The 115,343-nt window shown below is 38.8% G+C and carries 99 protein-coding genes, 2 tRNA genes, 3 rRNA genes and 5 pseudogenes (2 of these 109 only partly in view); 57 read left to right on the top strand and 52 right to left on the bottom strand.

All coding sequences use genetic code 11. The annotated features are described in order from the left end of the window. Both F984_RS18385 and F984_RS18380 read right to left on the bottom strand, forming a co-directional pair. On the bottom strand, positions 1 to 525 hold the 5' portion of the coding sequence (locus tag F984_RS18385; RefSeq protein ID WP_002051905.1) for a putative solute-binding protein. Its footprint begins 483 nt before the window's first position; 525 of the gene's 1,008 nt are visible here — the first part of the coding sequence; its start codon is at positions 523 to 525; its stop codon lies beyond the left edge, outside the window. Positions 526 to 780: 255 nt separating this feature from the next. After that, positions 781 to 1,785 carry a putative solute-binding protein gene (locus F984_RS18380; RefSeq protein WP_004711276.1) on the bottom strand — a complete coding sequence of 335 codons (1,005 nt, stop codon included), beginning with the start codon at positions 1,783 to 1,785 and terminating at the stop codon, positions 781 to 783. Positions 1,786 to 2,037: 252 nt separating this feature from the next. On the opposite strand from F984_RS18380, the gene F984_RS18375 reads away from it, so the two are divergent. Next, positions 2,038 to 3,969, top strand: coding sequence for an ATP-binding cassette domain-containing protein (locus F984_RS18375; RefSeq protein ID WP_004711275.1), 1,932 nt, complete (start codon positions 2,038 to 2,040; stop codon positions 3,967 to 3,969). A gap of 266 nt (positions 3,970 to 4,235) precedes the next feature. Further along, a complete protein-coding gene (locus tag F984_RS18370; protein ID WP_004711274.1) occupies positions 4,236 to 4,793 on the top strand; it encodes a VTT domain-containing protein in 558 nt (185 codons plus the stop codon). Positions 4,794 to 4,881: 88 nt separating this feature from the next. Here F984_RS18370 and cybC read toward each other — a convergent pair whose 3' ends face one another. The 5 genes from cybC to dnaA form a co-directional block, all read right to left on the bottom strand. Beyond that, positions 4,882 to 5,274, bottom strand: a complete 393-nt coding sequence (cybC, locus tag F984_RS18365) for a cytochrome b562 (RefSeq protein WP_004711273.1) — start codon at positions 5,272 to 5,274, stop codon at positions 4,882 to 4,884. A gap of 37 nt (positions 5,275 to 5,311) precedes the next feature. Beyond that, positions 5,312 to 7,780: a DNA topoisomerase (ATP-hydrolyzing) subunit B gene (gene gyrB / locus F984_RS18360; protein WP_002051923.1), complete on the bottom strand. Its 2,469-nt coding sequence runs from the start codon at positions 7,778 to 7,780 to the stop codon at positions 5,312 to 5,314. Between the two features lie 52 nt (positions 7,781 to 7,832). Further along, positions 7,833 to 8,915, bottom strand: a complete 1,083-nt coding sequence (gene recF / locus F984_RS18355; protein WP_004711272.1) for a DNA replication/repair protein RecF — start codon at positions 8,913 to 8,915, stop codon at positions 7,833 to 7,835. A 14-nt stretch (positions 8,916 to 8,929) separates the two neighbouring features. Further along, complete coding sequence (dnaN, locus tag F984_RS18350) at positions 8,930 to 10,078, bottom strand: DNA polymerase III subunit beta (protein ID WP_002051938.1); 1,149 nt, start codon at positions 10,076 to 10,078, stop codon at positions 8,930 to 8,932. 97 nt (positions 10,079 to 10,175) lie between these two features. Beyond that, a complete protein-coding gene (gene dnaA, locus F984_RS18345; RefSeq protein WP_004711271.1) occupies positions 10,176 to 11,573 on the bottom strand; it encodes a chromosomal replication initiator protein DnaA in 1,398 nt (465 codons plus the stop codon). Between the two features lie 670 nt (positions 11,574 to 12,243). On the opposite strand from dnaA, the gene rpmH reads away from it, so the two are divergent. From rpmH to mnmE, 5 genes are all read left to right on the top strand, one after another. Further along, on the top strand, positions 12,244 to 12,378 hold the full coding sequence (gene rpmH / locus F984_RS18340) for a 50S ribosomal protein L34 (RefSeq protein WP_000831329.1): 135 nt from the start codon (positions 12,244 to 12,246) through the stop codon (positions 12,376 to 12,378). Between the two features lie 30 nt (positions 12,379 to 12,408). Continuing rightward, the gene (gene rnpA / locus F984_RS18335) at positions 12,409 to 12,801 is read left to right on the top strand and encodes a ribonuclease P protein component (protein ID WP_004706196.1); all 393 of its coding nucleotides are present in this window, start codon (positions 12,409 to 12,411) and stop codon (positions 12,799 to 12,801) included. Positions 12,802 to 12,811: 10 nt separating this feature from the next. Next, positions 12,812 to 13,132 carry a membrane protein insertion efficiency factor YidD gene (yidD, locus tag F984_RS18330; RefSeq protein ID WP_002051924.1) on the top strand — a complete coding sequence of 107 codons (321 nt, stop codon included), beginning with the start codon at positions 12,812 to 12,814 and terminating at the stop codon, positions 13,130 to 13,132. A 5-nt stretch (positions 13,133 to 13,137) separates the two neighbouring features. Beyond that, a complete protein-coding gene (gene yidC, locus F984_RS18325) occupies positions 13,138 to 14,898 on the top strand; it encodes a membrane protein insertase YidC (protein WP_004711270.1) in 1,761 nt (586 codons plus the stop codon). Between the two features lie 91 nt (positions 14,899 to 14,989). Continuing rightward, positions 14,990 to 16,345 (top strand): tRNA uridine-5-carboxymethylaminomethyl(34) synthesis GTPase MnmE, encoded by a 1,356-nt coding sequence (mnmE, locus tag F984_RS18320; protein ID WP_004711269.1) that lies wholly within the window; start codon positions 14,990 to 14,992, stop codon positions 16,343 to 16,345. A gap of 50 nt (positions 16,346 to 16,395) precedes the next feature. On the opposite strand, the gene F984_RS18315 is transcribed toward mnmE, so the two are convergent. Continuing rightward, the gene (locus F984_RS18315) at positions 16,396 to 16,659 is read right to left on the bottom strand and encodes a metal/formaldehyde-sensitive transcriptional repressor (protein WP_002051959.1); all 264 of its coding nucleotides are present in this window, start codon (positions 16,657 to 16,659) and stop codon (positions 16,396 to 16,398) included. A 57-nt stretch (positions 16,660 to 16,716) separates the two neighbouring features. Between F984_RS18315 and dmeF the strand changes: the two genes are divergently transcribed. Together dmeF and F984_RS18305 are read left to right on the top strand one after the other, a co-directional pair. Further along, positions 16,717 to 17,694: a CDF family Co(II)/Ni(II) efflux transporter DmeF gene (gene dmeF / locus F984_RS18310; RefSeq protein WP_004711267.1), complete on the top strand. Its 978-nt coding sequence runs from the start codon at positions 16,717 to 16,719 to the stop codon at positions 17,692 to 17,694. Positions 17,695 to 17,788: 94 nt separating this feature from the next. After that, the gene (locus tag F984_RS18305) at positions 17,789 to 18,487 is read left to right on the top strand and encodes a DsbC family protein (protein ID WP_004711265.1); all 699 of its coding nucleotides are present in this window, start codon (positions 17,789 to 17,791) and stop codon (positions 18,485 to 18,487) included. A 46-nt stretch (positions 18,488 to 18,533) separates the two neighbouring features. Here F984_RS18305 and F984_RS18300 read toward each other — a convergent pair whose 3' ends face one another. The 8 genes and pseudogenes from F984_RS18300 to F984_RS18260 form a co-directional block, all read right to left on the bottom strand. Beyond that, the gene (locus F984_RS18300; RefSeq protein ID WP_000269732.1) at positions 18,534 to 18,785 is read right to left on the bottom strand and encodes a GlsB/YeaQ/YmgE family stress response membrane protein; all 252 of its coding nucleotides are present in this window, start codon (positions 18,783 to 18,785) and stop codon (positions 18,534 to 18,536) included. A gap of 172 nt (positions 18,786 to 18,957) precedes the next feature. Next, positions 18,958 to 19,485, bottom strand: a complete 528-nt coding sequence (gene hpt / locus F984_RS18295; protein WP_002051884.1) for a hypoxanthine phosphoribosyltransferase — start codon at positions 19,483 to 19,485, stop codon at positions 18,958 to 18,960. A 214-nt stretch (positions 19,486 to 19,699) separates the two neighbouring features. Then, on the bottom strand, positions 19,700 to 21,025 hold the full coding sequence (guaD, locus tag F984_RS18285) for a guanine deaminase (protein WP_004711262.1): 1,326 nt from the start codon (positions 21,023 to 21,025) through the stop codon (positions 19,700 to 19,702). A gap of 56 nt (positions 21,026 to 21,081) precedes the next feature. Beyond that, positions 21,082 to 22,137, bottom strand: a pseudogene (locus tag F984_RS18280) (Rieske 2Fe-2S domain-containing protein). Between the two features lie 291 nt (positions 22,138 to 22,428). Continuing rightward, complete coding sequence (locus F984_RS18275; RefSeq protein WP_004711256.1) at positions 22,429 to 23,589, bottom strand: glutathionylspermidine synthase family protein; 1,161 nt, start codon at positions 23,587 to 23,589, stop codon at positions 22,429 to 22,431. A gap of 21 nt (positions 23,590 to 23,610) precedes the next feature. Continuing rightward, a complete protein-coding gene (locus F984_RS18270) occupies positions 23,611 to 23,976 on the bottom strand; it encodes a hypothetical protein (RefSeq protein ID WP_004711255.1) in 366 nt (121 codons plus the stop codon). A gap of 188 nt (positions 23,977 to 24,164) precedes the next feature. Continuing rightward, a complete protein-coding gene (locus tag F984_RS18265; protein WP_004711252.1) occupies positions 24,165 to 25,121 on the bottom strand; it encodes a TerC family protein in 957 nt (318 codons plus the stop codon). 317 nt (positions 25,122 to 25,438) lie between these two features. Next, positions 25,439 to 26,035, bottom strand: coding sequence for an undecaprenyl-diphosphatase (locus F984_RS18260; protein WP_004711250.1), 597 nt, complete (start codon positions 26,033 to 26,035; stop codon positions 25,439 to 25,441). A gap of 136 nt (positions 26,036 to 26,171) precedes the next feature. On the opposite strand from F984_RS18260, the pseudogene F984_RS18255 reads away from it, so the two are divergent. Beyond that, positions 26,172 to 27,423 (top strand): annotated as a pseudogene (locus tag F984_RS18255) (low temperature requirement protein A). A 70-nt stretch (positions 27,424 to 27,493) separates the two neighbouring features. On the opposite strand, the gene mpl reads toward F984_RS18255, so the two are convergent. Further along, entirely contained in the window at positions 27,494 to 28,867 is a 1,374-nt protein-coding gene (mpl, locus tag F984_RS18250; RefSeq protein WP_004711248.1) for a UDP-N-acetylmuramate:L-alanyl-gamma-D-glutamyl-meso-diaminopimelate ligase, read from the bottom strand. 241 nt (positions 28,868 to 29,108) lie between these two features. Here mpl and F984_RS18245 point away from each other — a divergent pair, with 241 nt between their 5' ends. The 4 genes from F984_RS18245 (at position 29,109) to F984_RS18230 (ending at position 33,275) form a co-directional block, all read left to right on the top strand. After that, positions 29,109 to 29,471, top strand: a complete 363-nt coding sequence (locus F984_RS18245) for a DMT family protein (protein WP_004711246.1) — start codon at positions 29,109 to 29,111, stop codon at positions 29,469 to 29,471. A gap of 183 nt (positions 29,472 to 29,654) precedes the next feature. After that, positions 29,655 to 30,167, top strand: coding sequence for a 5-(carboxyamino)imidazole ribonucleotide mutase (gene purE / locus F984_RS18240; protein ID WP_000994663.1), 513 nt, complete (start codon positions 29,655 to 29,657; stop codon positions 30,165 to 30,167). Positions 30,168 to 30,176: 9 nt separating this feature from the next. Beyond that, complete coding sequence (locus F984_RS18235; RefSeq protein WP_004711244.1) at positions 30,177 to 31,298, top strand: 5-(carboxyamino)imidazole ribonucleotide synthase; 1,122 nt, start codon at positions 30,177 to 30,179, stop codon at positions 31,296 to 31,298. A 678-nt stretch (positions 31,299 to 31,976) separates the two neighbouring features. Further along, complete coding sequence (locus F984_RS18230) at positions 31,977 to 33,275, top strand: lytic murein transglycosylase (RefSeq protein ID WP_004711242.1); 1,299 nt, start codon at positions 31,977 to 31,979, stop codon at positions 33,273 to 33,275. A gap of 48 nt (positions 33,276 to 33,323) precedes the next feature. Here the strand turns inward: F984_RS18230 and F984_RS18225 are convergent, their stop codons facing one another. From F984_RS18225 to F984_RS18200, 6 genes and pseudogenes are all read right to left on the bottom strand, one after another. After that, complete coding sequence (locus F984_RS18225) at positions 33,324 to 33,710, bottom strand: hypothetical protein (RefSeq protein ID WP_006581484.1); 387 nt, start codon at positions 33,708 to 33,710, stop codon at positions 33,324 to 33,326. A 100-nt stretch (positions 33,711 to 33,810) separates the two neighbouring features. Further along, positions 33,811 to 34,822 (bottom strand): annotated as a pseudogene (locus F984_RS18220) (M57 family metalloprotease). 81 nt (positions 34,823 to 34,903) lie between these two features. After that, positions 34,904 to 35,821: a matrixin family metalloprotease gene (locus tag F984_RS18215; RefSeq protein WP_004711237.1), complete on the bottom strand. Its 918-nt coding sequence runs from the start codon at positions 35,819 to 35,821 to the stop codon at positions 34,904 to 34,906. 329 nt (positions 35,822 to 36,150) lie between these two features. After that, entirely contained in the window at positions 36,151 to 38,091 is a 1,941-nt protein-coding gene (dnaK, locus tag F984_RS18210) for a molecular chaperone DnaK (protein ID WP_004711235.1), read from the bottom strand. Between the two features lie 152 nt (positions 38,092 to 38,243). Continuing rightward, positions 38,244 to 38,798, bottom strand: coding sequence for a nucleotide exchange factor GrpE (gene grpE / locus F984_RS18205; protein WP_002051954.1), 555 nt, complete (start codon positions 38,796 to 38,798; stop codon positions 38,244 to 38,246). 128 nt (positions 38,799 to 38,926) lie between these two features. Beyond that, positions 38,927 to 39,854 (bottom strand): annotated as a pseudogene (locus F984_RS18200) (LysR family transcriptional regulator). A 107-nt stretch (positions 39,855 to 39,961) separates the two neighbouring features. Between F984_RS18200 and F984_RS18195 the strand changes: the two are divergent. Together F984_RS18195 and F984_RS18190 are read left to right on the top strand one after the other, a co-directional pair. Beyond that, entirely contained in the window at positions 39,962 to 40,828 is an 867-nt protein-coding gene (locus F984_RS18195) for an MBL fold metallo-hydrolase (RefSeq protein WP_004711232.1), read from the top strand. A 390-nt stretch (positions 40,829 to 41,218) separates the two neighbouring features. Continuing rightward, entirely contained in the window at positions 41,219 to 41,449 is a 231-nt protein-coding gene (locus F984_RS18190) for a hypothetical protein (protein WP_002051903.1), read from the top strand. Positions 41,450 to 41,619: 170 nt separating this feature from the next. On the opposite strand, the gene F984_RS18185 is transcribed toward F984_RS18190, so the two are convergent. Beyond that, positions 41,620 to 41,946, bottom strand: a complete 327-nt coding sequence (locus tag F984_RS18185) for a hypothetical protein (protein WP_004711230.1) — start codon at positions 41,944 to 41,946, stop codon at positions 41,620 to 41,622. Between the two features lie 210 nt (positions 41,947 to 42,156). Between F984_RS18185 and F984_RS18180 the strand changes: the two genes are divergently transcribed. The 8 genes from F984_RS18180 (at position 42,157) to F984_RS18145 (ending at position 50,134) form a co-directional block, all read left to right on the top strand. Continuing rightward, positions 42,157 to 43,227: an alpha/beta hydrolase gene (locus tag F984_RS18180; protein ID WP_004711227.1), complete on the top strand. Its 1,071-nt coding sequence runs from the start codon at positions 42,157 to 42,159 to the stop codon at positions 43,225 to 43,227. Between the two features lie 147 nt (positions 43,228 to 43,374). Then, positions 43,375 to 43,932 carry a peptidylprolyl isomerase gene (locus tag F984_RS18175; protein WP_004711225.1) on the top strand — a complete coding sequence of 186 codons (558 nt, stop codon included), beginning with the start codon at positions 43,375 to 43,377 and terminating at the stop codon, positions 43,930 to 43,932. 390 nt (positions 43,933 to 44,322) lie between these two features. After that, positions 44,323 to 45,860 (top strand): 16S ribosomal RNA (locus tag F984_RS18170). Between the two features lie 59 nt (positions 45,861 to 45,919). Further along, a tRNA-Ile gene (locus tag F984_RS18165) sits at positions 45,920 to 45,996 on the top strand. Positions 45,997 to 46,051: 55 nt separating this feature from the next. Continuing rightward, positions 46,052 to 46,127, top strand: a tRNA-Ala gene (locus F984_RS18160). A 348-nt stretch (positions 46,128 to 46,475) separates the two neighbouring features. Beyond that, positions 46,476 to 49,366, top strand: a 23S ribosomal RNA gene (locus F984_RS18155). 179 nt (positions 49,367 to 49,545) lie between these two features. Next, positions 49,546 to 49,660 (top strand): 5S ribosomal RNA (gene rrf / locus F984_RS18150). The 16S, 23S and 5S rRNA genes sit together here with 2 tRNA genes alongside, the layout of an rRNA operon. A gap of 162 nt (positions 49,661 to 49,822) precedes the next feature. Beyond that, complete coding sequence (locus F984_RS18145) at positions 49,823 to 50,134, top strand: ankyrin repeat domain-containing protein (protein WP_004711223.1); 312 nt, start codon at positions 49,823 to 49,825, stop codon at positions 50,132 to 50,134. 45 nt (positions 50,135 to 50,179) lie between these two features. Here the strand turns inward: F984_RS18145 and F984_RS18140 are convergent, their stop codons facing one another. The 5 genes from F984_RS18140 to ribF form a co-directional block, all read right to left on the bottom strand. Next, complete coding sequence (locus F984_RS18140) at positions 50,180 to 50,722, bottom strand: NADPH-dependent FMN reductase (RefSeq protein ID WP_004711221.1); 543 nt, start codon at positions 50,720 to 50,722, stop codon at positions 50,180 to 50,182. Positions 50,723 to 50,854: 132 nt separating this feature from the next. After that, the gene (locus F984_RS18135; protein ID WP_004711219.1) at positions 50,855 to 51,337 is read right to left on the bottom strand and encodes an FKBP-type peptidyl-prolyl cis-trans isomerase; all 483 of its coding nucleotides are present in this window, start codon (positions 51,335 to 51,337) and stop codon (positions 50,855 to 50,857) included. A gap of 1 nt (position 51,338) precedes the next feature. Then, positions 51,339 to 51,869 carry a signal peptidase II gene (gene lspA, locus F984_RS18130; protein WP_001133879.1) on the bottom strand — a complete coding sequence of 177 codons (531 nt, stop codon included), beginning with the start codon at positions 51,867 to 51,869 and terminating at the stop codon, positions 51,339 to 51,341. Beyond that, entirely contained in the window at positions 51,862 to 54,699 is a 2,838-nt protein-coding gene (gene ileS, locus F984_RS18125; protein ID WP_004711216.1) for an isoleucine--tRNA ligase, read from the bottom strand. Before ileS ends, lspA begins: the two co-directional genes overlap by 8 nt. Before the next feature lie 61 nt (positions 54,700 to 54,760). Further along, on the bottom strand, positions 54,761 to 55,762 hold the full coding sequence (gene ribF / locus F984_RS18120) for a bifunctional riboflavin kinase/FAD synthetase (RefSeq protein ID WP_000771825.1): 1,002 nt from the start codon (positions 55,760 to 55,762) through the stop codon (positions 54,761 to 54,763). A 207-nt stretch (positions 55,763 to 55,969) separates the two neighbouring features. On the opposite strand from ribF, the gene F984_RS18115 reads away from it, so the two are divergent. Both F984_RS18115 and F984_RS18110 read left to right on the top strand, forming a co-directional pair. Then, positions 55,970 to 57,103, top strand: a complete 1,134-nt coding sequence (locus F984_RS18115) for a TDT family transporter (protein ID WP_004711214.1) — start codon at positions 55,970 to 55,972, stop codon at positions 57,101 to 57,103. 81 nt (positions 57,104 to 57,184) lie between these two features. Beyond that, positions 57,185 to 57,751 carry a 5'-methylthioadenosine/S-adenosylhomocysteine nucleosidase family protein gene (locus F984_RS18110; RefSeq protein WP_004711212.1) on the top strand — a complete coding sequence of 189 codons (567 nt, stop codon included), beginning with the start codon at positions 57,185 to 57,187 and terminating at the stop codon, positions 57,749 to 57,751. A 34-nt stretch (positions 57,752 to 57,785) separates the two neighbouring features. Here the strand turns inward: F984_RS18110 and F984_RS18105 are convergent, their stop codons facing one another. The 12 genes from F984_RS18105 to ubiG all read right to left on the bottom strand — a co-directional run bounded on the left by F984_RS18105 (position 57,786) and on the right by ubiG (position 68,713). Next, positions 57,786 to 58,406, bottom strand: a complete 621-nt coding sequence (locus F984_RS18105; protein ID WP_002050490.1) for a TetR/AcrR family transcriptional regulator — start codon at positions 58,404 to 58,406, stop codon at positions 57,786 to 57,788. Positions 58,407 to 58,667: 261 nt separating this feature from the next. Next, positions 58,668 to 59,468: an ABC transporter ATP-binding protein gene (locus F984_RS18100; protein ID WP_000183286.1), complete on the bottom strand. Its 801-nt coding sequence runs from the start codon at positions 59,466 to 59,468 to the stop codon at positions 58,668 to 58,670. Between the two features lie 13 nt (positions 59,469 to 59,481). Then, positions 59,482 to 60,279: an aliphatic sulfonate ABC transporter permease SsuC gene (ssuC, locus tag F984_RS18095; protein ID WP_004711211.1), complete on the bottom strand. Its 798-nt coding sequence runs from the start codon at positions 60,277 to 60,279 to the stop codon at positions 59,482 to 59,484. Then, positions 60,276 to 61,451 carry an FMNH2-dependent alkanesulfonate monooxygenase gene (gene ssuD / locus F984_RS18090; RefSeq protein WP_000689549.1) on the bottom strand — a complete coding sequence of 392 codons (1,176 nt, stop codon included), beginning with the start codon at positions 61,449 to 61,451 and terminating at the stop codon, positions 60,276 to 60,278. The genes ssuC and ssuD overlap by 4 nt, the downstream gene beginning before the upstream one ends. Positions 61,452 to 61,477: 26 nt before the next feature. Further along, on the bottom strand, positions 61,478 to 62,461 hold the full coding sequence (locus F984_RS18085; RefSeq protein WP_004711208.1) for a sulfonate ABC transporter substrate-binding protein: 984 nt from the start codon (positions 62,459 to 62,461) through the stop codon (positions 61,478 to 61,480). 71 nt (positions 62,462 to 62,532) lie between these two features. Next, the gene (locus F984_RS18080; protein ID WP_004711206.1) at positions 62,533 to 63,501 is read right to left on the bottom strand and encodes a sulfonate ABC transporter substrate-binding protein; all 969 of its coding nucleotides are present in this window, start codon (positions 63,499 to 63,501) and stop codon (positions 62,533 to 62,535) included. A gap of 333 nt (positions 63,502 to 63,834) precedes the next feature. Next, on the bottom strand, positions 63,835 to 65,190 hold the full coding sequence (gene argA / locus F984_RS18075; protein WP_002050496.1) for an amino-acid N-acetyltransferase: 1,356 nt from the start codon (positions 65,188 to 65,190) through the stop codon (positions 63,835 to 63,837). 120 nt (positions 65,191 to 65,310) lie between these two features. After that, positions 65,311 to 65,640: an RcnB family protein gene (locus tag F984_RS18070; RefSeq protein ID WP_002050532.1), complete on the bottom strand. Its 330-nt coding sequence runs from the start codon at positions 65,638 to 65,640 to the stop codon at positions 65,311 to 65,313. Positions 65,641 to 65,862: 222 nt separating this feature from the next. Continuing rightward, the gene (locus F984_RS18065) at positions 65,863 to 66,273 is read right to left on the bottom strand and encodes an RcnB family protein (protein WP_004706109.1); all 411 of its coding nucleotides are present in this window, start codon (positions 66,271 to 66,273) and stop codon (positions 65,863 to 65,865) included. A gap of 216 nt (positions 66,274 to 66,489) precedes the next feature. Beyond that, a complete protein-coding gene (locus tag F984_RS18060) occupies positions 66,490 to 67,236 on the bottom strand; it encodes a YciK family oxidoreductase (protein ID WP_004706106.1) in 747 nt (248 codons plus the stop codon). 65 nt (positions 67,237 to 67,301) lie between these two features. After that, entirely contained in the window at positions 67,302 to 68,003 is a 702-nt protein-coding gene (locus F984_RS18055; RefSeq protein WP_016803557.1) for an HAD family hydrolase, read from the bottom strand. After that, a complete protein-coding gene (gene ubiG, locus F984_RS18050) occupies positions 68,000 to 68,713 on the bottom strand; it encodes a bifunctional 2-polyprenyl-6-hydroxyphenol methylase/3-demethylubiquinol 3-O-methyltransferase UbiG (RefSeq protein WP_000080759.1) in 714 nt (237 codons plus the stop codon). The genes F984_RS18055 and ubiG overlap by 4 nt, the downstream gene beginning before the upstream one ends. Positions 68,714 to 68,892: 179 nt before the next feature. On the opposite strand from ubiG, the gene F984_RS18045 reads away from it, so the two are divergent. After that, positions 68,893 to 69,510 (top strand): thiol:disulfide interchange protein DsbA/DsbL, encoded by a 618-nt coding sequence (locus tag F984_RS18045; RefSeq protein WP_002050528.1) that lies wholly within the window; start codon positions 68,893 to 68,895, stop codon positions 69,508 to 69,510. Positions 69,511 to 69,588: 78 nt separating this feature from the next. Here the strand turns inward: F984_RS18045 and F984_RS18040 are convergent, their stop codons facing one another. Continuing rightward, a complete protein-coding gene (locus tag F984_RS18040; protein ID WP_002050537.1) occupies positions 69,589 to 70,236 on the bottom strand; it encodes a TetR/AcrR family transcriptional regulator in 648 nt (215 codons plus the stop codon). A gap of 136 nt (positions 70,237 to 70,372) precedes the next feature. After that, on the bottom strand, positions 70,373 to 71,011 hold the full coding sequence (locus F984_RS18035) for a TetR family transcriptional regulator (RefSeq protein WP_002050499.1): 639 nt from the start codon (positions 71,009 to 71,011) through the stop codon (positions 70,373 to 70,375). A gap of 173 nt (positions 71,012 to 71,184) precedes the next feature. On the opposite strand from F984_RS18035, the gene F984_RS18030 reads away from it, so the two are divergent. The 6 genes from F984_RS18030 (at position 71,185) to F984_RS18010 (ending at position 77,285) form a co-directional block, all read left to right on the top strand. Continuing rightward, complete coding sequence (locus F984_RS18030; RefSeq protein ID WP_004711201.1) at positions 71,185 to 72,210, top strand: ferredoxin reductase; 1,026 nt, start codon at positions 71,185 to 71,187, stop codon at positions 72,208 to 72,210. A gap of 30 nt (positions 72,211 to 72,240) precedes the next feature. Next, positions 72,241 to 73,383, top strand: coding sequence for a fatty acid desaturase family protein (locus F984_RS18025; protein ID WP_080631668.1), 1,143 nt, complete (start codon positions 72,241 to 72,243; stop codon positions 73,381 to 73,383). A 158-nt stretch (positions 73,384 to 73,541) separates the two neighbouring features. Then, complete coding sequence (gene rph / locus F984_RS18020) at positions 73,542 to 74,258, top strand: ribonuclease PH (RefSeq protein ID WP_001217232.1); 717 nt, start codon at positions 73,542 to 73,544, stop codon at positions 74,256 to 74,258. Positions 74,259 to 74,391: 133 nt separating this feature from the next. Beyond that, positions 74,392 to 74,523, top strand: coding sequence for a hypothetical protein (locus tag F984_RS23120; protein ID WP_255210327.1), 132 nt, complete (start codon positions 74,392 to 74,394; stop codon positions 74,521 to 74,523). A 20-nt stretch (positions 74,524 to 74,543) separates the two neighbouring features. Further along, on the top strand, positions 74,544 to 76,712 hold the full coding sequence (locus tag F984_RS18015) for a phosphocholine-specific phospholipase C (RefSeq protein ID WP_004711197.1): 2,169 nt from the start codon (positions 74,544 to 74,546) through the stop codon (positions 76,710 to 76,712). Positions 76,713 to 77,117: 405 nt separating this feature from the next. After that, positions 77,118 to 77,285, top strand: coding sequence for an ABZJ_00068 family colistin stress protein (locus F984_RS18010; protein ID WP_004711196.1), 168 nt, complete (start codon positions 77,118 to 77,120; stop codon positions 77,283 to 77,285). Here the strand turns inward: F984_RS18010 and nadC are convergent. Further along, a complete protein-coding gene (nadC, locus tag F984_RS18005) occupies positions 77,282 to 78,127 on the bottom strand; it encodes a carboxylating nicotinate-nucleotide diphosphorylase (protein WP_004711195.1) in 846 nt (281 codons plus the stop codon). The genes F984_RS18010 and nadC overlap by 4 nt on opposite strands. Before the next feature lie 171 nt (positions 78,128 to 78,298). Between nadC and ampD the strand changes: the two genes are divergently transcribed. Both ampD and murJ read left to right on the top strand, forming a co-directional pair. Further along, complete coding sequence (ampD, locus tag F984_RS18000; protein WP_004711193.1) at positions 78,299 to 78,868, top strand: 1,6-anhydro-N-acetylmuramyl-L-alanine amidase AmpD; 570 nt, start codon at positions 78,299 to 78,301, stop codon at positions 78,866 to 78,868. Positions 78,869 to 78,942: 74 nt separating this feature from the next. Beyond that, entirely contained in the window at positions 78,943 to 80,493 is a 1,551-nt protein-coding gene (murJ, locus tag F984_RS17995) for a murein biosynthesis integral membrane protein MurJ (protein WP_171059216.1), read from the top strand. A gap of 44 nt (positions 80,494 to 80,537) precedes the next feature. On the opposite strand, the gene F984_RS17990 is transcribed toward murJ, so the two are convergent. The 5 genes from F984_RS17990 to F984_RS17970 all read right to left on the bottom strand — a co-directional run bounded on the left by F984_RS17990 (position 80,538) and on the right by F984_RS17970 (position 85,947). After that, positions 80,538 to 81,233: a BamJ family beta-barrel-assembly machinery protein gene (locus F984_RS17990; protein WP_004711190.1), complete on the bottom strand. Its 696-nt coding sequence runs from the start codon at positions 81,231 to 81,233 to the stop codon at positions 80,538 to 80,540. A 49-nt stretch (positions 81,234 to 81,282) separates the two neighbouring features. Further along, positions 81,283 to 82,005 (bottom strand): BamJ family beta-barrel-assembly machinery protein, encoded by a 723-nt coding sequence (locus F984_RS17985; RefSeq protein ID WP_004711187.1) that lies wholly within the window; start codon positions 82,003 to 82,005, stop codon positions 81,283 to 81,285. Between the two features lie 194 nt (positions 82,006 to 82,199). Further along, on the bottom strand, positions 82,200 to 84,395 hold the full coding sequence (locus tag F984_RS17980; protein WP_004711185.1) for a polysaccharide biosynthesis tyrosine autokinase: 2,196 nt from the start codon (positions 84,393 to 84,395) through the stop codon (positions 82,200 to 82,202). Positions 84,396 to 84,416: 21 nt separating this feature from the next. Continuing rightward, positions 84,417 to 84,845, bottom strand: a complete 429-nt coding sequence (locus F984_RS17975) for a low molecular weight protein-tyrosine-phosphatase (RefSeq protein ID WP_002050525.1) — start codon at positions 84,843 to 84,845, stop codon at positions 84,417 to 84,419. 1 nt (position 84,846) lies between these two features. Further along, on the bottom strand, positions 84,847 to 85,947 hold the full coding sequence (locus F984_RS17970; protein ID WP_025465611.1) for a polysaccharide biosynthesis/export family protein: 1,101 nt from the start codon (positions 85,945 to 85,947) through the stop codon (positions 84,847 to 84,849). A 204-nt stretch (positions 85,948 to 86,151) separates the two neighbouring features. On the opposite strand from F984_RS17970, the gene tviB reads away from it, so the two are divergent. From tviB to F984_RS17895, 16 genes are all read left to right on the top strand, one after another. Beyond that, positions 86,152 to 87,429, top strand: coding sequence for a Vi polysaccharide biosynthesis UDP-N-acetylglucosamine C-6 dehydrogenase TviB (tviB, locus tag F984_RS17965; protein ID WP_004711180.1), 1,278 nt, complete (start codon positions 86,152 to 86,154; stop codon positions 87,427 to 87,429). Positions 87,430 to 87,458: 29 nt separating this feature from the next. Next, the gene (rfbB, locus tag F984_RS17960; protein WP_000699386.1) at positions 87,459 to 88,517 is read left to right on the top strand and encodes a dTDP-glucose 4,6-dehydratase; all 1,059 of its coding nucleotides are present in this window, start codon (positions 87,459 to 87,461) and stop codon (positions 88,515 to 88,517) included. Continuing rightward, a complete protein-coding gene (gene rfbA, locus F984_RS17955) occupies positions 88,517 to 89,392 on the top strand; it encodes a glucose-1-phosphate thymidylyltransferase RfbA (RefSeq protein ID WP_000104827.1) in 876 nt (291 codons plus the stop codon). Before rfbB ends, rfbA begins: the two co-directional genes overlap by 1 nt. Beyond that, complete coding sequence (locus F984_RS22645) at positions 89,389 to 90,246, top strand: WxcM-like domain-containing protein (RefSeq protein ID WP_001049215.1); 858 nt, start codon at positions 89,389 to 89,391, stop codon at positions 90,244 to 90,246. Before rfbA ends, F984_RS22645 begins: the two co-directional genes overlap by 4 nt. After that, the gene (locus F984_RS17950; RefSeq protein WP_000612009.1) at positions 90,246 to 91,361 is read left to right on the top strand and encodes a DegT/DnrJ/EryC1/StrS family aminotransferase; all 1,116 of its coding nucleotides are present in this window, start codon (positions 90,246 to 90,248) and stop codon (positions 91,359 to 91,361) included. The genes F984_RS22645 and F984_RS17950 overlap by 1 nt, the downstream gene beginning before the upstream one ends. Before the next feature lies 1 nt (position 91,362). After that, a complete protein-coding gene (locus F984_RS17945) occupies positions 91,363 to 92,628 on the top strand; it encodes an O-antigen translocase (protein ID WP_004711174.1) in 1,266 nt (421 codons plus the stop codon). Continuing rightward, complete coding sequence (locus tag F984_RS17940; RefSeq protein WP_004711172.1) at positions 92,621 to 93,484, top strand: glycosyltransferase family 2 protein; 864 nt, start codon at positions 92,621 to 92,623, stop codon at positions 93,482 to 93,484. Before F984_RS17945 ends, F984_RS17940 begins: the two co-directional genes overlap by 8 nt. A gap of 1 nt (position 93,485) precedes the next feature. Continuing rightward, a complete protein-coding gene (locus tag F984_RS17935) occupies positions 93,486 to 94,565 on the top strand; it encodes a glycosyltransferase family 4 protein (protein ID WP_000717595.1) in 1,080 nt (359 codons plus the stop codon). A 307-nt stretch (positions 94,566 to 94,872) separates the two neighbouring features. Beyond that, positions 94,873 to 95,976, top strand: coding sequence for a glycosyltransferase (locus tag F984_RS17930; RefSeq protein ID WP_004711171.1), 1,104 nt, complete (start codon positions 94,873 to 94,875; stop codon positions 95,974 to 95,976). Beyond that, positions 95,966 to 97,123: a glycosyltransferase family 4 protein gene (locus F984_RS17925; RefSeq protein WP_001180045.1), complete on the top strand. Its 1,158-nt coding sequence runs from the start codon at positions 95,966 to 95,968 to the stop codon at positions 97,121 to 97,123. The genes F984_RS17930 and F984_RS17925 overlap by 11 nt, the downstream gene beginning before the upstream one ends. After that, positions 97,107 to 97,721 carry a sugar transferase gene (locus tag F984_RS17920; RefSeq protein ID WP_000826952.1) on the top strand — a complete coding sequence of 205 codons (615 nt, stop codon included), beginning with the start codon at positions 97,107 to 97,109 and terminating at the stop codon, positions 97,719 to 97,721. Before F984_RS17925 ends, F984_RS17920 begins: the two co-directional genes overlap by 17 nt. Before the next feature lie 25 nt (positions 97,722 to 97,746). Continuing rightward, on the top strand, positions 97,747 to 98,622 hold the full coding sequence (galU, locus tag F984_RS17915; RefSeq protein WP_000591423.1) for a UTP--glucose-1-phosphate uridylyltransferase GalU: 876 nt from the start codon (positions 97,747 to 97,749) through the stop codon (positions 98,620 to 98,622). 115 nt (positions 98,623 to 98,737) lie between these two features. Further along, complete coding sequence (locus F984_RS17910) at positions 98,738 to 100,000, top strand: nucleotide sugar dehydrogenase (protein ID WP_000686146.1); 1,263 nt, start codon at positions 98,738 to 98,740, stop codon at positions 99,998 to 100,000. Beyond that, complete coding sequence (gene pgi / locus F984_RS17905) at positions 99,997 to 101,667, top strand: glucose-6-phosphate isomerase (protein WP_004711170.1); 1,671 nt, start codon at positions 99,997 to 99,999, stop codon at positions 101,665 to 101,667. Before F984_RS17910 ends, pgi begins: the two co-directional genes overlap by 4 nt. Next, entirely contained in the window at positions 101,660 to 102,679 is a 1,020-nt protein-coding gene (galE, locus tag F984_RS17900; protein ID WP_004711169.1) for a UDP-glucose 4-epimerase GalE, read from the top strand. Before pgi ends, galE begins: the two co-directional genes overlap by 8 nt. A gap of 317 nt (positions 102,680 to 102,996) precedes the next feature. Then, positions 102,997 to 104,658, top strand: a complete 1,662-nt coding sequence (locus F984_RS17895) for an LTA synthase family protein (RefSeq protein WP_080631667.1) — start codon at positions 102,997 to 102,999, stop codon at positions 104,656 to 104,658. 27 nt (positions 104,659 to 104,685) lie between these two features. Here F984_RS17895 and F984_RS17890 read toward each other — a convergent pair whose 3' ends face one another. Beyond that, the gene (locus tag F984_RS17890) at positions 104,686 to 106,056 is read right to left on the bottom strand and encodes a phosphohexomutase domain-containing protein (protein ID WP_004711166.1); all 1,371 of its coding nucleotides are present in this window, start codon (positions 106,054 to 106,056) and stop codon (positions 104,686 to 104,688) included. Positions 106,057 to 106,429: 373 nt separating this feature from the next. On the opposite strand from F984_RS17890, the gene lldP reads away from it, so the two are divergent. The 4 genes from lldP to dld all read left to right on the top strand — a co-directional run bounded on the left by lldP (position 106,430) and on the right by dld (position 112,169). Next, positions 106,430 to 108,097 carry an L-lactate permease gene (gene lldP / locus F984_RS17885; RefSeq protein ID WP_171066107.1) on the top strand — a complete coding sequence of 556 codons (1,668 nt, stop codon included), beginning with the start codon at positions 106,430 to 106,432 and terminating at the stop codon, positions 108,095 to 108,097. Positions 108,098 to 108,116: 19 nt separating this feature from the next. Continuing rightward, the gene (gene lldR / locus F984_RS17880) at positions 108,117 to 108,869 is read left to right on the top strand and encodes a transcriptional regulator LldR (RefSeq protein ID WP_004711163.1); all 753 of its coding nucleotides are present in this window, start codon (positions 108,117 to 108,119) and stop codon (positions 108,867 to 108,869) included. Next, on the top strand, positions 108,866 to 110,011 hold the full coding sequence (gene lldD / locus F984_RS17875; protein ID WP_004711161.1) for an FMN-dependent L-lactate dehydrogenase LldD: 1,146 nt from the start codon (positions 108,866 to 108,868) through the stop codon (positions 110,009 to 110,011). Before lldR ends, lldD begins: the two co-directional genes overlap by 4 nt. 451 nt (positions 110,012 to 110,462) lie before the next feature. Further along, on the top strand, positions 110,463 to 112,169 hold the full coding sequence (gene dld / locus F984_RS17870; protein ID WP_004711160.1) for a D-lactate dehydrogenase: 1,707 nt from the start codon (positions 110,463 to 110,465) through the stop codon (positions 112,167 to 112,169). Between the two features lie 48 nt (positions 112,170 to 112,217). Here dld and F984_RS17865 read toward each other — a convergent pair whose 3' ends face one another. Together F984_RS17865 and F984_RS22640 are read right to left on the bottom strand one after the other, a co-directional pair. After that, positions 112,218 to 113,432: an amino acid aminotransferase gene (locus F984_RS17865; protein ID WP_000486244.1), complete on the bottom strand. Its 1,215-nt coding sequence runs from the start codon at positions 113,430 to 113,432 to the stop codon at positions 112,218 to 112,220. Positions 113,433 to 113,767: 335 nt separating this feature from the next. Continuing rightward, positions 113,768 to 113,901 (bottom strand): annotated as a pseudogene (locus F984_RS22640) (hypothetical protein). 45 nt (positions 113,902 to 113,946) lie between these two features. Between F984_RS22640 and F984_RS17860 the strand changes: the two are divergent. Both F984_RS17860 and prpB read left to right on the top strand, forming a co-directional pair. Further along, on the top strand, positions 113,947 to 114,657 hold the full coding sequence (locus F984_RS17860; RefSeq protein ID WP_001153625.1) for a GntR family transcriptional regulator: 711 nt from the start codon (positions 113,947 to 113,949) through the stop codon (positions 114,655 to 114,657). Continuing rightward, a protein-coding gene (gene prpB / locus F984_RS17855) for a methylisocitrate lyase (RefSeq protein WP_002050520.1) crosses the window boundary here: on the top strand, positions 114,650 to 115,343 show its 5' portion. 191 nt of this gene lie beyond the right edge of the window; the window shows 694 of its 885 coding nt (coding positions 1-694); its start codon is at positions 114,650 to 114,652; its stop codon lies beyond the right edge, outside the window. The genes F984_RS17860 and prpB overlap by 8 nt, the downstream gene beginning before the upstream one ends.

Raw genomic sequence — 115,343 nt, 5'->3', positions numbered from 1 at the left:
AATTTTTTGTGCATCGTCATAGCCTAACACGGCGAATTTTTTACCCGCAGCTTTTTCAACAGAGTTGATGTTTTTGTCACGTACGAAAATGAATGCTGAACCTAGCGGAGAGATACCAGCAACTTCGTATTTTTTACCACCAAGGTTAGTTGTCATTTTGGCAGCATTACGTGCATCTAATACATAAGTAATAGCACGTTGCGCGATTTGGTTATTAGGAACACCACCAAGCGAGTCGATTGATCCTGCGAATTTGTTATATTGGCGTGCACGCATAGCAGTCATTGCTACAGCATCACATTTACCAGCTTTAAAATCATTATCTGCAACAGCCTCGTCCTGACGAGGAACCAAGTTAATTTCAGTACCCCAGCCTTTTGCAGCTAGAGCCCATTCTTCCATCATTTTATATGAGTCGCCTGCTTTTCCTAAGAGGTCGAATACACACACGGTACTCGCTGCTTGCGCTGAAGCAGAAAAACCAACAACAGAAGCGGCAGCCATAGCAAGTACGATTTTTTTCATTTTCTTCATCCTTCCACGGAACAGATTTTTTGTTTGAAGTTTCCTTTCAAACACAGATATTAATCATGTTTTTTAGAAAAAAATAGAGCTTTTACTCAAATATTTTTATCTCATTGGATCATTGTTTGTGCTATTTAAATTATTTATCAAAATTAAAAACTACTAATTTTCCGTAAGTTACTTTTTATATTCACAATTTTCATACCCATATTCAGCTTTGAAATATGTGTAGCGATTTTGTGATTAAAAAACAAACTACTCACCATTGAGCGTACATTCAAAATTTGTTCGTTCAATGGTACATCGTGCACGTTTTAGTACACTCATCATGGTTGCGTCATATACTCCTTGCTTTGTAAGGCCAAGGCGACCTTCTCGTAATATTTTTTGATATTTCAGTTTATCTTCAACTGAAAAATTGATTTTAATTTTAGAGGGTACTCCAGCTTCCAACCGTTTCACCATCGCAAAATTTTGCGGTAATTGCTTAATGAACCAGTCACGAGACTTCATTCCAAAATTGACTGGAAACCTATCACTTCTTGCAATTAAGTCCCCTGTAACGTTGACCACGGGAAAAGTAAACATTGCCCCATTTGTTCCAATACCTTTGCCTATTTCTAATGGTTTATACGCATAAGCAGGGGCGGCAATGGCATCGACTTGGCCATTATTAAATTTTTTCACAAAATCTGTAATTTCTGATGGGATAGGATGCGCACCTACACTTTCCACCATAATTTTTTGGGCTGCGTCATATTGTAAAATAGCAAATTTAGTACCGCGTACTTTTTCAATTGAGTTGAGGCTTTTATCTCTTACAAACAAGTAAGCTAAACCAATCTGGACAATCCCCACCACCTCGTAGTTTGTTCCATTTTGTGCAGTTACCATACGATGTTTATTACGTTGGTCTAAAACGTAACTAATTGCCTTTTGAGCAATTGCATTACTTGTCACCCCACCAATAGCATCAATCGAACCTGCAAATTTATTGTAATTTCGCGCTCGCATTGAGGTCATATAAGCTGCGTCACATTTGCCCTCACGCAGTCTACGATCTACCAAAGCTTCGTCTTGAAATGGAATTAAAGTAATGTCGGCCTGCCAACTTTTCGCTGCCAATGCCCACTCTTCCATCATTTTGTAGGATTCACCTGATTTTCCCAATAAATCGAATACACATACATTTTGCCCAGCATGTGCTGTTCCCATAGCACAGCAAAATACTGCACCAATTATCCCCAATCCTTTTTTCATTTGACTTTCCTTAGTCTAGTTTTATTAGGAGTTCATTTATCAACCAAGTTTTAAATTGTTTTTATTTTAGCCATATTTTTTAGAATGTGGTCTATCTCGTTAAAAATTTAGATATTTTCAGACGAATAGCTTTAATAAAGATAGGTTAAGCCATGCAATCTCAACATTTAGAAACTAAAACTCTGAAAGTTTTGTTTTCAGGTTCAGTTCTCTTTAAAATACAGCATCCCTAACTCACCTCGATAATACAAGATGATTCAATTTGACCAAGTTTCTTTACGCCGCGGTGGACGTGTTCTCTTTCAAAAAGCGTCTATGCAATTACACCCAGGTTGGAAGATTGGTCTGACTGGGGTCAATGGTGCAGGTAAATCAACATTATTTGCAGCATTACTAGGCAGTTTAGGCGCAGATGAAGGTACTCTTACTCGCCCTTCGGTCTGGACAGTGGCGCATATGGCACAAGAAGTTAAAGCTCTAGACATGCCTGCCATCGATTTTGTTCTTTCTGGTGATGAAGAATATTGGGATATTCAAAATAAGCTTGCTCATCCAGATCAACTCACAGATTCAGACTTGGCTAAACTACATGGCCGCTTTGATGAAATTCACGGTTATTCAGCACCATCTAAAGCTGCCCAGCTTATGGCTGGCTTAGGTTTTTTAGAGCATCAATTACGTTTAAACGTTGCTAGCTTTTCAGGTGGATGGCGTATGCGCTTAAACTTGGCGCGTACATTAATGAGTCGTTCTGATCTACTGTTACTAGATGAACCAACAAACCACTTAGATTTAGATGCAATTTTGTGGTTAGAAGACTGGCTTAAAGCCTATGAAGGTACCCTCATCCTCATTTCGCATGACCGCGACTTTTTAGATGCAATTACAGACCATATTCTCCATATTGAGAATCAGGAACTCACGCTTTACACTGGTAACTACTCCACATTTGAAACAACTCGAAGTGAACGTTTAGCACAACAACAACAAGCTTTTGAAAAGCAACAAGAAACACGTGCTCACCTACAAAAATTTATTGACCGTTTCAAAGCAAAAGCAACTAAAGCTCGTCAGGCACAAAGTCGTATAAAACAACTTGAGCGTATGCAGCAACTCGCACCTGCTCATGTAGATACACCGTTTACTTTTAGTTTTCGTGAACCGACCAAAATGAGTTCACCGTTGCTGACGTTAGATAATGCCAGCATAGGTTATGGCGAAAAGCTAATTGCTGAAAAAATCAGATTACAAATTACACCAAATTCGCGTATTGGTTTACTTGGTATGAACGGCGCAGGTAAATCAACTTTGATTAAGAGCTTGGTCGGTGATTTACCATTACTAGCAGGTGAACGTAAAGCTTCTGAGCTACTTAACATTGGTTACTTTGCGCAGCACCAAATGGACGCTTTAGATGGTCACGCCAGCCCAATGCTTCAACTCGCTCGTATAGCCGATAAACAAATTAGTGAAGCTACTTTACGTTCATTTCTGGGGAGTTTCGGGTTTAGTGGTGAACGCATGGATACACCATGTGAAAGCTTTTCTGGCGGTGAGCGCGCTCGTTTGGCCCTAGCACTGATTGTATGGCAGCGTCCAAATGTTTTAATTCTCGATGAGCCAACCAACCATTTAGATCTTGATATGCGTCATGCAATGAGCATGGCTTTACAAGATTTTGAAGGTGCAGTTGTTCTGGTTTCTCACGAACGCCAACTTATTGCCAGTGTGTGTGATGAGCTTCTTTTAGTACACGGGGGCAAATGTACCGAATTTGAAGGTGATTTGCAGGACTATGCTAAATGGCTACGTGAAGCGCGTCAGCAGCAGATCAATGCTCAGACTGCTATAGCAGCAAATAACTCATCTGCTGCTGCCCCTGCTCCAACTAAAGTTGATAAAGAAGCACAGCGTAAGGAAGCCGCACGCCGTCGTGAACAGACTCGTCCTATTCGTAAAAATATTGAAAAAGTTGAGTCACAAATTGAAAAACTTCAACCGCGACTTGCTGAAATTGAAGAAGCTTTAGCAGATAGCTCATTATATGAAGCGAATCGTAAAGATGATTTGCTTAAGCTGATGAATGAACAGACTGAGTTGAAGGCGAAGCTTGAACAACATGAAGAGCAACTTTTAGAACTCATGATGGAACTTGAGGAAATGGAAGCTTCTTTCGAAAACTAAGTTCTTACCAGTACTGGTATTTTTAAGTACCAGTACTGGCTTTTAGTTCAAATTAGAGCTTTATTTGCACTACTATATAAAAATTTGAATGACTTCTAATAATATTTCATTCAGCTGTTAAATTTTTGAGATAGATTCAAATTTGATAACATATAAAACTTAAGCTACATCTTAAGGGTTGCCATATACAGATAATTTAACTAAATTCTGTAACTTCGTTTTTACCCTTCTTGAGTAGGTATTTAATTCGGGATCAGACAAACTGAATGAATTTTATTGATTTTATTACTAATTTTGAACATTTTTTACCTATTTTAATTCAGGAGTATGGCGCATGGGTCTATGCCATACTCTTTTTGATCATTTTTTCTGAGACAGCTTTTGTTTTTATGTTCTTTTTACCAGGAGATAGTTTACTTCTAACTGTAGGGGCACTTTGCTCAGTAATTGAAATGATGCATCTGGGTTATATGATTACTTTGCTTACCATAGCTGCCACCCTAGGCTATATTGTGAACTACTCTATTGGACGTCATTTTGGTAACCGTATTTTTGAAGCAAAATCACGTTTTATTAAGAAAGAGTATTTAAATAAAACCAACCGTTATTTCTTACAACACGGTGGGAAAACCATTCTTCTGGCACGCTTTATTCCTTTTGCACGCTCTTTTGCGCCATTAGCTGCTGGCTCTAGCAACATGAGTTATGGAAAGTTTTTAATCTATAATGTCGCTGGAGCTATTTTGTGGATCTGCCTTTTGTTAACAGCCGGATATTTGTTTGGCCACGCACTCATTCAAGTTACAGACTTAGTAGAAAATTAATTTTTTTCGAGTTAATCCACTCAAATAAACCAAAAAATAAAGGGAATGAATCAATCATTCCCTTTATTTTATTTAGATCAAAATGAATCTATCTAAATTTTTTATGGTTTTCATTACGAATATTAACCAGATTTATTGCTTCAGTTTTGGCTTGGTCTAATTGACCTTTATCAACCAATACAGTAACGCGATCAATTTCAGCAACCAACTGATCTAAACCCGCTTGATATTGCTTTACCTGTACATTTTCCGGCGGTAAACCTTCTAACTTATGAGGTAAAGATTTTTTTGAAGATAATGCAGCCTGACGCATAATCACAAGCTGCTGTTTTGCGTTATTGAGATCTTTCGCTTCAGCAAAGGCTTTTGTGCTCTTTGCTAAAGTTTTCATGTCAGCTTCCAAGTCAGCTGCAAATGCAGAATGACTCACTAAAGCTGCACATGAAATCAGCATACTTGCTATAAACTTTTGACTCATCATCTTCTCTCCTTAGACTGATTTAGAATCTAGCTATCAATTAAGCATCAATATCTGCATTTAATGCATTTTCTTCAATGAAGGCACGACGTGGTTCAACGTCATCACCCATTAAGCATGAGAACATACGATCGGCTTCGATTGCATCATCAATAGTCACCTGTAACATATTACGGTTTTCAGGGTCCATTGTGGTTTCCCAAAGCTGTTCAGCATTCATCTCACCCAGACCTTTATAGCGCTGGATCATCATACCGCGACGCGAATCTTGCAGAATGTGCTGCCATACCTGATGGAAGTTAGCCACTTGAATACGACGATCACCCTTCTGTAAATATGCACCATCTTCAATTAAATTGAACCAACTCTTAGAGTTCTTCAATAAACGCGCATATTCTGCTGAGTTTAATAGGCCAGCATCAAGTAAGTAAGCATGTGGCAAGTTATGGACATATACAGTCACACGTGGCCAATAATGTGCTGTTTTCTCGCCTTGAGCATTTTCACGTTCGAAGGTTTCAAGCGTAATTTCAGGGCGCAAACTTGGCTGTAGTCTTTGTACAGCTTCGCGTACTTGATCTGCCCATTGCTGTACATAAGCCTGGTCATGGTTCTGATCAGCTTTAAAGGCATCTACTTCAAGTAATGCATCAAGTAAGCTTGCTGGATAACGCAACGTTAAACGTTGTAAGCTCTTTTGTGAAACTTGATAGTCTTGGATCACTTTTGCTAATGCTTCGCCTGTAATTGCAGGTGCTTCTGCACTAATATGCAAAGCAAGCTCATCAATTGCATTTGAAATTAAATAAGTTTCCAAAGCATCATTATCTTTAATATATTGCTCTTGCTTACCTTTTTTGAGCTTATACAAAGGTGGCTGTGCAATATAGATATGACCACGTTCAACTAACTCCGGCATTTGACGGAAGAAGAACGTTAATAACAATGTACGGATGTGCGAACCATCGACGTCGGCATCGGTCATAATAATAATTTTATGATAACGAAGCTTGTCAGGGTTATATTCTTCACGGCCAATACCACAGCCAAGTGCTGTAATTAATGTACCGACTTCCTGACTCGAAATCATTTTGTCAAAGCGGGCACGTTCAACGTTCAAGATTTTACCTTTCAAAGGTAAAATAGCTTGCATTTTACGGTTACGACCTTGCTTGGCACTACCACCCGCAGAGTCACCCTCGACAAGATATAATTCAGAAAGTGCCGGATCTTTTTCCTGACAGTCAGCCAATTTACCTGGCAAGCCTGCGATATCTAATGCACTCTTACGACGTGTCATTTCACGCGCTTTACGCGCAGCATCACGTGCACGAGCAGCGTCAATAATCTTACCAGCAATTGATTTTGCAGCTTGCGGGTTTTCTAGTAAGTAAGCAGAGAACTCTTTGTTCATTGCCTGCTCTACTGCTGGTTTTACCTCACTAGACACCAATTTTTCTTTCGTTTGAGAAGAGAATTTTGGATCAGGAACTTTAACCGAAATAATAGCAGTTAAACCTTCACGCGCATCATCACCAGTCACATTCACTTTTTCTTTCTTGAGAATGTTTTCATTTTCAAGGTATTGGTTTAAGCCACGCGTTAATGCCGCACGGAAACCTGCTAAGTGTGTACCACCATCTTTTTGTGGAATGTTGTTTGTGAAACAACGAACATTTTCTTGATAACTATCATTCCACTGCAATGCAACTTCTACAGCAATGCCGTTATCTGCATCAGCCGTGAAATGGAAAATTTCGTTCAGATGATTTTTACCTTCGTTAATGTATTTAACAAACTCAGATAAACCACCTTCATAGTCATAAACATGTTCAAGATTAATACGCTCATCACGTAAAACGATACGTACACCAGCATTTAAGAAAGAAAGTTCACGTAAGCGGCGCGCTAAAATTTCAACGTTAAAAATGGTTTGACTAAAAGTTTCTGCACTTGGCCAGAAGCGTACAATCGTACCTGTGTTATCCGTTTCACCAATCACACGTAATGGATATTGCGGATCACCATGATGGTATTCTTGTTCATGAATTTGGCCAGCACGATTAATAATTAAATGTAATTTACTAGACAGTGCGTTTACGACTGATACACCTACACCGTGCAAACCACCTGAAACTTTATAGCTGTTATCATCAAACTTACCGCCCGCATGCAGAATGGTAAGAATAACTTCTGCTGCAGATACACCTTCTTCAGGATGAATATCAGTTGGAATACCACGGCCATTATCTGAAACACTCACCGATTCATCTTCGTGAATCGTGACAATAATTTCGTCACAGTGACCCGCTAAGGCTTCATCGATTGCGTTATCGACAACCTCGAATACCATATGGTGTAAACCGGTACCGTCGTCTGTATCCCCAATATACATGCCCGGACGTTTACGAACTGCATCTAATCCACGTAATACTTTAATACTAGAGGAATCATAAGCCTTTTCATTGGTTTGTTCTGTTTGAGAGGCTGATTGAGACTCTGAACTCATGGTTTCTCCCTAGCAAATATAGGTTTATTCAAAGATGGTTAACATCAAAAAATTATGGTGAAGCAAGACTAACTTGACCGGATTCAACACTGAATAATTGATATGAAATAGACAGATCATGTAAATGTTTTTTTACCGATGCATGATCTAAAGTTGTCATAAAAACCTGGCTACCAAGTTGGCTTAATCGTTCAATTAAACGTTGTTGTGCGGTTAAGTCTAATTCTGCTGTCAGATCATCTAATAATACCACAGTTTCCTTATTACTCGCATGCAACATTGCAATTTGTGACAGTTTTAAGGCAATAATCAGGAGTTTTTTCTGACCTCTTGATAAAACATCATCGGCGTGTCCAAAAGGTGTTTTTAAGCGCAAATCTGCCCGATGTGGACCATACTCTGTATAACGTCTTTCAATGTCTTTTTGATGCTGATTCAGCAAGTCTTGCATGAGCCCCTGCTCTGTATGAAAACCGGGGCTATATTCCAGCTCAATCTCTAAATCAGGCAGTAACTGTCTTAAATCATTTTGGAAATATACATTCCATTGTTCTACGATACTTAAACGCTGTGAGTGTAAAATTTCACCATAATCACTCAACATTTTGTTCCACGGCTCTAAGTCAGCCAAAGAAAGATTGCGTCTTGTTTTGAGTAAGGTATTTCGCTGTTTTAAAGCTCGAGAGTAATACTGCCAAGCAAAATAAAACTCAGGTTCCACGTGGAACATTAGCCAATCTAAAAGCTGACGTCTTGGCTTAGCACCATGGTCAATAATATCTGTACTTTGTGGATCAATATGTTGTAAAGGGAGTAATTTGGCGAGTTGACCTTGGGTTGCAACTGTATCTCCATTTACTTTCATCAACTGCTCGCCAGAAGCGAGTTTCTGCATACCAATTTTTTCAGTTGCTGACTGAGCAAACACAATCGCGTCGTCAGCCTCATATTGAATATAGTTTTTTGGGATATGTGTGCGGAATGAGCGACCTGTTGCAAGTAAATGGATCGCTTCCAAAATTGATGTTTTACCCGAACCGTTAGCGCCATAAAAAACATTAAACGGTTGCAAACCATGGAGTGCAACCGTTTTTAAATTACGCACGCGTTCTATGTTTAAGCGCGTAAGATGCATAGAATTAAACCAGTTTAGACACGCATCGGCATAACAACATAAGTCTGGTCAGGATGAGCAGGATCTTGCACTAATACCGACTGGTTCGCTTCAGTCATGCTCATATTTACATCATCACCATCTAATACACCCAACACATCAAGTAAATATTGAGCATTAAATGACATTTCTAATGGGGTATTTTGATATTGGATTGCTAAATCCTCAATCGCTTCATCTTGTTCAGGGTTATTTGCACGAAGCTGTAAAGAATCCTGATTAAAGTTTAAGAACACACCACGTAATTTCTCATTACTTAAAATTGCGACACGTTGTAATGATTGTTTAAATACGTCATGACCAATCAAAACATGTTTATCGCCACCACGTGGAATCACACGGCGGTAGTCTGGGAATTTCCCATCAATCAATTTTGTCGTAAAACGAACTGTAATATCACCTTGTTCTTTATCACGGCTTGGCGTATTAATCGTTACATTTAATAATTCACGACCAATAAGCAAAGTGAGTTGCTCATCTTCAATACTAAGTAAGCGTTGTAGTTCACCAACAGCTTTACGAGGCACAATTGCTTGTACTAATTGAGACGAACTAGAAGAGGCCAAAATTTCACATAGGGCAAGACGGTGGCCATCAGTTGTGACTGCACGCAATTGATTTTCATCAATTTCTAACAAAGTACCAGTTAAATAAAAACGTACATCTTGTACAGCCATTGCAAAAGCAGTTTTTTCAAATAAACGCTTTAGTTCACGTTGAGTCACCTGTACTTGCGTACCTTGGCTATTTTCAGTATTTAACAACGGGTAATCTTCTGCTGGTAAAGTACCTAATACAAAACGGCTATTACCAGACTTTAAAATACATCTTTGATCTTCAGTAATTTGTAAATCAATCAATGCAGCGGTAGGCAAAGATTTACAAATGTCCATTAACTTACGAGCAGGAACAGTCGTTTCACCTGCTTCAAGACACGCCCCTTCTGATAAAGCAGTGCTCGCCACCAGTTCAACTTCTAAATCCGAACCAGTAATGGTGAGTGCTTGACCATTAGTCTGAATTTTGACGTTTGAAAGAATATTCAAGGTATGACGACGTTCTACCGCACCGACAACATGCGATAAAACATTGAGTAAACTTTCTTTAGCGATTTTCAAACGCACGATTCATTCCTCTAGCAACTTGGAGCAAACATTTCATTTTTTAGCTGTGTACTATGCTGCACTTATGGAGACTTTGCAACAACGTCTTATGATTTCATTAACTCTGAAGAAGACGTAGTAAATTCTTATAATCTTCGTCAAAGATAGGATCTTCTTCCCGCAAACTGACCACTTTTTCACAAGCATGCATCACGGTACTATGGTCTCGCCCACCAAAAGCCATTCCAATTTCCGGAAAACTATCACCAGTCAACTCACGGGCAAGCCCCATTGCTAATTGGCGTGGTCGAGCATAAATTCGTGTCCGTTTTGGACCTACCAGTTCTTTTAGAGGAATACGGAAATATTCACTCACTACACGTTGGATATTTTCCACACTGATTGTACGAGCACGGATTGCCAATACATCTTTTAAAGACTCTCGCACAACATCAAGGTCGATTGGAGCACCTTTAAAACGTGAAATTGCGACAACTTTATTAAGAGCACCTTCAAGTTCACGTACGTTTGCTACCACTTGTTGTGCAATAAATAATGCGCAGTTTCTAGGCAAATCAACGCCACTATTCTCAGCTTTTTTAAGTAGAATTTCGATTCGGGTTTCAATATCTGGTGGTTCAACACCTACTGACAGTCCCCAAGAAAAACGAGAAACCAATCGTGGATCAAGTTCTGTTAATTCTTTAGGATATCGATCAGACGTTAAAATAATTTGTTTAGATTCATCAAGTAAGGCGTTAAATGTATAAAAGAATTCAACAAGACTAGCTTCTTTACCAGCCAAAAGGTGAATATCATCCACTAATAACAAATCTAAAGAACGACAATTTTTCTTAAACTCTTCAACCTTTCCTTTTTGTAATGAACTCACAAAATCTTGTACAAAACTTTCCGAAGTCATATACATGACTCTCGCATTCGGCTTAGCTTGCAGTAAAGCATTACCAACCGCTTGCATTAAGTGAGTTTTACCAAGACCCGTTGGACCATATAAAAACAAAGGGTTATGTTGAGAAGCACCTAATTGTGTTAATACTTTTCTACAAGTTTCCGCTGCCATTTGATTAGAACGGCCCTCAACAAATAGCGAAAAAGTAAATTGTGGGTTTAATAGTTTCTTTTTTGAAGTTTTCGAACTAACTGCAGGGTTAGCAACAGGTTCTGGATCTCTTTTAACCTTAGTAGGTTGTGAAACCGGTGCACTTTGTAAAGCAGCTGTAGTTGTTGCTGGTTGTTCATTAGAAGACAAAATACTACCAGGACGTGAATCGACCAAGATTTCAACCTGACGTACGCGTCCTTCAGACAATTGTTCCGCCAATATAGATATTAACTCTAAATGATTCTCTTGAATATAACGTGTCCAATAAGGATTAGGGGCATATAGACGTAGGATACCCTCTACTTCTTCAGCTACTAAAGGGCGAATCCACATCGCAAAGACGTTATCAGAGAGCTCTTGTCGCAAGCGAGTTAAGCAGTCTGTCCAAAGCATGTGTATCCCCTATGTCTGCGTTTTAAATTCAAATCATTTAAAGATTAACCCTTCCTGATGAGAAGGGGTCGCCATTCTACCCAAGTTATCCACATCTGTCATGACGAATTCGGTTGATTTTGACTAAAAAGAAATCTCTTGTGAATAAATTTAAATTCAAAACCAATTGTGTATAACTTTTTGCACATCCTGTGGATAAATTATCACATAAACTTATCCACAATCCATAAAGATAATAAAAACAGAGTTATCAACAATTCAAATATATGTTTTTTAAATTTAAAACCATCAAATCCACAGAAAAAGTCCACACTAATAAGAATAAATTTAAATTTTAAAATTTGAATTTATTTAATAGGGTCACTCCCAATTGTGGATAACTAAAAAATATGAATTTAAATTCAAATATACCAAATCCAAACTCATTCCACATCAAGGTTTGTTGATAAGTATGTAAATAAGAAGTGTATATCTTAAAAGTCATAATAAAAATAAACAATTACTTTGTGTATAACTTTTAAATGATAAAAATTGACTTAATATAAAGAGAGGATGAAGAACTAAAAATTTGACTTAAATACAAAACTTTCTCTGTTTATCATTGACAGAGTAAACATTGCACAATAAAATCGCGGACCTTTATAGAAAGATCATTTTTGGGAGTTTCGATATGAAACGTACTTTCCAACCATCTGAATTAAAGCGTAAACGCGTTCATGGTTTCCGTGCTCGTATGGCAACTAAAGCTGGTCGTCAAGTATTAGCTCGTCGTCGTGCAAAAGGTCGTCATAGCTTAACTGTTTAATTACTGTTACGCTGACCAGACTTGGGTGTGATGGCACTTTACAGTTTTAGCACAGATCGTCGTGTACGCTGTGCTGCAGATTATAAAAGTGTATTTGATGGTGCGCTTTTTAAAGTGCATCAACCCCATTTTTTATTTCTTGCAAAATTCACCGAACAGCCTAATAGCCGTTTGGGTATTGTTGTTGCTAAGAAAAAAGTGCGCCGTGCGCATGAAAGAAATCGAATAAAGCGTCTTGCTCGTGAGAGCTTTCGTCTAAATCAGCCGAAATTTGGGTTAGACATAGATGTTGTTGTAATGCCTAAAGTTGGTATAGAAACGATTACGAACGCTGAGCTATATCAACAATTAGATTTTGCTTGGCAAAAATTACAACGCTTGGCAAAAAAACATTCTAAAGTTGTCCCAACCTCGCAAAATTAAGAGATGACCAATGGTTCGTATTTTGCGTTGGTTCATTCGACTGTATCAAATTGCGATTAGTCCGCTTCTTGGACCCCGTTGTCGTTATATCCCAACTTGTTCCCAATATGCGATAGAAGCATTACAAACTCATGGTGCAATCAAAGGCGTTTGGCTATCTTCTAAACGTATTTGCAGATGTCATCCATGGGGAGGCTCCGGATATGATCCGGTACCGCCAAAAGCAATTCGTTTTATTTCGTTTCATCAAATAGATTCTCAAACGCATCATGTTGCTGTACCCTTTCGTGATCGTTTAATGAAGCAAAATCTCTCTAACCATTTGGGGTAATAGATATGCAACAATGGGCCAGGTTTGCAATTCTCGGGGCCATGTTTGTCACCGCATATTTGCTCATTTTGGCTTGGCAAAAAGATTATGGAAATGCTGCAACTGCACCGCAACAACAAGCGGCGGCTGTAAGTTCACATGAAATATCTGCTGATTTGCCAAATGCTAAAACTGCAACAGTGGCTTCCGATGTGCCACAAGCAAATATTGCGCAGTCACAAACCACAGATGCGACAGCACCTGTGAATCAACAGCTTATTTCAGTACAAACTGACCTTTATCATCTTTGGATTAATCCAAAAGGTGGTGATATTGTTCGTATTGAATTACTCTCTCACGACAAAAGCAAAGACAGTAATCAACCTTTTGTTATGCTTGAAAATGATGCCAAGCGTACATATGTTGCTCAGTCTGGCTTAATTGGTTTGAATGGACCAGATAGTAGTCGTGGTGGTCGTCCGTTATATGCGGTTGAAAAAACATCATATACTTTGGCTGATGCTAAGGGTGTGCAGGATCAAAAGGGTCAGTCTGAAAAAGTTTTAAGCGTACCAATGGTATTTAAAACACCAGAAGGCGTTGAAATTATTAAAACTTTTACCTTTACCCAAGGTCAATACCCGATTGTTGTAAGCCATCAAGTGATTAACCGTAGCCAACAAAACTGGCAAGGTCAGATGTTTGGACAGTTAAAGCGTGATAACTCTGAGGATCCTGGTAAGTCTTCTCAAGGTATTTTTACTCTAGGGACGTTCTTAGGGGGAGCTTGGGGTACGCCTGATTCACACTATAACAAGCTTAAGTTTGCTAATTTCTCAGAAGAAAAATTAAATGCTGATGCTAAAGGTGGGTGGGTTGCGATTGTTCAGCACTATTTTGTAAGTGCTTGGATTCCAGGAAACCTTAAACTGACTCAAGCAAATGGTCAGCCTTATGTTGCTAAGCTTGAATCACGTCAGTCTGCTGATCATATGAATATTATTGGCTTTACTTCGCCAGTAATTAATGTTCCAGCTGGCACTTCAATGGAAGTAGATGCAAAGCTTTATTCAGGTCCTAAAGTACAATCTGAATTAAAAGATTTAGCTGTCGGTCTGAACCAGACTGTGGACTATGGTTGGTTATGGCCAATTGCGAAGTTATTGTTCTTAGGTCTTCAATTCTTCCATAGCATTGTAGGCAACTGGGGATGGTCAATCATCTTACTTACCATTATGGTGAAGATGATTTTATGGCCTTTATCTTCAAAAAGTTATCGTTCTATGGCGAAAATGCGTGTGATTGCACCAGAAATGCAACGCATGAAAGAAGAGTTCGGTGAAGACCGTATGCGCTTCTCGCAAGAAATGATGGCGCTTTATAAACGTGAACAAGTGAACCCATTGTCTGGTTGTTTGCCGTTATTGCTACAAATGCCAATTTTCCTTGCGTTGTACTGGGTACTCATGGAAAGTGTGGAATTACGTCATGCACCATGGTTAGGCTGGATTCAAGACTTATCTGCAATGGATCCTTGGTTCATCTTGCCGTTAATTATGGGTGCGACAATGTTTGCTCAGCAAATGTTGAACCCGCAACCAGCTGATCCAATGCAAGCGAAAGTATTCCGCATTATGCCGATTATGTTCACGGTATTTATGTTGTTCTTCCCTGCGGGTCTAGTGTTGTACTGGATTGTGAACAACAGTATTACCATTTTACAGCAATGGTTTATTAACAAGAGTGTTGAGAAAAGTCGTCTAAACAAGACTGAATCAGCATCTTAATCGTTGAACTTTTGCTGAATCAATCCGCTTAAGATGGTAATCTTAGGCGGATTTTTCTTTGGCTGTATTTTAGGTTTTTTAGGTGAATAATATGCAAAGTCAAACCACAATTGCTGCAATTGCAACGCCACTAGGGCGTGGTGGAGTGGGCGTGATTCGCTTATCTGGACCTAAGGCCTATGAAATTGCTCAAAAGTTGACACAAAAAAACTTGCCTGAAGCGCGTATGGCAGGTTTTCGTAAATTTTATGATGCTGATGGAAGCATTATGGATGAAGGCATTGTCCTATGCTTTCCAAATCCACATTCTTTTACCGGTGAAGATGTTGTCGAGTTACAGGGGCACGGCGGTCCAGTCATTCAAAATGCTCTCCTTGGCCGTCTATTCGAGCTGGGTGCGATTGCTGCAAAAGCTGGGGAATTCTCCATGCGAGCTTTTGAAAATGGCAAAATGGATTTGGTACAAGCGGAAGCTATTGCCGATTTAATTGATGCCACCTCTCAAGCTGCGGCTCGTTCGGCAGTTCGTTCTCTGCAAGGTGCATTTTCAACAAAAATTAATACAGTTTTAGAAAAACTGATTCATTTACGTTTGCACGTAGAAGCTGCGATTGATTTTCCAGAAGAAGAAATTGATTTTTTGGCTGATGGCAAAATTTTAGCTTTACTGGAAGATGTTCAACAGTCGGTGCATGCAGTTCAAACTTCTGCACGACAAGGGCAATTACTCCGTGAAGGTCTACAGGTTGTGATTGCGGGTAAACCAAATGCGGGTAAATCGAGCTTGTTAAATGCGCTTGCTGGTGTAGAACGAGCGATTGTAACGGACATTGCTGGTACGACTCGTGATGTTTTGCATGAAAAAATTAGCTTAAATGGTTTACCAATTACCTTAACTGATACTGCAGGTCTTCGTGAAACGGGAGATGTGGTCGAGAAAGAAGGTATTCGCCGTGCAATCAAAGAAATTGAGCAGGCCGATCTGCTGTTATTGGTCTACGATTTAAATCAAGGTGATGACCCATTACAACTCGCTCAAGAATACTTTGCTGAACATATTGAACCGCGTCGTCTCATGTTAATCGGCAATAAATGTGATTTAACTGGTCAATCTGCCGAAATAGGTGATTATCAAGGATTCCGTCATATTACAGTTTCAGCAAAACAAGAGATGGGTGTACAAGGCCTCGTAGATGCGATTACAGCGCATGCAGGCTTTCACCCTGAGGAAGATACATTTATTGCGAGAACTCGTCATTTAGACGCAATGAAGCGCACTCAGCTCTATTTGGCAGAGGCACGTGAGCAACTTGTTGTATTTAACGCTGGTGAACTCGTTGCTGAATCACTACGTCTTGCTCAAAATGCTTTAGGTGAAATTACTGGAGACTTTAGTGCCGATGATCTATTAGGCAAAATCTTCGGTTCGTTCTGCATTGGAAAATAATTTTAAATAATCTGGATGATACGTATTGTTGTGTCATCCAGAACTTTCTTTTAGCCATATCTTTTTAAAACTTTTAAAAATTCTTCTAGCTCATTTTGATCGATTTCTGCACCTTTAAGCACATGATGATGTAAGTGCTGTTCCATTAATTCACTCATTAAACCGTTTATAGCACCTTTTATGGCTGCAACTTGCTGCAAAATATCGATACATGAAGACTCTGCTTGTTCTATCGCATTTTCAATGCTGTTGATTTGTCCTTTTAACCGTTTTACACGATTAAGAATTTTTTTATCCTGACCAATGTGACTCATCTGTTTTCTCTTGTAGAATTTAATATACTGGTAGGGAGTATATTAGGTTTAAATTTTATGCAGGATCATAGTGTATCACGTCATCATCAACATCAGTTTGATGAAGGAAATCCCTTAGCACAAAAACGGATTTTGATTGCAACCATTTTAACGGCTTCCATGATGGTTTTAGAGATATTTGGAGGGTGGTTTTTTAACTCGATGGCACTTTTGGCTGATGGCTGGCATATGAGCTCACATATGTTGGCGCTCGGTTTAGCCTATTTTGCATATCGCGCAGCTCAATATTATTCAAAAGACCATCGTTTTAGTTTTGGGACGTGGAAGATTGAGATTTTAGCCGGCTATAGCAGTGCAATTTTGCTTATGGTTGTCGCTATTATTATGGCTTTTCAGTCATTTCAACGTTTATTGAATCCAGTTGAGATTTTTTATAACGAAGCTATTCCAATTGCAATTTTAGGTTTAATTGTTAACTTGATTTGTGCTTGGTTACTTCATGATGATGGTCACCATCACCATCACCATCACCATCACCATCACCATCACCATCACCATGAGCATCGGCCTCATCACCATGATTTGAACCAAAAAGCTGCATTTTTACATGTGGTTGCAGACGCTGTAACTTCTGTTTTTGCAATTGTTGCGCTTTGTGCCGGTAAGTATTTTGGATGGGATTTTTTAGATGCCCTTTTAGGGATTTTAGGTGCTATTTTAGTTGCAAAGTGGTCATTTGGTTTAATGAAAGAGACAGGAAAAACTCTTCTAGATGCTGAAATGGATCATCCAGTAGTTGAAGAAATTCGGGAAGTAATAGCCGAATTTCCAAAACATGTTGAAATTACAGATATTCATGTCTGGAAAGTCGCGAAAGGTAAATTTTCTTGTATTTTAGCGCTAGAAACTGATGATATTTCATTGAATGCAGACCAGATTCGTCATGCTTTATCGATTCATGATGAAATAGTGCATATATCGGTAGAAATTAATACTTTAAAACCTATTTATGTTCCACGTGAAACATTAGCATAACTGGGTAGAAGTTTGGTTATATCTCGGTAATCAGTTCTGTTTTCATTAACGGAACTGACTAAAATGTTCACTCTCCTGTCCTCGAGTCGGTTTTATGCTTAAAAAATTAGGAATATTGGCATTATTTAGTCTAACAACAAGTTTGAGTTTCGCTAATGTAGATACAGTTCGGGAAAATATTAAAAAACAATATCCTAATTTAAAAATTAGCAATATTCAGAAAACCGAAATGCCTGGGTTATATAGCGCCAATCTAGATCAACAAATCATTTATCTTGGTGAAGATGGTCAGCATATGCTGGTAGGCTCTATGATCCGCTTAAAGGACCAGAAGAATTTAACCAAAGACTTAGTTCTAGAACAAAACTCAATTGATTGGAAGCAATTACCTTTAAAAGATGCCATTAAAACGGTCAAAGGTAATGGTCAGCATGTTTTAGCGGTATTCTCCGATCCGAATTGCCCTTATTGTAAAAAACTTGAACCTGAACTCGATAAACTTAAAGATGTAACAATTTACACGTTTATTTACCCTTTAAAACCTCAGTCTATTGTGGTTTCTAGACAAGTTTGGTGTGCACCGAGCCAGTCATACTCTTGGAAGAAACTGATTGAACAAGGTGTAAAACCAACAGTTGCGAGCTGCGCAAACCCAATTGATCGGAACTTGGAACTTGGAAGAAAATTAGGTTTTAATGCTACTCCTACCCTAATTTTTGCAAACGGTTTTAAACTAGTAGGTGCGAGGTCTGCTGAAGAAATTCAGGAAGTTTGGAAAGAGCTAGGCCTGTAAATAAAAAAAGCACCATTAGGTGCTTTTTTTATGAATGAACTGAAGTTTAGCTTTTTCGTGCAATCAAGTTGTAAATAAACAAAATGATGACTGCACCAATTACGGAAGCGATAAAGCCCGCAGCTGAATTTTCTCCGTAAAGACCAAGTAAACGACCACCATAAGTGGCTAAAAGTGAACCTGCGATACCAATTAAAGTAGTAACGATAAAACCTGCTTTATCATCACCAGGATGTAAAGCACGTGCAATTAAGCCTGCGAAGAAACCAACCACAATAGCAACAATAAGTGACCACATATTTGTTCTCCAGTTGTTTTTTTGATGAAGTTAATGATTTTGCTTCATATTCTATCGTGCGACAGAGCCAACTGTTTTGTCTGTAGCAGATTGCGACTTTTTGTGTCTTTTTTGTTCAAAGCTAAAACGTTATATAAAAAAATAGCACCTTATGGTGCCATTTTTATGAAATTTATAAACCAATCTCACCAATAAATGGCAAGTGACGATATTTCTGGTCGTAGTCTAAGCCATAGCCTACAATAAACCGATCTTCAACTTCAAAACCTAAAAACTTAACTTCGAGATCAATTTCACGGCGTGATGGTTTACTCACTAATGTGCATAATTGAATCGAATTTGGTTCGCGAGTTTGCAACATTTCCACAACTTTGCTTAAGGTGTTGCCAGAGTCAATAATATCTTCAACCACCAGCACATCTTTACCACGAATTTCACCGTCAAGATCTTTTAAGATTTTAACGTCTCGACTTGAAGTGGTACCGCCGCCGTAACTAGACACTGTCATGAAATCGAGTTCGTGCGGTTTGGTAATGGTACGGCATAAGTCTGCCATAAAAATAACAGAACCACGAAGTAGACCAATCAGAACCAATTCTTTGTCACTATTTGCATAATGAGAATTGATTTGCTCGCCGAGCTCTTTGACTTTTGCTTGAATTTCTTCGGTTGAAATCATGATGCTCATTGCAACAGTCATGGCAGATTCCTACAAGATATAAAAGAAAAAATAAAAAAGGTGTTGACCTGCAACACCTCGAAAATCTGAGTTAATGGTAAAATTTTAAAGCAAAATGACGTTTCATGCACCCTTTGATGGGTCTGAAATTTTATCATTTTGCGGATTATGCCGATCATGCTTTAATGCAAGAGCACATATTCCAAATAATAACAAAAACTTAACAATGCCTTTTTTATTTGGCTGTTTCTTTTTGATAAGCACGGTTTCCATAAATATAAGTCGCCTCAATATTACGGTCATCACCTAAAGTGAATAATGCAAACAGTGAATCTTCAACAGATTTGGATTTAGACTGGCGAAGCTCCTGTAATGCTGTTGGCTTTAGGTTGAGTACTACAAAGTCTGCTTCTTTACCGATGTTGAAGTTGCCTAACTGATCTTGTAAATCAAGCGCTTTTGCTCCACCTAAGGTTGCATGATAAAGCGCTTCATAAGCTGAGAGTTTATCACCTTGTAACTGCTGAACCTTATAAGCCTCGTTAACAGTTTGCAGTAAGCTAAACGAAGTACCTGCACCGATATCTGTCCCCAAACCTACTTTGACTTGCTTTTCCCAAGTTTTTTTCAATGGGAATAAACCACTACCTAAGAACAGGTTTGAAGTTGGGCAAAATGCGATAGCCGATTGTGTATCATGCATACATTGCCATTCTTCATCTTCTAAGTGAACACAATGCGCAAACACAGAACGTTTACCAGTTAGGCCATAGTGTTGATAAACATCTAAATAGCCAGCTTGTTCCGGAAATAAAGATTTCACCCAAGCGATTTCATCTTTGTTTTCACTTAAATGTGTATGGACATAAACATCTGGAAATTCTTGTTTTAGCTGCCCTGCTTTTTCTAACTGTTCAGGTGTAGAAGTCGGTGCAAATCGTGGCGTAATCGCATACAGCGCACGGCCTTTACCATGCCATTTTTCAATGAGTGCTTTAGTATCGCTGTAAGCTGTTTCTGGCGTGTCACACAGCGCTTCAGGGGCATTACGGTCCATGAGTACCTTACCGGCAATTAAACGCATCTGAACGCGCTCTGCGGCTTCAAATAAGGCATCCACAGATTCGGGATGAACTGTACAGAAAACGAGGGCCGTGGTTGTACCGTGTTTTAAGAGTTCCTGAACAAAGAACTGGGCAATTTCACTTGCATATGTTTTGTCTTGAAACTGGATTTCGGTTGGGAATGTATACGTGTTGAGCCAGCTTAAAAGTTGCTCGCCGTAAGCTCCCACCATTTCGGTTTGCGGGAAGTGAATATGGGTATCAATAAAGCCGGGTACAATCAATTGTTCTGGATAATGTTGAACCTCAACTCCAGCAGGTAGATGTTGTTGAGCGTCTGACCATGCACCAAACCATTTGATCTTTCCATGTTCACTAATCAATACACCATCTTCCAAATAACGTACTTGATTTGGAATATCAGTTGGCTCAGAGACAGTTTGTTGAATATCTAAAAAACGACCACGTACAACGGTGGTATTTGCGATCAATGACATGGATAGCCTATATATTTTCACTTTTTTCGATTGATTGTACCCCAGTTAGCCAAGATTTAAACGGTATAACGTTTACTTAGTCCCCATTCAGCCAAAATCCGTCGATAAGTCGTTGATGAACGGTCTGCTTCAAAATGTGCTTCCATCATTAGATCGAGCGGTAGTTCTTCTGGTTTTTGTGATTCGACCATGTCTTGGTCTTCGGCAAAAATTTGCGCATTAAATGCATATACTTTTTCTAAATCATCTGTTTGGTCAAAGTTACGTGTGAGTGGAACAAATAAACGGGTCTTATTACTTGAGATAGGACAACAGGTGTTCAAAATTTTTAAGACTCCACTTTCTGGGAAATCGACAGTAAGCACGGCAGAAAATGGCGGATAAACCTCAAAAGTACGCTTCCACAAAAAGCCTTCTGGTTCGAGATGTTTTAGCTCATGCGGATAATTACTGACATTGCTGATATAGACCGTTTTTAAGCCGTAGTTGGTACGTTCAGTGTGATATTTAGGGACGATGGGATTATCACGATTCGCAAAGGCGTTGTGATGCACCCATGCAAAATGAGCGACATCGATAAACCCTTCAAGCTGACGACCGCTAGAACCACCAATATCTACAAAAGGTGGCAAAATTGCTTGATGCTCTGCATCATCCCAAGTATCTAATACAGGAATATTGGCTTTAGCAATATCACGACCATGAATACTGGTCCAAATGAGGCCGTATCTTTGTACAACCGGAAATTTGGTCAGAGAAAAACGATCAGAAATTTTTGTTAGTTCGGGCTGAGCTGGTATTTGAGTACATTTCCCTTCGGTGTTGTAACGTAGACCGTGATAAGGACACACAATCTCCTCACCATCAACCCAACCTTTGGTTAAAGGCACGCCACGATGGGGACAAATATCTCGGACCAGATGAATTTCATCACTTTCTGTTTTGTAGAGTGCCATATTGACGTCTAGTAGTGTGACACGTTGAGGCGCAGTAGAGATATCTTGAATACGCGCAACTGGATATCAATAGCTCGATAAAATTTCCCAATCTTTTGCATCAAAACTGCTGTTACACGGCATGGCAAGCGGCGTTAGAGTTGGAATCGCATTCATGGCATCACTCCTTAAAAAAATCAGGGCTCTCACGAGCCCCTAAAATCTAGGCTTTTTTCTTTTTTGGAGATGCAAAGAGCTTGCCAATATTGATTTTTAAGAAAGTAAATCAGAATAAAAATTTTAAAATACATGTGGTTAATTAATATTGTTTTTGAATTTTTGTTCTAATTTAGCTTTAAAAGCGAACATTGATTATTCGCTATATATTTAAAATGCACTGATTGACTGCGTTGGAGGCACAATAAAAAAGCACCTAAACAGTGCTTTTTTTAAATCTCTATTCGCTTATTACTCGACAAAATAATGTGCTGCAAAGTGGGCATCATTACCAATGATGTCATAATAATCTTCACGAATAGACATGCCGGCACATTGATGTCCAACCATCCATAAACCAAGAGTAGGTAGTTGTCCTGAAAATAATGGGGTGTCTACCCATTTCTGTACGACATAACCATATTTGTCATAGTCATCAAAATAAAAGCTACCAGAAGCTGCACCTTGGTCATGGCCGTCTTGTAAAACCCGAATATTGGCACCTTCCCTTGCCAAAATCGGCTTTTTCACCCATTTGCCAGACAAAGCTTGTTGCGGGTCATAGGTATGGGTTTCGACCAATAATGGATGGTTTGGATAACGCTTCCAAAGCTCAACCAGAATTGCTTTATTTGAAAGTAGCATTTTCCAGCAAGGTTCAATCCATTGTGTTTGTGGGTGAATATATTGAGAAAATGCTTCTTCCCAGATCCATTCCCATGGATAGAGTTTAAATATGTTTTGAATGGGCTGGTTATGAAGGTCAACAAAATCTTGCCCATTCCAGCCTATGTTCTCCATAGAAAGCTCGGAAACTTGTAGATGAGCTTGATAAGCGGTATCCATCAAGTACTCTAAATTGCCCCAGTCTTCCCTTCCCGCTTCCTGACTGGCAGCAAAATGCACGTGGCTACCACGCGGTAAAATTGTCTTCCAGCGTTTAATCAGGTCTTCATGAATGCTATTGAACTGGTCCCGGTTTGCAATGCCCGAGACTTGTTCTATCCACAGCCACTGCGCTACAGAAGCTTCAAGTAAGCCAGTCGGTGTGTCGGCGTTATATTCCAGCATTTTGATATTTCGCCCATCGTAAGCGAAATCAAAACGGCCATACAGCATCGGAGCATTTTGTTTCCATGAGTATTCAATATGGCTTATAGCGGTTTCGGGAATTTGAAAGTAAGCAGGATAGTCACCCCGTTGAATGAGATCTCCTACTATCGATAAACACATCTGATGCAGTTCATTTGCTGCATCTTCAAGTTGTTCAATCTGCTTAAGCGTAAATTCATAAGCAACCCCTTCAGACCAGTAAATTGAGCCATCGAGAGAAGGTAAATTAAAATAATCGAAACCAATATGTTGATGCTCCACTTGCCAGTCTGGACGTGGAGTAAATATTTTTCTTTTCATATTCAGTGAATGCCTGAGGAGTTAGCCGCCGAAAGAGAAGCCGCTACGACCAAATCCCCCACGAATTGGGGATGAAGAAGATGCGCTTTTCGCCGTACTTGAAATAATGGGGTGACCTACACTCAAATTGCTGTAAGGATGTAAGGTATTGCCGTGATAAGAAACTTCCCGATTGTTTCGATAATACGCGGGACCTAAATAGCGGCTACCAACATAGCTAGAACCATGTCCACTTGAGCTATTTTCTTGTTTACATGTTTCGTTATTCCAGTCGCGAGCACAGTCATATTGGTTGTTATATACGTCTTGTACTAATGGACCATCTTTATGGCTACATGCCGTGAGTAATAAAGGGACCACGACAAGATTAATTTTTTTAGAACGCATGAGACTCCACACATTTTAATAAGTATGTTCGGCATGAAATACCGAATCGCTGTTATCTATTATGTTTCTGATTAGGAAAGATAAATTTTTAGTTGGCATATGATATTGATCTGTTTTTTTAAAGTACAGTCTCTTTTAAAAATTTAGATAACAAGGCATCTACACTTGAGATGCCTTGTTGTAATGAATTAAGACTGCAATTGTTTTTTGTTGTGTCGTAAAGAAAGGTAAGCAGTGATTGCTAACACTATGATAATAAAGCTTAACGAGATCCAGATTGGCATATGGAATACATCAAGCAATAACATTTTTGCACCAATGAACAATAAGATAATGCCTAAGCCATACGGTAAGTAATGCAGTTTAGAAGCAGCGCCAGCAAGTAAGAAGAACATTGCGCGTAAACCTAAAATTGCCATTAAGTTCGCCGTTAAAACAATAAATGGATCACTCGTTACTGCGAAAATAGCAGGAATAGAATCTACCGCGAAAATTACGTCTGAAGCTTCAACTAAAATTAAAACTAGAAATAACGGCGTTGCCCACAATAAACCATTTTGACGTACAAAGAATTTGTCACCTTCAAGCTGTGGCGTAATACGCATGTGCTTACGTAGCCACTTTAAAACTTTGATGTCTTCGATATTGGTTTCTTCTTCTTGGCCTTTTAAGAACTTGAAGCCTGTATATACCAAGAACGCACCGAAAATATAAAGCACCCAAGAGAACTCTTGAACGAACCATGCACCAATAAAAATAAAGAGAGTACGCAGTACGATTGCGCCTAATACGCCGTAGAGCAAAATTTTACGTTGTAGTGCCGCTGGAATAGCAAATGCCGCAAAAATCATTAACCAGACGAAAACGTTGTCAATCGCGAGGGACTTTTCAAGTAAGTAACCTGCAAAGTATTCCATGGTTTTTTGGTTTGCTAAGGTCACCCCAACCGTTTGTTGAAGATAAAGCCATAAACCGCCACCAAATAAGACCGCGACGCTTACCCACGCCACACTCCAGTAGGCAGCTTGCTTAATTGAGACATCTTGGCCCTGCTTTTGTTTAAAGCCCAAGAAATCAATTAGGAGCATGACAATGACTATGCCAAAGAATGCTACGTACAGCCATAAATTGCCGATTGTTTCCATAAATCCTCCCTACATCCGGCAATTGGGCATAAAAAAACCTCGACCAGTTGCCAGATGAATTAAACATCTGTATCAACATGATCAAGGTCTTGCCTACATCATGAATTTCACGATGCTCAGATACCGACTTTTTAATAAAAGTGTATTGACGATATCTGACACATAACATTGCTGTTATGTTTGGAGGAGGCTACTCCCCTTGTCAAACTAAATTCTGTATTGGATAAAACCTATCCAATTTCACATAGAATGGCAGATTTTTTTGTATTACGCAACTGAACTTAATGTCGTAGTGTGAATACCAAAAGTTCTATGGATTATTTAATCAAACCACGATCTAAAAGTGGTTTACATATAATCTGGTAAAGGTGAATAAAGAATGCGGTTAAACCTGTACCGTAAGCATTCCAAAAGTAATAACCGGCTGTATTGACCAATAGCGCGACAATAAAAGCACCCAACATATCTAAAGGAAAATGCACACCTAAATAAATACGTGACCATGCCACCACAAATGACAAAAATAAAAGAATCATTCCAATTATTTTGCGCTGAGCAAATAAATAAGATAGCGCGATGGTGCTAAAAATTAGCATATGATTACTTGGAAAAGACGCTGTTGGCGCATGTTCAATAAACGTGGTGCCTATACCCATCACAAACGGTCTTGGATGGTGATAAAACAAAGAAATAATATAACCCACCAAAAGTGATATGCAGGTTAAAAAGACAGATTTAATGACCCTATTTTTTAAATCTTGATCGCCATAAAACCATAAAAATGTAAGTATGAATAAAAGAATATACAGGAGATCATTAGCAAAAAAGATAGCAAGACGAATGATAAATTGACTCGCATCCTGAGCACCATTGATGACATGGAATAAGCTAAGGTTGAGTGTTTCTAAAGACATTCATATTCCAAACGAGAACAAAAAACGTGGGCTATGATAAAGAATTAAGGCTATTGTCTTGATAAAGAATTGTCACAAAAATGAAATATAGTTTATTGATGAGTAAAGATTAATCATCAGACCTGAATAATTTTTAATGCGTGATCTGGACGTTAATATTAAAGTGTTAACGTGTTGGCACTTTATTCGAGAACGTTAATTTTATGACTACTCAAGAAAAACAGAAAAAATTAAGTTTGAGGCCTTTATCTCCAAGAGATCCAAAACAGCCGCATAGAGCAGCGACTCCCCTTGAACTATTGTTCGATTTAATTTTTGTGGTTGCGATTGCCACAGCGGGTCAGCAGTTACATCATGCGATTATTGAAAATCATCTCTGGCATGCTCTGCCAAGCTACCTGATGGTATTTTTTGCACTGTGGTGGGCGTGGATGAATTTTTCATGGTTCGCTTCAGCTTACGATAATGATGACGCATTATATCGGTGCCTTACCTTTGTGCAGATTGTGGGTTCCTTGGTCATGGCCGCAGGTATTCCTGATGTATTTCGTAGTCAGGACTTTGACATCATTATTGTAGGTTATGTGATTATGCGCTTGGCTTTAGTCACCCAGTGGCTTCGCGCAGCAAAACATGATCCTGAACGGCGAGTTACGGCTTACCGCTATGCGATCGGTATAGTCTTGGTACAAATTGGTTGGCTTGTAGCTAACTTTGCTCATGTCCTTTCTATACCTCTATTTTTATGTCTGGTTGTGTTCGAGTTATTTGTTCCTATCTATGCGGAAAAACATTCGCCTACACCGTGGCATCCTCACCATATTGTAGAGCGCTATGCTCTCCTCACTATTATTGTTTTAGGCGAATCAATCGTAGGGAGTTTTAATGCCATACGTGATGCGCTTGCGGCTCAATCTATCAATATTCCAGCCGTTTTCTTAATGATTGGTGGATTGATGCTCATGTTCGCAATGTGGTGGGCTTACTTTGATCGTAGTGAACAACATCATCATTTTAAAGGTGTGCGTCCATTTGTATGGGGTTATGGCCATTATTTTGTCTTTGTGAGTATTGCTGCCGTAGGTGCTGCGCTTGCCGCCGCCGTGGATGTCACGACCCATCATGCACATATCTCTGATTTATATATGGGTGTGATTGTTGCTGTAAGTGTTGTGCTTTATACCACTTGTATATGGATGTTATACGAGTTTGAATGTTTAGCTGGAATTTCTAAATGGTTTTATCCTATTACTGCACTCATTATTTTATGTATTCCATTTATTTGTAATAACGTGGGGTATAGCGTGTTTGCGATGGGTATTGTTTATACGTTACGTTTATTCATCTCGAATAAATTTATAGAAGATATAGAGCCAAAGCAGGTTTAAAAACCATTAAACTAAAAAAACGGGTTTCAAACTGAAACCCGTTTTTTTATTAAATTATCTAAAGAGAAAGTTAAGCAGCTTTTGCTTTTAATGCGTTTATAAGTTTTTGATGTAAGCCACCAAAGCCGCCATTAGACATAATCACAACAGCATCGCCCTCACCTGCTTCATTAACAATACGGTTAATAATTTCATCAAGTGAACGGCTGACTTGAGCGCGGTTTGAAGCAGCTTCAATTACTGGTTGCAAATCCCAGTCTAAACCTTCTGGCTGATACCAGATAACGTCATCTGCTAAGCGTGCTGAATGTGCCAAGCCATCTTTATGGCTACCCATGCGCATGGTATTTGAACGTGGCTCAATAATGGCCCATAAACGACGTTCGCCTAAACGTTTACGTGCGCCATCCAAAGTCGTATCAATTGCTGTTGGATGGTGAGCGAAGTCATCATAAACCTCAATACCATTCACTGTACCGAGTAACTCCATACGGCGTTTTACACCGCCAAAGTTAGATAAAGCGTCACAAGCCTTTTCAAGCGAAACACCCACATGTTGAGCGGCTGCAATGGTTGCCAAAGCATTTGCTACGCTGTGTTGCCCTGTCATGCTCCATTTCACTTCACCAATGGCATGACCATTTTCGAGTACTTTAAAATGGCTGCCATCAATTGAAATTAATTCGGCAGATAAGGCTGCTTTTTCATTTGCTTCTAAACTTGTACGAATCACTGGCGTCCAGCAACCCATTTGAAGTACTTCATCAATATGAGTTTCAGTAATTGGCGCAATAATACGGCCTTCACTTGGAATGGTACGCACAAGATGATGGAACTGTTTTTGAATCGCTGCTAGGTCATCAAAAATATCGGCATGGTCAAATTCAAGGTTATTTAAAATCGCCGTTTTTGGATGATAATGAACAAACTTAGAACGTTTATCGAAGAAAGCTGAGTCATATTCGTCGGCTTCAACGCAGAAGTATTTGCCACCGCCTAAACGAGCACTTTCACTAAAACCAAGTGGAACACCACCAATTAAAAAGCCTGGGTTTAAACCCGCCTGATCAAGTACCCAAGCCAACATGGTTGTTGTGGTTGTTTTTCCATGAGTACCCGCCACCCCAAGGACATGTTTGCCTTGTAAAACGTGGTCAGCAAGGAACTGTGGACCAGAAATATATGGCAGACCTTCATTGAGCATGTATTCGACGGCATCAATACCACGTTTCATAGCGTTGCCGACAATGACTAAATCTGGATGAGGCTGTAAATGACTACGGTCATAGCCTTGCATGAGTTCAATACCTGCATTTTCTAACTGGGTAGACATTGGCGGGTAAACGTTTGAATCGGAACCTGTTACCTTATGTCCTAAATCACGAGCTAAAAGTGCTAAAGAGCCCATAAAAGTGCCACAAATACCCAAGATATGCAGATGCATTGCTCGCCTTCTCCACTGCTTTTGTACACAGTATTAATCTGAATTACTGTGTTTTCATTATTGATAAATTTGCCAGCAACGATAGCAAGGCTCAACTGGAAAAGATAGTCAAAATTCGTTGTTGTTCTATGTGTTTGAGGCACTCATAAAAGTACAGCTTTATTTTTTAGATTTAAGCTGAATTATAGTTTTATCTTTTATAATATTTTTTATCCATATTAATACTTAAATCATCGTGACGATGAAGGATGTGCCTTTGAGCCCAACGGTTTTAGCTTTTGTGCTATTAATTATTTCGAACTGTTTTATGACACTTGCATGGTATGGGCATCTTAAGTTTTTGCACCATGCTCCATTCTGGCAAGCGATTTTATTCGGTTGGATTATTGCCCTACTTGAATATAGCTTTATGATTCCAGCAACTCGAATCTTGAGTGATCAAAACTGGACTTTGGGTGAAATGAAAATTACCCAAGAAGTGGTTACGCTTATTGTATTTGTGCCATTTATGGTGCTGCTGTTTAAGCAGCCATTCAAATTGGACTATGTTTGGGCCATGTTATGCTTGTTTGGTTGTGTCTATTTTGTATTTAGAAGCCAGTAAAATTATTTGAAATTGGGTTTTCAGACAGATCGTTGTTAAATCCATCGGATTCACGCTTTTTCCTCATAAACTTGGGCTTTGGGGTGAGTGAAAAAACAGCTATAATATTGGCCTCATCTTTTTCTCTCATGCTTGGCTTGGTACAAGTCGAGTTTTTACCATTTTTACGCTTTGGAAATGCCAATGAACGCGGTCGCAACAGATACCCAACCTTTAGTCGGAATTATCATGGGTTCCCAGTCCGATTGGGCAACGCTTGAACATACTGCCAATATGCTTAAACAGCTTGGTGTCCCATTTGAAGCGGAAGTGGTATCTGCTCACCGTACGCCAGACCGTTTATTTGAATACGCAGAAACTGCGCGTGATCGTGGAATTCAAGTGATTATTGCAGGCGCTGGTGGCGCTGCGCATTTACCGGGTATGTGTGCGGCAAAAACTGACTTACCTGTGTTGGGTGTACCAGTTAAATCATCAATTTTAAATGGTGTAGATTCATTACTTTCAATCGTACAAATGCCAGCAGGTATCGCAGTCGGTACTTTGGCAATTGGCCCAGCTGGTGCGACTAATGCTGCGATTATGGCTGCTCAAATCTTAGGTTTAACTCGTCCTGAAATCGCAAAAAATGTTGCAGATTTCCGTGCTGCACAAACTGATAAAGTTGCAAGCAACAATATTCCGGGACAGGTTTAAGAGGCTGAAATGGATAAAACTATCGGTATTTTTGGTGGTGGGCAATTGGGCCGTATGATGGCGCAAGCAGCGTTACCATTAAATATTCAATGTACTTTTTTTGAAGCAAATACAGATTGTCCAGCAGGTGTTTTAGGCCAAGTTTTTTCTAGCCAAGATGAACAAGGTTTAAAGCAGTTTATTGAAAGTGCTGATGTTTTCAGTCTTGAGTTTGAAAATACGCCGGTTGCGGAAGTAGATGTTTTAACACAAACCAAAACATTGCACCCTCCCCGTATTGCTTTAGCAACTGCACAAAATCGTTTGTCAGAAAAAGCATTGTTTGATGAACTTGCGATTCCTGTTGCGCCGTATCGTGCTGTAGACAGCCTAGAAAGCTTAAAAAAAGCTGTTGCTGAGCTTGGTTTACCAATTGTGCTCAAGACAGCAACTGGTGGATATGACGGCAAAGGTCAGTTTGTACTTCGTTCAGAAGACCAAATTGATACAGCTTGGGCAGAGCTTGGTCCTGCAAAAAGCTTAGTTGCTGAAAGCTTTGTGAAGTTTTCTCGTGAAGTTTCGATTATTGCAGTACGTGGTCAAAATGGTGAAGTGAAGACTTGGCCATTGGCTGAAAACCACCATCACAACGGTATTTTGTCGCACTCAATCGTTCCTGCACCGAATAGTGAAGCTCTACAACCTGTTGCTCAAGACTACATTACGCGTTTGTTAAATCATCTCAACTATATAGGTGTGCTAACTCTCGAGCTATTTGTGACAGAACAAGGCTTATGCGCGAATGAGATGGCACCACGTGTTCATAACTCTGGTCACTGGTCAATTGAAGGTGCTGTATGTTCACAGTTTGAAAACCATATTCGAGCTGTTGCAGGCTTACCATTAGGTTCAACAGACGTTGTTCGACCAACGGTCATGATCAATATTATTGGTCAGCATCCTAAAACTGAAGATGTTTTAGCACTAAATGGCGCTCATCTGCACCTTTATAACAAATCAGAACGTGCTGGCCGTAAGTTAGGCCATATTACCTTAATGCCTGTGGATAGTAATGAATTGACGAATTTATGCCGTCAATTAGCGAAAATTTTGCCAGAACCACTCGCATTAACAGCTGATATGACCATTTAATTCAGTTAAAATTTGCAAAAAAGCGATCTTCGGATCGCTTTTTTTATCTTTTAAATTTAAAAAATCTAATATTGTCTTGCTGTGGATAACTTCTATTGAGCTTTTGAATTTAAATAAAGGTTGTAATTTTGAATTTAAAAATAGAATAACTTGTTTTTGGTGGTTTTGAATTTAAAATAAGTTATCCCCAATACCTAAAGTTTGAATTTAAATCGGGTCTCTAGCTTATGTGCGTTTTGAATTTAAAAAGATGCATGTTATCTGAGTGGTATTTTGAATTCAAAACTATATCTAACATTTAAATTTAAAACATGTATCCATAAGTGGTGAGGGGCTTGTAGCGTATAAAGATGATGAAAGATATATAGAATATAGGGGTTTCGGCAGTTTTAGTGTGTGGTTTTATAAGTTATCCACAATTGGTTTGTGATTTAAATATTTAAATTTAAACTGATGTTTTGAATTTAAAGTATGGGTGCGATTTTTGAATTTAAAAATAATTAATCTGATGTTGGAAGTTTTAAATTTAAAACTGGATGCAAAATTTGAATTTAAAACTCTGGAAATGAATTTAAAGAAGGAATTATGAATTCAAATTTACGATTTCTCTCTGAAAATTTTGAGTCCATAATGGTATGGTAAAGACAAATTTAAATTTAAAAATTGAACTAGGATAATATGCGACGTTTTTCTTGTATTGTTGGGTCTATATTTTTGACAATGACTCAGGCTCAAGCAGAGCTGATAATTAATGGTTCTACTTCTACAATATCTAGTAATGCAACAGTTCCTGTAACGAATAGCAATACTTACACGCCTAATAATAATTTTCAGAGTTGTTTGGCAAATTTACGTTCGCAAGCGATTGCTGCGGGTGTTTCGGGTAGCACGTATGACCGTTATACACAAAATTTAACACCAGATTACTCAGTGATTGATAAGTTAAATTATCAGCCAGAGTTTTCGACACCAATTTGGGACTATTTATCTGGTCTTGTAGATGAAGAACGCGTTGAGCTTGGGAAACAAAAATTAGCGCAATATCGTGATGTTTTAAATCGTGCCTCTCAAGTTTATGGCGTACCGCCTGAAACAATTGTGGCAGTGTGGGGCGTTGAAAGTAATTTTGGCGATATTTCTGGAAAATATCCTTTATTGCAGGCACTTGGAACATTAAGTTGTGAAGGGCGCCGGCAAAGTTATTTCCGGACAGAATTTTTTGCCACTATGCGTATTTTGCAACGCGGTGATTTAACCGAAGATCAACTTAAAGGTTCATGGGCTGGCGCTTTTGGACATACACAGTTTATGCCATCAACTTATGAACGCTTAGCTGTTGATTTTGATGGTGATGGTCGTCGTGATTTAGTGTCTAGCACAGCAGATGCATTGGCATCTACGGCTAATTTCTTGAATAAAGCTGGATGGCAAACTGGTATGCCTTGGGGCTTTGAAGTCAAAATTCCATCAGGTATGTCAATTGATGGAGAAGGGCGTCGCTCTAAAAAGCCATTGAGTAGCTGGAGTTCACGTGGGGTAACCCGAATTGATGGTACACCTTTAATTCAAGGTGCATTATCTGGTAGCACACCAGCTGGGTTAATGGCACCTGCAGGAGCAAGTGGTCCAATCTTTTTAGTATTTAAAAATTTTGATGCTATTTATAGCTATAACGCAGCAGAAAGTTATGGACTTGCAATTGCACATTTATCTGATCGTTTAAAAGGTGGGAAACCATTCGTTGCTTCTTGGCCAACAGATGATCCAGGTACTTCTCGTGCAGAGCGTCGTGAGATTCAGCAATTTTTGATTAATCGTGGTTATGATATTGGTGCTGTTGATGGACTGATTGGAGATAAAACCCGTGTTGCTATACGTCAGGAGCAAACCCGTTTAGGTTTAAATCCAACAGGACGGGCAGGGCAACAAATTTTACGTGCATTCCGTCAGGAACAAGCACGAAAAATGATGCAATAAGGCATTAAATAAAAAGGTCTGCATATGCAGACCTTTTTTATTGAATAACTAAATTATGGATTGATCTAGCTTTACTGCTTCTAAAATATCAAAAATAACTGAAGTGACATCTTGGCTTAGGTCGCGATCATTAAAGATTTCATAAGCAGTAATAGTGACATCAGTGTCACTTGGTAATTGCTTCTGTTCTTCTTCAATTAAATGTTCGATAGGCAGTAAAGTCTGTTTAACTTCAAGATGTAAAATATCTTTATATTCAATATTTTCATCTTCAAGCTCAATTTCTTGCTCGTTAAAGTAAGGCAACAAAATAGAATGAAGGTACGGTTTAAGTTCAATAATATCAAATAGTTCGATATCTCTAGTTTGTTCAATCGTACTAATGTGATCATTTACTTCAATCAGGATATGATAATAACTCATCTTGATCTCCATTCTATTTTAGACGGCTCTTACAACCACAATAACATGACTTTGACATGAATTTCGATGTATCTATTTATAAAATAGATACATCGTTATGTCTCATAACTAATTATTGAGGTAAAGCGTTTAATAGATCACGATCAGCATCAGTTAAAACATTACTTTTTTTATCGCTGTCTTTGCGAACTGAGTACATTAGGGCACCCGGTTGATCGCTATGTTTTAAGCCTAGTGCATGGCCTAATTCATGAGCAATCGTTAAACGTAAATCATCAATTGAGCTATACTCATAAATTGTGATTTGTTTACCGTTATAAATCCCTTTCTTAAATACATCAGCTTGGGCATTTTGCTTAAACTGATTTAAAGATTGATTGAACTGATCGTTAATCTGATTAAAGTGATTAACCTTTTTGTTTAAATCTGCAGCTTGCTGATTATAAGCGGCAATATCTTTCTTCAAAGAAACAGTTTGCTTCTGTAAATCTTTCTGAGTCTTCGCAAGAGATTTTGCTGTGTATTCAGGTGCTAATTTACCTTCGTTAAACTGCATCATTTGTTGATCAAAATTTTTCAACTTCTCATTTAAGATCTGTTTTTTGTTTTCAAGATCAGATTGAGTTTGACTTAAATTTTGCTTCAACTGCTTAATTTGCTGCTGTTCATCAATTACACGTTGTTGATCTTGCTTAAACTGAGCAGAAATTTTTTGACGCTCTGCTGAACGATTTTGGCTATCATCGTATACAAGACGAATTTCTAACTTTGCATTTGGGTCATAAGTAAAGTAATTTTTACCTGTACCTTCTTTCCAGATATCAGCAGCTTGCTGAGTAATCTGAATCAATTGATCTTGACTTAAACCAAAACGAGGATCAACTTCAGCAATTCTATATGTTAAATGTTGAGCATTTTTTTGCTGAACTTGAGTGTTTACAGGAGTTGCAAGATGAGCATTGGCCTGAAAATTAGAAAAAGCAAAAGCCAAGCCTAATAACAAAGATGTTAAGCGCATAGTCGTCAGGGGGGAGATTTAAAAAAAAACGTATTATAAGAAGATAAAATGAAAAATCAATCAAAAAATATACAATTTCGATAAATAAATGAGACTTTGGTCTCATTATTTTTTACCATTTGCCAAATTATTTGTTAGTAAAATTTGAACAGTTTTTATTTTATTTAGTTTATTTAATCAGTTAGTTTTAATGATTTTTGTCATTTGAACTATAAGTTGAACTCAGTAAATCTAAATCTGAATGTGTTAATTTGAAGTTATGAATATCTTGTTCCTTTAAACGAGGGTACATCAAAGATTTAGGGTCAGTAGTGTGTTTTAGTCCCAATGCATGTCCAAATTCATGGGCAAGTGTTAAACGCAAATCATCAAATGAATTAAAGCCATAAATCTGAATTTGATTTTGACTAAATAAGCCTTTATGAAAAGTCTCAGGACGATCAGTTGTGCTTAAATTAAATTCCTTGATAGCTTGATTAAGCATGTTTTGATGTTGATTTATTTGCTTAATTTGCGCATTAAGAGTTTCTATTTTATTACTATGATGAGAAAATTTTGTTTTTAAATCTAATGATAATCTGGTTAGCTCAGCTTGACGTTTAATTAAATCAGCTTGATTAAATTTCCCAACATTTCCTTGGTTAAAGATAGTTACATCCTTTTGATATTGTTCAAATCTATTATTAAGCTGGACTTTGGCTTCATTCAAAAGAGTAGTTTCCTCCTCTATTTGTTGTTTAGATAAAAGAACAGCTTTATTTTCCTCCCGCCATTCTTCCTGCTGCTGTAATAACTTATTTATATTAATTTTTCTTTCATTTTGAGCAGTTTGATAATCATCAAATACTAAATTAATTGTAAGCTCTGCTTGTGAGTCATAAATAAAATAAGTCTTTCCAGTTTCTTTCTGCCAAATTTCAGCAGCTTCTTTGCCAATTTGAACAAATTGTTCCTTGGTAATATGAAAGCGTGGATCTATATAATCAATCTTGTATTTTAGAGGTTGATTAAAAGAAATAGTTGATAAATGGTTTTGAGCTAAAGCAACTGTGTGTAAGCTCATACTTAAGTAAAAGCTTATTCCCCACCATAGAAATTTTTTCATGGCAAAAATAAAAATATAAATAAATTCTTATTGTTAGTAAGTAATTTAGATTCGTCAAAGTGATAAAGGAGACCAAAGAAGGCGATCATTTTGTGATCTTGCTAAAGAAACGGAATGAATAAATCTATTTATTTGGCATTAATGTAAAAATAAATGGATTTAATAACAGTGATTTTAATTTTTTGAAATAATTATAAATAATAAATAGTTAGTTTTAATAATTAGCTATTTTGACGACAAAACAACCAAATTGATATAAAAATAATAATTGTTTTTTTTTGTAAATAATAAAAAACCGCGCTTTCGCGCGGTCTTTTTAAAGAGACAAATTATTTTTTGTCATCTTTTACTTCTGTAAATTCAGCATCTACAACGCCATCATCAGCTTTTTGTTGACCAGCATCACCGCCTTGGAATGCATTAGGATCAAAACCTTCAGCACCACCAGCTTGTTGTGCTTGTTCATAAGCACGTTGAGTGATCGGCATCAAAATGTTTTGTAAAGCTTCAGTTTTCGCTTTGATCGCTTCAACATCATTTTCTTTAGTTGCTGCTTCAAGTTCAGAAACTGCTGTGCTTACCGCTGTTTTTTCATCTTCAGTCACTTTGTCACCAAGATCTTTAACAGCTTTGTTCGAGCTTGAAATTAATGCATCAGCTTCGTTACGAGCTTTTGCAAGTTCTTCAAACTTACGGTCTTCTTCAGCATTCGCTTCAGCATCTTTAATCATTGCTTCGATTTCAGCATCAGACAAACCTGAGTTTGCTTTAATCTGAATCGATTGCTCTTTACCAGTGCTCTTATCTTTCGCAGATACTTTCAAGATACCGTCAGCGTTGATGTCAAACGATACTTCAATTTGCGGCACACCACGTGGAGCAGGTGGGATATCGCCTAATTGGAAGTTACCCAACAATTTGTTTTGTTGAGCCATCTTACGTTCACCTTGGTAAACTGAAATATCTACAGCTGGTTGGTTGTCAGCAGCAGTAGAGAACACTTGTGATTTCTTCGCAGGAATCGTCGTGTTTTTCTCAATGATTGGTGTTAATACACCGCCCATTGTTTCAATACCTAAAGTTAATGGTGTTACGTCAAGAAGTAATACGTCATTCTTGTCACCAGATAATACAGCACCTTGAATTGCAGCACCGATAGCAACTGCTTCGTCAGGGTTCACGTCTTTACGTGGCTCTTTACCGAAGAATTCTTGTACTTTTTGTTGTACAAGCGGCATACGAGACTGACCACCAACCAAGATTACGTCAGAGATGTCAGAAGTCGAAAGACCAGCATCTTTAAGTGCAATCTTACAAGGTTCAATCGTACGAGCAACTAAATCAGCAACTAAACCTTCAAGTTTTGCACGTGTTACGTTGATCACTAAGTGTTTAGGACCAGAAGCATCAGCAGTGATGTATGGAAGGTTGATTTCTGTTGCATTTGATGAAGAAAGCTCGATTTTTGCTTTTTCAGCAGCTTCTTTCAAACGTTGTAACGCAAGTGGATCATTTTTCAAGTTCACACTTTGTTCTTTCTTGAATTCTTCAACCAAGTATTCAATTAATGCGTTATCAAAGTCTTCACCACCAAGGAAAGTATCACCATTAGTTGATAACACTTCAATTTGTTGGTCGCCATCAAGATCCGCGATTTCAATGATAGATACGTCGAATGTACCACCACCTAAGTCGTAAACTGCAACTTTACGGTCGCCTTCTTTTTTATCCATACCGAACGCAAGTGCAGCAGCAGTTGGTTCGTTAATGATACGTTTAACATCTAAACCAGCGATTTTACCCGCATCTTTAGTTGCTTGACGTTGAGCATCGTTAAAGTAAGCAGGAACGGTAATTACCGCTTCAGTTACTGTTTCACCTAAGTAATCTTCTGCTGTTTTCTTCATCTTTTTCAAGATTTCTGCAGAGATTTGTTGAGGTGCTAATTTTTTATCGTTTACTTCAACCCAAGCATCACCATTATCTGCTTTGATGATTTTATACGGTACAAGACCGATGTCTTTTTGTACTGCTTGATCTTCATAACGACGACCAATTAAACGCTTGATCGCGAATAATGTATTTTTAGGGTTTGTTACTGCCTGACGCTTAGCACTTTGGCCAACTAAGATCTCGCCATCTTTATAAGCAATGATCGATGGAGTTGTACGTGCGCCTTCAGCGTTTTCGATTACTTTTACTTTATCGCCTTCAAGTACAGCAACACATGAGTTGGTAGTACCTAAGTCAATACCAATAATTTTCGCCATTTGGTGTGTTCCTCTAAAATTCTGTTGCAATGTTTTTGCTTGTTATTCGATATGAGAGTCAATCGGTTTTTTTCAAGCATTTTTATGAAAAAAAATCAAAAAACTCTCAAATTTTGTGCTTTTAGCGAAGCGATGCTTCGCTTTTGCTCATTTTATTGACCAACCATAACCATAGCAGGGCGCAACAAGCGACCATTTAAGGTATAGCCTTTTTGTAAAACGGTGCCGATTTCATTGGCTTTGGCATTTGGGTCAATGCCAACAGCTTGGTGTAAATCTGCATTGAAACCATTTTGAGTATCAGCTTCTACAACACCAAATTTCTCAAGAGTCGTTAACAGTGACTTTAAGGTTAACTTAACACCTTCAAGTACAGGTGTTTCTTCACCACCAGCTGCCTGAATTGCACGTTCTAAATTGTCGACAGAGTCCAACAATTCTTTGGCAAATTTTTCAAGTACAGTCTCTTTATGTTTCTCAGACTCACGTTGAATACGCTCTACGCTTTTTTGTGCTTCGTAAACTGCATTAGCAGTACGAGCTTTTTCAAGCTTAAGATTTTCTTCTAGTTTGGTGATTTGCGCTTGTAAAGATTCAACGGTAACGTCGTTTGCTTGCTCTACACTTTCAGCCTGAGTTTGCTCGTTAGATTGCTCAGCTTGCTCATTTTGAATGTCTTGAGCTTGCTCATTTTGCTCATTAGCCATTGATGATCTCCGTTTAAATGGGTTTTTAAACATGTACAGTCCTTTTTGGCATCAGTATTTACTGCGTAAAACCTGAACTGCCATGCATATGCTGTAATTCATTAATAGGGATGAAGTATGGGCATTGCCTAAAAATTCAAGCGTACACGGCAATTTAAAGCTTTAATTTTGCGGTTTTAAGTAAAAATCCAGCTTTTCAATCATAAAAGCTATAAATTCTTGAGTAATTCGAGGTAAATGCTGTCTAGAAGCATACACGACCGACAAACTTAACTCAGGGGCCGTAAAGTTTTTAAATAAAGGAGTTAGACGTTTTTCTTTTAAATCCTTCTCCACTAATAAAGTAGGTAACATTGCGACTCCCTGTGCGTGTAAGCACATATCGTAAAGCGCATTCACATCATTACTTTTAAAAGTGACATTTAAAGGATAGTTCTGAGGCTGTTGTTCATTATCAAAAAGTGTCCAGTATTGATGTTGGCTGTGATGAGCAATACATTCATGTTGAATAAGTTGACGAGGATGGAGCAGGGGACTGTGCTGTTTCAAATAATCAGGATGAGCACAGAACACAGACTCGATTTGACAAACGGGTCGTGCAATTAAACCATCGGCCACCTTTTGAGTGATACGTAACGCCAAGTCTACTTGTGCATCGATAAGATCCATGGTGTTTTCAGTTAAGTAAACATCAAAATCAATATGTGGATGCTGACGTTTAAACTGTCGAATACATTCTGCTACCCCCAGTTCAAACAAAAATAAACCGCACGTAAAACGAATTGTCCCATTATGCTGCTCAGGTGCAGCGAGTTCTTGTAAGAGTAACTGCTGTTGTAAAATATTTTCACAGTAGAGTAGAGCTTTCTCACCTGCTGGAGTAAGAGATATTTTTCGGGTATTTCTTTGGAAAAGTCGAGTTGAGAACGTATGCTCAAGGTGTTCAAGATAACGCGAAACCATGGCACGAGAATAATTAAGATGCTCGGCTGCTTTGGTCAAATTGCCATGTTGTGCAATAGAAACAAAGACCTGAATCGCTTTTAAAGTATCCATATGTCTAGCTATTATTACAATATATGCAACAGTTTATCTTAAATTAGTGCGTTTATCTTACATAAATTGCAATTTAAAGTGTTCTTCATGAAACAGGAGAATACCTAATGAAATTATTTAAATTAACCGCTTCCGCACTGGCTACTGCTACAGCATTAACCATGGCTCAGTCAGCTTTTGCTCAAGAACTGAAAATTCAGAGTTTTCTTGCTAAACCAGAACACTTCGGTGTGACTTCAACCTTAATAGAAGGGGATAAGGAAGTTTTATTGGTTAATGCACAATTTTCAAAATCTGAAGCTTTACGTATTGCTGCAAATATTCTTGATAGCGGTAAAACATTAAAAACTATTTTTGTAAGCTATGGTGACCCGGACTATTATTTCGGCTTAGACGTATTTAAACAGTATTTCCCGAATGTACAGATCATTGCTACGCCGGAAACAGTAAAGCATATTCAGGATACTCAAGCGCTTAAAGTTAAATATTGGGGGCCACAAATGGGTGCAAATGCACCTAGCCAAATTATTGTGCCTCAAGCTTACACTGCTAAAACTTTAAAACTTGAGAATGAATCAATCGAGATTAAAGGTAAAAAAGAGCTTACTTATTTATGGGTTCCTTCTGCAAAAGCAGTCGTGGGTGGTATTCCGGTATCTTCAGGCATTCATTTATGGATGGCCGATACCCCTAAAACCAAAGATCGTGTGGAAGTCATTCAATCTTTAGAAAGCATTAAAGCCCTTCAACCTAAAATTGTTGTACCTGCTCATATGGTAGAAGGTGCACCACAAGGCCTAGATGCTGTTAACTTTTCAATTAATTATTTAAATAGCTATGAAAAAGCAGCTAAAGCAACTAAAAATGCTACTGAGTTGAGCAAACTCATGCAAAAGCAATATCCAACACTTCAAAGCGTGGATAGCTTAGAGTTAGGGGCTAAGGTCGTAAAAGGTGAAATGCAGTGGCCATAATTTAACATTTAAACCGTATTCACTTTTAAAAGAGCCGTGATCATTCGCGGCTTTTTTATGAAAAACCACTTTTAAGGGCCAAAAAGCTCTGTAACAGTCTACGTACCTTATATAGCGTTTCTATAAATGGAAAAATTTTAAATATAACGGCCAAGCAAAATGAAAAGAAAAAATTGATAAAATTAAACAATCGTTTATCTATGGTTTAATTTATAAATTAGGTTGGTCATATAAAAAAATTGAATTTAATAAAAAATTGCAGAATTTGTACTTCTATTACTACAAAAGACAACCAATGATACGCACGTCAGAAAAAAAAATTGTGAATTATAGGCAGCGCGAAGATGAACTTTGCATTTAAACGTTTGTCGTAATGAAAGGAAAGCAATCATGAAAAAATTAGGTCTTATCTCTGTAGTACTTGCTGGTGTTGCTCTTACAGCTGTTGGTTGTGCATCAGAAGCTGGTTTAAACGCTTCTGGTTCTGCTCAAACAAGTGCTAGCCCATCTGGCGTACATGCTGGTGCTGGCATCGACGCAGGTGTTTCTGGTCAAGCACAACCTGGTCAAGTAGACGCTGGTGCTTCTGGTTCAGTTTCAGGTTCTGCAACTGCTCAGTAATACGCTGCTAAAAATAAGAGATATGAGTTTATAGAACATATATGTTCATGATGCCGATACATATATGAAATGAGCTGCTACTCATTTTTCTATAAATTAGAGAGAATTTATATTCCTCAAAAAAGCCCCAGAAGACTTATCTCTTTGGGGCTTTTTATATCTTAGTGAGCTTAATCATCGTGACGATAATCTCGACGATCATGATCTCGATTTTCTACCCGTTTTTTATCCCAATCACGGTGCCTTTTTTCCCATTCACGACGATTTTTTTCTTGTTCACGAAAGTCTTTACGTTGTTGTTCATATACTCGTTGACGCTCTTCCCAACGTTTTCGTTCCCAATCATTATATCGACGTTGATCATCACGATCATAGCGACGATCATGATCATGGTAACCATATCCGCCACCACGATAATAAGGATCATCTGGATAAGCAACACAGCCTACAGTTAAAAGACTGGTTGCTAACATAGTAACAACTAGTTTTGCTGACATAGCAGTCCCTCTTTTTGTCTGTTAACAATAATTGGCAAAAAAGTCCTGTTTTAATCGACAGATTTGTTAATGACATTTGCTATAAATCAGATTAGCGTAGATTGGTTTTTACCTTTGTATCTTGATTGCATGAGTTGTATGCGAATATAGTCAAACAACAAAGAATTCTGTAGAAAATATGAAGGATAAGAGGGATTCAAGGAGACAGGCATGACAGCATTTAATCAAAAAATTCAAACATTGCTAGATAAGGGACAAGGCCCTGCTGCTCGAGCACTTGATAGGTTACCCCGACTAGCCCAAGAGTCTCTCGCTAAAATTTTAGGATATTCTTATCAATACCCAGATCTCGATTCATTTACGAAATGCATGATGGCTGTGCAAATCAAACAGGGGAGAGTGGGTTTCATTGGCTCTGATCCGATTCAATCAAGAAGAATGTTTGATGCACAAATGCAGGCCATACGTCAAAAACCAACTTATATTGAATCAGTAGAAGATATTCGTCTTCCACTACAAAGCGGCACAATCTTTGCCAGACATTATCATCCGGCTCCTAATAAGAAACTGCCATTAATCGTGTTTTATCACGGGGGTGGTTTTGTTGTAGGTGGTTTAGATACTCATGATGAAGTTTGTCGTTTATTAGCAAAATATGCAAAAGTACAGGTCCTCAGTATCGACTATCCTCTTGCTCCGGAAGTTTCACCACAACATTTAATTCAGTCATGTGAAGATGCATTAGCATGGGTTTATCAAAATCGCAGACAATTAAAAATATTAAAAAATAGAATTGCGGTTGCAGGGGACAGTGCAGGAGGAAATATTAGTACTGTTGTAGCGCAAAGATCAGTAAATAAAGCTTATGCACCACAAGCACAATTACTTATCTATCCAACAGTAGATTTTAAAAGCAGACATCCTTCTTTTTATGCCTATAACGAAGGATTGGTTTTAACAAATACCGATATTGATTACGTCACACAATATTATGCAACTCAGCATAATGTAGAACTTGATGATCCAATTATTTCACCCACCTATGGCAACCTAAAGAAAAATCCACCAGCTTTTGTGATTACAGCTGGACATGATGTCCTACATGATGAAGCGAAAATATATAGTCATAAATTAAGACAAAATGGCGTAAAAATGTATTACGAAGAGTTTCCGGAACAGACTCATGGTTTTATTAACCTGACTCCAATTTCTAGAAAAGCCAAACGTCATACTATCGAAATTAGTAAAAACTTCAGAAAATTTTGGGATAAAAATAGTTAAGTAAATTCAATAATCCATGTTTCACGTGGAACATGGATTAAATAAACAAATAGACTTAAAAATTCTTAATAAATAGTCACTAGAATTCTTCGCTGTAGGTGATTAAATTTAATAATTATCTTTTTATAAAACTTATTGTAGGAAAATATGAAAAAGTTATTGATGTTGTTTTGTCTAGGTCTAAGTAGTCACTCAGTATGGGCTAATAGCTTAGTTGAGATGCAAACAAATTTAGGCAACATCGAAATAGAGTTGTATGACGATAAAGCACCGATTAGTGTGAATAACTTTAAAAGCTATATAAAGTCTGGTTTTTATAAAGAAACAATTTTTCATCGTGTGATTCCTGGTTTCATGGCACAAGGGGGTGGCATGACTGCAAATATGCAGGAAAAGACAACACGAGCACCTATTAAGAACGAAGCAGGAAATGGTATTGCAAATACACGTGGTACTTTAGCGATGGCTCGTACATCAGATCCAGATTCAGCTACTAGCCAATTTTTTATAAATGTCGCAGATAATAAATTTCTTAACCGTTCACCGGGAAATCCGGGATATGCCGTTTTTGGTAAAGTTGTAAAAGGAATGGATGTAGTAGACCGTATTGTTCAGGTTCCTACATCAAACTATGGCATGCATCAAAACGTACCAAAACAGCCTATAAAGATTGTAGATATAAAGATCAAAACAATGGGAAAATAAATTAAATATATGAATCAATAACTTAAATTATTTTTTAAATTTATTTGACTGAAAAAGAACCGGTCGAGCATGGATATTTATAAAAGTGCTTGCGTACCGGTTTTTTTTCCCTATAATGCACTCATCCCGACGCGATACACGAGAATATCTTAGCTTACAGGGTTAAGATAAAAGCTTAGTATTGTGTTGGATCTGTCTCTGACGAGGAGCAGAAAAATCATTAAGAGAATTGAAGAACAACTTGTGTGGATTTTTACTGATTGATTAATCGAAATAATTTTCATTGATTGATTGGTTTAAATTACTCGAAGTTTATTTGAGCGAAATTTAAGTCAGTAATTGATGAGCCAGAATTGGCACCTTGTCTATAAATAAGGTGCAAAATGATTTTAACTGAAGAGTTTGATCATGGCTCAGATTGAACGCTGGCGGCAGGCTTAACACATGCAAGTCGAGCGGGGGAAGGTAGCTTGCTACTGGACCTAGCGGCGGACGGGTGAGTAATGCTTAGGAATCTGCCTATTAGTGGGGGACAACATCTCGAAAGGGATGCTAATACCGCATACGTCCTACGGGAGAAAGCAGGGGATCTTCGGACCTTGCGCTAATAGATGAGCCTAAGTCGGATTAGCTAGTTGGTGGGGTAAAGGCCTACCAAGGCGACGATCTGTAGCGGGTCTGAGAGGATGATCCGCCACACTGGGACTGAGACACGGCCCAGACTCCTACGGGAGGCAGCAGTGGGGAATATTGGACAATGGGCGCAAGCCTGATCCAGCCATGCCGCGTGTGTGAAGAAGGCCTTATGGTTGTAAAGCACTTTAAGCGAGGAGGAGGCTACTTTAGATAATACCTAGAGATAGTGGACGTTACTCGCAGAATAAGCACCGGCTAACTCTGTGCCAGCAGCCGCGGTAATACAGAGGGTGCAAGCGTTAATCGGATTTACTGGGCGTAAAGCGCGCGTAGGCGGCTAATTAAGTCAAATGTGAAATCCCCGAGCTTAACTTGGGAATTGCATTCGATACTGGTTAGCTAGAGTGTGGGAGAGGATGGTAGAATTCCAGGTGTAGCGGTGAAATGCGTAGAGATCTGGAGGAATACCGATGGCGAAGGCAGCCATCTGGCCTAACACTGACGCTGAGGTGCGAAAGCATGGGGAGCAAACAGGATTAGATACCCTGGTAGTCCATGCCGTAAACGATGTCTACTAGCCGTTGGGGCCTTTGAGGCTTTAGTGGCGCAGCTAACGCGATAAGTAGACCGCCTGGGGAGTACGGTCGCAAGACTAAAACTCAAATGAATTGACGGGGGCCCGCACAAGCGGTGGAGCATGTGGTTTAATTCGATGCAACGCGAAGAACCTTACCTGGCCTTGACATAGTAAGAACTTTCCAGAGATGGATTGGTGCCTTCGGGAACTTACATACAGGTGCTGCATGGCTGTCGTCAGCTCGTGTCGTGAGATGTTGGGTTAAGTCCCGCAACGAGCGCAACCCTTTTCCTTATTTGCCAGCGAGTAATGTCGGGAACTTTAAGGATACTGCCAGTGACAAACTGGAGGAAGGCGGGGACGACGTCAAGTCATCATGGCCCTTACGGCCAGGGCTACACACGTGCTACAATGGTCGGTACAAAGGGTTGCTACACAGCGATGTGATGCTAATCTCAAAAAGCCGATCGTAGTCCGGATTGGAGTCTGCAACTCGACTCCATGAAGTCGGAATCGCTAGTAATCGCGGATCAGAATGCCGCGGTGAATACGTTCCCGGGCCTTGTACACACCGCCCGTCACACCATGGGAGTTTGTTGCACCAGAAGTAGCTAGCCTAACTGCAAAGAGGGCGGTTACCACGGTGTGGCCGATGACTGGGGTGAAGTCGTAACAAGGTAGCCGTAGGGGAACCTGCGGCTGGATCACCTCCTTAACGAAAGATTGACGATTGGTAAGAATCCACAACAAGTTGTTCTTCATAGATGTATCTGAGGGTCTGTAGCTCAGTTGGTTAGAGCACACGCTTGATAAGCGTGGGGTCACAAGTTCAAGTCTTGTCAGACCCACCATGACTTTGACTGGTTAAAGTTATAGATAAAAGATACATGACTGATGATGTAAGCTGGGGACTTAGCTTAGTTGGTAGAGCGCCTGCTTTGCACGCAGGAGGTCAGGAGTTCGACTCTCCTAGTCTCCACCAGAACTTAAGATAAGTTCGGATTACAGAAATTAGTAAATAGAGATTTCGGTCTTGATTTATTAACTTCTGTGATTTAAGTATCACAGTATTAAGCATGACCTGATGAAGGCATGTTTATTCATTAACAGATTGGCAAAATTGAGTCTGAAATAAATTGTTCACTCAATAACAAAGAGAGATGAAGTAATTCTGATCTTGGAGTTAATTGAGAACTAGCAAATTAACTGAATCAAGCGTTTTGGTATATGAATTTAGATTGAAGCTGTACAGTGTTTAAATACACAGTGCTCTAAACTGAAATGTTGAAGTTACTAACTTGTAGGTAACATCGACTGTTTGGGGTTGTATAGTCAAGTAATTAAGTGCATGTGGTGGATGCCTTGGCAGTCAGAGGCGATGAAAGACGTGATAGCCTGCGAAAAGCTCCGGGGAGGCGGCAAATATCCTTTGATCCGGAGATGTCTGAATGGGGGAACCCACCTACTTTAAGGTAGGTATTGCAACATGAATACATAGTGTTGCAAGGCGAACGAGGGGAAGTGAAACATCTCAGTACCCTTAGGAAAAGAAATCAATTGAGATTCCCTCAGTAGCGGCGAGCGAACGGGGATCAGCCCATTAAGTTATGTGTGTTTTAGTGGAACGCTCTGGGAAGTGCGAACGTAGAGGGTGATATTCCCGTACACGAAAGGGCACACATAATGATGACGAGTAGGGCGAGGCACGTGAAACCTTGTCTGAATATGGGGGGACCATCCTCCAAGGCTAAATACTCCTGACTGACCGATAGTGAACCAGTACCGTGAGGGAAAGGCGAAAAGAACCCCTGTGAGGGGAGTGAAATAGATCCTGAAACCGCATGCATACAAGCAGTGGGAGCACCTTCGTGGTGTGACTGCGTACCTTTTGTATAATGGGTCAGCGACTTATATTCAGTAGCGAGGTTAACCGTATAGGGGAGCCGTAGAGAAATCGAGTCTTAATAGGGCGTTTAGTTGCTGGGTATAGACCCGAAACCAGGCGATCTATCCATGAGCAGGTTGAAGGTTGGGTAACACTAACTGGAGGACCGAACCCACTGTCGTTGAAAAGCCAGGGGATGACTTGTGGATAGGGGTGAAAGGCTAATCAAGCCTGGTGATAGCTGGTTCTCCCCGAAAGCTATTTAGGTAGCGCCTCGGACGAATACCATAGGGGGTAGAGCACTGTTTCGGCTAGGGGGTCATCCCGACTTACCAAACCGATGCAAACTCCGAATACCTATGAGTACTATCCGGGAGACAGACTGCGGGTGCTAACGTCCGTAGTCAAGAGGAAAACAATCCAGACCGCCAGCTAAGGCCCCAAAATCATAGTTAAGTGGGAAACGATGTGGGAAGGCATAGACAGCTAGGAGGTTGGCTTAGAAGCAGCCACCCTTTAAAGAAAGCGTAATAGCTCACTAGTCGAGTCGGCCTGCGCGGAAGATGTAACGGGGCTAAAACTATGTGCCGAAGCTGCGGATTTGACATTAGTCAAGTGGTAGGGGAGCGTTCTGTAAGCCGATGAAGGTGTATTGAGAAGTATGCTGGAGGTATCAGAAGTGCGAATGCTGACGTGAGTAACGACAAAACGGGTGAAAAACCCGTTCGCCGAAAGACCAAGGGTTCCAGTCCAACGTTAATCGGGGCTGGGTGAGTCGACCCCTAAGGCGAGGCCGAAAGGCGTAGTCGATGGGAAATTGGTTAATATTCCAATACTTCTGTGTAATGCGATGAGAGGACGGAGAAGGTTAAGTCAGCCTGGCGTTGGTTGTCCAGGTGGAAGGATGTAGGTATGTATCTTAGGCAAATCCGGGGTACTCTATACTGAGATCCGATAGCAAGCTGTACTTGTACAGCGAAGTGGCTGATACCATGCTTCCAGGAAAAGTCTCTAAGCTTCAGTTACACAGGAATCGTACCCGAAACCGACACAGGTGGTCAGGTCGAGTAGACCAAGGCGCTTGAGAGAACTCTGCTGAAGGAACTAGGCAAAATGGTACCGTAACTTCGGGAGAAGGTACGCTGTTGTTGGTGATGGAACTTGCTTCCTGAGCTGATGACAGCCGCAGAAACCAGGCCGCTGCAACTGTTTATTAAAAACATAGCACTCTGCAAACACGAAAGTGGACGTATAGGGTGTGATGCCTGCCCGGTGCTGGAAGGTTAATTGATGGGGTTAGCGTAAGCGAAGCTCTTGATCGAAGCCCCAGTAAACGGCGGCCGTAACTATAACGGTCCTAAGGTAGCGAAATTCCTTGTCGGGTAAGTTCCGACCTGCACGAATGGCATAATGATGGCGGCGCTGTCTCCAGCAGAGGCTCAGTGAAATCGAAATCGCTGTGAAGATGCAGTGTACCCGCGGCTAGACGGAAAGACCCCGTGAACCTTTACTGCAGCTTGACACTGAACTTTGACCTTACTTGTGTAGGATAGGTGGGAGGCTTTGAAGTTGGAACGCTAGTTCCAATGGAGCCGTCCTTGAAATACCACCCTGGTAATGTTGAGGTTCTAACTCTGTCCCGTTATCCGGGACGAGGACCGTGTCTGGTGGGTAGTTTGACTGGGGCGGTCTCCTCCTAAAGAGTAACGGAGGAGTACGAAGGTGCGCTCAGCGTGGTCGGAAATCACGCGTAGAGTATAAAGGCAAAAGCGCGCTTAACTGCGAGACCCACAAGTCGAGCAGGTACGAAAGTAGGTCTTAGTGATCCGGTGGTTCTGTATGGAAGGGCCATCGCTCAACGGATAAAAGGTACTCTGGGGATAACAGGCTGATACCGCCCAAGAGTTCATATCGACGGCGGTGTTTGGCACCTCGATGTCGGCTCATCTCATCCTGGGGCTGAAGCAGGTCCCAAGGGTATGGCTGTTCGCCATTTAAAGAGGTACGCGAGCTGGGTTTAGAACGTCGTGAGACAGTTCGGTCCCTATCTACCGTGGGCGCTGGAAATTTGAGAGGATCTGCTCCTAGTACGAGAGGACCAGAGTGGACGAACCTCTGGTGTACCGGTTGTGACGCCAGTCGCATCGCCGGGTAGCTATGTTCGGAAGGGATAACCGCTGAAAGCATCTAAGCGGGAAGCCTACCTCAAGATAAGATTTCCCTAGGAATTTATTCCTCTAAAGAGCCGTTCGAGACTAGGACGTTGATAGGTTGGATGTGGAAGCATAGTGATATGTGAAGCTGACCAATACTAATTGCTCGTGAGGCTTGACTATACAACACCCAAGCAGTTGTATATAAAGCATCAATCGATTCATAAATCTACAAAGCAACTTGATTTAGTTAAACGCTTAGCTAAAATGAACACAGTCAGATTCAATCAGCCCAGTCTGTAAAGATTTGGAAAACGCTTCGGCAGTTAATAAGACCAAAGCAAGTATCCATAAACAGTTGTGCTGGCGACCATAGCAAGAGTGAACCACCTGATCCCTTCCCGAACTCAGAAGTGAAACCTCTTAGCGCTGATGGTAGTGTGGGGTTACCCATGTGAGAGTAAGTCATCGCCAGCTCATTATTCCAAACACCCCCATTCTAAAGAGTGGGGGTGTTTTTTATTGCGCGAAATAAAGTGAAAATTTAATTCATAGAAAACACATAACTAAAAATCAGATTTGCACGGTTGCCGTGCTTCAGAGATATAATGAAGAAGCTTTTTATTTGGGCGTGATCTCGTGAAATTTAATTCTTTCTCTCAATTACCTGAAGATAATGAAGAACTTTCTCTTCCAGAGTTGATCTATTGGGCATCTTTAGGTGATCTAGAGCAAGTAAAACAATTATTAATAGATGGAGAGAATCCTAATCAGATAGATGAGGAAGGCTATAGTGCTTTACAAGCAGCAGCTGAGAATGATCATTTAGAGATAGTGAAGCTCTTGGTTGAAAAAGGGGCACATGTCGCTTATAAAAGCGAATACACAGCACTACAGTTAGCAGAAATGGCTGGGAATACAGACGTAGTGAATTATTTAAAAAGTTTATAAAATTAAAAAGCCCCTTTTATTGGGAAAAGCGGCTTTTTGTTCAATTTAAGACAAATGATATTTTTGCAGCTTTTCAACAATAGATTGAAGTGCTTTTACTTCAAATTCATTGGCTTCAAACTTTTCATCTTTATTGCGTTTAAAGATATCTCGTATTTCTATTACAGCATTTGGGTCAACAATACTTAAACTTGAGGTGACTTGGCGTATTTGGCTAATAGAGCGAGAACCATTCGTTGAACCATAGCCAATAAATGCAGCAGGTTTACCACTCCATTCTTTACCTACATAGTCCAGAGCATTTTTTAAAGCTGGACTGTAACCGTGGTTGTATTCTGGGCTAATAAAAATAAATGCATCAGCTTTGGCAATTTTATCTGCCCATTCTTGTTGTTTTGGTTGATCATAAATACCTGTTGCAGGTGGGTGTGAGCCTGAAAATAACGGTAAATTCCACTCTTTTAAATCAATTACTTCTGTCTGAAAATCTTCTAGATTAAATGATGGAATTGCTGTTTCTAACCAATTGGCAATTTTAATAGCTGTGCGTCCTTCACGGACACTTCCTACGATGATATAGACCAGCATATATTTTTCCTAAGAATTTTTATCTTTATAACTTAATTCATTACATAGAAAGTGAGAATATAGAATTTGTAAGGATTGTTATGTCATGCAGAAAAGTTAAATAATAAAAAAGCCCTCAATAGAGGGCTTTTTTTACATCAACTTAATGCCTTGTTGACCAGCTGGAGTTACTTTGAATATCTCTACTTCAAAAGTAATATTTTTGCCAGCTAAAGGGTGGTTGAAATCGATTTCAGTAATATCATCATTCACTGACTTCACAACACCAAATAAAGTTGCTTTTGCTTTATCTTCAAATTCGATCATGTGACCAGGAATAGGTCGTTGTTCGAATTTAACCGTATCAAAAGTTTGTATATTTTCCGGATTCCAAGGACCAAAAGCATCTTCTGGTGGAAGATGTACAGTACGTCGATCACCTGCGCGTAAGCCAAGAAGGGCTTTCTCAAAGCCTGGTAATAAATTACCGTCACCAATAGTCAAGCTAACAGGCTCTTCACGGCTACGTGTATTGTCAATTTCTACACCATTTTCGATAGCAACAGAAAAGTGTAGTTCAACTTTAGAACCGTCAGTAATACGAATTTCTTCATTAGGTTGAATAATTTCGGTCATATTATGCATCCGAATTTTTAGGTCTTTGCTTCTCAAGGAAGAATGTATCGATGAGTAGCAAAATGGTACCTAGAGTAATGGCACTGTCCGCAATATTAAAAGCTGGAAAGTGATGATTTTGGTAATAAACATGAATGAAATCGACCACATACCCTAAAGTAATACGGTCAATTAAATTACCTAATGCTCCACCTAAAATTAAAGCGATAGCTACAGGTAGCACCACCATTTTTTTAGGCATACGTAGCAACCAAAATACAAAAAGTATTGAAACTAAGCCTGCCAAAGATGTGAAGAAATAGCGTTGCCATCCTCCAGCATCAGATAAAAAGCTAAAAGCTGCACCATAGTTATGTAATAGTGTCCAGTTTAAAAATGGAAGTACAGGTACAGGATCTGCGTAGTTCAGATGTGTACTTGCAATCCATTTTGTCCATTGATCCAACACAATGGCAAGGACAGAAAGTCCAAGCCAAATGAGGTTGTGCGGATAAAACTGGAATAAGCCTTTTTTAGCTTGTGAATTAGGCATATTTTCTCACTTCGCCACGACCAGTGACGTTCACAATACAACGACCACATAAACCAGGATGATCGGCGTGTGTATTCACATCAGGAAGGACATGCCAGCAACGTGCACATTTTTCACCTTCAGCTGCAGATACTTGTACACGTAAGCCTTCCATTTCAGTTGCTTCACCTTGTTCAGCAAATGGATGTACTACTACTTGCGAAGTAATAAGAACAAAACGGAGTTCATCAGCCAGTTGGTTTAAAACTGTTTGTAATGATTCATTTGCCCAAAGTTCAACTTTGGCTGAAAGATTACTACCGACAAGTTTAGCGTTACGAGCTGCTTCAATCTGTTTATTTACTGCAGATTTTACGCTAATCAATGTTTGCCAATCTGCTTCAGAAAGTAAGTTTGCTTTTGATGAAACAGGTAGGTCATACCATTCAGCTGTAAATACATATTTTTCAGTTTGTTCTGGAATAAGTGGCCAAGCTTCTTGAGCAGTGAAGCTTAAGATTGGGCTCATCCAGCGCACAAATGCTTGTACGATATGGTAAAGCGCTGTTTGTGCAGAACGACGTGCTTGTGAGTCAGCCTTAGTGGTGTATTGACGGTCTTTGATGATATCTAGGTAGAAGCCACCTAAGTCATTAATACAGAAGCTTGTTAATGCACTACACACGACATGGAAGTTCATTTCTTCATAGGCCGCGATAATAGTTTGTTGTACTTCATTCGCACGTTGCAAGATGTATTGATCAAGAGCAATAAGGTCATCTACTGCCAGAGCATCTGTACTTGGTTTGAAACCATTTAAGTTTGCAAGCAAGAAGCGGAGCGTATTACGAATACGACGGTAGCTATCACTTACACGGCTAAAGATTTCTTTTGATGCTGCAATTTCATAGCGATAGTCGCTAGATGCTACATATAAACGTAAGCCATCGGCACCCAGTTGTTTGATGATTTCTTCAAGCGGAATATAGTTGCCTAAAGATTTCGACAATTTACGGCCATTTTCATCCACTGTAAAACCGTGAGTTAACAAGGCTTTATATGGCGCACGGTTGTGAATTGCCATAGAGGTTAATAAAGAAGATTGGAACCAGCCACGGTGTTGGTCTGAACCTTCTAAATATAAGTCAGCAGGGCTTTCTAATTCTTCACGTTGCTCAAGTACAGCGTAATGTGTTGTTCCAGAGTCAAACCATACATCAAGCGTATCACGAACAGCATTGTACTGTTCAGCATCTTCACCAATGAAGTCTTTTGCATCACGGTTAAACCATGCATCGATACCTTCTTGTTCGATAAGTTTTGCAACTTCTTCAATGAGTTCAGGCGTACGAGGGTGCAATTCATTCGTATCTTTATGAACGAAGAAAGGAATTGGCACACCCCAAGTACGTTGACGTGAGATACACCAGTCCGGACGGCCTTCGATCATTGATTCAATACGGTTTTTACCCCAGTTCGGTACAAACTCGATATCGTTTTCAATCGCGTTAAGCGCACCGTCACGTAAACCTTTTTGATCCATGCTGATAAACCATTGTGGTGTAGCACGGAAAATAATAGGAGTTTTATGGCGCCAGCAATGTGGATAGCTGTGTTTAATCGGTTGATGAGCCCACAAGCGTCCTACAGCACCTAAAGCTTCAATAATCTTTGGATTGGCTTTATAGATGTGCTCACCAGCAAAGATTGGTGCAGTTGGTAAGTAAACTCCGTTACCACCCACTGGGTTTTCAACTTTAAGGTTGTATTGAAGACCTACTTTATAGTCATCTGCACCGTGGCCAGGCGCAGTGTGTACAGCACCTGTACCGCTTGTTGCGATAACGTGTTCACCCAAAATAACCGGAACTTGACGATCGGTAAGTAAAGGGTGTTGTAAAGTAAGGTTTTCAAGAGCTGAACCAGTGAAGTCAGCTAAAACAACTGGGTTTTCAAGCTTGTAACGCTCAATTGCAGAAGCAACTAGGTCTTTAGCAAGAATAAAGTTTTGCTTACCACGTTCAGTAGTCACTTGTACCAATTGATATTCAATTTCGGCATGCAATGCAACTGCTTGGTTCGCAGGTAATGTCCAAGGAGTAGTGGTCCAGATCACGATATCAGTTGGATCTTGAACATCTACATTTACACGAGCGCTTAAGTCTTTTAAATCTACAACGCCAAAACCAACGTCAATTGCGTCAGACTTTTTATCTTCGTATTCAACTTCAGCTTCAGCAAGTGCTGAGCCACAGTCCATACACCAGTTCACTGGCTTTAAGCCCGGCTGGATATGACCATTTTTTTGGATTAAACCTAAAGCACGAACGATATCGGCTTCTTGTTTGTAGTTCATGGTGAGGTAAGGATTATCCCAATCACCTAAAACACCAAGACGTTTAAAGTCAGCACGCTGTAAATCAATTTGTTTTAGCGCATATTCACGGCAGAGTTTACGGAAAGTCGCTGCGTCAACTTTTTCGCCTACTTTACCTACTTTTTCTTCAACTTTTAGTTCGATTGGCAAGCCATGACAGTCCCAACCCGGAACATATGGCGCATCGAAACCTGCCAAAGTACGGCTTTTTACGATGACGTCTTTGAGTACTTTGTTAACCGCATGGCCCAAGTGAATTGTACCGTTCGCATATGGAGGGCCATCATGCAAAATATATTTTTTCTTGCCAATACGCGATGCACGAATCTGCTGATAAATGTTGTCGGTATACCACTCTTCTAACCATTTCACTTCACGTACTGCCAAATTTGCTTTCATTGCAAATTGAGTATCCGGCAGGTTTAGCGTGGCTTTGTAGTCCACTGCATTTTCAGTAGTTTGCTTATCGCTCATGCAAGTTGTCTTCCAGTTTAATCAGCTTGGGAGCCGACATGTTTTACAATCAAAATTCGAATTAAAAAGGAAATTGTGTCGTGTCGTTACGATATTGTCGTAATTGCTGCACGTCATTATCAATTCCTGCCTTAAGTGCCTCAAGCGAAGGGTAGTTCAATTCACCATGAAGATAGTGAAGAAAAGTCACCCGCATAAATAAGCCATACAGATTAGCAGAAACATCAGGGAAATGTACTTCTAATCTCCACTCTGGATGCTCTTGCTGGATGGCTGGGCGAGTACCGACATGACCTGCACCATAAAGGCTGTTTTCATGATATCCGGCAATTCCCGGTTTTTCAGGATTATCCTGAAGCACTTTTTGAGTTAGCGAAGTTGTCTCGCAAATGACTTCAACGCCATAAATACCATTTAAACAAGGCTTATGGCGGTTTAGACGAACATTAATCGTTGGAAAATCTAAAGTTCGTCCAATTTGGTCGCCATATTGAACACGTCCGGTAATACTGTACGGACGGCCTAATAATTTAGCTGCTAAAGCGAGATTGCCCACTTGAAGCACTTGGCGAATACGAGTTGAACTGACGCGTTCACCTTCGAGTTCAATCGTATGTAAATTTGTGACTTGAAATCCGTAATTCTTTAAAAATTCGCTGTTACCTTGACGGTCTTTGCCGAAATGAAAGTCATCTCCTAAAACCAAAGCTTGAGCATTTAATTTGTCTTTTAATAAATCTGCAAACTCAGAAGCACTCATGCTACGGAAATGCTGGTCAAACTTGGCAACCGCAATGTAATCCACCCCAAGTTCAGCTAGATATTCAACTTTTTCCCGTAAGGAATTAATACGAGGCGGGGCATCGTAGCCTTTAAAGAACTCAAGCGGTTGGGGCTCAAAAATCATGACCAATGTTTTTAAGCCTTGTGCTGCAGCAATTTTTTTCAGTTGAGCAATCATCGCTTGGTGACCTAAATGGACACCATCAAAATTACCAATAGTTACCGCTGTTTGCGGCAACTGGAAATTGGGCGATAACGCATTAAGACGTAGCAGTTTCATGAACTTAAAATATGGCTATTTTTGCAAGGGCTATATATTGCCATAATCTCACAGATTCGTCTTGTTGTTGTGTTTTTACTCAGGTATTTTTCAAATGAATATCTTTTATATCTAAAAAATTGATGAATTAAATAAAAATAAATCAATTTTTCTTATTATTAATTTATCCTACTATAGTTTCATTCACTCTTTGATTAGAGACTTAAGATGAAAAGACCCTTTTACCAATTAAATCAAAGTAAAGATGTTATACGGCATTTTACCCCAAATTGGTTTACAGCAACTATGGGTACTGGCGTGGTTAGTATGATTTTAATTCAGCTTCCATTTGCCAAATCATTTTTATTTATGCTGGCTACACTGTTATGGCAATTTAATATTGTTCTATTTAGTGTTTTTTCAGGTCTTTATTTATTGCGATGGTTTCTTTTCCCTCATGAAGCGAAGCAAGTATTTAATCATCCAAATATGTGCTTGTTTTTAGGCGCTATACCGATGGGGCTTGCAACCATACTAAATGGCTTTTTAAGCTTCGGAATCGGGCTTTATGGTGAAGTAGCAATCCATATTGCTCAAGCTTTATGGTACATCGATGTCTTTTTAGCGTTAGCAATTGCTTGGATTGTGCCGTTTTGCATGTTTAGCCGTCAGAATCATCAGCTACATACCATGACTGCAATTTGGTTGTTACCTGTCGTTGCTTGTGAAGTCGCGGCAAGCTCTGCGGGCATGTTGGTTGCACATTTACCAGCAGATTTTCACAGCTTTCATTTATTGTTAGCGGGATATGTACTCTGGGGAATTTCTGTATTACCTGCATTTGCCATTTTAACGATTTTAATGTTGCGTATGGCTTTGCATCAGTTACCAGAAAAAGAAGTCGCAATTTCTAGCTGGTTATCTTTAGGCCCAATTGGCACAGGTGCTTTAGGTCTATTGTTGCTAGGTGAACAGGCAAAAAGAGTATTGGTAAATATTGGCTTTTCTGAGTTTACCCATGTATTTCAAGCATTAGGCGTTGTGGGTAGTCTGGTACTTTTAGGGTTCGGGTTATGGTGGCTAGGTCTTGCGATATTAACAACGCTTCGTCATGCAAAAACAGGTATTCCGTTTAACTTGGGTTGGTGGGGTTTAACTTTCCCATTTGGTGTGTTTATTTTGGCTTTATTTAATCTAAGTCATCAGATTGAAGTTATATTTCTACAATACGTTGCTGTGGCATTCAGTATTTTATTACTTGTAATGTGGAGCGTAGTAATGAAGAAAACCTTAGCTGGCGCATATAGTGGCAAGCTGTTCTTTTCTCCATGTTTGGTAGCTTTACAAGAAAGAATGCAGTAATGGTGAAAAGGTGCAAAAAAGCTTTTGCACCTGATTTATACTTATTTTCTAATTTATTAATCTTGAATTGAGCCTTTTTGAATGAACAAAGATATCGCTTTAATTATGGCACTTCCTAATGAATCTAAAGGTTTATTTGAGCAAGCAGGTATTGAAGTCCATTACAGTGGTATAGGTAAAATCAACGCTGCTTTTAAAGCATTTGAAGTTATTCAAAAAACAGGCTGTAAAACTCTAATTAACTTAGGTACAGCTGGAAGTTCGTCTTTTAATCGACATAATTTAGTTGAAGTAAAAACCTTTGTACAACGTGATATGGATGTTTCACCATTAGGGTTTGAAGTAGGTGTAACGCCGTTAGATGATCATTTACCGGCAGAGATTCATCTCCAAACGCATTTTGCTGATTTACCAAAAGGGATTTGCGGGACAGGGGATTCATTTGAAACTGGCCAGCCAAAAGTCGCGTGTGATGTGGTGGATATGGAAGGGTATGCTTTAGCCAAAGTTTGCCACAAGCTAGGTGTACGTTTAATTTCGGTGAAATATATTACTGATGGCGCAGACGATACCGCTCATTTAGATTGGGAAGAAAATTTATTATTGGGTGCGCAAAAGCTCTTGGCTCTTTATCAAAATCATTTTTAAAAAAAGATCGGCAAATTTGCCGATCTTTTTTATTTTAGCGAGGTAATACGCCGTAGAGCATCATATGTACTGTATGCTCAATCGAGCGTTGGAACATACTGCGGTTACGCAGTGTTTTTCCAGTCACCATTTCCATTTGCGTGGCAAAATCGGCATAGTTTTGTGTAAGACCCCAAATATTGAGTATTAACAGCTCAGGGTCGATATCTGGAGAAATTTTTCCTTCTTCTTGCCATGTTTGAATGACCTTGGCTTTACGCTTAAATAGCTTTTTCAAAGGTCCTTTCAGTATAGGCAAAATGTGTGGTGCCCCTTGGATAATTTCCAAAGCAAATAATCGCGAAGCTTTTGGTTGGCTACGAGAAAGTTCGATTTTTTGTATTAAGTAGTGAGACAAAGCTTCGGCCGGTTCTAACTCAGCTTCTAAGGTTTGTAAGGGAGCAAGCCATTTTTGTAAAACTGTGGTCAGCACTTCCACATATAAAGACTCTTTATTTTCATAGTAATAGAAAATATTCGACTTATGCATGTCAGCGAGTTGGGCAATTTCATCCAGACTTGCACCACTGAACCCATATAGTGAAAACACATCAAGGGCGGCAGCAAGAAGCTGATTGCGCTTTTGAGTACTCTTCTTTTGTTCCATTTGCTGCATAAATTAAAAAGATAGTGCTCCCATTGTAAGGTAAATCGTTTGATTTGTGCACAGGTGTCTCACTTTTTTAGTGAAAAAACGGATAGTTATTTGAGCAATAGATATACTATTGTGCAAAAAATAGAGAGATTCACTAGTTTATTGTTATTCTTAAAAATATTTTTTGATCTTCGCCCTAAAAAAGAGCAATAAATCATCAGTTTTATTGCTCATTAAGTGGGCATTTTGTTGTTGAAATGGTTCTCATTACTCATCTCAACCTTAAGTTGCTAAGACTGCGTCGAGTACTTGTTGTTCAAGCTGGGCAAAAGTGATGCTCTTTTTACGCGGACGTGGCAAATTCACTTGGAAACTTTGGGCAATTTGGCCCTTATCTAATAGGATAATACGGTCGGCCAGTTGCACTGCTTCACTTACATCGTGTGTGACCAAAATGGCAGTAAAACCTTGCTCTTTCCATAAACGTTCAATCAAGCTTTGCATCTCAAGGCGGGTGAGCGCATCTAATGCACCCAAAGGTTCATCTAGCAGTAAAATACGGGGAGTATGAGATAACGCACGGGCTAGGGCGGTACGTTGTCGTTGTCCACCAGAGAGCTGTGAAGGCCATTGTCCCGCTTTTTCTTTTAAACCTACTTTCTCTAATAATTCTTCTGCTAAAGCATGTTGCGATTTTGGTAGCCCAAGTTGAACGTTTTGAAGAATATTTCGCCAAGGAAGTAAGCGTGGGTCTTGGAACATAACCCGAATGTCATCGTTAGTAATTCCTTCACGTAAATGTCGGGCAGATTTAAACTTGATCTCACCAAAACTTGCTTTTTCAAGTTGGGCAATTAAGCGTAGTAAGGTACTTTTACCGCAGCCACTACGACCAACAATAGCTAAAAATTCGCCCGGTTGAATATGTAGGTTAAGATCTTCAAGAACTTTAACCTCACCATAAAACTTATAAAGCTGTTCAATCAGAATCTCTGCACCTACTACGGGTTCTTGTGACTCTGGATGATTTTCTGGAATGAGCTCTACGTCATTCTGATTAATATTTAAATTCAGATTTGTCATATTCTAAGCTCCCTTATTTCTGATATCCCGCGTGCCAGCGTAATAAATAGCGTTCCAAAAGTTGTGCTAAAACATCGGCTAACTTACCTAATAGGGCATAAAGAAGAATACCGACGAGTACCACATCTGTTTGCAAAAACTCACGCGCATTCATGGTCATGTAACCGATACCTGCTTGTGCTGAAATAGTCTCAGCTACAATGAGCAACACCCAAACCAAACCTAATGCAAAACGTAAACCGACTAAAATAGAAGGCATCGCACCCGGTAGAATAATTTCTTTGTAAAGCTGCCAACGGGAAAGGCCATAGCTTTTACCCATCTCAATCAATTGGGGGTCGACTGAACGAATACCGTGATAGGTATTGATATAAATAGGGAAGAAAACACCAACTGCCACCAAGAATAATTTTGCTGTTTCATCAATACCGAACCACAAAATCACCAGTGGAATAAGTGCAAGAGCCGGAATATTACGAATCATTTGCAAGGTCGTATCGAGCAGGGTAGAGGCGAAACGTGAAGATCCATTGAGCAGACCTAAGAGCAAACCTAAACCGCCGCCTATCAGAAGGCCAAGCAGTGCACGACCAGCACTTACTTTAACGTGATGCCATAGTTCCCCACTCACCAAAAGATGCCAAAATGCCGAAACGACAGCAGTCGGGGCGGGCAAAATACGGCTTTCTAAAAGACCCGAAGTTGAGGCAATTTGCCAAACAACCAATAGAAGAATAGGGAAAATCCAAGGCAGCAAACGCTGCCCGATTTGTTTCGTTCCACGTGAAACAATATTTATATCTTTGCTCATGCAGGCTCCTTGACGGAACTATTTTGTTTCTTCTCGTCTGGAACATAGTTGTTGGCAATGATTTCACCGAATGGTCCGGTTAAGTTTGGCTGAGCAAGTTTAGCTCGGGTCTCGATTGGTAATAATGGGAATACTAACTCTGCAAAACGGATTGACTCTTCAAGGTGTGGATAGCCTGAGAAAATAAAGGTATCGATACCTAAATCTGCATATTCTTGAATACGTGCAGCAACGGTTTCTGGGTCGCCGACAAGTGCTGTACCTGCACCACCGCGGACTAGACCGATACCTGCCCAAAGATTTGGAGATACTTCAAGTTTGTCTCGATTACCGCCGTGTAGAGCAGCCATACGTTGCTGACCAACTGAGTCCATTTGTGCAAATTTTTTCTGTGCTGCAGCAATAGTTGCATCGTCTAGATACTGAATCAGTTCGTTAGCAGCTGCCCATGCTTGTTCGTTGGTTTCACGAACAATGACATGCAAGCGAATGCCATAAGTTAATTTACGGCCTTTAGCCTCTGCTTTTGCACGAACATGTTCGATCTTTTCTTTCACGGCCGCTGGCGGTTCACCCCAAGTGAGGTAAGTGTCCACTTGCTCAGCCGCAAGGTCGACCGCGACATCTGAGGAACCGCCAAACCAAAGAGGTGGGTAAGGTTTTTGAACAGGTGGATAAAGTAGTTTTGCATCATCGACTTGTAAGCGTTCGCCGTGGAATGTAAAAGCTTCACCTGTATGTGAACGCGTCAAAATTTCGCGCCAGATTTTTACGTATTCATTGGCAGTTTGATAACGCGTTGAGTGATCTTCATATAAACCATCACCACGTAGTTCGGCTTCATCGCCACCTGTCACCAAGTTGAGTAACACACGACCATTGGACAAGCGGTCAAATGTTGCAGCCATACGTGCAGCTAAAGCTGGTGTTGTTACCCCCGGACGTAACGCAACTAAAAACTTAAGGTGCTGAGTTGCATCAATTAGGCTCGCCGCCGTAATCCATGGGTCTTCACATGAACGGCCCGTTGGAATAAGTACACCTTCATAGCCCAAATTATCTACTGCCACAGCAATTTGCTTCATATAGGCATGGTCAACCTGACGAGCGCCTTTACTTGTACCTAAATAGCGACTATCACCGTGGGTAGGAATAAACCAGAAAATTTTCATGTGCATTACCTATATGTCTATTGAAATTACTTGGCACCCCAAACAGCTTGTTTAATGCTGATTGGTTTTGGAATGATGCCTTGTTGAGTAAAGATGTCTGCAAGCTGCTGTTGTTCAGCAATCACTTTGCTGTTAAGAGGAGCTGCTGCTGATGGACGTGGACGACGTTTAATGAATAAGTCACTAGTTGCAGGTTTTAAGCCTGTACTTTGGCCAATCGCACTTGCTGTTTCTGCTTGATGGCTTTGAACCCATTTGTCAGCTTGATTGATCTGCTTGATGAGTCCTGGAACAGCTTTTGGATATTGCTTAACAAAATTTGGAGCGGCTAAATAGAAGGTATAGTTCGGGCTTAGACCTTTACCAGATGCAAGAACACGAGCTTGGTCTTCTAATTGTGCTGAAGCGTAGTAAGGATCCCAAATTGCCCATGCATCAACGGCACCTTTTTGGAATGCAGCGCGAGCATCGGCAGGTGTGAGCCAAATTGGCGTAATGTCGCTCCATTTTAAGCCCGCTTTCCGCACAGCCTGTACAAGTAGGTAATGTGAGCTAGAACCTTTTTGTAGCGCAATACGTTTGCCTTTGAGGTCTTTAAGTTGAGTAAGCTGTGAGTTTTTAGGAACTAAAATTGCTGACGCTAATGGCTTAGCTGCTTCATAAGCAATGTAATATAAAGGCTTGCCCGCTGCTTGAGCATAGACTGGCGGGGTGTCTCCAGTAACGCCGACATCGAGTGAGCCAACAGCCAAGGCTTCTAAAATTTGAGGGCCAGCGGGAAATTCATTCCAAGTGATTTTGGCATTTGGAAATTCTTGTTCAAATAGTTTTTGCTGTTTGGCAATCGCGAAGTTAATCGAACTTTTTTGAAAACCGATACGAAGTTCTTTCACTGTTGGGTCAATTGCCCAAGCAGGCGCTGCGATTGTTAAACCTAAGACAGCGAGCGGGCTAAAGCGCTTAACTAACTGAGTCCACTGACTCTTCTTAAATAATGACTGATGTTGCATATTGATATCCTTGTTCCCTTAAGGCAAGGCACAGCATTTATATCGTTATTTAAGCTGTGCCAAAGCTAGGTTTATTTCAGTTTTAAAATGGCTTCTTGTATGGTGAGCTTGTTTGGAATGAGCTTTTGCGCATAAAAGGCATCGGCTACATATTGTTGTTCTTGGGCGACCTTGTCAGATATTGGCTGAACTCCAAAACCCATTCGCGAAATGGACGTTTTGAGTACATCAAACTCAAGTGCAGTAGGTTTTTCGAGTAGCTTAGCCGCTTCATCTTGATGCGTGCTGACCCATTCAGTTGTCTGATTTAGTGTTTGCACAACAGTGTTGAGTACTTTCGGATTACTTTCTGCAAATTTACGATCAGCCAAGTAGAACTGATGATTGCTCACCAAATTTTCACCAGTCGCTAAAACACGAGCTTGAATTTGATGTTCAGCTGCTGCAAAGAACGGATCCCAAATCACCCATGCGTCGACAGCTCCTTTTTCAAAGGCTGCACGCGCATCTGATGGTGGTAAATAAACAGGTTGTATATCACTTAAGCTCAAGTGATTTGCTTCTAAGACTTTTAATAAAAGATAGTGAACATTCGAACCTTTATTCAGTGCGACACGTTTGCCTTTTAGATCCTGAATAGAGTGAATAGGAGAGTCCTTTTGTACCAATAATGCTTCTGCTTTTGGTGCAGCCGGTTGGTTTGCAACATAGACTAAATTTGGATTGGCCGCTTGAGCAAAAATAGGAGGTGCTTCGCCTGCTTCACCTAATGAAACGCTTCCGACATTTAGACCTTCAAGTAATTGAGGTCCCGCAGGAAACTCAACCCATTTCACTTGTACACCTTGGTCTTTTAGTGCTTTTTCCAAGTCACCACGTGCTTTTAGAATAGGAAGGATGCCATATTTCTGGTATCCAATATTTAGAGTTGTGGTGGTGTGTTCCTCTTTTTTGGCACAACCACCTAGCATCATCACTCCCGCAAGGCTGGCAGCAATGACTGAATATTTTGCCCATGAAGTGGAATTAAAAAGTGCCATGTGGTTTTGTGCTCCCCGAAAGAGAAAAAGAAAAATAATTGGATGAGCAGATACCCTAAAGGGATTTTTATTCCATAAAAAATAAGTATTCGGTCTTTATTTATGCAAAAAAAAGCTAAAAACTTTCGGCGATAAACTTATGCAAAAAAAAGATTTATTAAATAAAATAATATTTAGAAAATTGTGTTTAAGGGTTTGTAAATAAAAAGAAAAATATTAAAAGAATAAAATTTGATGATTTAAAAAAAGTACAACCATACATTAATCGTATTTATGGTTGTACTTTTTGGACTAAGCTTATCTGAAATAAGAATATCTTAAAAAATGCAAAGACTAAGGAAGCAATTTTTTAAAGACTAAAGAATTTCTTTGATAGTTATAAAGTGCCTGACGGGCATTTGGTAACTCATCAACGGTGACTTGGTGGAAACCATGTTCTAAAAACCAGTGTGCAGTTCGGGTTGTTAAAACAAATAATTGACGAATGCCTTGTTGTTTTGCCTTTTCTTCAAGGAATTGCAAAATTTGGCTGCCACGGTTCGATTTACGATAACTTGGGTGTACTGCTACACAAGCAATTTCCGCTGAACGAGTTTCGTTAAACTCCGTCGGAATCGGATAAAGAGCAGCACAGGCCAAAATCATACCGTCTCGTTCAATAACCGCAAACTGGCTAATTTCTTGCTCTAAACGTTCACGTGAACGATAAACCAAAATACCTTCTTCTTCTAACGGGCGTAATAAGTTCATTAAGCCGCCAACATCTTGGATATGCGCCATACGAACTTCTTCATAATGTGCATCGGTAATCATAGTACCTACACCATCACGTGTGAACAGTTCTTCAATGAGTGCGCCATCATAGGCATATGAAATTAAATGAACACGATGTACACCCGACAGAGAAGCTTTTTTTGCTTCTTCTAAATGTAGAGTTAGAGTTGGACTGGTGGTTTGGTATTGTTGAATATAGTAGTCAAGTTGATGCGGACTTAATTCACGCAATAATTGTCCTTCTTCATTGAGCAAACCTTGTTGCTCACCTAAAAATATTAATTTATCTGCTTTTAAATAGGTTGCAGTTTTCGTTGCAACTTCTTCAGCTCTTAAATTAAATACTTCACCTGTGGTTGAATAGCCAGTTGGACCAAGTAAAACAATATTATCGTTATCAAGATGGCGTTCAATCGCGTCGGTGTCTATGGAACGAACCTCTCCTGTAAGCTGAAAATCCATGCCATCACGAATACCATAAGGTTTAGCTGTTACGAAGTTTCCTGATACGACGTCTATGCGAGCACCGTACATTGGAGAGTTAGCTAAGCCCATAGATAACAATGCTTCGATTTCTAAACGAATAGAACCGACAGCACTCATGACACAACTTAATGATTCACGTGTGGTAATACGGCTATTGTCATAAAAAGGAGTTTCGATACCTTTATCTTTAAGGTTTTGATTAATTTGTGGACGTGCGCCATGGACCAAAATTAAGCGAATACCAAGTGAATGCAATAAAGCAATATCATGGATAATGTGTTCAAAATTAGGATCGCGGACTGCTTCACCGCCGAACATTAAAACAAAAGTTTTATCGCGATGGGCATTAATATAAGGTGCTGAATGTCGGAACCAATGTACATAATGTTGGGTGTTATTATGTGATTTCTCTAAAGACTTAGTTGGCATACCGATCTCGAATCAACAGCAAAAAGATATAAAGATGATTCTAAACAAAAAAGCTTAAAGTCGCATGTATTAGATAGAAAAACACCCAAATTACATTTGGGTGTTTATTGATTTATTAAATTAACGAATCACTTTAATAATTTTATGACTTTGCTCATTTACGAGTACGTAGTTACCGTTCACTTTATACCATTTTTGAAAACGTCCAGGCTTAGTCAATTTATCATGCGTGCGATAGTCGATGACATAACGTGGGTGCTGATATTCATGTGGTACGACTTGGCCTTCTCGCCAGATATTGGCACGATCATCTTTATGAATTACTTTGACTGGTCTGACGTCATGGTTTCGGTAGTTATCATGATGGTCATGATCATTTGGTGCAGCCATCGCTGTTGATGCGATTAAACCACTCATTGAAAGAACAATTGCTGTTGTTAGTTTTTTCATAATGAACCTCGAATGATCAATTAAATTTCGATAATTGAAGATTAGTGAAGAATTACAGATAAATCGTGAAGACTAAGAATAATAAATGTGAAAAATATCTATGAAATAAGAAGAAATTTAGAATATATAAATTTTAATATCTTATTGATATAAAAATAAAAAAGGATAAAACTGATGAGCTTTATCCTTTTTTATTAACTGATGAGTGAGGAGCTATCAGTTTTATAAGCCACGAATGCTAACAATGCTATTAGAATCAGTGTCGACTAAAATATAATCATTATTGATTTTGTACCATTGTTGATTACGGTCTGGTTTAGGCAAGTTATTGTCTCTATAGTCGACCTTATAGCCATTACCGCGATAATGCTGTGGCATAACATAGCCTGGCTGCCAGCGATGTTGCTTTAGACGCTCAAAACCGCGTTCTTCGCGCATACGACGCTCATCGCGAAAACGATCTTCATCATCATCACGGTCATGTTTATGCCCACGATCATTCCATTCACCACGAGGCCCACCTTTAGGTCCTTTCTGGCCATGTCCTCGGTCAAATGGAGGATCAGCAAAGCTTGCCATACTGGTGGTCAGTACAGTTATGCTAAGGGCTAAGATGGTGAACAACTTTTTCATGATGCATCCTCGTTTACATCTGATGTCTCTCATGTTGAATACTGTACGCGCAAAATGCAGAGAAACTGTGAAGATCATTTAATGCTTCAATTAAAATTACGGATAAATCCAGTGTTTTATCAATAATAAAAAAGGCTTGTATATATCTTTTCAGGTATAGCCAAGCCAGATGTGATGATCGGCCGTAATTTATTTTAGCTTTTCATCTATAGTTATTTAGTCCTGTGCATCAATACTTTGACCATTGAGCGTCAGGCTATCTTCACCCATTAAATAGAGATAAGCTGGCATGATTGACTCTGGTGTTGGTAATGTTTTTGGATCTTCTTCAGGATAAGCTTTAGCACGCATTGCAGTACGTGTTGCACCTGGGTTAATGCAGTTAAAGCGAATATTTGGATAAGTATGCTCAGCTGCAAAAATCTTGCTCACAGCTTCAATCGCGACTTTAGATACTGAATAAGCACCCCAAAGTGCACGTGCTTCGCGACCTACGCCAGAGCTGGTAAACACAACAGAAGCGTTATCTGATTTTTGTAAAAGTGGGAGTAAGGCTTGAGTAAGCGCAAAAGGTGCACGTAAATTGACTGCCATCACATCATCCCACACTTCTGCTGGGTAATGGGCAAGTTCTACTCGATCACCTAAAATACCGGCATTATGCAAAATACCATCTAGACGTCCAAATTGCTTTTCTAACGTATTGACTAAAAAGTCATAATCACGATCAGAAGCACTCGAAAGCTGGAGCGGTAAAATTGCAGGTTGAGGGGCGCCTAAACCTTCAATTTCATCATAAATTACTTCAAGTTTATTTAAGGTTCTACCATGCAAAACCACAGTTGCACCGTGTAAAGCATAACTGAGGGCCGCAGCTCGCCCGATTCCATCACCTGCACCGGTGATTAAAATAATTCGATCTTTGAGTAGATCTGGACGAGGTTGATATTCTGAATATTTCATTGGTAAACCTCCTTCTTTTTATACTGATATAAATAACCGTTAAAAAAGCCTGTAAAACTCTTGTGTTAACTTATCATACGCTGATTTTCCTGTAGAGCAGGAAGCTTTTGACGTAACATCTCGTGTAATTCTGTCACCGTATTTACAATCGAATCGGCTTGCCACGCGGCTAAATCATCACGATGTTCGATAGGTAAATAGCCGTATGCTGCCAAGATGGTATACATATTGGCATTGCGACCAGCATCAATATCACGTGGGTGATCGCCCACATAAATAATTTCATCTGCTGGAATATTTAACTGCTTTGCAGCCAAATACATCGGTTCTGGGTCTGGTTTAGTTTTAGAAACATCTTCCGGACACACTAAAACTGCACAGCGTTCAGTCAGGTTTAGCTTTTCTAGAAGAGATTCACTTAAACCACGTGGTTTATTGGTGACAATACCCCACGGTATTTGCTGGGCTTCCAGCTCTGCTAAAAGCGGATACATCCCTTCAAATAGATCTGTATCGACGACAATATTATTGCCATACATATCTAAAAAATTTTGTCTATGTGCCAAGAAGATTGGATTGGTTACATCCAGCTCTGGATAGACCAATTTGACCATGGCGCGTGCACCTTCAGACACCTGAGTGCGAATAAGGTCTGCTTCTACAACAGGGCGTCTTGCATCACGACACATTTGTTGAATAATGCGAATAAAGTCGGCAGCGGTATCGATGAGAGTGCCGTCTAAATCAAATAAAACAGCTTTCATCATGCACCTGTCTTTACGGTATGAACCATATAGTTAACATCAACATTTGGTGCTAACCAATAACGCTTCGTAATTGGGTTGTAGTGCAAACCTGTCATTTCTTTTAAAGTTAAACCTGCATTACGAATGTCATGTGCCATTTCTGACGGGCGAATAAACTTGTGATAATCATGCGTACCTTTTGGAAGCATACGCAACACATATTCAGCACCAATAATGGCAAATAAATATGATTTTGGGTTACGGTTAATGGTCGAGAAGAACACATGGCCGCCTGGTTTAACCAATGTCTGACATGCTTTCACAATGGATGCTGGGTCTGGAACGTGTTCCATCATTTCCATGCAAGTGACCACATCATATTGGCCTGCTTGTTCTTGCGCCAACTCTTCAACTGGAATTTGACGATATTCAATATTTTGAACATTTTCTTGTTGAGCATGCAAACGGCCTACGGCTAAAGGCGCTTCACCCATATCGATGCCGAGTACGTCTGCACCGCGGCGCGCCATGCTTTCAGCTAAAATACCGCCACCACAGCCAACATCAAGCACCTTTTTACCAGCAAGACCACCGGCACGTTCATCAATCCAATTTAAACGTAATGGGTTAATTTGATGGAGTGGGCGAAATTCAGAATGTTGATCCCACCATTTGGCAGCAAGAGCTTCAAATTTTGCGATTTCTTGTAAATCAACATTCAATTGCGACATGGTGCTACCTCTAAACTTGGGTTATCTTTTTGATGTAGTTCGCTGTTAGTGTAGCGATTATTGGGAAAAAAGCGATAAACCCAATAAAAAACTTCACAGAAGCAAAACGAATTTAGCATATTTGTTTTATATTTAGGGCATAAGCTAATGCATAACAACTTAGAGGAAAAGCTGTAACAATGAAAAAATTGGTTTTGGGTGGTTTGAGTGCAGCAATTATGGCCATATCGGGTAGTGCAATGGCAGCAGATTTCGTTGCTGGTAAAGACTACACCGTAATTGCCAATCCAGGCAAAGTGGAAGTACCGGGGAAAATCGAAGTTCGTGAGTTCTTTTGGTATGGTTGTCCGCACTGTTTTAAACTTGAACCGCATATGCAAGAGTGGTTAAAACAGATTCCGAGCGATGTACGTTTCGTACGTACGCCAGCTGCCATGAACAAAGTGTGGGAACAAGGGGCACGTACTTACTATACATCTGAGGCATTAGGCGTACGTAAGCGCACGCATTTACCATTATTCCATGCAATTCAGGTGAATGGTCAGCAGATTTTTGACCAGGCTTCTGCGGCTAAATTCTTTACTCGTTACGGTGTGCCTGAACAAAAATTTAATAGCACTTACAACTCATTTGCAGTAACTGCAAAAGTTGCCGAGTCAAATAAACTTGCTCAACAGTACCAATTAACAGGCGTTCCTGCTGTAGTGGTAAATGGTAAGTATGTTGTACAGGGTGAAGATGGTAAAGTTACTCAAGTACTTAATTACTTAATTGAGAAAGAACGTAAAGCAAAATAATTTTGAGTGCGTTAGTAAAAGGGCTTCATCAGAAGCCCTTTTTTATAAAATTTATTTCATAATCACGAAATCATTCAATTAATTTTGAGAATTCTCGTCTTCAATCTGAAAATTTAGCGCATCAAAATTGGTGGTTTGGGTAGGTAGTGATAATGCTTGGTTAATATATAAATTAATTAATTTTTGGCGAGAACCAATCGAACGCTGATAATAAGTCGAATTTAAAAGTAGTGATGCGCCGTAAGTCAGTGACCAGATATAAGATAAATAGTCACGAATCGACATGTCATAATTTAATGATTTTAAATAACTTTCTGTAATATCTTTAATCGCTAAAATACGTTGCTGACGGATTTCATACAGCTCTTCAAAAAGATGCTTCAACTTAGACTCTGTCATCGTCAGATTTTCTTCAAGCTGATGCAATAAAATCGTTTTTCCCGGTGTGAGCAAATGGTGGAGCATGTAACGCGGAGCATACTCTTTAAAATCAGTATTATATTTTTGAGAAATTTCTAAAATTTGTTTTTCATTTTGAATAATGAGTTCAAGCAGAAGTTCATTTTTACTTCTAAAGTGTTTATAAAGCGTACCTTTTGCGATATCTAGCTCGGCCACTAATTCATCTAGAGTAATTTCCTGATTGTTTTCTAGTAACAATTTTTCTGCAACGCTTAGAATTTTTTCTTTGCGCATCAAAAATTGTGTATGACGATCAAGATTCATAGGTATTCCCACACCAGTTTGGCCTAACGAATAGTTTACTTCCTGTAAAAAGAAAAAGACTTTTCTCGAAATTTTAGCCTTTTTCTTTCACTCTTTACGTATTAACACATAACCTGTTTTTTGTCATTTGCCAGTTTTACCGTTCCCAGTTGGCAATGCCTCTAAACAGTAAGCGAACTTGTGTAGACGCATTTTCAATAAACGCAGTTTGTTGCTGTTTGAGCTGCTCACCTTGATATTGTTTGACGAGGTTGAGCCACGTCATTGCCCATGTAAATGACATATTGGTCAAAATGGTAGATAAGACATTTAAGTCTTGAGGGTTTTGAATATGTTTAAAATTTTCGAGTTTAGTCAGATCTGTTGTTAGATCTTCAATCAAAAATTCAATTTCTCTAGCAATGGCTGCACGAACGGTTTCGGAACCTCCCCAACGTTCAGCAATCATAAATTGCCATTGCTTTGGACTATGGTTCACTGCTTGTACAAATAATTCAATACTGGTTTGGGTTTTAGCAGATTTATGTTGTAAATAACTTTGTCCAAGTTGATGTAAAACGCTTTTTAAATGTAGGGCAACTTGGTCAACCAATTCTTTCCCAAGTTCATCCATGTCTTGAAAATGACGATAGAACGCAGTTGGCACTAAACCTACTTCACGTGCAACTTCACGCAAACTAATACTACTGAACGAACGCCCAGACGTGCTTAGATGCAAGGCTGCATCGAGAAGTGCCTGACGACTTTGCTGTTTTCGTTCATCTCGTATCGACATTAAAAAAACCTATTTAAACCGTGAGCCAAAGTCTAACAAAAAAGAGCAAACTTTCATAAAAAAAATAGTGAACAAGTGTTGACTGAGTGAACACTTATAAATATAGTGTACATATGTTCACTATACGAACATGTGTTCACTCAAATAAATAGCCAGAAACAAAAGAGGAACGTATGAACGCAACACTTAACTATCAACCACATTGGGTTCGAGAAGATTTCGTTGATTTTGTTTTGCAGAAAATTAACGCGACTTGGGCTTGGAAAAGGGTACTTGCAGAAGTTACCGCTGTTCAGCCGCTTCATACCGATATGGTGCTCATTAGACTTAAACCAAATCGTAATTTTAATTTCGATCAGGTTTGTGCGGGACAAAGTATTCTATTGACGTTGCTTATCGATGGCGTTTATCAACAACGTAGCTATTCGATTATTGAAGTAACCACTCAAGGTGAAATCACTTTAGGTATTAAAGTACAAGGCTTGGTGTCTCGTGCAGCTCAACTGTTACATGTGGGTGAGTGTGTTGAGATTTCACAGCCACAAGGTGATTTTACTTTGCATGAAGGTCAGCAGCCTGCAATTTTAATTGCATCAGGAAGTGGTATTACTGCAATTTATTCACTCTTGCAGCAAGCTTTAAAACAGCAGCTTGAACAAATTCATGTCATTTATTTTAATCGTGCGGAAATTTTTCATGCTGCATTAAAAGCTTTGGCAGAGCAGTACCCACAGCTTCAGTATGATTTTTTTAATACTACCGAGCAAAAGCAGCATTTAACTGAAAGCCTACTACAAAAGCTTGTTCCAGATTTTGCGCAGACTGCGACCTATATATGTGGGCACCACGGCATGATGCAGCAGGCGAATGAAATTTATGTGCAAAAAGGAGCCCAGTCTCAGCTTCACCAAGAATATTTCCAACCACTTCAAGTGACTGGTACACATGCAGCACAGCCTGTTATTTTCCGCCGTGCTCAACACGAATTTTTAGCTGAAACAAATTTACTGAGCAGTGCAGAGCAGGCGGGACTACGTCCGCAACATGGCTGCCGTATGGGGGTTTGTAATAAATGCAGTTGTACCAAAGTGAGCGGGGTCACTCAAAACCTGTTAACAGGCGAAATTGAAGACCAACCAAATCGTCCAATTAAACTATGCGTGAGCCAGGCATTAAGCCCAGTCACGATTGATCTATAAAAAGAATTACAGAGGATTAACCCTATGAATATGGCATTAGAATTTTCTACTGTTTCTAAATCTGCTCATTTAACACCGGAACAAACTGAAGAGTTTGGCCGCCGTGTTGAACAGATTCGACAAGATGTTATGAAAAGTCTTGGTGAGCAAGATGCAAAATATATCTACAAAGTCCGTAACTTTGTTCGCTATACCGAAATCGCATCACGTGGCATGTTGATGTTTGGTGGCTGGATTCCTCCTGTCTGGTTATTGGGTACAGGTTTACTGGGTATTTCTAAAATTGTAGAAAACATGGAGCTTGGTCATAACGTTATGCACGGTCAGTTTGACTGGTTAAATGAACCAAGTCTGAATGGTAATACCTATGATTGGGATACCATTGCCTCTGGTGATGACTGGCGTGAAACACACAACTATGTACACCACACCTACACCAATATTGTCGGTAAAGACCACGATGTCGGATATGGAATTTTACGAGTAAGTGATCAACAGAAGTGGGAACCTCGTCACCTGTTTAATATTCCACTCGGTCTACAGTTAATGTTTTTCTTTGAATGGTATGTAGGCGTGCAAAACTTACACCTTGAAGATGCGTTGGTTTATAAAACCAAGAGCTGGAAACAGGTTTGGAAAGATTCTGCTAAAGTCCGTAAAAAAGCCACACGCCAAGTTTTAAAAGACTATGTATTTTTCCCTGTGATCTCTGGCCCTATGTTTTTACCGGTTTTTGCGGGAAATGTAGTTGCCAATATTATTCGTAACTTATGGTCATCAGCTGTGATTTTTAATGGTCACTTTACTGAAGATGCAGAAACGTTTGAGCCGGATAATACCGACACTGAAACCAAGGCAGAGTGGTATTTACGCCAGATTCGTGGATCAAGTAATTTTAGTGGTACAGAATGGCTGCATTTTATGAGTGGTAACTTAAGCCATCAAATTGAACACCATTTATTTCCAGATATGCCAGCTAATCGCTATAAAGAAGTAGCACCGAAAATTAAGGCACTTTGTGCAGAATACGGTATTCACTACAACGAAGCGAACTTTATGCGCCAGTTCTGGAGTGTATGGGTGCGTTTAGCAAAATGCTCATTACCAAACCATACAACTGCAAAAGTGATGCAGACATTAGAAAAATTAAAAGCAAAATTCAAATTTGCCTAATCGATAGACCAATAAATAGCTCCTAAAAAGGGGCTATTTTTATTTTTAAGTCATGAAAAGTGCAGACTTACATTTGAAAGTAGGGAATAAACTCAACCTGTCAAAATCCTTTGCTATACTATGCCCAAGTTTGTATTTAAGAGAATTTAGGAAGGATTATGCGTATTGACCAACGTGCATTAGACCAATTACGTGAAGTGAAAATTACACGAAACTACACCCGTTATGCTGAAGGTTCTGTGCTGGTCGAATTTGGTCACACCAAAGTCCTTTGTACTGCAAGCATTGATAACTCAGTGCCACGCTTTTTAAAAGGCCAAGGTCAAGGCTGGGTAACAGCAGAATATGGCATGTTACCGCGTTCAACACACTCACGTTGTGACCGTGAGGCTGCTCGTGGTAAACAAACTGGTCGTACTCAAGAGATCCAACGTCTCATTGGCCGTAGTTTACGTGCGATGGTTGATTTGAAAAAGCTGGGTGAAAATACCATTACCATCGACTGTGATGTCATTCAGGCAGATGGCGGTACACGTACTGCTTCAATCACTGGTGCTGCTGTAGCATTGGTTGATGCGATGAATGTTTTACTTGCACAGAAAAAAATTAAGCAAGATCCACTTAAAGGCTTAGTTGCTGCAATTTCTGTAGGCATGTATCAAGACGAAGTATTGCTTGATCTTTGCTATGAAGAAGACTCGAACTGTCAAACTGACTTAAACGTAGTAATGACACAAGCTGGCGAGTTTATTGAAATTCAAGGTACAGCGGAAGACAAACCTTTTACCCGTGCTCAAAGCAATGCCATGTTAGAAATGGCTGAAAAAGGAATTGCCGAGCTGATTAAAAAGCAACAAGAAGCTTTAGGCTGGTAATTTCAAGTTATCTAAAAAACGCATCTTCGGATGCGTTTTTTTATGCCTTCATCAAATCGACATAAAAACATCACTTGTCTGTCACCTTTTCACTTTATTAGTAGTTCGCATTTAAACCGTTTGGAAAAAATCAATGCGAAAATTTTCACTTTTATTAATTACATCTTTAGCGCTTATGCTCAGTGCTTGTAACGATGACAACAACTCAGATAATTCATCGCCAACACCACCAACCAGCAATTGCAAAATGCACTGTGCACCATAATAAAAATTAAGGATGAAAAAATGAATCGTCGCGAATTTCTTTTAAATTCTACAAAAACTATGTTTGGGACAGCCGCTCTGGCAAGTTTTCCGCTAAGTATTCAAAAAGCGCTGGCTATTGATGCGAAAGTTGAAAGTGGAACTATTCAAGATGTTAAACACATCGTGATTTTGACTCAGGAAAACCGTTCATTTGATAATTATTTCGGAACATTAAAAGGTGTACGTGGTTTTGGTGACCGTTTTACCATTCCTATGACAGAAAGCCGCAAGGTGTGGGAACAATACGATGCTAAGAAAAATAAAGTACTGCCATACCATTTAGATAGCCGTTTAGGAAATGCTCAGCGTGTTTCAGGTACACCTCACTCATGGTCTGATGGCCAAGCTGCTTGGGACAATGGTCGTATGAGTGATTGGGTAGCATATAAAAAACCGCAGTCGATGGGCTATTACAAAAAGCAAGAAGTTGAATATCAATTTGCCTTAGCAAATGCTTTTACGATTTGTGACGCGTACCACTGCGCTATGCATGCGGGAACCAACCCGAATCGTAAATTTATTTGGACGGGAACTAATGGACCTACAGGGGCAGGTGTTGCGAGTGTGGTCAACGAATTTGATGGCATTGGCCCATCAACAGAAGGTTATGAATGGACGACTTATCCTGAGCGTTTACAGCAAGCTGGCGTGACATGGAAAGTTTATCAAAACATGCCGGATAACTTTACCGATAACCCCTTAGCTGGTTTCAAACAGTATCGCCGTGCAAATGAGCAATCTGGTCAGCCAGTCAGTAACGATACGCTCACCTGTCCAGCATATGATGAAAAAATCGATGCGGCTCAACCACTTTATAAAGGTATTGCCAATACCATGCCGGACGGTGGTTTTCTAGGAACTTTTAAAGCTGATATTGCTCAGGGTAAATTACCGCAAGTGAGTTGGTTAGTTGCTCCTGCAACTTACAGTGAACATCCAGGGCCATCTAGTCCTGTGCAAGGCGCTTGGTATATTCAGGAAGTATTAAATGCGTTAACTGAAAATGCTGAGTTGTGGAGTCAAACCGTTTTATTGGTGAACTTCGATGAAAATGATGGTTTCTTTGACCATGTTCCTTCACCAAGTGCACCGTCTAAAGATGCACTTGGTGTTGTATATGGAAAAACCACTTTAACGGATCAGCAAGTATCTTATGAGTACTTTAACCATCCACCAGTAGCGACTTCGAAATCTCAACCTAAGCCAGATGGTCGAGTGTATGGTCCGGGTGTACGTGTTCCAATGTACGTGATTTCACCATGGAGCCGTGGAGGATGGGTAAATTCTCAAGTCTTTGACCATACTTCTATTTTACAGTTCTTGGAAAAACGCTTTGGTGTCCAAGAGCCGAATATTAGCCCATACCGCCGTGCTGTATGTGGTGATTTAACAACGGCTTTTAATTTTAAAACACCGAATCTTTTGCCTGTTGCTGAACTAGATGGGAAGAAAACCAAAGCCGAAGCCGATGCGATTCGTGTTGCTCAAGCTTTATTGCCCCAAGTTCCTGTTCCGAGCCAGCAGCAATTTCCGCAGCAGGAAATGGGGATTCGACCATCACGTGCTTTGCCATATATTTTGCACACCAGTGCCAAAGTTGATGGCACTCAAAAAACAGTTAAATTGATGTTCTCTAATACGGGTAAACAGGCAGCCGTTTTCCATGTGTATAACCGATTGGACCTAACGTCAATTCCACGCCGTTATATGGTTGAAGCGGGTAAACAGCTTGATGATGTGTGGAATACTACAAATGGACAGTACGATTTATGGGTACTCGGACCAAATGGTTTCCACCGTGCGTTTAAAGGTAATTTGAGCCAAGTTAACCAAACTCAAGCGTTACCGGAAATTAGAGTATGTGTGGAAGAGTGTGATGCGAATTTGTATTTAAAAGTGCGTCATGATGGCAGTAAGTCAGTTAAGCTCACAGTGAAAGCAAATGCTTATCTACCAAATAAAACATGGACTATAGAAACGAATAGTTCTGAAAAAGAATTGGTTTGGGATATGTCTGAATTTGGTGGTTGGTATGACTTTACGGTGACATTAGCTGATGATGCAACGTTTAGTCGCCGTTTTGCAGGACGTATAGAAACTCAAGAAGATTCAATTTCTGATCCATATATGGGTTATTTAGAGTCTTAAGTTGCTCTGATGGATGAATGATTAAGATGAAGTCTTAAGTTAATCATATTTTAAATTAGCTAGCACGACGGAGTCTTATCATTTATTCATCCAGTGGAAGTAGCTAATTCGTTACTTTGGGTTCGCCCAAAGTAACCAAATGCATTTGTCATCTACAAAACCTGTTCTCTTCCTGCATATATCTGATTTATTGCAAAAACAATATATTTATAGATTTTGGGCAGGTTGTAGATGACATCTCGCACAATCTAATGTTGGGAAATATAAATGAAGGGAAGTAATATCTTATTATGTAGATGAATAATAAAAATAAAGGTTTACCTTTTGTAACAGAATCTCCTAAGCCTGGTCATATTTATCTTTTACCTTGAAACCCTAAATTTTTAAAAGTGATGGGGAAAATTTATGCTACAAGGTTTTATTGTATTATTAGCAGTAGTTACTTTTGTTTTAATGGCTGCCGATCCACGGGATAGTGGGACACAAGCGACTCAGTCAGCATGGCAAAAAACGCAAGCAGCAGACATGACCAAGTCGCAAAAAAATACCAAGAATGACGTGGATTTTATTTAAGCATTAAAACGCATTGATAAATCAACGGCTTTGACGTCTTTAGTCAATACGCCCATAGAAATATAGTCGACACCAGTCGTCGCTACTTCGCGTAAGTTTTCAATAGTGATATTGCCCGAAGCTTCGAGTTTACAACGTCCAGCCACATGTTTTACGGCATCAATCATTTGTTGTTGGCTAAAGTTGTCGAGCATGACAATATCCGCACCTGCTTCAAGTGCTTGGTTTAGCTCATCCCAAGTTTCAACTTCGACTTCAACAGGTTTGCCTGGTGCAATTTGGTGTGCTTTTGCAATCGCTTGGGCAATACCGCCTGCTGCCATAATATGGTTTTCTTTAATTAAGAAAGCATCAAATAAACCGAGGCGGTGATTTTGTCCGCCGCCGACGGTTACTGCGTATTTTTGTGCAATACGTAGGCCTGGTAAAGTTTTACGTGTATCGAGAAGTTTTGTATTTAAACCTTCAAGATGTTGAACATATTCAGCAGTTTTTGTAGCCACAGCCGATAATGTTTGAATAAAGTTTAGAGCAGGGCGCTCTACAGTTAGTAAGCTACGTGCAGAACCTGCAAGCTTTAAAAAGGCTTCATTTGCAGCAACACGGTCACCTTCTTGTTTTAACCAAGTCACCTGTACCGTACTGTCATACGCTGAGATGAGTGCATTAACCCATGGCTGTCCAGCTAAAACCATATCTTCACGGCTAATAATGGTTGCAGTGGCCTGCTCATCTTCAGGTGTGAGCATAGCGGTAATGTCGCCGTCCCCAATATCTTCTTGTAATGCTTGTTGAATATTGATTTGAATTGACTGTTCAAGCAAAGTCTGAGGTATGCTCATACGGTTTCCATTTTGTCGATGACCCTAAAACTTGCGATATATTAGCACCGTCGACTTTAAAAATAAGCTGTTTTATTCGCTTAATCGCGATAAACAATCGTACTGGCTACTCTGAAAAGCATATAACTGTTTTAAACTAAAACAATTGGCAAGCAATTTATTGGCATCTCAATGAAGCAAATCACACCGTATGAAGTTATAGATGGGCAGTTAAAAGGGGCGAGACAAGTTCCTTCTCCAAATTTTAACCAGCGTCCGGCTGGTACCGAAATTCAAATGATTGTGGTTCATAATATTAGCTTGCCACCTTCTCAATTTGGGGGAGGCTATATTGAGCAGTTTTTCCAAAATAAATTAGATTGGTCCGTACATCCCTATTTTCAGACTATTGAAGGGATGCAGGTCTCTACGCACCTGTTAATTTTACGAACAGGTGAGGTCCTACAGTTTGTTAATTTTAATGATCGTGCATGGCACGCAGGGCGTTCGAGCTATTTAGCCAAAGTTGAATGCAATGATTATTCAATTGGTATTGAGCTTGAAGGAAGTGATGATTTACCTTTTGAAGAGATACAGTACGACGTACTAACAGATGTGGTTAGGGCCATTCGCCAAGCTTACCCTGAAATTAAGAATCATATTGCAGGGCATTCAGACATTGCACCGGGCCGAAAAACCGATCCGGGTCCTTATTTTAAATGGCAGCATTTTAGACAACTGTTAACACAGAAAAAAACTTGAGTTCATTCATCATTTCACAACGAAAAGATTTTCTAGTTTCATTACAATAGCGACTTTCGAATATATAGCTGTAGGTGAGTACGATGGCATTATGGCGATCGACTTTTATTGTCAGTGCGATGACGATGTTGTCACGTGTGTTGGGGTTGGTACGAGATGTCGTATTACTCAACGTGTTTGGTGCGGGTAAAGATTTCGATACCTTCGTTGTGGCTTTTCGTATTCCCAATTTCTTTCGACGATTGTTTGCCGAAGGAGCTTTTTCTCAGGCTTTTATTCCGGTACTAACCGAATATAAAACAGGCCGAGCACATGCTGAAGTTCAAATCCTGATTAGTCGGGTATTTGGTTGCTTACTCACGGTCATGACCTTACTCACTTTTGTGGCTATGGTGTTAGCTCCGGCGATCATCTATATGTATGCGCCGGGCTTCCATAATGACCCTGAAAAGTTCGATTTAGCGGTCAGTATGTTCCGTCTGACTATTCCATATTTAATGTTTATGTCACTGACTGCTTTTGCCAGCAGTATCTTAAACAGTTATGGTTCTTTTGCTTCTCCAGCTTTTTCACCTGTATTGCTCAATGTAGCAATGATTGCTGGTGCATGGTGGCTTACGCCATATATGGCTGAGCCAATTAAAGCATTAGGATGGTCAGTTGTAGCAGCGGGTATTTTACAGTTAGCTGTACAAATTCCTGAGTTATGGCGTAAAAACCTCCTAATTCCACCTAAAGTTGATTTTAAACACGAGGGTGTAGAACGTATTTTAAAATTAATGCTTCCTGCATTATTTGGCGTATCTGTAACTCAGATTAACCTGTTGTTAAATACAATTTGGGCATCTTTCATGCAAGATGGTTCGGTATCTTGGCTCTATAGTGCTGAGCGTATGACAGAACTACCTTTAGGTTTAATTGGTGTTGCGATTGGTACAGTGATTTTACCTTCGCTTTCAGCACGCCATGCTGAGCAAGATCAAGAAAAGTTCCGCGGTATGATCGACTGGGCAGCAAAAGTTATTGTATTGGTGGGATTACCAGCAAGTATTGCTTTATTTATGCTTTCTACACCGATTATTCAGGCTCTATTCCAACGTGGTGAGTTTGACCTGCATGATACTCAAATGACTGCACTTGCATTGCAATGTATGAGTGCTGGTGTAATTTCCTTTATGTTAATTAAGGTATTTGCACCAGGTTTCTATGCTCAGCAAGATACTAAAACACCAGTTCGTGTGGGTTTAATGTCTGTTGCCGCAAATGCTATTTTAAACGTTGTATTTATTGGATTCTTTAAACTCATCCATTGGCAGGCTGAACATATGGCGCTTGCGTTGGCATCTTCTGGTTCAGCTTTGGTAAATGCTGGTTTGCTCTACTTCTATCTACATAAGCGTAATATTTTTCGATTCGGCTCACATTGGAAAAAACTGATTCTTCAATATGGATTGGCAAACCTTGCCATGATCGCAGCGCTTTGGTTTGGGTTAAATTGGTATAACGGCGAGCTTTCTCAATGGATCCGCATTGCTGAGGTCGCAGGTCTATGCGTAGTAGGCGTAATCGCTTACTTAATTGGCTTACTGGTTAGTGGCTTTAGACCAAGAGATTTAAAACACTAAAATAAAAAAGCGATCAATTTAGATCGCTTTTTTATTTTAGAGAATTATTTGGGCAAAACTTGTAGCAATTCAATATCAAAAATTAACGTACTATTTGGACCGATACTATCACCAGCACCTACTTCACCATAAGCAAGTTTAGCTGGAATGAAGAAACGGGTTTTACCACCTTCTTTCATTGTTTGTAAGCCTTCTGTCCAGCCTGCAATCACTTGGTTTAATTGGAAATCTACAGGATGATTGCGTGCAATTGAGCTATCAAAAACAGTCCCGTCAAGTAAACGACCTTCATAGTTGACTTTTACGCGAGAAGTAGCTTTAGGTGTTTTACCAGAACCTTCTTTTAATACCTGATATTGCAAACCCGATTTAGTTGTAATCACACCAGATTTCTTCGCATTTTCAGCGAGAAAAGCAGCACCAACCTGAGCATTTTGTTGCCCTAGTTTTTGAAACTCAACGAGCTGTTTAGCTTCCAAAGTTTTCTTATACTCATTAATTGCTTTAGCCATTTCTTCGTCTGTCAAGCGTGCAGTTTTTTTCTGTGCACCTTCTTGAAGGCCTTGATAAAAGATATCAAGATTTAAATCTGTTAATGCATCAGTATTATTACGACCCATTAAATAGCCATAACTATAACTAAACTGATCTTTTGCTGGGCTTTTATTTGTTACAGGTGTCGCGGCAATAACAGATAAACTCATTGTTGATGCAGCAATAACCAAACTGATTTTTTTCATGCCATTTTCCAAAAAAACAGGAGAGTATAACGACTCTCCTGGATTGTTATTATTTCACTGAAATGAGTTCAACATCAAAAATCAGTGTACTGTTTGCTGGGATCCCTGGAAGTTCTTGTGGACCATATGCAAGATTTGATGGAATAAAGAAAGTCGCTTTTCCGCCTTCTTTCATGAGTTGAAGACCTTCAGTCCAACCAGGAATGACCTGATTAAGGGGGAACTCAACTGGCTGACCACGCTTATAAGAACTATCAAAAACCTGACCGTTAATTAAACGACCTTCATAATGTACTTTAACAACTGACTGAGCTGTTGGCTGTTTACCAGTACCTTCTTTCGTAATGATATATTGCAAGCCTGATACTGTAGTTTTTACTCCAGCTTTAGTTTTGTTTTCTGCAAGGAACTGTGCGTCTGCAGATTCAGAGGCTGTACCCTCGTGCTCTGGTTTATCTTGATGCTGCATTTTTTGTTGTAACTCTTTTTCATAAGCTGCAACAGCTGCTTTTAAATCTTCTTGAGTATAAGCACTTGGTTGCTTGCCACGAGCATCATGGATCCCTTGAACAAAGGCCTTAGTGTCCAATTCTGGAGGAGTTTGTTGCGCAACTTCATAACCAAGAACATAACTGATTTTTTGAATTGGAGAAGCATTTTTGTCTGCTTTACGTCCGACTTCTGTGGTCGGATGTTGAGTTGCATAATATACAGGTACAAGTGCAGCACCGCCTAAAACTACAGCGACAGCAATGGGTAAGGCTTTACTCATAAAAGGTTCCAAAAATAATCATTTGAGTCTAAAAGGCTGCTTCGATCTTAGCATGCTTCGACTTAAGCATAGAATGTTTAACAAAAAAAACGAGTGGTTTTTTTATATATTTTAGTTAGTTTTAATTTGGCGAAACTTAAAAAATCAAATAAAAAACCGGATCATTTGACCCGGCTTTTTAAGAAAACTTTTAATTAATCTTCTTTTTGTGCTTTATAGGCATAAGCGTAGTTATAGCCATAACCACCGCCACTAGAGCGTTGAATATCGTTAAGGATAAAGCCATTCACTTTAACACCAGCTTGTTCAAAGCGGTTAATTGTTAACTCAAGCTCTTTCATATGTGACTTAGCATAACGAGCAACAATTAAGTTCACACCAGTATACTGAGAAATAATAATACCGTCAGTTACTGCAAGCACTGGTGGAGTATCAATAATGATATGGTCATATTGAGTTTGGAACTTCTCTAGTAAGTCTTTGAACTGTGTAGAGCTCAACATTTCTGAAGGGTTGGCTGGACTCTTACCACGGGTAATCACGTCCAGATTCGCAACTTGCGTTTTATGTAAAACTTGTGTCAAGTCAGCTTGGCCACTTAGTAATTCAGAAAGACCAGGTTTTACGTCAACATCGAAATATTTATGCATATAACCACGGCGCATATCTGCATCAATCAGTAATACGCGTTTATTCCCTTGTGCAAAAATAGTGGCCAAGTTAGTTGAAATAAAAGATTTACCAACCTCTGGAGACGGGCCAGCAATCATAATAATATTATTTTTTGCTGAGGTTAAAGCGAAGTGAATGGCAGTACGAATACTACGCAAACTTTCAATCGCAATATCATCACTACTTTTAACTGCTAAAATAGGAATACTCTTTTTCTTTTTCAAAATACTCATACGAGTCTCTTGAATAGGAGAACGAGGTACAGTCGCATAAACTGGCAGATCTAATTCATTTTCAATTTGAGTTGAATCATTAACTCCGCTACGCATCATTTTGCGTAATAATGCAATTAATACACCGATAAAACCACCAACAAAAATAGAAAGTATTAGAACAATCAATTTTTTAGGTTTAATAGGTTTAACAGGTTCTACAGCAGTATCAATAATGCGAACATTACCAATCTCACCCGCATTAGCGATTTTGAGTTGCTGGTATGAGTTGAGTAATGATGTATATAGCTCAGTATTGACCTTTACATCACGATATAGTTGTAAATATAAACGTTGGGTCTCAGGAAGTTGAGTTAAACGATTATTAAGATCAGCAATCTTTTTATTAATCTCTGTAATTTGTGCATCAATTTGCAAGATTAATGGATGATCATTAGTATATTTAGCAGAAAGCTCAGCTTGTTTCTGTTGTAACTCAATTTTAAGCTTTTCTAAATCAATATTTTGTTTAAGTAATAATTCAGATTCAGCATTAACATCTACCGTTTTGTACTTTTCACGGAACTGGTTAAATTTGATCTCAGAATCTTCCAACTGTTTTCTAAGTTCTGGTAACTGTTTCTCAAGGAAAGCCAAAGTTTGCTTAGACTCTAGAGACTTTCGCTCAATATTTTGTTCATGATAAACATTTAAAACACTATTAAGCACTTGAGTAATATGCTCAGGATCTTGACCTAAATAGCTTAAACCAATAACACCAGTCATTTTACCTTTTTCAGCGACACCGTAAATTGTATTAAACTGGTTTACTGCTGTTGGTAGAGCAAGCTTAGTTAAAGTATAACTATGATCCTTTAGGTTACCTTGAGTATTAAGTTGTACTTGCCAAAGGCCCTTATCTGTATTTAGTATATTTTTCTTGTTTAATAGACCATTAAATACAACTTGATCTTTATAAGTTAGAGTAAATTGATTTACATCTTTAAACTCTAATTTTAAAGGTTTGTCTAAATAATATTCAGGCACACTGAGTTGTTTAACTATTAAATTATTGTTTTGGTTAGTGCAAATTACAGCATCATGACGATACTCTAGTTTACTTTGGTCTTCTGAGACAAGTTTACCAATTAAACTAGATTGATTATCTTTAATGTTAATATCAAGGTTAAGATTCTGGATGACCTGCCCTAAAACCATTCTAGAACGAAGAATCTCTATTTCTGGATCAGCTGGTGATTTTTGAGATAGACCTCCACTGGCTTTAGAAAGGTCACCAAGCAAAGCAGCAGAGGCAGCGCCTTTACTGTCCTCAACTTGTACCATTGCATCTACAGAATAAGTATCTGGTGTTATCCGTAAGTATAGCAAGGCACAAATTAAACTTAAGACCACGCAGCACGCTATGATTTTCCACTGTGCAATCAATGAAAAGAATAACTCTTTTAAATCGATGCTATCTTCGCTAGTTTTAGAGTTTTGGTTCATAAATTTACAACTAATATACAATTATAATTGAGTGCGCCAATCTTGCACATAGCTTTGAATGTTGCGGCAAGTCTGATCAAAAAAAGCTTGGTCATGCTGATAGGGGTCAGGTATATTTTGCCCTTGCCAATGGCCAAGCCTAAAAATTTTACCCTTAGCAAATGGCCAAGTTTGTTCAATATGCTTTTGCTGATTATTGCTCATTACTAAAATCAAATCATTTTGTTTAATCAATTCAGCACTGAGCTGACGAGCCACGTGTGGTCTCATATCAATATTCAATTGATCCATACAATGAATCGCTTTGTCATCTGCAGTATGACCTACTAGGGCTGAAATACCAGCAGATGAGATATTTAATGTAGGATGTTGGGCCTTTAAAAAGTATTCTGCCATTGGACTGCGGCAAATATTACCTACACAGACTACTAAGATATTTTGTAACTGCATTCTAGTTTTTACCTAATTGATCAAAGGTATAAAGTGCACTTGAGAATGGTACAATCTGGTTCATAATACGTTGCCAGCGTGTTAAACCAGTTGCATCAATATAAACAATATCATTTTTTTGCATTTGGAATTGATTAGATAATGCAAGGTTACCAATACTACTCAAATTGAGCTGATAGATTGTTGATCTTTTTGTTTGTAAATCTGTACGCATGACATAAATACGAGCTGCACTTGCCGAGTATGGATTAACACCTTCACTCTCGCCCAATACATCACTTAAGGTCATTCCCTGATCTCGTAATGGAATTGCTGAACTTTTATTAGACTCACCCATAACATAGAGTTTTTGATTTTGTTTAGTATTTACATAAATCGTATCATTGGGTTGGACTAATAATTTGTGTAGTGAATAACCTTGTTTCTCAAGTGCAACGACATTTAAATTATAAACTTCGCCATTACGAATGAGTTGAATATCAGTATTATCACCAGACTCTTGATTTACACCTCCAGCCATACTGAGGGCTGTATAAATACTAATTGGTTGATCATCTAAAGTGTATTGTCCACTTTTCATAACCTGACCATTAACAAAATAGCGTTTAGCTTGATATGACAACACGCGAACTACAACATCAGGTGTTTTTAAATACTTAGCAAATTGACTTCGTAAATATTTATTGGTCTCAGCCAGTGTTTTCCCTGCAATATGAACTTGTCCTATAAGTGGTAACTGTACATTTCCTGCAGAATCAATAGGGTATCCAAATGCTTTAATATCGGTAGAGGCACCTTGAATAGGAGGAGTAATTTCAGGATAAGCCCAAAGCTGAATAGATAAAACATCCCCAGCACTTAAGCGGTATTGATAAAAAGGAGTATTAAATAAGGCGCTTATATTTCCTTGTGGACGCAAAGCCTCGGAACTAATTTTTGGAATATTGTTTTGGGTGAGTTGAACAACAGAAACCTCTGCGCCTTGTTCTGTTTTAAAAGTACCTTGTTCAGGTAAGTCATAAGTTTGTAAGCCTGAGGTGACTGCACATCCTGTAAACGAAAGTGAAATGGCTAAAAATAATAATGTGCTTTGATGCTTCACATTCAAACCCTTTATTGTTTGTAATCCAATGATACTTTGCATGAAGACATTGGATTGTAGTCTATAATTAACCCAAATCATACTTTATTTGCCAAGCAGTGATTGTATATTTCGAGAAAATTTTGTTTAAAGTCTGCTATATTAACGTAGTAGGTCGTATCCATGATGTTTCTCCATTTAAAATTAAATGGTTAGGTTTTATATATGTTTCAACTTGAGCAACTAAAAATAGCAATTATCGGCTTAGGGTATGTTGGATTACCTTTGGCAGTTGAATTTGGTAAACATAAACCTACAATCGGATTTGATATAAATGAAAATCGGATATTAGAGTTAAAAAACGGATATGACCATACATTAGAAGTGACTTCTGATGAGTTAAAACACGTACAGCATTTGTCGTATACAGCACATATTCAAGACTTACAGAATACAAACTTTTTTATTGTCACTGTGCCAACACCCATTGACGATTTTAAACAACCTGACTTGACCCCTCTCATAAAAGCATCCCAAAGCATTGCTAAAGTTCTAAAAAAAGGCGATATCGTTGTTTATGAGTCAACGGTTTATCCTGGTGCGACAGAAGAGGTTTGTATACCTGAATTAGAAAAACATTCCGGTTTAAATTTTAATAAAGATTTCTTTGTTGGTTATAGTCCAGAACGTATTAATCCTGGTGATAAACAACGACGTGTCACTAATATTTTAAAAATTACCTCAGGTTCGACTCCAGAGGTCACTGACTATGTTGATCAAGTATATAATTTAATTATTGAGGCGGGTACACATAAGGCCCCGAGTATCAAAGTCGCTGAGGCTGCTAAAGTCATTGAAAATACACAAAGAGATGTGAATATCGCTTTAATCAATGAGTTGGCTCTGATTTTTAATAAAATGGGTATCGATACAGAAGATGTACTCAAGGCAGCAGGTACAAAATGGAATTTTTTAAACTTTAGACCTGGTTTAGTTGGAGGTCATTGTATTGGTGTTGACCCGTATTATTTAACGCATAAAGCAGAGTCAATTGGTTTACATCCAGAAATTATTTTGGCAGCTCGTCGTTTAAATGATCGTATGGGTGAATATGTTGCCACCCAATTAATTAAAGAAATGGTAAAGCAGCGCATACAAGTAGTAGGTGCTCGTATATTAATTTTAGGTTTGAGTTTTAAAGAAAACTGTCCTGATATCCGTAACACCAAAATTGTAGATATGGTTAAAGCACTAAAGGAATACGATTTAGATCTTGATATTTACGATCCTTGGGTGGATAGTGCCGAAGTTGAAGGCGAGTATGGCTTAGCTCCGGTTACGGAATTAAAGCAAGATCATTATGATGCAATAGTTATTGCTGTTGCTCATGATCAGTTTAAAGCAATGTCAAGTCAGGAGCTCATTGCACTAGGCAAAGAGAAACATGTTTTATATGACTTAAAATATGTTTTGGATAAAGAACAAAGTGATATTCGACTGTAAAAATTACTAGTTATTAGCATAGGAATTTTATGAAAATTTTAGTCACTGGTGGTGCAGGTTTTATTGGTTCTGCTGTCATTAGAAATATTATAAAAAATACTCAAGATGAAGTATTAAATATAGATAAATTAACATATGCAGGCAATTTAGAATCATTGTCTGAAATTGATATGGATCCACGATATCAATTTGCACAAGTTGATATTTGTGATAATGAGCGTTTAACAGAAATTTTTAAAATTTTCCAACCAGATGCTGTGATGCATCTAGCAGCCGAGTCACATGTTGATCGCTCTATTGATGGTCCCGCTGAGTTTGTTACAACCAATATTGTGGGCACTTATACACTATTAGAGGTTGCACGTAAGTACTGGCTACAATTAAATGAAGAAAAGAAAGCCTCTTTTAAATTTCATCATATTTCAACAGATGAGGTTTATGGTGATTTAGAAGGTACAACAGATTTATTCACTGAAACGACATCTTATGCGCCAAGTTCGCCGTATTCAGCAAGTAAAGCAAGTTCTGATCATTTAGTTCGTGCTTGGTATAGAACATATGGTTTACCAACGGTAGTAACGAATTGTTCAAATAATTACGGTCCATATCACTTTCCAGAAAAGCTCATTCCATTGGTGATCTTAAATGCGCTGGATGGTAAGGCCTTACCGATTTATGGTAAAGGTGACCAAATTCGTGATTGGTTGTATGTCGAAGATCATGCCAAAGCTTTATATAAAGTTGTGACCGAAGGTAAAGTTGGAGAAACCTATAATATCGGTGGCCATAATGAAAAACAAAATATAGAAGTTGTGAAAACAATTTGTAAAATTTTAGATGAATTAAAACCACAAAATAATCATCAACCTTATGAGACATTAATCACTTTCGTAAAAGATCGTCCAGGACATGATTTACGTTACGCAATTGATGCCTCAAAAATTGCAAAAGATTTAGGCTGGAAGCCTGAGGAAACATTTGAAACAGGTATTAGAAAGACTGTTGAGTGGTATTTAAATAATTTAGAGTGGTGCCGCCGGGTACAAGATGGCAGTTACCAAAGAGAAAGATTAGGTGTAAGTGCATAATGAGTACAAAAGGTATAATTTTAGCAGGTGGTTCTGGGACACGTTTGTATCCGATCACAAAAGGCGTTTCAAAACAACTGTTACCAATTTACGATAAGCCGATGGTTTACTATCCATTGTCTGTTTTGATGTTGGCTGGTATTCGTGAAGTTCTTATTATCAGTACGCCAGACGATATAGATGGCTTTAAGCGATTATTGGGTGATGGTTCACAATTCGGTGTTGAATTAAGTTATGCCGTTCAACCAAGTCCGGATGGTTTAGCTCAAGCATTTATTATTGGCGAAGAGTTTATTGGCGAAAGTAATGTCTGTTTAGTACTTGGCGACAATATTTTCTATGGTCAAGGTTTTACACCAATGCTACGCCAAGCAGTGGCTCGTCAAAAGGGTGCAACCGTATTTGGTTATCAAGTCAAAGATCCTGAACGTTTTGGTGTTGTTGAGTTTGATGAGGAAAAACGAGCAGTTTCATTAGAAGAAAAACCAAAACATCCAAAATCTAATTTTGCGGTGACGGGACTTTATTTTTACGATAATGATGTAGTGAAAATTGCAAAACAAGTAAAACCATCAGATCGTGGTGAACTTGAAATTACGACAGTAAACCAGATGTACCTAGACCGTGGTGATCTCAATGTTGAGTTACTTGGACGTGGTTTTGCTTGGTTAGATACAGGAACACATGCAAGCTTGCTTGAAGCAGCGCAGTTCGTTGAAACCATTGAAAAACGTCAAGGTTATAAAGTGGCGTGTCTCGAAGAAATTGCACTTCATAATGGTTGGTTGACGAAAGCTCAAGTGTTAGAAATTGGCCAAAGTATGAGTAAAAATGATTATGGTCAATATCTCGTATCTTTGGTGAATGAAATATGAATTTAATTAGTTGGATTGATTTACCGAATTTTGGTGATGAGCGCGGTGGCTTGGTTGTTGCTGAGGCTAGTAAAAATATCCCTTTTAAAGTGAATCGTATTTATTATATTTTTGATGCAAAACCAGAAATACCACGCGGATTTCATGCACATAAAGAGTTACAGCAAGTTGCATTCTGTATAAAAGGGAAGTGCAGAATGCTTATGGATAATGGTATTGATAAACAAGAGGTATGGTTGGATCAGGCTAATAAAGGCTTGATGATTCCTCCATTTGTTTGGCATGAAATGCATGATTTCTCAGAAGATTGTATCTTATTAGTACTAGCAAGTGAACACTATGATGAAAGTGATTACATTCGCAATTATGAGGATTTTTTAATTGCAGTGAATCGCCCATTTATTCATCCACTATCAGATGTACATTCGGAAAGAATCGGACAAAATACAAGGGTTTGGCAATATAGCGTTATACTGAAAGATGCAATTATTGGTAATGGATGTAATATTTGTGCCCATACTTTAATCGAAAATGATGTCTTAATTGGTAATAATGTGACTGTAAAATCAGGGGTTTATATATGGGATGGTATTACATTAGAAGACAATGTATTTATTGGCCCGTGTGTTGCCTTTACTAATGATAAGAAACCACGTTCTAAGCAATATCCTGAAAGTTTTGCCAAAACGATAGTAGAGCGGGGGGCCAGTATAGGGGCTAACGCTACCATTTTGCCAGGCATACGAATTGGTCGAAATGCATTAGTTGGTGCAGGCGCAGTAGTAACTAAAGATGTTCCGGAAAATGCAATTGTAGTAGGAAATCCTGCAATTATTAAAGGCTATGTGAAATAATGATTCCTTTCTTAGATTTAAAAAGTATAAATAGTCAATATCGTGCAGAACTCATTGAGGCTTGTACTCGTGTCATAGACTCTGGCTGGTACATAGGCGGAAATGAGCTAGCTCAATTTGAAAAAAACTTTGCGGAATATTGTGGAGTAAAATTTGCAATTGGAGTTGCAAATGGTTTAGATGCCTTGATTCTTACGCTTCGAGCATGGAAAGAGTTGGGGAAACTAAATGATGGTGATGAAGTAATCGTCCCATCAAATACATACATTGCAAGTATTTTAGCAATCACTGCAAATAACCTAACGCCAGTTTTAGTTGAACCGGATATTAATACTTATAATATCGATCCAAGCAAGATTGAAGCTGCAATTACTCCAAAAACGAAAGTAATCTTACCTGTTCATTTATATGGGCAATTAGCAGAAATGCTTGCAATCATGGCAATTGCAAATAAATACAATCTACTTGTTTTAGAAGATTCAGCTCAATCACATAGTGCTGAAATTAATGGAATAAAAGCTGGAAACTGGGGAGATGCTTCTGGTTTCAGTTTCTATCCTGGTAAAAATTTAGGTGCATTAGGGGATGCTGGCGCTGTAACCACTAACAATGAAGAACTTGCACAAATGTTACGTGCTCTTCGGAATTATGGTTCTCATGAAAAATATAAAAATTTGGTACCTGGTGTAAATAGTCGTCTCGATGAAATTCAAGCTGCCATGCTAGATATTAAATTAAAATATTTAGATCAAGAAATAGCTCATCGTCGTAAAATTGCGCAATTGTATTTGAAGCATATAGTAAATCCTTTAATCAAATTACCCTTAGCGCAGAAAAATGCTGAAGAGTATCAGCAACACGTTTGGCATTTATTTGTGATTCGTACTGAGCATCGTGAAGCTTTACAAAAGTACTTGGCTGAACAAGGTGTACAAACTTTAATTCATTATCCTATCCCACCTCATAAGCAACAGGCTTATAAAGAATGGAATGATTTAAGTTATCCTGTATCTGAACAAATTCATGCTGAAGTGATGAGTTTACCTATTGGTCCTACACTAAGCGTGGAAGAGGCTGAGAAAGTAATTCAGATTTGTAATAATTTTAAAGTCTAAAATGAATTTACTAAAAACAAGTGTACTAAATGGCGTGGCTGTTTTAATTAAAACGGCCACGATGTTTATTTTAAATAAGATTTTAGCTATTTACGTTGGTCCAGCTGGTTATGCGGCTATTGGGCAGTTCCAAAATTTTATACAAATGGTGACAACCTTCGCCGGTAGTGCAATTAATACTGCAGTTATTAAATATACGGCTGAGTATTATGAAGATGAAACTAAACAAAGAAATATATGGAAAACAGCGGGAAGTATAGTCTTACTTTTTAGCTTAATTTTCTCGATAATTATATTAATTTTTCAAAAACAACTTTCAATTTATATTTTTCATACTGATTTATATCAAACAGTTTTTGTCTGGTTTGCTGTATTTTTGACATTTTTTACTTTTAATGCGCTTTTCCTAGCTATTTTAAATGGAAAAAAAGAAGTTTTAAGATTAGTTATAGCGAATATTGTAGGTAGTATTTTTTCTTTAGCTATTACTAGCCTTTTGGCAATGAAATATAGTTTATATGGAGCTTTAGTTGCTCTTTCAATTTATCAATCTTTAGCTTTTTTGGTGACATTATTTATATGTTATAAAGCTGAATGGTTTAAGCTAAGTTATTTATTTGGAAAAATAGATAAAGCTATTGCTAAAAAATTTGCGGCTTTTGCTTTAATGGCATTAGTCAGCGCTATATGTGTTCCTATTTCCCAAATGGCTATTCGTAGTTATTTAACATATGAATACGGGTTAACTTATGCTGGATATTGGGAGGCAATGATTCGTTTAAGTGCAGCATACCTTATGTTAGTTACGACGACATTGGGAGTATATTATTTACCAAGACTTTCTGAGTTGTCAGAAATTAAAGAAATAAAAAAAGAAATTTATTTAGGATATAAATTTATATTTCCAGTGGCTGCTATAGGCGGAATCTTTGTTTATTTTCTTCGGGATTGGATCATTACCTTATTATTTACTAAAACATTTATGCCTATGCGAGATTTGTTTTTTTGGCAAATGATAGGAGACTCTCTAAAAATTGGTAGTTGGATACTTGCATATCTAATGTTAAGTAAAGCAATGACAAAACTATTTATAACTACTGAAATTATATTTGCACTTACCTCAATATTATTAACTTATATCTGTACTCAAATTTTTGGTTTTAAAGGGGTGTCTATTGCTCATCTAGTTAATTATGGAATGTACTGGATTATAGTCAGTTTTTTTATATTTAGAGTTTTAAGTAATAAAGGTTTGAAGAATGAGTGAAATAAAAACCCCTTTAGTATCTATTGTTATTCCATGTTATAACCATGTGGATTATGTGCAAGACTGTATTCAAAGTATAATTGATCAGACTTATCAAAATATTGAACTTATTATTATTGATGATGGTTCAAAAGATGAATCTGTTTTAAAGATAAATGAAATGTTAAAAAAATGCGAGAACCGATTTTCTCGTTTTGAATTCAGACATCGGCCAAATAAAGGACTAAGCGCCACATTAAATGAGGCATTGGAGTGGTGTCAGGGAGAGTATTTTGCGACATTAGCTTCAGATGATAAAATTTTTAACTATAAAATAATGAAGCAGGTCAATTATTTAGAAGATAATAAAGACTTTATTGCAATGTTTGGCGCTGTTGAGTTGATTGATGAAAATAATAAGAGGGTTGGTGAAATTAGACAACCCAATAAAATATTTACCTTTAATGATTTAATATATACTGATCGATTTTTGCCTGCCCCAACTCAAATGATTCGTTTAGATGCTCTAAAAAGAGTGGGTGGGTTTATAGATGGCATGATCATTGAAGATTGGTATATATACTTAAAACTTTTAGAAACTGGTAATAAGATTCTATATAAAGATGAATTATATTCATATTATAGAACACATCAAGGTAATACCTTTTCTAATCCCTATAAAATGGCAATAGGGCGTTTGCAAGTTTTAAATGAATTTAAACAACACGATTTATTTAAAAAAGCATATATAAAGGTTTGTTGGGATAATGCATTTGAAACACTAATATTAGACTTTAAGCTTTCAATAACGGTATTGTTAGCTAGACTTTTTCATAAATTTAAAATGATTGTTAATAAAGTATTTGGAAGTAGATGATATGAAAAAGATTTGCTTTTTAATAGGTGATATAAATCATTCTGGTGGTACAGAAAGAGTGACTACATTAATTGCCAATAATCTTATTGAAAAATATAAAGTATATATATTGTCTTTATCAGGCGGTGATAATCCTTTTTTTGAACAAAATAAAGCAATCATTAATAATAGAATTTTCCCAGAAAAAGTCTCAATGAAGACAAATTTTTTTAAAACGGTCTATAAAATTAGAAAATATATAAATGATAATAAAATAGATACATTAATCGTCGTGGATAGTATAAGTTGTGTTTTTAGTGTGCCTGCTTGTGTCGGATTAAATATTAAACACATTTGCTGGGAGCATTTTAATTTAAAAGTTAATTTAGGTTCTTCATTTAGAACTTTAGGGCGCTGGATGGCTGCAAAATGGTGTGACAAAATTGTTACCCTAACTAATAGGGATAAAGATTTCTGGATTAAAAATTTCAAGTTAGAAAAAGAAAAAAAAGTTATTGCAATTGCCAATCCTAGTCCTTATCAACTGCAAGATAATCAGCCCAGTTTAGACAGTAAAACTATTTTATGTGTAGGGCGTTTAACATATCAAAAAGGATTTGATCTACTTATTCCTGCTTGGGCTGAAGTTAAAAAAGCTTTAGATGGTTGGAAAATTGTAATTGTTGGAATTGGAGAAGATGAAGATAATCTTAAACAAATGACAAAATATTACAATGTTGAAGATTCTATTGAATTTGCTGGTCAACAAAAAAATATGAGTGAGTTTTATAATAAAGCTTCTTTTTTTTGTATGAGTTCAAGATTTGAAGGACTTCCTATGGTGTTATTAGAAGCTAGAAGTTATAAGTTGCCTATAGTTTCTTTTGACTGCGATACTGGTCCAGCAGAAGTGATAGAAGATGGAAAGGATGGTTTTTTGGTAAATGTTGATAATTTACAGGAGTTTAGTCAAAAAATTTTAAAAATGGCTAAAATGGATGAAAATACTTTTTTGCATTTTGTAGAAAATTCGGAAAATGCTTCTATTCGTTTTGAAATTCAAAATATTATTAGACTATGGATTGAGTTAATAAGCCAATGATTCAATTGAAAATAGAGTCTAATATATTTTTCTTATATAGTTTATATTTTTGTCATATTTTTGATATGCATATTTTTTTTATATTTGAATATTTTATTAGGCTTTTTAATAAAATTAAAAATGGAAATGTATTTATTTATTTAAATGTTGAAATATTGAGTTTGTTTTTTAGAAGAGTAAACTCTATTATAATTAAAGAATTATTATTTAATTTATTTTTCTTGAAAAATTATAATCTGTCTTTGTGTAAACTGTTTTTTTTGAAGAGATTTGATTTTTTAATTTTAAGTAAGAGAAATGTATTAAGATGAAAATATTATATTTAATCACCGGTCTTGGCGGGGGCGGAGCTGAAAAAGTAGTAGCTGACCTTGCTGATCAAATGCATTTGCGAGGACATCATGTAAAAATAGCTTATTTAAAGGGTAAGGCTATTGTTAAGCCGAAATCTGCTAACATTGAATTAATTTGTTTGGAATTAAATAAAATAACACAGTTTTGTAGTGCTTTTAAAAATTTTAAAACTATTATTGAAAATTTTAAACCTGATGTTGTTCATGCACATATGGTACATGCAAATATTTTTGCGAGATTAGCTCGTAAGTATGTATCTTTTCCTCGTTTAATTTGTACTGCTCATAGTAATAATGAGGGTGGACGCTTAAGGATGCTTGCATATAGGTTAACGCATGGTTTAGCAGATATGACTACTAATGTAAGTCGACAGGCCTGTAAAAGCTTTGAAAGTTTTAGAGCTGTCCCTAAAGGCGATATTTTCACTGTTTATAATGGAATTGATCTTAGAAAATTTAATTACTCAGAACAGATTCGTATTCAAACTAGAAAATTATTAAAAGTAGAAGACCATACATTAATATTTCTAGCGGTAGGACGTTTTCATGAAGCTAAAAACTATCCCTTATTAATTAATGCTTTTGCAGAGTTCGTACATACTATTTCTAATACTAAAGATAGTATTGCTGCTAAATTATATATTGCGGGTGATGGAGAACTTCGTTCTGTTATTGAGGAGTTAATTGCTAAATATCGACTCGAGGAAAAAGTTATTTTGCTAGGCCGTAGAGATGATATTCCTGCTTTAATGTGTGCATCAGATTATTTTGTTCTATCATCCGCTTATGAAGGTTTTGGGCTAGTAGTTGCTGAAGCAATGGCTTGCAATAACTTTGTAATCGCAACCGACTGCGGTGGTGTGTCTGAAGTGATGGGTGGAACGGGTTTATTAGTTAGTTCTCAAGAAAAAGATAAACTAGCAAGTGCATTTTTAACTGCAAGTCAATTAAGTGGAGAGGAGATAACTCAAAATAATATTCAAGCAATGAAGTATATTAATGAAAAATTTAATCTCGATAATATTGTAAATCAGTGGTTAAGTATTTATGCAAAATAAAAAAATCGCTCTTATTGGTACCACTGGCTCAAGTTTCTATGGATTTCGCGCTGATTTAATACGATCTCTCGTAGCGAATGGCCATCAAGTATATGCTTTCACTTCTGAATATACTGAAGACTGTTTAGAAAAAATTAAAGCCTTAGGTGCTGAACCTGTTACTTATCAATTAAGTCGGGGAGGGTTAAATCCTTTTGCTGATATTGTATCCACATATCAACTCACTCATAAAATAAAAAAAATTAAGCCAGATATCGTTTTTTCATATTTTGCCAAACCTGTGATTTATGGGACATTGGCCGCAAGCTTTGCAAAGGTTCCCCATATTGTTGGTATGCTTGAAGGGCTCGGATACACTTTTACAGCCCAACCGGAAGGTCAAAGCGGTAAAACGAAACTTATTCGTAATATTCAGGTTTTATTATATCGTTTAGCCTTCCCAAGATTGGATGATATGATTTTTTTAAATCCTGATGATGAAAAAGATCTTATACATACATATACTCTACCAGTCAAAAAGGTACATATTCTGGGTGGTATCGGTTTAGACTTGAAAGATTACAGTTATAGTCCTGCTCCAGTAGATCCTGTAAATTTTTTATTTATTGGCCGTTTGTTAAAAGAAAAAGGTATATTTGAATTTATTGATGCAATTAAAATCGTAAAACATAAATTTCCTAACACAAAATTTACAATATTGGGTGGTTTAGACTCGCAGAATATGGGAGCATTGTCGAAGTCTCAGCTAGATGAACTGATCGCAGAGGGTTTGTTTGAATATCCTGGTCATGTTTCTAATGTAAAAGACTGGATTGCTAACTCGAGTGTATTTGTACTTCCATCTTATAGAGAAGGCGTACCAAGAAGTACACAAGAAGCTATGGCTATAGGACGTCCTGTTATTACAACAGATGTTCCAGGATGTAGAGAAACGGTAGTTGATGGTGTGAATGGCTTTATTGTTCCTTGTTGGGATGCCGAGGCTCTAGCAGAAAAAATGTGCTTTTTTATCGAGACACCAACTCAAATAAATCCTATGGGGCTAGAAAGTATGAAAATGGCCCATCAAAAGTTTGATGCTGAAAAAGTAAATAATAGATTATTCGAAATCATGGGTTTAAATAGTTCTTATGAAAAGATTGGTTGATATTTTCATTGCTACAATAGCCTTACTCCTTCTATCTCCTATTTTTTTAATAGTGGGTTATAAGGTGAGAAAAAATTTAGGTTCACCTATTTTCTTTCTTCAAGAAAGACCAGGCAAAGACGGCAAAATTTTTAAAATGATTAAGTTCCGTTCAATGAAAGATGCTTTAGATAAGAATGGAAATCTTTTGCCTGATGAGGAAAGAATCACGCCATTTGGGCAGAAATTGCGCTCTACTACTCTAGATGAAATGCCCCAGCTTATTAATGTTTTAAAAGGTGACATGAGCATTGTTGGACCGCGTCCTCAACTTGCTGATTTTATGAAGCATTATACTCCAAGACAGATGCGTCGTCATGAGGTCAGACCTGGGATGACAGGCTTGGCTCAAGTCAGTGGACGAAATAATTTAAGCTGGGAAGAGAAATTCGAATTAGATGTTGAATATGTTGAGAATCATAATATCTGGTTAGATTTTAAGATTATGGTAAAAACAGTTCTGGTTATGTTGAAAAAAGAAGGTATTAACGCACCAGATCAGTTAGTGGGGGCAAGTCGTTTTTCTGGTTCTCCAAAAAAAGATGAAGTACAGTATTAATTGTTAGTTAAATAAAGTTAGCCGCATGATTAAAAAAGCAGTTCTACCAGTGGCCGGTTTAGGTACACGTTTTTTACCCGCAAGTAAGTCTATTCCGAAAGAAATGGTTACTGTTGTTGATCGTCCTGCTATTGAGTATGTGGTGCGTGAAGCGGTTGAAGCGGGAATTGAACAGATTATTTTAGTGACTCACTCTTCAAAAGCTTCGATTGAAAATTATTTTGATCGAAACTTTGAATTAGAAACAATATTAACTGAAAAGAAAAAATTGGATTTGCTTGCAGAGATTACGCAAATTGTTCCTTCTCATGTGAGTGTTGTGAGTGTACGACAGCCTCAACCTCTAGGCTTAGGGCATGCTGTTTTATGTGCGAAAAGTGTAGTAGGACAAGATGATTTTGCTGTGCTATTACCAGATGTATTGGTGAAAGATAGTTCGGGGCAGAATGATTTATCGCGTATGATTTCTCGTTATGATGAAAGTAATGCGGCACAGATAATGGTAGAAGCTGTGCCTGATCATTTGGTAGATCAATATGGTATTGTTGATGTTGCACAAAGTCCAAATGAAGGCGAAAGCATTGCTATGCAAGGTATTGTTGAAAAACCTGCTGTAGGTTCTGCACCGTCTAATTTATCTGTTGTTGGTCGCTACGTTTTACCTGCAAGAATTATGCAAGTACTCGAAAACACACCGAAAGGTGCGGGTAATGAAATTCAATTAACAGATGCGATTGCTATGCTTCAAAGAATTGAGACGGTAGAAGCTTACCGTATGCAAGGACAAACCTTTGACTGTGGTAGTAAACTTGGCTATTTAAAAGCTGTTCTACACTATGGTATTGAACATCCTAAATTAGGAAATGATTTTAAACAGTTGATTCAAGAACTTAAATTATAAAATTTTGTAGCTCAACTTAAGTATTTGTAAAAAATAATGAATATGTGAGCTGTTCAATATAGTCTCTTCCCAGTATGGGAAGAGAATTCTATGGAATATTAAAATCAGGTGTACAATGAAAATCGCGGTATTTGGAACCACTTTGCACGCTGGTGTAATGGCAGCGTTACTAGCTGAATATGGTAATCAGATCTATTGGTGTACAAGTGTCACCTGTGAAGAAAATATATCTGTACTTTCATATCAAGATCAAGAAGTTAATTATTATTTAAATAAACAAAGAAAGGCAGGTTTTTTAACAGAAAGTCCTTTTTCTCAAATTCCTCTAGATATTGAAGTTTATTTATTTTGTTTTAGTCCAACACAAATAGAACTTGCCTTAAAAACGGTTGAGAAGTTAAGTGAACGTCCAATTGTTCATCCAAGGTTAATGGTTAATGGCTCAACTTTTGGTTTACATGGTACAGAAAAATTAAAGCAACATTTACCTAAAGACGAGTGGGTCTATTTTCCTGACGTGATTCAGGAGGGTAATGCGATTAATAGTGTACTCAATGTAAAACATGTCATTGTTGGTGTTGAATCAAGCTATGCTCAAGACATAATGCAAGAGTTATTACGACCATTCTTTCGTTTTAGCTATCAATATTTATTCATGCCGATTTTAGATGCCGAATTTACCAAACTCAGTATTTCAGGCATGTTGGCAACTCGCATTAGCTACATGAATGATCTTGCTCTAGTTGCTGAAAAGTTGGGCATTGATATTGCCAACATAAAACATGGACTTGCTGCTGATACTCGTATTGGTGCAGCATACTTATCTGCAGGGGTGGGTTTTGGTGGTGAAAATTTTTCACATGATATTTTAACACTCTCAAGTACAGTTTCTGAAACAGGTGTAAAAAGTCAACTTTTAGAACAAGTTTGGGCGATTAACGAACAACAAAAAGAAATTTTATTCCGTAAATTATGGAACTACTATCATTGTGATTTGAGTGGAAAAACTGTTGCAATTTGGGGAGCTTCATTTAAAGAGAATACCCCAAGTACACATAACTCACCTATTCATATTTTATTGGCTGCTTTATGGGCCCAAGGTGTGAAGGTTCGCTTACATGATCCACAAGCCCTTAGTGAAATTGCAGCTTTATATGGTAGCCGTGAAGATCTGATTTTATGCGCCGATCAATATGAAGCAGCACAAGGAGTACATGCTTTATGCTTAGTTACGGCATGGAAGCAGTATTGGAGTCCTGACTTTAAACAGTTACAACAATTGATGCAGCATCCTCTTATTTTGGATGGGCGTAATATTTATGATCCAGCATATGTGAAATCTAAAGGTTTTGCTTATGAAGGAGTAGGTCGATTATGAGTAAATCTATCGAGAAGTTTCCCAAAGAGCTAGTTTCCCCTATTGCACAGCTTCATTCTTTGGTTGAGAAAAATTCAAATTTACACATAAAAGAATTATTTGTGTCAGAGCCTGATCGATTTCAGCAATATTCTGTAAAATTCGATCAACTTGTTTTTGATTATAGTAAGCACCGCGTAACTAAGAATGTTCTAGAGCAATTGGTAGCTTTAGCAAAAACTAAACAATTGACTCATTGGATTGAACGGTTATTCTCTCAAGATAAAGTTAACTGTACCGAACAGCGTGCTGCAATGCATTGGGCTTTACGTTTACCATTAGAATATTCTAAATTTCCGGAATTAACTGAAAAGGTCCATAGTCAATTGCAACGTATGTATGCGTTGGTCGAAAAAATTCATGCTGGACAATATCGTGGTGCCACAGGTGAAGTCATTCAAGATGTCGTTAATATTGGGGTGGGTGGTTCTGATTTAGGGCCGCAAATGGTGACCCATGCATTGTGTGATTTTAAAGTAAAAACAGCTAAACCACTCAATGTACACTTTGTATCAACAATGGATGGTAGTCAGTTATCGGACCTCCTGCATCAACTGCGCCCAGAAACGACTTTATTTATTATTTCGTCGAAGTCATTTGGCACTATTGATACTTTATCCAATGCACAAACTGTTCGACAGTGGCTTGAGAAAGCATTAGGAAAGCACGAACGGGTAGTTAAAAGCCATTTTATTGGTGTTTCTACAAAAGCTGACAAAATGTCAGAGTGGGGAATTGCTCCTGAAAATCAATTATTACTTTGGGATTGGGTCGGTGGACGTTATTCTCTTTGGTCGTGTATTGGGTTACCTATTGCATTGTCAGTTGGGGTTGAAGGTTTTCAGCAGCTTTTAGCTGGTGCTCATGCCGTTGATGAGCATTTCCAAAATACAAGTTTTGAGCAGAATATACCTGTGCTTATGGCATTATTAGGCGTTTGGAATAATAATTTTTTAAATATTCAGACCCATGCTGTATTACCTTATGATGGCCGTTTAAAATATTTTGCAGCCTATTTACAACAACTCGAAATGGAATCTAATGGTAAATCGGTACAGCGAGATGGACAAAAAGTTGAATTAGATACTTGCCCAATTGTATGGGGAGAAGTTGGGCCAAATGCTCAACATGCATTTTACCAGTTACTCCATCAAGGAACTCAGGCAGTAAGTTGTGATTTTATTGCTCCTGTGCAACGTTATAATGCAGACCATTTTACTTATGTAGAAAATGCTGAGGCATTGATTGAACAGCATCATCTTGCATTATCAAACTGTTTGGCACAATCACGTTTATTAGCTTTTGGTAATGAAGCACTAGATACGAAAGAACTAGAGAACTTGCCTATTCATAAGCAATATGAAGGAAACCAGCCAAGTTCAACATTACTTTTAAAAGAACTAAATCCTTATAGTTTAGGGATGTTGATTGCTTTATATGAGCATAAAGTATTTGTTCAGTCAGTAATTTGGAATATTAATCCGTTTGATCAGTGGGGAGTGGAAAAAGGTAAACAGATTGCGGACCAGTTACTCCCAATTTTAAATGGTGTTCAAAACGATCTTTCAACACTTGATGCCTCAACGCGTGGATTGATTAAAATTTTATTAGGAAAAATAGATGGCTAAAATTCTGGTTACTGGCGGTGCTGGGTATATTGGTTCACACACCTGTGTAGAGCTTTTAAATGCAGGCCATGAAGTTATTGTTTTTGACAATCTTTCAAACAGTTCAGAAGAGTCTTTAAAAAGAGTTCAGGAGATCACTCAAAGAAGTTTAACTTTTGTAGAAGGTGATATTCGGAATGCGAATGAATTAGATCGCGTTTTTCAAGATTATACAATCGAAGCAGTAATTCATTTCGCAGGTCTAAAAGCAGTTGGTGAAAGTCAGGAAAAACCACTTATTTATTTTGATAATAATATTGCCGGTAGTATTCAGCTGGTTAAATCAATGGAGAAAGCAGGCGTCTATACACTTGTGTTTAGCTCATCTGCGACAGTATATGATGAGGCGAATACTTCTCCACTAAATGAAGAAATGCCTACAGGTATGCCTAGCAATAATTACGGTTACACTAAATTGATTGTCGAGCAAATTTTGCAAAAAATTTCCGCTGCTGACTCCAAATGGTCGATTGCTTTACTTCGTTATTTTAACCCGGTAGGTGCGCATAAAAGTGGATGTATTGGTGAAGACCCGCATGGTATTCCAAATAACTTAATGCCCTATGTTACGCAAGTTGCTGTTGGCCGCCGTGAAAAACTTTCTATTTATGGCAATGACTACGATACAGTGGATGGTACAGGTGTACGCGATTATATTCATGTTGTTGACTTAGCTAATGCACATTTATGCGCTCTCAATAACCGTTTACAGGCGCAAGGATGCCGTGCATGGAATATCGGCACAGGTAATGGTTCTTCTGTTTTACAAGTTAAGAATGCCTTTGAACAAGTTAATGGCGTAGCTATTGCTTTTGAATTTGCACCGCGTAGAGCGGGTGATGTAGCAACTTCTTTTGCAGATAATACTCGTGCTGTTGCTGAGTTGGGGTGGAAACCTCAATACGGTTTAGAAGATATGCTTAAGGATAGCTGGAATTGGCAAAAGCAGAATCCAACGGGTTATAAAAATTGATTATTTAATTTTTCTAAATATCAATTATCTATCTTTCTTGAATTGAGATAGAGCTCTTTTCTAAAAAGAGGCTACAGTTGTAGTGACTACTTTCATGCTAGTATTCGCCACAATCTTGTTAGTCTCTTTTTGTCATCATGGTTTTTCTCCGTCAGCAATTGTTGTTTGTCTTTATTGCCTTTTTATCCACCTGTATCGGTGTATATGTTGCATGGGATATGAACCTGACTTGGCATAAGTTTTATAGCTATCTGATTTCAGAAAAAGCTATTTTTTCAATTCTATTTAACTATGCCGTAATTCAACTATTTTTTATTATAGTTGGTCGTAAGTATACTGCTCTTTTTTTAAGCCAATTATTCGTTATATTTTTAAATTTTATTAATAAAAAGAAGCAACAATATCTATTTAGTAATTTAAGCCCTGAAGATATTTTTTTACTTCCTGAGGCTATGAAAGCGACTCCTTGGCACTTACAGCTCATCTTTTTTATGCTGATTATTTTCTTTCTTATTGTACTGCTTATCGCTATACGTAAAGAAAGTAAAGCTACTTTTCACGCCTATGTTCCTAATATTATTATTTTTGCATTGCTTGCAAGTGGCTTAATTTACTTAAATTTTATTAAAAATCCCACAGGAGCGTGTTTTTCAGAAAATAAACCTATGATTTGTGCCAGCTTACAAGAATTTCCAAATACGAGAAATGATTGGATCGGCGACTATAGAAAAATTCAAGATTACGGGTTTGTGACTTTTTACGTATCTAAGGTATTGGATAATGTAACCAGTGTTTTATTACCTAACCGTAAAGTATCTGAGCAAGAGATACAGCAGATTTTGCAGGAACATCATTTGGTTCAATCTTTAGACGACAATGAGAAGGAATATCCGAACATTGTTATCGTGATGGAAGAATCTTTTTGGGATTCTCATCATTTAGATAGTGGTTTACCAAAAGACTTACTATCTTTTGTTCATCAAAATCAGGTCTCTAATTTACTGTCTCCTTCTTTTGGAGGAGGTACTGCGAATGTTGAATTTGAAGTCCTTACAAGCCTCAATACAACTTTTTTCCCAAATGAGTTGTTATATGTTTCTAAGCTGAAAAAGCCAATTTATGCATTACCTTATTATTTAAATTCAATTGGTTATCAAACAATTGCAATGCATAATAACTATGGTTATTACTATAATCGCAATAAGGTATATCCAGCATTGGGGTTTGATAAATTTATATCACTTGAAAATATGATTGCCCAAAAAGATCGGTCTACAGTCTTTAATTTAGGTGGATGGGCCACAGATGATCTTATTTTTGATTCGCTTAAGTCTACTTTAGAAGAGAACGAGCAACAGCCAAAGTTTATTTATGCGATTACTGTTGAAAATCATCCTATGTATAACGATGATCGTTTTGGTAAGCAGAATTATAAATTTAACAAAGAATTATTTGAAACCGAAAAGCAGAAATTAAGTACTTATACTGCTGGAACTGCGCGTGCTAACCAAAAACTAAAAGAGTTCGCTGAATATTTAAAGACGGTAGATCGACCAACAATTTTAATCGCTTTTGGTGATCATTTGCCAAATCTACAAGAAGTTTATGAAAGTTATGGATTTTTTAAAGATGATCCTGAGCGAACTAACTTAAAAAATTATCAGACACCGTTTGTGGTATGGAGCAATTATAAATTAGATAAGAAGCCTTTGAAGCAACCTTATATTGCCGCAAGTTTCGTTGCTCCAAAACTATTAAAGTTAGCAGGGTTACCTTTATCAGATTACTATCAATTTGTTGATGATGTTTCGAGTTGTTATAGTGCCATTCACCAAAAATTTATCAATGAAAATCCAACGTGTAATTTTGATAAGAAAGCGCTGTTAAAAGGTTATGAAAATCTAAATAAGGATGTATTAGATGGACATAATCATACTTATAAAATTATGCAGAATAACCAAAAAGAGATGGAACAATAATGTTCCATCTCTTTGAGATGAACTCTATTAAGACTGAATTAATCCAGTCAATTCATCTACATAATGTTGCATTGGCTGAGCTTGGCGGTCTGCACGGCTTTCAATATTAAGACGTAACAAAGGCTCGGTGTTTGAAGCACGGACATTAAAACGCCATGCACCAAAGTCGAGGCTTACACCATCGGTACGGTCAATTTCCGGATTTTGAGCAGCATAGAAATCAAAAATCTTTTGAATAGTGATTTGTGTATCAGTTACTTTAAAGTTGATTTCACCACTACAAGGAAACTTGGTAATCATATTTTCAACGAGGGTTGAAAGTGATTGCCCTGTTTCAGAAAGCAGGGCAACCGTAAGTAACCATGGAATCATACCGCTGTCACAGTAAGCAAAGTCACGGAAATAATGATGAGCACTCATTTCGCCGCCATATACAGCATTGTGTTCACGCATAACGTCTTTAATGAACGCGTGACCAGATTTTGACTGTACAGCAACACCTTTATATTCGTCGACGATATCAAATGTGTTCCACACTAAACGTGGGTCATGCACAATTTTTTCGCCTGACTGTTTAATTAAGAAAGCTTGAGCCAATAGACCAACAATATAGTAGCCCTCAATGAATTGACCTTTTTCATCAAACAAGAAACAGCGGTCAAAGTCGCCGTCCCATGCAATACCCATATCTGCTTTATGCTCAAGAACAGCATTTCGGGTACTGTCACGGTTTTCAATTAAAATTGGGTTAGGAATGCCATTTGGGAAAGTACCATCTGCTTCATGATGAATTTTAATAAATTCAACCGGTACATTAAGCGCTTTAAATTTTTCTTCAATGGTATCAATTACATGACCAGCTGCACCATTACCCGCGTTTACCACTAACTTTAATGGACGGATTTTTGCAGGTTCAATATAAGTAATTAAGTGATCAACGAACTCAGGCAAAATGTTATAGCTTTGCGTTGTACCTTTTTGACTAACTTCTTCAAAGTTATTTGTTTCTGCTAAAGCCTGAATTTCTTTTAAACCAGTATCAGCACTAATTGGACGAGCATTTTCGCGAACCAATTTCATACCGTTATAGTCCATTGGATTATGACTTGCAGTAACTTCTATACCACCTTGTACATCGAGATGGAAAGCGGCAAAGTAAACTTCTTCAGTCCCCGTCATGCCCAAATCAAGAACGTCCACTCCCGCATCATTTAACCCGCGGATGGTCGCTTGTTTTAAGGCTTCACTGCTTAGACGAATATCACATCCTACAACCACAGTCTTGGGTTTATAGATTTGTCCGTAAGCGCGGCCAATTTTATAGGCGATTTCTTCATTCAATTCGGTGCCGAGTTTGCCTCGGATATCATAAGCTTTAAAACACGTTAAAGTAGTCATTATTCAATTCAATACATGTGGTTTGAGTTGTGTGCACATTATACATAGATCATGAAACAGGTATGTTTATAGTTTTATATTCAAATTTTTCATTCCATTTCTGTAGTTAATATTTAAGTTTATAAGAAAGTATTTTTACGACTTTAGTCTAATAAATAAATTTATAAATTAGAAATTACTTGATTTTACTTAATACTATTGGTCATACCAATTATGGTGATTATTTAATTGTTGATCTGACCAATATCTGCGTTTATGATGCGATCTGCGGTTTAAGGAATAACATTTGCACTTAAATTTTAATTGGTCATACCAATTGTGTTGAATGTTTAAAAGTTTAAGGTAAAAAAATTCGCCCCGGCATTTCAAGGAGATGACAATGCTCAATATGTGGCAACAACTTTATGACCCTTTAAATAATATTTGGCTGTCCAGTGCGGTTGCGTTAATCCCGATTATTTTCTTCTTTTTGGCATTGGCTGTTTTTCGTTTAAAAGGCAGTATCGCGGGTACGGGCACAGTTATTATTGCATTATTGATTGCTCTCTTTTTCTATCAAATGCCGGGTCAAATGGCCTTCGCATCCATTATCTATGGTTTCTTCTATGGTCTATGGCCAATTTCGTGGATCATTATCGGGGCAGTGTTTCTATACAAGATTTCGGTAAAAACAGGCCAGTTTGAAGTTATCCGTTCAAGTATTTTGTCGATTACCGAAGACCAACGTCTGCAAATGTTACTGGTTGGTTTTGCATTTGGTACTTTCCTTGAGGGGGCGGCGGGCTTTGGTGCTCCTGTTGCAATTACCGCTGCACTACTTGTCGGTTTAGGCTTTAAACCACTTTATGCTGCTGGTTTATGTTTGATCGTAAATACAGCACCAGTTGCGTTCGGTGCAATGGGTATTCCAATTATTGTGGCTGGGCAGGTGTCAGGTGTAGACACTATGGAAATTAGCCAGATGGTAGGTCGTCAGTTGCCATTCTTAACGCTAATTGTGCTGTTCTGGATTATGGCGATTATGGATGGCTGGCGCGGCGTAAAGGAAACTTGGCCTGCGGTGTTGGTCGGTGGTGGTTCGTTTGCGATTGCCCAATATCTTACATCTAACTTTATTGGTCCTGAGTTACCAGACATTACCGCAGCAATTGCTTCATTGGTCAGCCTGACTTTGTTATTCCGTGTGTGGAAACCAAAACATATTTTCCGTTTTGAACCTGAAGCGGGTCAGACTTTGACTCAGCAACCTACAACAGTTCAACGTTATAGCATTGGAAAAATTGCTAAGGCGTGGTCTCCATTTGCTATTTTAACAGTCATGGTCACGATCTGGAGTATTAAGCCATTTAAAGCATTATTTGCAAAAGACGGTGCTCTTGAACACTGGATTTTTAAGCTTGAAGTGCCGTATTTGCATAAATTGGTCGAAAAAATGCCGCCAATTGTGGCAGAGATGAAACCATACGAAGCGATTTATAAGTTTGACTGGTTTTCTGCAACAGGTACTGCAATTTTTATTGCTGCAATCATCACTGCTATTTTCTTAAAAATGAGAGCAAGTGAGGCTGTAACAACCTTTGGTGAAACACTTAATGAGTTGAAAACACCGATTTACTCGATTGGTATGGTGTTGGCATTTGCTTTTATCGCGAACTATTCAGGTTTATCTGCAACTTTAGCTTTGGCTCTAGCACATACAGGGCATGCGTTTACTTTCTTCTCGCCATTTCTGGGTTGGCTTGGTGTGTTCCTTACAGGTTCAGACACCTCTTCAAATGCTTTGTTCTCGGCACTACAGGCAACTACAGCACAGCAAATTGGTATTCCGGAAGTGTTATTGGTTGCTGCCAATACCAGCGGTGGTGTGACTGGTAAGATGATTTCTCCGCAGTCGATTGCTATTGCGTGTGCCGCAGTAGGCTTAGTTGGAAAAGAGTCTGACTTGTTCCGTTTCACGGTAAAACATAGCATCATATTCACTGTCTTTGTTGGCATCATTATTACGGTTCAGGCTTATCTGGTTCCGTGGATGATTCCATAACTCCAGTGAAGGAAACGCGATGAGAATCTCCGATCAAGTGGTCATGAAATTGCAGGCATTAATTGAAGAGCGTCACATGAAAAAAGGTGACCGTTTGCCTGCCGAACGCCAGCTTGCAACTAGCTTGGGAGTTTCTCGTCCGTCTTTGCGTGAAGCCATTCAACAGCTCAATAGTCAAGGTGTACTGATTAGCCGCCGTGGCGATGGGACTTATATTCAGCAGTTACCTGAACAGTGGCCACAGCAACTGATTGTGAACCCAATTAGTAACTTGATTGAAGAAGATCCGTTATACCGTTTTGATGTGCAAGAGGCGCGGTTATTACTTGAAGGTGGCACGGCATGGTATGCCGCATTACGTTCAACGCCTGAAGATCGAGCCAAAATTCATCATTATTTTAATGAAATTAGTCGCCATCAAAATGCAGGTGACTCGGCACAGGCCGCGGTGGCAGATGCAGAATTTCACTTAGCAATTGCTGAAGCCTCTCACAATGTGGTGCTGATTCAAATGATGCGAAGCCTGTTTGATTTACTGCAATACAACGTTTTGTTAGGGCGTAAAAAAGTTTATAACGACCCCGTAAATGGTGACTTGCTGAGCGAGCAGCATTTTCAGGTGATGGATGCTATTGATCGTAAAGATCCCGAGGCCGCACGCCAAGCTGTCTGCGGTCATATTGAATTTGTGATTAACCATGTACGTTCTCTGGATGAAGACGAAGCTCGCCAGAAACGTGCAAATCGTTTAAATAGAGTTGATTCAAAATGATTATATCTTCTGGCAATGATTACCGTGCTGCGGCACAACGTCGCTTACCTCCATTTTTATTTCATTACATCGATGGTGGAGCGTATTCGGAATATACCTTAAAGCGTAACGTACAAGATTTGTCAGAAATTGCATTGCGTCAACGTGTGCTCAATGACATGTCAGCGTTAAGTTTAGAGACAAAACTGTTTAACGAAACGCTGTCGATGCCAGTTGCTTTGGCGCCTGTGGGTTTAACAGGTATGTATGCACGCCGCGGTGAAGTGCAGGCCGCGATGGCTGCCGATAAAAAGGGCATTCCATTTACGCTTTCAACGGTTTCGGTATGTCCGATTGAAGAAGTTGCACCTGCAATTAATCGCCCAATGTGGTTCCAGCTTTATGTATTACGTGACCGTGGTTTTATGCGTAATGCTTTGGAGCGTGCAAAAGCGGCGGGTTGTTCAACACTAGTGTTTACCGTAGATATGCCTGTGCCGGGTGCACGTTACCGTGATGCACATTCGGGTATGAGTGGGCCAAATGCTGCGATGCGCCGTTATATGCAGTCAGTATTTCATCCGCATTGGTCATGGAATGTGGGCTTAATGGGACGCCCGCACGACTTGGGCAATATTTCTAAATATTTAGGTAAACCGACTGGGCTTGAAGACTATATTGGCTGGTTAGGCTCGAACTTTGACCCATCAATTTCATGGAAAGATCTTGAGTGGATCCGTGAGTTTTGGGATGGTCCAATGGTGATTAAAGGCATTTTAGACCCTGAAGATGCCAAAGATGCTGTGCGGTTCGGTGCAGATGGGATTGTAGTATCGAATCACGGTGGTCGTCAGTTAGATGGCGTGATGTCTTCTGCTCGTGCATTGCCTGCAATTGCTGATGCAGTCAAAGGTGACTTAGCAATTTTGGCTGACTCAGGCATTCGTAATGGTTTAGATGTCGTGCGTATGTTGGCGCTTGGTGCTGATACAGTTTTACTTGGCCGTGCGTTTGTGTATGCCTTGGCAGCAGCAGGTGGGCAAGGGGTTTCAAACTTGCTTGATTTAATTGATAAAGAAATGCGTGTTGCGATGACGCTCACGGGTGCTAAGTCGATTTCGGATATTAATGCGGATTGTTTAGTACAGGCGATGAAGCTCTAATATTTTCGTATTAACTTTGATGATATTGGCACGACGGAGTCTTATCCGAAAAGGTTCAATGTAAGTAGCTAATTGACGTTACTTTTTTTTAAAAGTAACCAAAAACCTTTGTTTCGATGACGGTACGTCCTTGCTACCGCATCGAAACGGCGGCATCCCTGCCGCCAACGCGTAGCCAATTTGAATTAAATCTAACACCTAGAGATTAGCTGCTAGTGCTAAGCGTCACTTACAGCCTGCGTGGTATGAGCAAAGTTTTGTTTTTGCAATATAAATTGAAAAATGGATACAGCGAATAGGTTCTGTAAGTGACAATGGTTTTGATTACTTTTGCCAAAACAAAAGTAATGGAATTAGCTACTTTAAATATTAGTTCTAAATGGAAAAACTCCCTTGAGCTTTTCTGATTTTTAAAAAACTATGTGGTAGGGATGACCAAAAGGAAACCATCATGCAAACACTTTCTCCTCAAGCAGTGATCGAACGTTTACAAAATATTGTAGGGCGTTCTTATGTTTTGACCGATGACCAAAGCACGCGTCAGTATCGTCAAGGTCGTCGTTTTGGTGAGGGGAAAGTGCTTGCTGTAGTGGTGCCAGGAACCTTGCTAGAGCAATGGCAGGTTTTGCAGGCGGCAATTGAGGCAGATTGTATTGTCATTATGCAGGCAGCAAATACAGGACTCACTGGTGGTTCAACGCCTTATGGCGATGACTATGACCGTCCTGTTTTAGTCATGAGTACACGCCGAGTAAAGGGTATTCAAGTCATCCATGACGGCAAGCAAGTCATTTGTTTACCGGGTGCAACCTTAGATAATTTAGAGCAAATTTTAAAAGGCTATAATCGAGAACCGCATTCGGTCATTGGTTCATCGTGTATTGGGGCTTCAGTACTGGGTGGGGTGTGTAATAACTCTGGTGGTGCACTGGTACGCCGTGGACCCGCGTATACTGAACTGGCGTTATATGCTCAGGTGAATGCCACTGGTCAATTAGAACTGGTGAACCATTTAGGCGTAAATTTAGGTACGACTCCCGAAGAGATTTTGACGCGTTTAGAGAAGCAGCAGTACCAAGCTGTAGATATTTTAGATGACAGTGAAAAACAGGCATCGGATCATCGCTATGCGCATGATGTGACTCAGGTCGATGAAGATACGCCTGCTCGTTTTAATGCAGACCCGTCACGTTTGTTTGAGGCTTCGGGTTCGGCAGGTAAAGTCTGTGTGTTTGCTGTACGCCTTGATACCTATGAAAAAGTAGAGAGCTGTGTTTTTTATATTGGTAGTAATGATGCCGATGATTTAACTGCTATTCGTCGTTACTTACTGACCTCACTGCCAAGCTTGCCAATTGCAGGTGAATATATTCACCGTGATGCTTACTTGATTGGTGAAAAATACGGAAAAGACACATTCTTATTTATTGAAAAGTTTGGTACAGCCAATGTTCCTAAAGCTTTTGCGATGAAAGATAAAGTCGATGGCTTTTTAGAAAAATTTAAAATTAAAGGCTTAACAGACCAGATTTTACAGGCGATAACCTTCTTTTTACCGAGTCATTTGCCGAAGCGTATGACCGAATATCGAGATCGTTATGAGCACCATCTAGTTTTACGTGTCGAAAATAATTCAAAAGCACAGACCGAGCAGTTTTTAAAAGAATATTTTGCAGTGCATCAGTCTGGTCACTATTTCGTATGTAGCGAAGAAGAAGGTCGAAAGGCGTTCTTGCACCGCTTTGCGATTGCGGGGGCGGCAATTCGTTATCGTGATACGCACCGTAGTGAAGTTGAAGATATTGTCGCGCTTGATATTGCGCTACGTCGTAATGACCGTGAGTGGGTAGAGCAACTACCAGCCGAGATGGAAAATAAAATCATCCATAAACTCTATTATGGGCATTTCTTTTGTCATGTGTTTCATCAGGACTATATTCTTAAAAAGGGCAATGACCCTTTAGAAATGGAACATCAAATGTGGAAATTACTTGATGCGCGTCGTGCTGAATATCCCGCAGAGCATAATGTTGGGCACCTTTACATTGCCAAACCTGCATTAGCCAATTTCTATCAAAAGCTCGACCCAACCAATAGCTTTAATGTGGGTATTGGCCATACCTCAAAACTGAAATATTGGGGTAAGGCTAAATCTTAATATCGAGACATAAAAAAAGGCGCCGAAGCGCCTTTTTTAATAAATGCCTTATGCTGCTTCTACTGATTTAGCAAGCACTTCAGACATTGCTTTAGCAACAGTATAAACATTTTTCATGTTTAAGCCTGCTACACAAATACGACCACTACGTACTAAGTAGATTGCATATTCTTCACGCAAGATATCCACTTGCTCAGCAGTTAGACCTGTGTAGCTGAACATACCTTTTTGGTTTACAAGGTAGCTAAAGTCACGGTCTGGTAAAGCTTTAGTAAGTTCGTCTTTCAAGATGCTACGCATTTTGATAATACGCTCACGCATCTCTTTCACTTCGCCTTGCCATTGTTGGTTAAGTTCAGCGTCATTTAACACTTCATCAACTAACCAAGCACCTGTTGTAGGAGGGCTAGAGTAAATACGGCGTACAGTCGCTTTTAACTGACCGAATGTGCATTGAGCAGCTTCTGCATCGTCACATACGAAAGTTAAGCCGCCAACGCGCTCGCCATATAAAGAGAAGATTTTAGAGAACGAGTTGCTCACAATGAAGTTTAGACCTGCTTGGTCTAAAGCACGGATTGCATACGCATCTTCTTCCATACCGTCACCAAAACCTTGGTAAGCGATGTCTAGGAATGGAATAAGGTTACGATCTTTTAATACTGCAATTACTTGGTCCCATTGCGCTGGGTTTAAGTCAGCACCCGTTGGGTTATGGCAGCATGGGTGCAACAACACAATGCTTTGCTCAGGCAAAGTTTTAAGTGTAGAAAGCATACCATCAAAATCTACACCGCGCGTTTCTGCATCGAAATATGGGTAGAAATGAGTTTTGATGCCAGCGCCATTGAAAATCGCAACGTGGTTATCCCAAGTTGGTTGGCTCACCCAAACGTCTGAATTTGGGAAATAAGTTTTTAAGAAATCCGCACCAACTTTCAATGCACCTGAACCACCAAGTGTTTGGATGGTTACAGCACGGCCAGCTTTAACTGCTGGGCTGTTTGCACCGAATAAAAGTGCTTGAATTGCTTCACGGTAAGGTTTGAAGCCTTCCATTGGCAAATAAAGTTTGGTTTTACCGTTCTTAGGCTCAATACGCTTTTGCGCCTCGATAATGGTCTCTAACTGAGGAACAATGCTGTCTTCGTTATAATAAAGACCAATACTCAAGTTTACTTTTTCAGAACGAGTATCAGCATTGAACTGTTCCATTAAAGAGAGAATTGGATCGCCTGCGTATGGTGGGATATGTTGAAACATCAAAAAAGTCCTTTCATTCAACAATATGCATAGTGCTGGGTTTTTTCTGTCTCGAAAAATACGTCACAACTATGTCGATGCTCAATAATGTATCAATAAAGCTACCGTGAAGCACCTGATAATTTCACTAATATCGATATTTTCTGGCTGAAAATAATAAAAAGATTTAAAAGAAATTACGGTAAATAGAAACTAATTTCTAACTCATGCTTTCATTCAAGCAGATTGTCTACAATCTTGCTGTAATACATTGGTTGTAGACTAAAGTTTGAAACAAAAGATTAGAGGCCGAAAAGCAACTAAAAAAGTGCCATAAATTTATAGGTAAATTAATATTAACTAACTGTTTTATAAATATTAATTGGCAAGTGGTTTAATGGTTTAAATATAAGGTGAGGTAACAGGACTAGCGATAAAAATTGACCTGTTTCGTTCTGAAAGTGTCAACAATCACCTTGATTTTTTTCATTCATCCCGCTATAAAACTCATAATTGATTAAAAATTGTCGACAATATGCAAGATTTGACCTTCGCACCAGAGCCATTACAAAGTCAGGGAAGAACACTGACCGAGCATGTATTTAAGCAAATACAAACGGCGATTGTTTTGGGTCAAATTCCGGCAGGTAGCAAAATTTCTGAGCCTGAGCTGGCACGGACTTATGGCATTAGCCGTGGGCCATTGCGTGAAGCGATTCATCGGCTTGAAGGGCAACGTTTGGTTGAGCGTACTGCACATGTGGGCGCGCGCGTGGTTTCGCTCTCACTGCAACAGTTCAAAGAGCTTTACCAGATTCGTGCATCTTTAGAAGGTTTGGCTTGCAAACTTGCCGCACAGCATATTGATAAAAAGCAAATTTTGGCGCTACGTGATGTCTTACGTATGCATGCCGAAGATGAAAACTTTAAAGCAGGTAAAGGATATTACTTGCAAGAAGGGCAGGACGATTTTCACTACTGCATTATCAAAAGTAGTGGCAATAAAACCCTAGAAAAAATGCTATGTGATGAGCTTTATCACCTCATCCGTATGTACCGAATTCAGTTTTCAAACACACCCGATCGTCCGAGCAAAGCTTGGGACGAACATATCCGTATTTTAGATGCAATTGCAGAAGGCGATGGTGAACTTGCCGAGCTGCTCATGCATCGACATATCAATGCTTCTTACAAAATTATTGAGCAAACACTGCTACAAGCACAAGGAGAACATAACAATGGCTAAACAATCCGCAGGTCAGCTATTTCGCGATGCCGTAGCCCAAGAAAAGCCATTACAAGTGGTTGGAACCATCAATGCCAATCATGCACTTTTGGCAAAACGTGCAGGTTATAAAGCGATTTACTTATCAGGTGGTGGTGTAGCAGCTGGTTCTTTAGGCTTACCTGATTTGGGAATCAGTAACCTTGATGATGTGTTGACCGACGTACGTCGTATTACCGATGTATGTGATCTTCCATTATTGGTCGATGCGGACACAGGCTTTGGTGCTTCTGCATTTAACATTGCCCGTACTACAAAAGCACTCATTAAGTTTGGTGCTGCGGCAATGCACATTGAAGACCAAGTGGGCGCAAAACGTTGTGGTCACCGTCCGAACAAAGCCATTGTGACTCAAGAAGAAATGGTTGACCGTATTAAAGCAGCGGTTGATGCGCGTGGTGATGACAGCTTCGTAATTATGGCGCGTACCGATGCGTTAGCGGTTGAAGGCTTACAAGCGGCAATTGACCGTGCGGGTGCTTACATTGAAGCGGGTGCAGACATGTTGTTCCCTGAAGCAATTACTGAGCTTGATATGTACAAGCAATTTGCTCAGAAGACTGGCGCACCAATTTTGGCAAATATCACAGAGTTTGGTTCTACACCATTGTTTACTACTGAAGAGTTAGCATCTGCCGATGTAAGTC

The organism is Acinetobacter nosocomialis NIPH 2119, from assembly GCF_000368085.1.
GTDB lineage: Bacteria > Pseudomonadota > Gammaproteobacteria > Pseudomonadales > Moraxellaceae > Acinetobacter > Acinetobacter nosocomialis.
Note: the sequence above shows the minus strand (reverse complement) of the source record. Positions and strands in the feature narration are given on the sequence as shown.

Coding starts and splice junctions, on each gene's coding strand:
- F984_RS18380 (WP_004711276.1), bottom strand. CDS start 1,785: ATGAAAAAAGGATTGGGGATAATTGGTGCAGTATTTTGCTGTGCTATG.
- F984_RS18375 (WP_004711275.1), top strand. CDS start 2,038: ATGATTCAATTTGACCAAGTTTCTTTACGCCGCGGTGGACGTGTTCTC.
- F984_RS18370 (WP_004711274.1), top strand. CDS start 4,236: ATGAATTTTATTGATTTTATTACTAATTTTGAACATTTTTTACCTATT.
- cybC (WP_004711273.1), bottom strand. CDS start 5,274: ATGATGAGTCAAAAGTTTATAGCAAGTATGCTGATTTCATGTGCAGCT.
- gyrB (WP_002051923.1), bottom strand. CDS start 7,780: ATGAGTTCAGAGTCTCAATCAGCCTCTCAAACAGAACAAACCAATGAA.
- recF (WP_004711272.1), bottom strand. CDS start 8,915: ATGCATCTTACGCGCTTAAACATAGAACGCGTGCGTAATTTAAAAACG.
- dnaA (WP_004711271.1), bottom strand. CDS start 11,573: ATGCTTTGGACAGACTGCTTAACTCGCTTGCGACAAGAGCTCTCTGAT.
- rpmH (WP_000831329.1), top strand. CDS start 12,244: ATGAAACGTACTTTCCAACCATCTGAATTAAAGCGTAAACGCGTTCAT.
- rnpA (WP_004706196.1), top strand. CDS start 12,409: ATGGCACTTTACAGTTTTAGCACAGATCGTCGTGTACGCTGTGCTGCA.
- yidD (WP_002051924.1), top strand. CDS start 12,812: ATGGTTCGTATTTTGCGTTGGTTCATTCGACTGTATCAAATTGCGATT.
- yidC (WP_004711270.1), top strand. CDS start 13,138: ATGCAACAATGGGCCAGGTTTGCAATTCTCGGGGCCATGTTTGTCACC.
- mnmE (WP_004711269.1), top strand. CDS start 14,990: ATGCAAAGTCAAACCACAATTGCTGCAATTGCAACGCCACTAGGGCGT.
- F984_RS18315 (WP_002051959.1), bottom strand. CDS start 16,659: ATGAGTCACATTGGTCAGGATAAAAAAATTCTTAATCGTGTAAAACGG.
- dmeF (WP_004711267.1), top strand. CDS start 16,717: ATGCAGGATCATAGTGTATCACGTCATCATCAACATCAGTTTGATGAA.
- F984_RS18305 (WP_004711265.1), top strand. CDS start 17,789: ATGCTTAAAAAATTAGGAATATTGGCATTATTTAGTCTAACAACAAGT.
- F984_RS18300 (WP_000269732.1), bottom strand. CDS start 18,785: ATGTGGTCACTTATTGTTGCTATTGTGGTTGGTTTCTTCGCAGGCTTA.
- hpt (WP_002051884.1), bottom strand. CDS start 19,485: ATGACTGTTGCAATGAGCATCATGATTTCAACCGAAGAAATTCAAGCA.
- guaD (WP_004711262.1), bottom strand. CDS start 21,025: ATGTCATTGATCGCAAATACCACCGTTGTACGTGGTCGTTTTTTAGAT.
- F984_RS18275 (WP_004711256.1), bottom strand. CDS start 23,589: ATGAAAAGAAAAATATTTACTCCACGTCCAGACTGGCAAGTGGAGCAT.
- F984_RS18270 (WP_004711255.1), bottom strand. CDS start 23,976: ATGCGTTCTAAAAAAATTAATCTTGTCGTGGTCCCTTTATTACTCACG.
- F984_RS18265 (WP_004711252.1), bottom strand. CDS start 25,121: ATGGAAACAATCGGCAATTTATGGCTGTACGTAGCATTCTTTGGCATA.
- F984_RS18260 (WP_004711250.1), bottom strand. CDS start 26,035: ATGTCTTTAGAAACACTCAACCTTAGCTTATTCCATGTCATCAATGGT.
- mpl (WP_004711248.1), bottom strand. CDS start 28,867: ATGCATCTGCATATCTTGGGTATTTGTGGCACTTTTATGGGCTCTTTA.
- F984_RS18245 (WP_004711246.1), top strand. CDS start 29,109: ATGAAGGATGTGCCTTTGAGCCCAACGGTTTTAGCTTTTGTGCTATTA.
- purE (WP_000994663.1), top strand. CDS start 29,655: ATGAACGCGGTCGCAACAGATACCCAACCTTTAGTCGGAATTATCATG.
- F984_RS18235 (WP_004711244.1), top strand. CDS start 30,177: ATGGATAAAACTATCGGTATTTTTGGTGGTGGGCAATTGGGCCGTATG.
- F984_RS18230 (WP_004711242.1), top strand. CDS start 31,977: ATGCGACGTTTTTCTTGTATTGTTGGGTCTATATTTTTGACAATGACT.
- F984_RS18225 (WP_006581484.1), bottom strand. CDS start 33,710: ATGGAGATCAAGATGAGTTATTATCATATCCTGATTGAAGTAAATGAT.
- F984_RS18215 (WP_004711237.1), bottom strand. CDS start 35,821: ATGAAAAAATTTCTATGGTGGGGAATAAGCTTTTACTTAAGTATGAGC.
- dnaK (WP_004711235.1), bottom strand. CDS start 38,091: ATGGCGAAAATTATTGGTATTGACTTAGGTACTACCAACTCATGTGTT.
- grpE (WP_002051954.1), bottom strand. CDS start 38,798: ATGGCTAATGAGCAAAATGAGCAAGCTCAAGACATTCAAAATGAGCAA.
- F984_RS18195 (WP_004711232.1), top strand. CDS start 39,962: ATGAAATTATTTAAATTAACCGCTTCCGCACTGGCTACTGCTACAGCA.
- F984_RS18190 (WP_002051903.1), top strand. CDS start 41,219: ATGAAAAAATTAGGTCTTATCTCTGTAGTACTTGCTGGTGTTGCTCTT.
- F984_RS18185 (WP_004711230.1), bottom strand. CDS start 41,946: ATGTCAGCAAAACTAGTTGTTACTATGTTAGCAACCAGTCTTTTAACT.
- F984_RS18180 (WP_004711227.1), top strand. CDS start 42,157: ATGACAGCATTTAATCAAAAAATTCAAACATTGCTAGATAAGGGACAA.
- F984_RS18175 (WP_004711225.1), top strand. CDS start 43,375: ATGAAAAAGTTATTGATGTTGTTTTGTCTAGGTCTAAGTAGTCACTCA.
- F984_RS18140 (WP_004711221.1), bottom strand. CDS start 50,722: ATGCTGGTCTATATCATCGTAGGAAGTGTCCGTGAAGGACGCACAGCT.
- F984_RS18135 (WP_004711219.1), bottom strand. CDS start 51,337: ATGACCGAAATTATTCAACCTAATGAAGAAATTCGTATTACTGACGGT.
- lspA (WP_001133879.1), bottom strand. CDS start 51,869: ATGCCTAATTCACAAGCTAAAAAAGGCTTATTCCAGTTTTATCCGCAC.
- ileS (WP_004711216.1), bottom strand. CDS start 54,699: ATGAGCGATAAGCAAACTACTGAAAATGCAGTGGACTACAAAGCCACG.
- ribF (WP_000771825.1), bottom strand. CDS start 55,762: ATGAAACTGCTACGTCTTAATGCGTTATCGCCCAATTTCCAGTTGCCG.
- F984_RS18115 (WP_004711214.1), top strand. CDS start 55,970: ATGAAAAGACCCTTTTACCAATTAAATCAAAGTAAAGATGTTATACGG.
- F984_RS18110 (WP_004711212.1), top strand. CDS start 57,185: ATGAACAAAGATATCGCTTTAATTATGGCACTTCCTAATGAATCTAAA.
- F984_RS18105 (WP_002050490.1), bottom strand. CDS start 58,406: ATGCAGCAAATGGAACAAAAGAAGAGTACTCAAAAGCGCAATCAGCTT.
- F984_RS18100 (WP_000183286.1), bottom strand. CDS start 59,468: ATGACAAATCTGAATTTAAATATTAATCAGAATGACGTAGAGCTCATT.
- ssuC (WP_004711211.1), bottom strand. CDS start 60,279: ATGAGCAAAGATATAAATATTGTTTCACGTGGAACGAAACAAATCGGG.
- ssuD (WP_000689549.1), bottom strand. CDS start 61,451: ATGAAAATTTTCTGGTTTATTCCTACCCACGGTGATAGTCGCTATTTA.
- F984_RS18085 (WP_004711208.1), bottom strand. CDS start 62,461: ATGCAACATCAGTCATTATTTAAGAAGAGTCAGTGGACTCAGTTAGTT.
- F984_RS18080 (WP_004711206.1), bottom strand. CDS start 63,501: ATGGCACTTTTTAATTCCACTTCATGGGCAAAATATTCAGTCATTGCT.
- argA (WP_002050496.1), bottom strand. CDS start 65,190: ATGCCAACTAAGTCTTTAGAGAAATCACATAATAACACCCAACATTAT.
- F984_RS18070 (WP_002050532.1), bottom strand. CDS start 65,640: ATGAAAAAACTAACAACAGCAATTGTTCTTTCAATGAGTGGTTTAATC.
- F984_RS18065 (WP_004706109.1), bottom strand. CDS start 66,273: ATGAAAAAGTTGTTCACCATCTTAGCCCTTAGCATAACTGTACTGACC.
- F984_RS18060 (WP_004706106.1), bottom strand. CDS start 67,236: ATGAAATATTCAGAATATCAACCTCGTCCAGATCTACTCAAAGATCGA.
- F984_RS18055 (WP_016803557.1), bottom strand. CDS start 68,003: ATGATGAAAGCTGTTTTATTTGATTTAGACGGCACTCTCATCGATACC.
- ubiG (WP_000080759.1), bottom strand. CDS start 68,713: ATGTCGCAATTGAATGTTGATTTACAAGAAATCGCAAAATTTGAAGCT.
- F984_RS18045 (WP_002050528.1), top strand. CDS start 68,893: ATGAAAAAATTGGTTTTGGGTGGTTTGAGTGCAGCAATTATGGCCATA.
- F984_RS18040 (WP_002050537.1), bottom strand. CDS start 70,236: ATGAATCTTGATCGTCATACACAATTTTTGATGCGCAAAGAAAAAATT.
- F984_RS18035 (WP_002050499.1), bottom strand. CDS start 71,011: ATGTCGATACGAGATGAACGAAAACAGCAAAGTCGTCAGGCACTTCTC.
- F984_RS18030 (WP_004711201.1), top strand. CDS start 71,185: ATGAACGCAACACTTAACTATCAACCACATTGGGTTCGAGAAGATTTC.
- F984_RS18025 (WP_080631668.1), top strand. CDS start 72,241: ATGGCATTAGAATTTTCTACTGTTTCTAAATCTGCTCATTTAACACCG.
- rph (WP_001217232.1), top strand. CDS start 73,542: ATGCGTATTGACCAACGTGCATTAGACCAATTACGTGAAGTGAAAATT.
- F984_RS23120 (WP_255210327.1), top strand. CDS start 74,392: ATGCGAAAATTTTCACTTTTATTAATTACATCTTTAGCGCTTATGCTC.
- F984_RS18015 (WP_004711197.1), top strand. CDS start 74,544: ATGAATCGTCGCGAATTTCTTTTAAATTCTACAAAAACTATGTTTGGG.
- F984_RS18010 (WP_004711196.1), top strand. CDS start 77,118: ATGCTACAAGGTTTTATTGTATTATTAGCAGTAGTTACTTTTGTTTTA.
- nadC (WP_004711195.1), bottom strand. CDS start 78,127: ATGAGCATACCTCAGACTTTGCTTGAACAGTCAATTCAAATCAATATT.
- ampD (WP_004711193.1), top strand. CDS start 78,299: ATGAAGCAAATCACACCGTATGAAGTTATAGATGGGCAGTTAAAAGGG.
- F984_RS17990 (WP_004711190.1), bottom strand. CDS start 81,233: ATGAAAAAAATCAGTTTGGTTATTGCTGCATCAACAATGAGTTTATCT.
- F984_RS17985 (WP_004711187.1), bottom strand. CDS start 82,005: ATGAGTAAAGCCTTACCCATTGCTGTCGCTGTAGTTTTAGGCGGTGCT.
- F984_RS17980 (WP_004711185.1), bottom strand. CDS start 84,395: ATGAACCAAAACTCTAAAACTAGCGAAGATAGCATCGATTTAAAAGAG.
- F984_RS17975 (WP_002050525.1), bottom strand. CDS start 84,845: ATGCAGTTACAAAATATCTTAGTAGTCTGTGTAGGTAATATTTGCCGC.
- tviB (WP_004711180.1), top strand. CDS start 86,152: ATGTTTCAACTTGAGCAACTAAAAATAGCAATTATCGGCTTAGGGTAT.
- rfbB (WP_000699386.1), top strand. CDS start 87,459: ATGAAAATTTTAGTCACTGGTGGTGCAGGTTTTATTGGTTCTGCTGTC.
- rfbA (WP_000104827.1), top strand. CDS start 88,517: ATGAGTACAAAAGGTATAATTTTAGCAGGTGGTTCTGGGACACGTTTG.
- F984_RS22645 (WP_001049215.1), top strand. CDS start 89,389: ATGAATTTAATTAGTTGGATTGATTTACCGAATTTTGGTGATGAGCGC.
- F984_RS17950 (WP_000612009.1), top strand. CDS start 90,246: ATGATTCCTTTCTTAGATTTAAAAAGTATAAATAGTCAATATCGTGCA.
- F984_RS17945 (WP_004711174.1), top strand. CDS start 91,363: ATGAATTTACTAAAAACAAGTGTACTAAATGGCGTGGCTGTTTTAATT.
- F984_RS17940 (WP_004711172.1), top strand. CDS start 92,621: ATGAGTGAAATAAAAACCCCTTTAGTATCTATTGTTATTCCATGTTAT.
- F984_RS17935 (WP_000717595.1), top strand. CDS start 93,486: ATGAAAAAGATTTGCTTTTTAATAGGTGATATAAATCATTCTGGTGGT.
- F984_RS17930 (WP_004711171.1), top strand. CDS start 94,873: ATGAAAATATTATATTTAATCACCGGTCTTGGCGGGGGCGGAGCTGAA.
- F984_RS17925 (WP_001180045.1), top strand. CDS start 95,966: ATGCAAAATAAAAAAATCGCTCTTATTGGTACCACTGGCTCAAGTTTC.
- F984_RS17920 (WP_000826952.1), top strand. CDS start 97,107: ATGAAAAGATTGGTTGATATTTTCATTGCTACAATAGCCTTACTCCTT.
- galU (WP_000591423.1), top strand. CDS start 97,747: ATGATTAAAAAAGCAGTTCTACCAGTGGCCGGTTTAGGTACACGTTTT.
- F984_RS17910 (WP_000686146.1), top strand. CDS start 98,738: ATGAAAATCGCGGTATTTGGAACCACTTTGCACGCTGGTGTAATGGCA.
- pgi (WP_004711170.1), top strand. CDS start 99,997: ATGAGTAAATCTATCGAGAAGTTTCCCAAAGAGCTAGTTTCCCCTATT.
- galE (WP_004711169.1), top strand. CDS start 101,660: ATGGCTAAAATTCTGGTTACTGGCGGTGCTGGGTATATTGGTTCACAC.
- F984_RS17890 (WP_004711166.1), bottom strand. CDS start 106,056: ATGACTACTTTAACGTGTTTTAAAGCTTATGATATCCGAGGCAAACTC.
- lldP (WP_171066107.1), top strand. CDS start 106,430: ATGACAATGCTCAATATGTGGCAACAACTTTATGACCCTTTAAATAAT.
- lldR (WP_004711163.1), top strand. CDS start 108,117: ATGAGAATCTCCGATCAAGTGGTCATGAAATTGCAGGCATTAATTGAA.
- lldD (WP_004711161.1), top strand. CDS start 108,866: ATGATTATATCTTCTGGCAATGATTACCGTGCTGCGGCACAACGTCGC.
- dld (WP_004711160.1), top strand. CDS start 110,463: ATGCAAACACTTTCTCCTCAAGCAGTGATCGAACGTTTACAAAATATT.
- F984_RS17865 (WP_000486244.1), bottom strand. CDS start 113,432: ATGTTTCAACATATCCCACCATACGCAGGCGATCCAATTCTCTCTTTA.
- F984_RS17860 (WP_001153625.1), top strand. CDS start 113,947: ATGCAAGATTTGACCTTCGCACCAGAGCCATTACAAAGTCAGGGAAGA.